79 protein-coding genes and 4 pseudogenes are annotated in these 84,076 nt (G+C 39.0%); 37 read left to right on the top strand and 46 right to left on the bottom strand.

Features of this window, described 5'->3' with window-relative positions; translation table 11 throughout:
• Positions 1 to 127 precede the first annotated feature (127 nt).
• Positions 128 to 907: a hypothetical protein gene (locus tag H7N67_RS06030; protein WP_187939369.1), complete on the bottom strand. Its 780-nt coding sequence runs from the start codon at positions 905 to 907 to the stop codon at positions 128 to 130.
• Positions 908 to 1,030: 123 nt separating this feature from the next.
• Here H7N67_RS06030 and H7N67_RS06025 point away from each other — a divergent pair, with 123 nt between their 5' ends.
• From H7N67_RS06025 to H7N67_RS05965, 13 genes are all read left to right on the top strand, one after another.
• Complete coding sequence (locus H7N67_RS06025) at positions 1,031 to 1,519, top strand: peptidylprolyl isomerase (protein ID WP_001886684.1); 489 nt, start codon at positions 1,031 to 1,033, stop codon at positions 1,517 to 1,519.
• A 17-nt stretch (positions 1,520 to 1,536) separates the two neighbouring features.
• Positions 1,537 to 1,767, top strand: coding sequence for a carbon storage regulator (locus tag H7N67_RS06020; RefSeq protein ID WP_101004848.1), 231 nt, complete (start codon positions 1,537 to 1,539; stop codon positions 1,765 to 1,767).
• A complete protein-coding gene (locus H7N67_RS06015; RefSeq protein ID WP_187939368.1) occupies positions 1,764 to 2,555 on the top strand; it encodes a 4-(cytidine 5'-diphospho)-2-C-methyl-D-erythritol kinase in 792 nt (263 codons plus the stop codon). The genes H7N67_RS06020 and H7N67_RS06015 overlap by 4 nt, the downstream gene beginning before the upstream one ends.
• 12 nt (positions 2,556 to 2,567) lie before the next feature.
• Positions 2,568 to 3,026, top strand: a complete 459-nt coding sequence (smpB, locus tag H7N67_RS06010; RefSeq protein WP_000766484.1) for an SsrA-binding protein — start codon at positions 2,568 to 2,570, stop codon at positions 3,024 to 3,026.
• Positions 3,027 to 3,028: 2 nt separating this feature from the next.
• On the top strand, positions 3,029 to 3,481 hold the full coding sequence (gene exbB, locus H7N67_RS06005; RefSeq protein ID WP_000661837.1) for a TonB-system energizer ExbB: 453 nt from the start codon (positions 3,029 to 3,031) through the stop codon (positions 3,479 to 3,481).
• A 10-nt stretch (positions 3,482 to 3,491) separates the two neighbouring features.
• Complete coding sequence (locus H7N67_RS06000) at positions 3,492 to 3,893, top strand: ExbD/TolR family protein (protein ID WP_000755082.1); 402 nt, start codon at positions 3,492 to 3,494, stop codon at positions 3,891 to 3,893.
• A 71-nt stretch (positions 3,894 to 3,964) separates the two neighbouring features.
• The gene (gene rpmH, locus H7N67_RS05995; RefSeq protein ID WP_001847286.1) at positions 3,965 to 4,099 is read left to right on the top strand and encodes a 50S ribosomal protein L34; all 135 of its coding nucleotides are present in this window, start codon (positions 3,965 to 3,967) and stop codon (positions 4,097 to 4,099) included.
• On the top strand, positions 4,059 to 4,544 hold the full coding sequence (rnpA, locus tag H7N67_RS05990) for a ribonuclease P protein component (RefSeq protein ID WP_187939367.1): 486 nt from the start codon (positions 4,059 to 4,061) through the stop codon (positions 4,542 to 4,544). Before rpmH ends, rnpA begins: the two co-directional genes overlap by 41 nt.
• Positions 4,531 to 4,884 carry a membrane protein insertion efficiency factor YidD gene (gene yidD, locus H7N67_RS05985; RefSeq protein WP_187939366.1) on the top strand — a complete coding sequence of 118 codons (354 nt, stop codon included), beginning with the start codon at positions 4,531 to 4,533 and terminating at the stop codon, positions 4,882 to 4,884. Before rnpA ends, yidD begins: the two co-directional genes overlap by 14 nt.
• A 5-nt stretch (positions 4,885 to 4,889) precedes the next feature.
• Complete coding sequence (yidC, locus tag H7N67_RS05980; protein ID WP_187939365.1) at positions 4,890 to 6,524, top strand: membrane protein insertase YidC; 1,635 nt, start codon at positions 4,890 to 4,892, stop codon at positions 6,522 to 6,524.
• The gene (locus H7N67_RS05975) at positions 6,524 to 7,321 is read left to right on the top strand and encodes a Jag N-terminal domain-containing protein (protein ID WP_187939364.1); all 798 of its coding nucleotides are present in this window, start codon (positions 6,524 to 6,526) and stop codon (positions 7,319 to 7,321) included. Before yidC ends, H7N67_RS05975 begins: the two co-directional genes overlap by 1 nt.
• Positions 7,314 to 8,666, top strand: coding sequence for a tRNA uridine-5-carboxymethylaminomethyl(34) synthesis GTPase MnmE (mnmE, locus tag H7N67_RS05970; protein WP_187939363.1), 1,353 nt, complete (start codon positions 7,314 to 7,316; stop codon positions 8,664 to 8,666). The genes H7N67_RS05975 and mnmE overlap by 8 nt, the downstream gene beginning before the upstream one ends.
• Before the next feature lie 203 nt (positions 8,667 to 8,869).
• Positions 8,870 to 11,110, top strand: coding sequence for an outer membrane beta-barrel protein (locus tag H7N67_RS05965; protein WP_187939362.1), 2,241 nt, complete (start codon positions 8,870 to 8,872; stop codon positions 11,108 to 11,110).
• A 268-nt stretch (positions 11,111 to 11,378) separates the two neighbouring features.
• On the opposite strand, the gene H7N67_RS05960 is transcribed toward H7N67_RS05965, so the two are convergent.
• From H7N67_RS05960 to dnaE, 8 genes are all read right to left on the bottom strand, one after another.
• A complete protein-coding gene (locus H7N67_RS05960) occupies positions 11,379 to 11,540 on the bottom strand; it encodes a hypothetical protein (protein WP_187939361.1) in 162 nt (53 codons plus the stop codon).
• A 390-nt stretch (positions 11,541 to 11,930) separates the two neighbouring features.
• Positions 11,931 to 12,842, bottom strand: a complete 912-nt coding sequence (locus tag H7N67_RS05955) for an LPP20 family lipoprotein (protein WP_187939360.1) — start codon at positions 12,840 to 12,842, stop codon at positions 11,931 to 11,933.
• Positions 12,843 to 12,850: 8 nt separating this feature from the next.
• Positions 12,851 to 13,192 (bottom strand): hypothetical protein, encoded by a 342-nt coding sequence (locus H7N67_RS05950; RefSeq protein ID WP_187939359.1) that lies wholly within the window; start codon positions 13,190 to 13,192, stop codon positions 12,851 to 12,853.
• 7 nt (positions 13,193 to 13,199) lie between these two features.
• Entirely contained in the window at positions 13,200 to 13,727 is a 528-nt protein-coding gene (locus H7N67_RS05945; RefSeq protein WP_000795976.1) for an LPP20 family lipoprotein, read from the bottom strand.
• A gap of 23 nt (positions 13,728 to 13,750) precedes the next feature.
• A complete protein-coding gene (gene lpoB / locus H7N67_RS05940) occupies positions 13,751 to 14,383 on the bottom strand; it encodes a penicillin-binding protein activator LpoB (RefSeq protein WP_187939358.1) in 633 nt (210 codons plus the stop codon).
• 426 nt (positions 14,384 to 14,809) lie between these two features.
• The gene (locus tag H7N67_RS05935; protein ID WP_000895142.1) at positions 14,810 to 15,124 is read right to left on the bottom strand and encodes a thioredoxin family protein; all 315 of its coding nucleotides are present in this window, start codon (positions 15,122 to 15,124) and stop codon (positions 14,810 to 14,812) included.
• 55 nt (positions 15,125 to 15,179) lie between these two features.
• Positions 15,180 to 15,968 carry a pseudouridine synthase gene (locus H7N67_RS05930; protein ID WP_187939357.1) on the bottom strand — a complete coding sequence of 263 codons (789 nt, stop codon included), beginning with the start codon at positions 15,966 to 15,968 and terminating at the stop codon, positions 15,180 to 15,182.
• Positions 15,950 to 19,585 (bottom strand): DNA polymerase III subunit alpha, encoded by a 3,636-nt coding sequence (dnaE, locus tag H7N67_RS05925; protein ID WP_187939356.1) that lies wholly within the window; start codon positions 19,583 to 19,585, stop codon positions 15,950 to 15,952. Before dnaE ends, H7N67_RS05930 begins: the two co-directional genes overlap by 19 nt.
• Positions 19,586 to 19,733: 148 nt before the next feature.
• On the opposite strand from dnaE, the gene H7N67_RS05920 reads away from it, so the two are divergent.
• Positions 19,734 to 20,786: a cytochrome-c peroxidase gene (locus H7N67_RS05920; protein ID WP_187939355.1), complete on the top strand. Its 1,053-nt coding sequence runs from the start codon at positions 19,734 to 19,736 to the stop codon at positions 20,784 to 20,786.
• A 176-nt stretch (positions 20,787 to 20,962) separates the two neighbouring features.
• Here H7N67_RS05920 and H7N67_RS05915 read toward each other — a convergent pair whose 3' ends face one another.
• From H7N67_RS05915 to H7N67_RS05895, 5 genes are read right to left on the bottom strand one after another with little or no spacing between them, the layout of a single operon-like run.
• Positions 20,963 to 21,550, bottom strand: coding sequence for an META domain-containing protein (locus tag H7N67_RS05915; protein WP_001053529.1), 588 nt, complete (start codon positions 21,548 to 21,550; stop codon positions 20,963 to 20,965).
• Between the two features lie 18 nt (positions 21,551 to 21,568).
• The gene (locus H7N67_RS05910; RefSeq protein ID WP_001202871.1) at positions 21,569 to 22,246 is read right to left on the bottom strand and encodes a hypothetical protein; all 678 of its coding nucleotides are present in this window, start codon (positions 22,244 to 22,246) and stop codon (positions 21,569 to 21,571) included.
• 2 nt (positions 22,247 to 22,248) lie between these two features.
• Positions 22,249 to 23,064, bottom strand: coding sequence for an MlaD family protein (locus tag H7N67_RS05905; RefSeq protein WP_000439497.1), 816 nt, complete (start codon positions 23,062 to 23,064; stop codon positions 22,249 to 22,251).
• Complete coding sequence (locus tag H7N67_RS05900) at positions 23,049 to 23,834, bottom strand: ABC transporter ATP-binding protein (RefSeq protein WP_079373778.1); 786 nt, start codon at positions 23,832 to 23,834, stop codon at positions 23,049 to 23,051. The genes H7N67_RS05905 and H7N67_RS05900 overlap by 16 nt, the downstream gene beginning before the upstream one ends.
• Entirely contained in the window at positions 23,834 to 24,967 is a 1,134-nt protein-coding gene (locus tag H7N67_RS05895) for an ABC transporter permease (RefSeq protein WP_187939354.1), read from the bottom strand. The genes H7N67_RS05900 and H7N67_RS05895 overlap by 1 nt, the downstream gene beginning before the upstream one ends.
• Positions 24,968 to 25,100: 133 nt before the next feature.
• Here H7N67_RS05895 and H7N67_RS05890 point away from each other — a divergent pair, with 133 nt between their 5' ends.
• A complete protein-coding gene (locus tag H7N67_RS05890; RefSeq protein WP_187939353.1) occupies positions 25,101 to 25,796 on the top strand; it encodes an outer membrane protein in 696 nt (231 codons plus the stop codon).
• Positions 25,797 to 25,800: 4 nt separating this feature from the next.
• Here H7N67_RS05890 and ilvE read toward each other — a convergent pair whose 3' ends face one another.
• The 4 genes and pseudogenes from ilvE to H7N67_RS08190 all read right to left on the bottom strand — a co-directional run.
• Positions 25,801 to 26,823, bottom strand: a complete 1,023-nt coding sequence (gene ilvE, locus H7N67_RS05885; RefSeq protein ID WP_187939352.1) for a branched-chain-amino-acid transaminase — start codon at positions 26,821 to 26,823, stop codon at positions 25,801 to 25,803.
• Between the two features lie 51 nt (positions 26,824 to 26,874).
• Entirely contained in the window at positions 26,875 to 27,621 is a 747-nt protein-coding gene (locus H7N67_RS05880; RefSeq protein ID WP_187939351.1) for an outer membrane protein, read from the bottom strand.
• 114 nt (positions 27,622 to 27,735) lie between these two features.
• Positions 27,736 to 30,417, bottom strand: a complete 2,682-nt coding sequence (gene polA / locus H7N67_RS05875; protein WP_187939350.1) for a DNA polymerase I — start codon at positions 30,415 to 30,417, stop codon at positions 27,736 to 27,738.
• A gap of 70 nt (positions 30,418 to 30,487) precedes the next feature.
• Positions 30,488 to 30,568 (bottom strand): annotated as a pseudogene (locus H7N67_RS08190) (type II restriction endonuclease subunit R); the annotation flags it as partial.
• A 145-nt stretch (positions 30,569 to 30,713) separates the two neighbouring features.
• Between H7N67_RS08190 and H7N67_RS05870 the strand changes: the two are divergent.
• The 4 genes from H7N67_RS05870 (at position 30,714) to H7N67_RS05855 (ending at position 34,611) form a co-directional block, all read left to right on the top strand.
• Positions 30,714 to 30,953 (top strand): helix-turn-helix domain-containing protein, encoded by a 240-nt coding sequence (locus tag H7N67_RS05870; RefSeq protein ID WP_000777864.1) that lies wholly within the window; start codon positions 30,714 to 30,716, stop codon positions 30,951 to 30,953.
• Entirely contained in the window at positions 30,950 to 31,957 is a 1,008-nt protein-coding gene (locus H7N67_RS05865) for a DNA adenine methylase (protein ID WP_128036366.1), read from the top strand. The genes H7N67_RS05870 and H7N67_RS05865 overlap by 4 nt, the downstream gene beginning before the upstream one ends.
• Positions 31,958 to 31,960: 3 nt before the next feature.
• Positions 31,961 to 33,100 carry a DNA methyltransferase gene (locus H7N67_RS05860; protein ID WP_128036367.1) on the top strand — a complete coding sequence of 380 codons (1,140 nt, stop codon included), beginning with the start codon at positions 31,961 to 31,963 and terminating at the stop codon, positions 33,098 to 33,100.
• Between the two features lie 62 nt (positions 33,101 to 33,162).
• Positions 33,163 to 34,611: a hypothetical protein gene (locus H7N67_RS05855; protein WP_187939349.1), complete on the top strand. Its 1,449-nt coding sequence runs from the start codon at positions 33,163 to 33,165 to the stop codon at positions 34,609 to 34,611.
• Positions 34,612 to 34,620: 9 nt separating this feature from the next.
• Here H7N67_RS05855 and H7N67_RS05850 read toward each other — a convergent pair whose 3' ends face one another.
• The 19 genes from H7N67_RS05850 to H7N67_RS05760 form a co-directional block, all read right to left on the bottom strand.
• On the bottom strand, positions 34,621 to 35,196 hold the full coding sequence (locus H7N67_RS05850) for a ComF family protein (RefSeq protein ID WP_187939348.1): 576 nt from the start codon (positions 35,194 to 35,196) through the stop codon (positions 34,621 to 34,623).
• Positions 35,184 to 35,759 carry a dTMP kinase gene (gene tmk / locus H7N67_RS05845; protein ID WP_187939347.1) on the bottom strand — a complete coding sequence of 192 codons (576 nt, stop codon included), beginning with the start codon at positions 35,757 to 35,759 and terminating at the stop codon, positions 35,184 to 35,186. Before tmk ends, H7N67_RS05850 begins: the two co-directional genes overlap by 13 nt.
• 1 nt (position 35,760) lies before the next feature.
• Positions 35,761 to 36,234: a pantetheine-phosphate adenylyltransferase gene (gene coaD, locus H7N67_RS05840; RefSeq protein ID WP_187939346.1), complete on the bottom strand. Its 474-nt coding sequence runs from the start codon at positions 36,232 to 36,234 to the stop codon at positions 35,761 to 35,763.
• Positions 36,234 to 36,797, bottom strand: a complete 564-nt coding sequence (locus H7N67_RS05835; protein ID WP_000780141.1) for a UbiX family flavin prenyltransferase — start codon at positions 36,795 to 36,797, stop codon at positions 36,234 to 36,236. Before H7N67_RS05835 ends, coaD begins: the two co-directional genes overlap by 1 nt.
• Before the next feature lie 9 nt (positions 36,798 to 36,806).
• Complete coding sequence (gene flgA / locus H7N67_RS05830; RefSeq protein WP_415751984.1) at positions 36,807 to 37,439, bottom strand: flagellar basal body P-ring formation chaperone FlgA; 633 nt, start codon at positions 37,437 to 37,439, stop codon at positions 36,807 to 36,809.
• Positions 37,440 to 37,459: 20 nt separating this feature from the next.
• On the bottom strand, positions 37,460 to 39,505 hold the full coding sequence (gene uvrD / locus H7N67_RS05825; protein ID WP_187939371.1) for a DNA helicase UvrD: 2,046 nt from the start codon (positions 39,503 to 39,505) through the stop codon (positions 37,460 to 37,462).
• Positions 39,505 to 42,039, bottom strand: a complete 2,535-nt coding sequence (locus H7N67_RS05820; RefSeq protein ID WP_187939344.1) for a tetratricopeptide repeat protein — start codon at positions 42,037 to 42,039, stop codon at positions 39,505 to 39,507. Before H7N67_RS05820 ends, uvrD begins: the two co-directional genes overlap by 1 nt.
• 9 nt (positions 42,040 to 42,048) lie before the next feature.
• Positions 42,049 to 43,296 carry a serine--tRNA ligase gene (gene serS / locus H7N67_RS05815; protein WP_187939343.1) on the bottom strand — a complete coding sequence of 416 codons (1,248 nt, stop codon included), beginning with the start codon at positions 43,294 to 43,296 and terminating at the stop codon, positions 42,049 to 42,051.
• The gene (locus tag H7N67_RS05810; RefSeq protein WP_187939342.1) at positions 43,297 to 44,094 is read right to left on the bottom strand and encodes a carbon-nitrogen hydrolase family protein; all 798 of its coding nucleotides are present in this window, start codon (positions 44,092 to 44,094) and stop codon (positions 43,297 to 43,299) included.
• A 3-nt stretch (positions 44,095 to 44,097) separates the two neighbouring features.
• Positions 44,098 to 44,358, bottom strand: a complete 261-nt coding sequence (locus H7N67_RS05805; RefSeq protein ID WP_108382555.1) for an exodeoxyribonuclease VII small subunit — start codon at positions 44,356 to 44,358, stop codon at positions 44,098 to 44,100.
• Positions 44,359 to 44,367: 9 nt separating this feature from the next.
• Entirely contained in the window at positions 44,368 to 45,108 is a 741-nt protein-coding gene (gene ubiE, locus H7N67_RS05800; protein ID WP_187939341.1) for a bifunctional demethylmenaquinone methyltransferase/2-methoxy-6-polyprenyl-1,4-benzoquinol methylase UbiE, read from the bottom strand.
• Positions 45,109 to 45,134: 26 nt separating this feature from the next.
• Complete coding sequence (gene hemJ / locus H7N67_RS05795; RefSeq protein WP_187939340.1) at positions 45,135 to 45,581, bottom strand: protoporphyrinogen oxidase HemJ; 447 nt, start codon at positions 45,579 to 45,581, stop codon at positions 45,135 to 45,137.
• Between the two features lie 9 nt (positions 45,582 to 45,590).
• Positions 45,591 to 46,163: a YigZ family protein gene (locus H7N67_RS05790; RefSeq protein WP_000854166.1), complete on the bottom strand. Its 573-nt coding sequence runs from the start codon at positions 46,161 to 46,163 to the stop codon at positions 45,591 to 45,593.
• The gene (locus tag H7N67_RS05785) at positions 46,150 to 47,280 is read right to left on the bottom strand and encodes an ABC transporter permease (protein WP_187939339.1); all 1,131 of its coding nucleotides are present in this window, start codon (positions 47,278 to 47,280) and stop codon (positions 46,150 to 46,152) included. The genes H7N67_RS05790 and H7N67_RS05785 overlap by 14 nt, the downstream gene beginning before the upstream one ends.
• Positions 47,277 to 48,374, bottom strand: a complete 1,098-nt coding sequence (locus tag H7N67_RS05780) for an ABC transporter permease (RefSeq protein ID WP_187939338.1) — start codon at positions 48,372 to 48,374, stop codon at positions 47,277 to 47,279. Before H7N67_RS05780 ends, H7N67_RS05785 begins: the two co-directional genes overlap by 4 nt.
• 11 nt (positions 48,375 to 48,385) lie before the next feature.
• Positions 48,386 to 49,375: an HlyD family secretion protein gene (locus H7N67_RS05775; protein WP_097696824.1), complete on the bottom strand. Its 990-nt coding sequence runs from the start codon at positions 49,373 to 49,375 to the stop codon at positions 48,386 to 48,388.
• Between the two features lie 11 nt (positions 49,376 to 49,386).
• Positions 49,387 to 50,919 (bottom strand): TolC family protein, encoded by a 1,533-nt coding sequence (locus tag H7N67_RS05770; RefSeq protein ID WP_187939337.1) that lies wholly within the window; start codon positions 50,917 to 50,919, stop codon positions 49,387 to 49,389.
• Positions 50,916 to 52,265 (bottom strand): hemolysin family protein, encoded by a 1,350-nt coding sequence (locus H7N67_RS05765; protein ID WP_080317462.1) that lies wholly within the window; start codon positions 52,263 to 52,265, stop codon positions 50,916 to 50,918. Before H7N67_RS05765 ends, H7N67_RS05770 begins: the two co-directional genes overlap by 4 nt.
• Positions 52,266 to 52,367: 102 nt before the next feature.
• On the bottom strand, positions 52,368 to 53,969 hold the full coding sequence (locus tag H7N67_RS05760; protein WP_079375562.1) for an inorganic phosphate transporter: 1,602 nt from the start codon (positions 53,967 to 53,969) through the stop codon (positions 52,368 to 52,370).
• Positions 53,970 to 54,109: 140 nt separating this feature from the next.
• Here H7N67_RS05760 and H7N67_RS05755 point away from each other — a divergent pair, with 140 nt between their 5' ends.
• Genes H7N67_RS05755 through H7N67_RS05710 form a run of 10 tightly spaced genes read left to right on the top strand, consistent with a single transcriptional unit; the run spans position 54,110 to position 63,117 of the window.
• Positions 54,110 to 54,379: a NifU family protein gene (locus H7N67_RS05755; protein ID WP_000569296.1), complete on the top strand. Its 270-nt coding sequence runs from the start codon at positions 54,110 to 54,112 to the stop codon at positions 54,377 to 54,379.
• Between the two features lie 11 nt (positions 54,380 to 54,390).
• Positions 54,391 to 55,002, top strand: a complete 612-nt coding sequence (locus tag H7N67_RS05750; RefSeq protein WP_001168589.1) for a hypothetical protein — start codon at positions 54,391 to 54,393, stop codon at positions 55,000 to 55,002.
• Positions 55,003 to 55,005: 3 nt separating this feature from the next.
• The gene (locus H7N67_RS05745; protein ID WP_187939336.1) at positions 55,006 to 56,349 is read left to right on the top strand and encodes a UDP-N-acetylmuramoyl-L-alanyl-D-glutamate--2,6-diaminopimelate ligase; all 1,344 of its coding nucleotides are present in this window, start codon (positions 55,006 to 55,008) and stop codon (positions 56,347 to 56,349) included.
• Between the two features lie 2 nt (positions 56,350 to 56,351).
• On the top strand, positions 56,352 to 57,302 hold the full coding sequence (gene tal, locus H7N67_RS05740; RefSeq protein WP_187939335.1) for a transaldolase: 951 nt from the start codon (positions 56,352 to 56,354) through the stop codon (positions 57,300 to 57,302).
• Positions 57,303 to 57,356: 54 nt separating this feature from the next.
• On the top strand, positions 57,357 to 57,893 hold the full coding sequence (locus H7N67_RS05735; RefSeq protein WP_000889333.1) for a 50S ribosomal protein L25/general stress protein Ctc: 537 nt from the start codon (positions 57,357 to 57,359) through the stop codon (positions 57,891 to 57,893).
• A 9-nt stretch (positions 57,894 to 57,902) separates the two neighbouring features.
• Positions 57,903 to 58,463, top strand: a complete 561-nt coding sequence (pth, locus tag H7N67_RS05730; RefSeq protein WP_187939370.1) for an aminoacyl-tRNA hydrolase — start codon at positions 57,903 to 57,905, stop codon at positions 58,461 to 58,463.
• Positions 58,464 to 58,472: 9 nt separating this feature from the next.
• Positions 58,473 to 59,540, top strand: a complete 1,068-nt coding sequence (locus H7N67_RS05725) for an LptF/LptG family permease (RefSeq protein ID WP_187939334.1) — start codon at positions 58,473 to 58,475, stop codon at positions 59,538 to 59,540.
• Positions 59,541 to 59,596: 56 nt separating this feature from the next.
• Complete coding sequence (locus H7N67_RS05720) at positions 59,597 to 60,598, top strand: DNA adenine methylase (protein WP_187939333.1); 1,002 nt, start codon at positions 59,597 to 59,599, stop codon at positions 60,596 to 60,598.
• Positions 60,595 to 61,494 (top strand): Dam family site-specific DNA-(adenine-N6)-methyltransferase, encoded by a 900-nt coding sequence (locus tag H7N67_RS05715; protein WP_080373299.1) that lies wholly within the window; start codon positions 60,595 to 60,597, stop codon positions 61,492 to 61,494. Before H7N67_RS05720 ends, H7N67_RS05715 begins: the two co-directional genes overlap by 4 nt.
• 6 nt (positions 61,495 to 61,500) lie before the next feature.
• On the top strand, positions 61,501 to 63,117 hold the full coding sequence (locus H7N67_RS05710) for an AlwI family type II restriction endonuclease (protein ID WP_187939332.1): 1,617 nt from the start codon (positions 61,501 to 61,503) through the stop codon (positions 63,115 to 63,117).
• 60 nt (positions 63,118 to 63,177) lie between these two features.
• On the opposite strand, the gene H7N67_RS05705 is transcribed toward H7N67_RS05710, so the two are convergent.
• Positions 63,178 to 64,341 carry an outer membrane protein gene (locus H7N67_RS05705; protein ID WP_162491367.1) on the bottom strand — a complete coding sequence of 388 codons (1,164 nt, stop codon included), beginning with the start codon at positions 64,339 to 64,341 and terminating at the stop codon, positions 63,178 to 63,180.
• A gap of 181 nt (positions 64,342 to 64,522) precedes the next feature.
• Between H7N67_RS05705 and H7N67_RS05700 the strand changes: the two genes are divergently transcribed.
• On the top strand, positions 64,523 to 64,960 hold the full coding sequence (locus tag H7N67_RS05700; protein ID WP_000338876.1) for a CopD family copper resistance protein: 438 nt from the start codon (positions 64,523 to 64,525) through the stop codon (positions 64,958 to 64,960).
• On the opposite strand, the gene H7N67_RS05695 is transcribed toward H7N67_RS05700, so the two are convergent.
• The 4 genes from H7N67_RS05695 to gltS are packed head-to-tail and all read right to left on the bottom strand — an operon-like array spanning position 64,957 to position 70,288.
• Positions 64,957 to 67,308, bottom strand: a complete 2,352-nt coding sequence (locus H7N67_RS05695; protein ID WP_187939331.1) for a heavy metal translocating P-type ATPase — start codon at positions 67,306 to 67,308, stop codon at positions 64,957 to 64,959. The two genes, H7N67_RS05700 and H7N67_RS05695, sit on opposite strands and share 4 nt — an antisense overlap.
• A gap of 24 nt (positions 67,309 to 67,332) precedes the next feature.
• Positions 67,333 to 68,049 (bottom strand): tRNA1(Val) (adenine(37)-N6)-methyltransferase, encoded by a 717-nt coding sequence (locus tag H7N67_RS05690; protein ID WP_187939330.1) that lies wholly within the window; start codon positions 68,047 to 68,049, stop codon positions 67,333 to 67,335.
• Positions 68,031 to 69,065 carry a bifunctional diaminohydroxyphosphoribosylaminopyrimidine deaminase/5-amino-6-(5-phosphoribosylamino)uracil reductase gene (locus H7N67_RS05685; protein WP_187939329.1) on the bottom strand — a complete coding sequence of 345 codons (1,035 nt, stop codon included), beginning with the start codon at positions 69,063 to 69,065 and terminating at the stop codon, positions 68,031 to 68,033. The genes H7N67_RS05690 and H7N67_RS05685 overlap by 19 nt, the downstream gene beginning before the upstream one ends.
• Positions 69,062 to 70,288, bottom strand: a complete 1,227-nt coding sequence (gene gltS / locus H7N67_RS05680; protein ID WP_187939328.1) for a sodium/glutamate symporter — start codon at positions 70,286 to 70,288, stop codon at positions 69,062 to 69,064. The genes H7N67_RS05685 and gltS overlap by 4 nt, the downstream gene beginning before the upstream one ends.
• 85 nt (positions 70,289 to 70,373) lie before the next feature.
• Between gltS and H7N67_RS05675 the strand changes: the two genes are divergently transcribed.
• Positions 70,374 to 71,573, top strand: a complete 1,200-nt coding sequence (locus H7N67_RS05675; protein WP_187939327.1) for a saccharopine dehydrogenase family protein — start codon at positions 70,374 to 70,376, stop codon at positions 71,571 to 71,573.
• A gap of 9 nt (positions 71,574 to 71,582) precedes the next feature.
• Here the strand turns inward: H7N67_RS05675 and ccoG are convergent, their stop codons facing one another.
• On the bottom strand, positions 71,583 to 72,959 hold the full coding sequence (gene ccoG, locus H7N67_RS05670; RefSeq protein WP_187939326.1) for a cytochrome c oxidase accessory protein CcoG: 1,377 nt from the start codon (positions 72,957 to 72,959) through the stop codon (positions 71,583 to 71,585).
• 105 nt (positions 72,960 to 73,064) lie between these two features.
• Between ccoG and plsY the strand changes: the two genes are divergently transcribed.
• From plsY to nusA, 6 genes are all read left to right on the top strand, one after another.
• Positions 73,065 to 73,727 (top strand): glycerol-3-phosphate 1-O-acyltransferase PlsY, encoded by a 663-nt coding sequence (plsY, locus tag H7N67_RS05665; protein WP_015643630.1) that lies wholly within the window; start codon positions 73,065 to 73,067, stop codon positions 73,725 to 73,727.
• Positions 73,724 to 74,077, top strand: coding sequence for a FolB domain-containing protein (locus H7N67_RS05660; RefSeq protein ID WP_187939324.1), 354 nt, complete (start codon positions 73,724 to 73,726; stop codon positions 74,075 to 74,077). Before plsY ends, H7N67_RS05660 begins: the two co-directional genes overlap by 4 nt.
• A complete protein-coding gene (locus H7N67_RS05655; protein WP_187939323.1) occupies positions 74,061 to 74,387 on the top strand; it encodes a Plug domain-containing protein in 327 nt (108 codons plus the stop codon). Before H7N67_RS05660 ends, H7N67_RS05655 begins: the two co-directional genes overlap by 17 nt.
• Positions 74,388 to 74,556: 169 nt before the next feature.
• On the top strand, positions 74,557 to 77,148 hold the full coding sequence (locus tag H7N67_RS05650; protein ID WP_187939322.1) for a TonB-dependent receptor: 2,592 nt from the start codon (positions 74,557 to 74,559) through the stop codon (positions 77,146 to 77,148).
• A gap of 229 nt (positions 77,149 to 77,377) precedes the next feature.
• A complete protein-coding gene (locus tag H7N67_RS05645; protein WP_187939321.1) occupies positions 77,378 to 78,550 on the top strand; it encodes an aminotransferase class V-fold PLP-dependent enzyme in 1,173 nt (390 codons plus the stop codon).
• Between the two features lie 94 nt (positions 78,551 to 78,644).
• Complete coding sequence (gene nusA, locus H7N67_RS05640; RefSeq protein WP_187939320.1) at positions 78,645 to 79,832, top strand: transcription termination factor NusA; 1,188 nt, start codon at positions 78,645 to 78,647, stop codon at positions 79,830 to 79,832.
• 340 nt (positions 79,833 to 80,172) lie between these two features.
• On the opposite strand, the pseudogene H7N67_RS08185 reads toward nusA, so the two are convergent.
• The 3 pseudogenes from H7N67_RS08185 to H7N67_RS08180 all read right to left on the bottom strand — a co-directional run.
• Positions 80,173 to 83,320 (bottom strand): annotated as a pseudogene (locus H7N67_RS08185) (class I SAM-dependent DNA methyltransferase); the annotation flags it as partial.
• Positions 83,318 to 83,896, bottom strand: a pseudogene (locus H7N67_RS08250) (DUF7149 domain-containing protein); the annotation flags it as partial. The pseudogenes H7N67_RS08250 and H7N67_RS08185, both read right to left, overlap by 3 nt.
• A gap of 110 nt (positions 83,897 to 84,006) precedes the next feature.
• Positions 84,007 to 84,076: pseudogene (locus H7N67_RS08180) on the bottom strand (RNA-guided endonuclease InsQ/TnpB family protein); the annotation flags it as partial.

The following is an 84,076-nucleotide window of genomic DNA, read 5'->3' as shown; positions in this document are numbered from 1 at the left end:
CTTAGTTTTCAAAGATCGTTTGCTTTTAATCAGCTATCCTTGTAAGGTATCAAGCGGCTTTTTAAAAGCCCTTGCTGAAACAAGGAAATGAAAGTATAGTCATAGAAAGCTTAAGGTTTGCTTAAATCTAGGGAATGTTTGGGAAAATATTTTGATTTTTTAGAGCGCTTAAAAATTGCACGATCTTTTCTTTAGGGATAATCACCAAACTTTCGTGGTTTTCTAAAGTGCTGCTAGCCATCCCCATAAACTCCCCCACTTCGCTAAAATAAGGCCTCCCTCCCCACAACACGCTCCCCTTTTTAAAAGAAATATCAAGCGAAAGAAACTTTTTAGATTTCAAAAGTTCAGCCACAGAAATATCCGTTGTCTGTATGGAAAAAGAATTCCCCTCATTCAACGCTGGGTAGTAGAGATCAGAATTGGGTGTTTTTTGATTGGCATAAGGATTTGAATGGAAAGTTTGAGCGTATTTGGCATAAATCCTTGCATGATAATAGCTCTCTTCTCTTTTATGGCAATAATCGTCTCTAAAATCGGCGGTTTTTAAAAGCGAAAGCCCTTGATTCCTATCCATCGCTTCAAGGTGCAAGCTGGCTATACAAATCAGCTCTTTAGCGCTGCTGTCTTGCATTTTGGCTAAAATCATTTTAGGGTACAAGCCATTAGAATAAAGCGTTTCAGAAGAAGCGATATAACGCCCGTTTTTGAGCAAAGTCGCATAGCCTTCTTTATAAGTCCCATCGCTAAAATACACTTTCAATAACGCAACAGAATAAATCCATGTAGGGAGCGTTGGATCAAGGGGCGGATCGTCTCTAACGATACTAACATTATTAGCACTCATTACGCATGACAATAAAACGATACAACAACCAACCGCTAATCTTTTATGCCAACGCGCCATTATCCAACTTACCGCTTAAATTTTAAAAGTATCCTACGACACTATCGGCTAAAATACCATTTGTTTTAATTTGTTGCTATAATAGAACATTTGAATGACAAAAGCTTATCGCAAAGGTTTATGATGAAACCAATTAAAATTTATGATATTAAAGAAGAAGAGCTTGCAAAAACCGCTTACGCCACGATCAAAACCAATAAAGGCAATATCACCCTAGAGCTTTTTTACAAAGACGCGCCCCAAGCGGTCAGTAACTTTGTAACTTTGGCTAAAGAGGGTTTTTATAACGGGCTTAACTTCCATCGTGTGATCGCCGGCTTTGTGGCTCAAGGAGGTTGCCCTTATGGCACAGGCACAGGTGGGCCAGAGCACCGCATTAAATGCGAAGTGGCTCATAACCCCAACAAGCACCAAAGAGGCTCTATCTCTATGGCGCATGCCGGGAGAGACACAGGGGGGAGTCAGTTTTTCTTGTGTTTTGTGGATTTGCCCCATTTAGATGGCGAACACACCGTGTTTGGTAAAATCAGAAACGCAGAAGGTCTTAATGTCTTGGACAAGATCAAGCAGGGCGATATTATAGAGAGCGTTGTGTTTAGCCCTTCTCTATAAGGAACAAGAGATCAGACATGCTCATACTCAGCCGCAAAGTTAATGAAGGGATTGTTATTGATGATAACATCCACATTAAAGTCATTTCTATAGACAGAGGGAGCGTGCGTTTGGGGTTTGAAGCGCCTGAAAGCACCCTTATTTTGCGCACTGAACTCAAAGAGGCCATTGTGAGCGAAAACCAAAAAGCTTCTGTGTGCGTAGATGAAAGCGTGTTAGAAAACATCAAAAAGGTCATTAAGCCTTGACGCATGTTTTTGAAGTTTATCCTAAAGTCAATATTTTTTTAAAAATCTTTCACAAAGAAGGGGCTTACCACAAGCTTATTTCTCGCATGTGTTTGGTCAAAGACAAGCTCAAAGACATTATCAGCGTCAAAAATGCCTTATCTTTCTCATTAAAAGGGGATTTTGACTGCCCTTTAGAAGAAAACTCGCTCTTTAAAGCCCTCCAAATTTTAAAAAAATTTTTAGCGCAAAAAAATTCCTCTCACTCTGTCATCAAATCCCTAGACACCCTAGCGATTGAAGTGGAAAAAAACATCCCCACTCAAGCCGGGTTAGGCGGTGGGAGCGCTGATGCTGGGGGGCTGTTGTATCATTTAAATCAAATGTTTGATTGTCGTTTGAGTTTAGAAGAGCTTTATACTATGGGATCTTTAGTGGGCGCGGACACTAACTTTTTCATCTCGCAATACAAAAGCGCTAACGCCACTTCTTATGGCGAAGTCATTGAAAATTTTGAAGAAGAGCCTTTAGAAAATCGCCTAGAAATCTATGCTCCAACTCATGTTTTTTGCAGCACTAAAGCCGTTTATCAAGCTTATAAGCCTGAAACTTGCTTTTCTCAAGCCAAAGAGTGGCTTAAAAAAACGAGTTTGGAATGCCTAAAAACTTATGACAGAAGCGAACTAAATGATCTTTTAAAGCCGGCTTTACTCACTAACCAAGCCTTAAGAGATATAGAAAGCGAATTAGGCAAAGAGTGGTTTTTTAGTGGGAGCGGGAGCGCGTTTTTTAGGCTAAAAAATGCTTAAAAGGGGGCTAGGTTGAAACTCATTGCCAGCAATAAAAAAGCCTATTTTGATTATGAAATTTTGGAAACTTTAGAAGCGGGATTAGCGCTTTTAGGCTCTGAAGTGAAGGCTTTGAGGCAAACTAGGGTGAATTTAAAAGATAATTTTGTTAAAATAATCAAAGGAGAAGCTTTTTTATTTGGTGTTCATATATCATATTTAGATACAATCCATGCGTATTACAAGCCCAATGAAAGGCGAGAGCGTAAGTTGCTTTTACATAAAAAGCAATTATTGAAATGGCAAATGGAAGCGTCTAAAGAACGCTTGAGTATTGTAGGATTGAAATTGTATTTTAACCAAAAAAATAGAGCTAAAATCCAAATTGCTTTAGTGAAAGGAAAAAGATTGCACGACAAAAGACAAAGTCTTAAAGAAAAAGCGCTCAATAAAGAAATTCTTGCCGATTTAAAACACCACTTTAAAGGATAATAATGAAAGAAATGGTAGATTATGGGATTATAGGGTTTTTGATCTTTTTATCAGTCATCGTTATAGCGATCGCAATAGAAAGGTTGTGGTTTTTTGCCACTCTTCGTGTAGATGACTACACAGACAGGCGTAAACTGGAATTAGCCTTACACAAACGACTGACTTTAGTGGCCACGATTGGCTCAAACGCCCCTTATATAGGTCTTTTAGGAACGGTTATGGGGATCATGCTCACTTTTATGGATTTAGGATCCGCTTCTGGCATTGACACTAAAGCAATCATGACTAATTTAGCCCTTGCTTTAAAAGCGACTGGCATGGGGTTATTGGTAGCGATCCCTGCGATTGTGATTTATAACTTGCTAGTGAGAAAAAGCGAGATTTTAGTCACTAAATGGGATATTTTCCACCACCCGGTTGACACGCAATCCCATGAGATTTATAACAAAGCCTAAGGATTGAGCGGTGAAAAAAGTAGAATCCATGAATGTGGTGCCTTTCATTGACATCATGCTTGTGTTGTTAGTGATCGTGCTTACAACGGCGTCTTTTGTGCAAACTTCAAAGCTCCCTATTAGCATTCCTCAAGTGGATAAAGACAGCACTGATTCTAAAGACGTGTTGGACAAAAAACAAGTTACGATCGCCATTTCTAATAAGGGTTCTTTTTATTTTGACGATAAAGAAATCAGCTTTGAAAATTTAAAACACAAGGTTTCCACTTTGGCTAAAGACACCCCTATTGTCTTGCAAGGCGATAAGAAAAGCAATTTGGATAACTTTATCAAAGTCGTGGATTTATTGCAAACGAACAATCTGAAGCAGCTTTACATTCTTGTTGAAGATAAAAAGAATCAAAAAAATTAGTTTTAGTCAATTTTTAGCATTCTTTAGCTAAAATCTGTGTTTATGTTTAATTTTTATCAAGGGAGTTTTAAATGAAACGCACTTACCAACCACACAACACACCAAGAAAGCGAACCCATGGCTTTCTTGTGAGAATGAAAACCAAAAACGGGCGCAAGGTGATTAATGCCAGACGAGCTAAGGGCAGAAAAAAGCTTTCCGTCTAAACCCTATGACTCTTTAAAAAACAAGAGCGAGTTTGATAGGGTTTATCAAAAGGGTTTCAAAAAACATAACCCTTTTTTTTCGCTCTTTGTTTTGGATTTGTCAAAAGAGCCGCCAAAAGAAAAAGAGGGCTTTAAAGATCCGCTCTCTTGTAGACTTAAAGACAAAAAAGTGCTTTATTTATTAGGCTTGAGCGTGTCCAAAAAGGTCGGCAACGCCGTGAAACGAAACCTTATCAAACGCCGTTTGCGTTCGCTTACATTAAAGCATGCTGTGCTTTGTCAAGGGCTAGCTTTGGTGTTTGTGCCTAGAAGCGATTGTTACCATTTAGATTTTTGGGCTTTAGAAAAACATTTTTTAGAAATGCTAACTTCCATTAAAAACTATATGAACAAAGCCTTAAAAGGCTTGAAAAAAGGAATGACTCATACCTATGCGAAACCATAAAACGCCTTTTTTGAGCGCGATTTTTACGGCATCAATTAGGGGTTACCAACGCTTTTTTTCGGCTTTCACCTTTTCAAGCTGTCGGTTTTACCCCACTTGCTCCAACTACGCTCTGTGGTTACTCTGTTTTGAAAGCCCTTTGAGTGCTATGGGTAAGATCGCTATAAGGATACTCTCATGCAACCCTTTTTGCTCTGGGGGCATTGCTTACCCTACTACTCGCTTGAAACGCCCTAGTTTGCTCCAATCTCATAAAGATTCTAATCGCAATTTTAAAACCATCACTTTTTGGCTCGTTCCCACAAAAAGCCGCACAACTTACTACATCATTAAGGTTTAATCACAATGAATAAAAACAACAACACGAATCTTATTCTAGCGATCGCTCTGTCTTTCTTGTTTATCGCTATTTACAGCTATTTTTTCCAAAAACCAAACAAAACAACAGCCCAAACCACAAAGCAAGAAACAACCAACAACCATACAGCAACAAATCCTAACGCACCCAACGCTTTTAGCGCTACTCAAGCAATCCCCCAAGAGAATTTGCTAAGCACCATTTCTTTTGAGCATGCCAGAATTGAAATTGATTCTTTAGGGCGTATCAAACAGGTTTATCTCAAGGATAAAAAGTATCTAACCCCCAAACAAAAGGGCTTTTTAGAGCATGTGAGCCATCTTTTTAACCCCAAAGCTAACCCGCAAACCCCCCTAAAAGAGCTCCCCCTTTTAGCAGCCGATAAACTCAAGCCTTTAGAAGTGCGTTTTTTAGACCCCACGCTCAATAACAAAGCGTTCAACACCCCTTATAGCACTTCAAAAACCACCCTTGGGCCTAACGAACAGCTTGTTTTAACCCAAGATTTAGGCGATCTTAGCATCATTAAAACCCTGACTTTCTATGATGATTTGCATTATGATTTAAAAATCGCCTTCAAATCGCCCAACAATATTATCCCTAGCTATGTGATCACCAATGGTTACAGGCCGGTGGCTGATTTAGACAGCTACACCTTTTCAGGCGTGCTTTTAGAAAATAACGACAAAAAAATTGAAAAAATTGAAGATAAAGACGCTAAAGAGATCAAACGCTTTTCTAACACCCTCTTTTTATCCAGCGTGGATAGGTATTTCACCACCTTGCTTTTCACTAAAGATCCTCAAGGTTTTGAAGCCTTAATCGATTCAGAAATCGGGACTAAAAACCCCTTAGGCTTCATTTCCCTTAAAAATGAAGCGAATTTGCATGGCTATATTGGCCCTAAAGATTACCGCTCTTTGAAAGCGATTTCACCCATGCTCACTGATGTGATAGAGTATGGCTTGATCACTTTCTTCGCTAAAGGCGTGTTTGTTTTACTGGATTATTTGTATCAATTCGTGGGTAATTGGGGTTGGGCTATCATTTTTTTAACGATTATCGTGCGCCTAATCCTTTACCCCTTAAGCTATAAAGGCATGGTGAGCATGCAAAAGCTCAAAGAATTAGCCCCCAAAATGAAAGAACTCCAAGAAAAATACAAGGGCGAACCCCAAAAGTTGCAAGCCCACATGATGCAGCTTTACAAAAAACATGGGGCTAACCCGCTAGGAGGTTGTCTGCCCTTAATCTTACAAATCCCGGTGTTTTTTGCGATTTATAGGGTGCTTTATAATGCTGTGGAATTGAAAAGCTCAGAATGGATCTTATGGATTCATGATCTATCTATCATGGATCCGTATTTTATTTTACCGCTTCTTATGGGAGCGTCTATGTATTGGCACCAAAGCGTTACGTCAAACACCATGACCGATCCCATGCAAGCGAAGATTTTTAAACTACTACCCCTATTATTCACAATCTTTTTAATCACTTTCCCTGCAGGGTTAGTCTTGTATTGGACCACAAACAACATCCTTTCGGTGTTGCAACAACTCATCATCAATAAAGTCTTAGAGAATAAAAAACGCATGCATGCACAAAACAAAAAGGAACATTGATGCAAAATCCTATTGAAATCAAAGCCAAAACCTTAGAAGAAGCCCTTATCCAGGCTTCTATCGCCTTGAATTGCCCCATTATTAATTTGCAATACGAAGTCATTCAAACGCCCTCTAAAGGGTTTTTAAGCATTGGTAAAAAAGAAGCCATTATCTTAGCGGGCGTTAAAGAAAGCGTTAAAGAGGTTAAAGAAGAGAGCGTTAAAGAAACCAACACGAAAGAAAATCATCAAAACAATATAGAAGAAAAAAAACAAAAATTAGAAACAGAAACACCGCAAGAAGAAAAAATCACCCCTAAACCCCCTAAAAAAAACCTTAAAGAAGAATCTCATAATGGAGACAAACTCCATGAAATTAAGCAAGAATTGAAAGACTTATTCTCCCATTTGCCCTATAAAATCAATAAAGTGGAAGTCAGCCTTTATGAACCGGGGGTATTATTGATTGATATTGATGGCGAAGATTCCGCTCTTTTAATTGGCGAGAAAGGCTATCGTTACAAAGCCCTTTCTTACTTGCTCTTTAACTGGATCCACCCTGCTTATGGCTATAGTATCCGCTTAGAAATTTCCACTTTTTTACAAAACCAAGAAAAGGTTATGGAAGCGCAACTCCAAAGCGTGATCATGACCGTGCATGAAGTGGGTAAAGGGCAGATGAAAGCCCCTGATGGCGTTTTAACCTATATCGCTTTAAAGAAATTACGAAAAGCATTCCCTAATAAGTATGCTTCTATCAAAACCAACTTAAACGATGAAAAATACATCGTCATCAACGACTTTAACAATGAATGACACCATCGCCGCTATCGCTACCCCTTTAGGCAAGGGAGCGATTAGCATCATTAAAATCAGCGGCCATAACGCCCTAAACATCCTCAAACAACTCACCCAAAAACAAGACTTCACCCCCAGATACGCTTATGTGCGCGATATTTTTTCTGATGGTGTTTTATTGGACAAAGCGTTAGTCATTTATTTCAAAGCCCCTTATAGTTTCACCGGCGAAGATGTGTGCGAAATCCAATGCCATGGAAGCCCCCTTTTAGCGCAAAATATCTTACAAGCTTGCTTGAATTTAGGATCTAGGCTCGCTAAAGCGGGGGAATTTAGCAAAAAAGCCTTTTTAAACCATAAAATGGATTTGAGCGAGATTGAAGCGAGCGTTCAGCTCATCCTTTGTGAAGATGAGAGCGTTTTAAACGCTCTAGCCAGGCAGCTTAAGGGCGAGTTAAAAATTTTTATTGAAGAAGCCAGGAACGATCTTTTAAAGCTTTTGGCCAGATCAGAAGTTTTGATTGATTATAGCGAAGAAGACATTCCTAACGATTTTTTAAAGGAAGTGTCTTTTAATTTAGAAAAACAAATCGTCTCTTTTAAAGACTTATTGGATTTTTCTAACGCGCAAAAACAAAGGAATAAGGGGCATGCCTTAAGCATTGTTGGCAAACCCAATGCTGGCAAAAGCTCCCTATTAAACGCCATGCTTTTAGAAGAAAGGGCTTTAGTGAGCGATATTAAAGGCACAACAAGAGACACCATAGAAGAAGTCATTGAACTAAAAGGGCATAAGGTGCGCTTGATTGATACGGCTGGCATTAGAGAGAGCGCGGATGAAATAGAGCGTTTAGGGATTGAAAAAAGCCTTAAAAGTTTAGAAAATTGCGACATTATTTTAGGCGTGTTCGATCTTTCTAAACCCCTAGAAAAAGAAGATTTTAACCTTATTGACACCCTTAATCGCACTAAAAAGCCTTGCATTGTTGTTTTGAATAAAAACGATTTAACCCCTAAACTAGAGCTTGAAATCTTAAAATCCCATCTTAAAATCCCTTATACTTTACTAGAAACCAACACCCTAAATTCCAAGGCTTGTTTGAAAGATTTGAGCCAAAAAATCAGCGCCTTTTTCCCCAAACTAGACACTCAAAACAAGCTCTTACTCACTTCCCTAGCCCAAAAAACCGCCCTAGAAAACGCCATTACTGAATTGCAAAACGCTAAAAACCATTTAGAAACTTTGGAGCTTTTTTCTTATCACATTTTAAGCGCGATAGAAAACTTGAACTTGCTCACCCGCCCTTATGAAACCAGCCAGATGCTTGATAGCATGTTCAGCGAATTTTGCTTAGGCAAATAAAATCGTTTAAGGAATGGATTAAAACCCCTTTTTAGCGCTGCTTTTTAAGACTTTTTACCCATTAGTGCGGTTTAATATCCATATTTACAAAAAACCATACTGCCATTTTTCAAAAAGGGGTAAAATAAGCTAGTTTAAAATGTATACATACCTATAAGCTATTTTTGAGTAAAAATGTTAAAAAAGACAATTAAGGAGATTTTATGTTAAAACTCGTTAGTAAAACGATTTGTTTGTCCCTAATCGGATCATTCACCGCTGTAGAAGCCTTTCAAAAACACCAAAAAGACGGCTTTTTCATAGAAGCCGGGTTTGAAACCGGGCTGTTACAAGGCACACAAACCCAAGAACAAACCATAGCCACCACTCAAGAAAAACCCAAACCAAAACCCAAGCCCAAACCCATTACCCCTCAAAGCACCTATGGGAAATACTACATCTCCCAAAGCACCGTTTTAAAGAATGCGACTGAGTTATTTGCAGAGGACAATATCACCAACTTAACCTTTTATTCTTTAAACCCTGTGTATGTAACCGCTTATAACCAAGAAAGCGCTGAAATAGCAGGCTATGGCAATAGCAGCGTGGTCGTGATACAAAACTTCTTGCCTTATAATTTAAACAATATTGAGCTGAGTTATACAGACAATCAAGGCAATGTAGTCAGTTTGGGCGTGATAGAGACTATCCCTAAACAATCTCAAATCATTCTGCCCGCAAGCTTGTTTAACGACCCACAGCTTAACGCCGATGACTTCCAACAGCTCCAAACCACCACCACAAAATTTTCTGATGCCAGCACGCAGAATCTGTTTGATAAGCTCAGTAGGGTTACAACCAATCTTCAAATGACTTATATCAATTACAACCAATTTTCTAGCGGTAACGGCACTGGTTCTAAACCCCCATGCCCTCCATACGAAAACCAAGAAAACTGCACGGCTAAAGTGCCGCCTTTCACCTCTCAAGACGCTAAAAATTTGACCAATTTAATGCTGAACATGATGGCGGTGTTTGATTCTAAATCTTGGGAAGACGCCGTTAAAAACGCCCCCTTCCAGTTTAGCGACAACAACCTGTCAAAGCCATGTTATTCTAATTATTCTACATGCGTGAATCCTTACAACAATGGGCTTGTTGATCCTAAATTGATCGCTAAAAATGCTGGAGATGAATACAATATAGAAAACGGGCAAACAGGCTCAGTGATATTAACGCCGCAAGATGTTATCTATAGCTATAGAGTTACGAATAATCTTTATGTGAATCTCTTGCCCCCAAGAGGAGGGGATTTAGGGCTAGGGTCTCAATATGGTGGCCCGAATGGCCCAGGCGATGATGGCACCAATTTTGGCGCTTTAGGGATATTGTCTCCTTTCTTAGACCCTGAAATACTCTTTGGCAAAGAATTGAATAAAGTCGCCATCATGCAATTAAGAGACATCATCCATGAATACGGGCATACTTTAGGCTATACGCATAACGGGAACATGACTTATCAAAGAGTGCGCATGTGTGAAGAAAACAATGGGCCAGAAGAGCGCTGTCAGGGTGGGAAGATAGAGCAGGTGGATGGGAAAGAAGTGCAAGTGTTTGACAACGGGCATGAAGTGCGAGACACCGATGGCTCTTTCTATGATGTGTGTTCTCGTTTTGGCGGCCAAAATCAGCCCGCTTTCCCTAGCAGTTACCCCAATTCCATTTATACTGATTGCTCTCAAGTCCCCGCCGGGCTTATAGGCGTTACTAGTGCGGTTTGGCAGCAACTCATTGATCAAAACGCTCTACCGGTGGATTACACTAATTTGAGCAGCCAAACCAACTATTTAAACGCCAGTTTGAACACGCAAGATTTTGCGACCACTATGCTTAGCGCGATCAGTCAAAGCCTTTCATCTTCTAAATCTAGCACCACTACCTATCGCACTTCAAAAATCTCACGGCCCTTTGGAGCCCCCTTATTAGGCGTTAATCTTAAAATGGGCTATCAAAAATATTTTAATGATTACTTAGGGTTGTCTTCTTATGGCATTATCAAATACAACTACGCTCAAGCCAACAACGAAAAAATCCAGCAACTAAGCTATGGCGTGGGAATGGATGTGTTGTTTGATTTTATCACCAATTACACTAACGAAAAGAACCCTAAAAACAATCTAACCAAGAAAGTTTTCACTTCATCTCTTGGGGTGTTTGGGGGGTTAAGGGGCTTATACAACAGCTATTATTTGTTGAACCAATACAAAGGGAGCGGTAATTTAAATGTGACCGGTGGGTTGAATTACCGCTACAAGCATTCCAAATATTCTATAGGCATTAGCGTTCCTTTAGTCCAATTGAAATCTAGGGTCGTTTCTAGCGATGGCACAACTACCAATTCTATCACCCTGAATGAAGGGGGCAGTCATTTTAAAGTGTTTTTTAATTACGGGTGGATTTTTTAGGGGTTAAAAATTGGCTTTAACTCTCTATTGGCTCTAAACGCTCTTTTTAGGCTCTTTTGTAGGCGTTTTTAGTTCTGTTTTGTGCGTGAGCGTTAGCGTTATGGATCGCTCTTTTTGTTCTCGCATCGCTTGCGTGTTTTCTTTAAGCTCGTTGGAGTTTTTTCTGCCTCGTTATTTTGTCTCATGTTTTTGTTCTCCTTTCGCATTCAAACGCCCCTTTTTAAGCGTTTGTTTGGTTTAAAATTGTGCTAGTTTTTAAAAAAGTTTGTTAAGTTTGTGGGGCAAAAAGATAGACCCTAGCTTGGGGGTCTGAAAGCCCAAAGTCATTTGGTTTTTTCAAACAATCTCGCTTGTGTAGGCTCGTGAAGCACCCAAACGCTAAAGTGATTGGGCTTCCTAGGCTGATATTGGGGGAAAGTTTGGTTCTCACTCTGTGCCCCTAATCATAGGGATTTTACAGAGTTTGAGCTCCAACGCATTCCCTACAGGTCTCACACATCATATCTATAAAGGCGTAACTTTGCGCACTTCCTACGCTAGATACAAATGTATGGGGGTATTATACTACAAAGATGTTTGGGATTTCTGCTTGGGTGGTTTTAAAAAGATTTTAGTTTTTGTTAATTTTAGTTTTTAGCGGGTGTGGTTTTAGAGGAGTTTGTGGAATAAAGAGTATTGAATGATATTTAGTTTATTTTGCAAGAACAAAAGCCATGAATTTTTAGAGAATTATTTTAATGGGTGCGAAAACGCCACGCTAAACAAAATAATGACACTACAAAACTGAATGAATAAGCATAAAGCAAGATCAATATCCTGCTTATAGCCCCGTATTGCCCTGCCCTTCTTTATTGGCATAATCTTTCAATTCTTTATAAAGCAAAGATTGCAAGCGCGTGATAGCAAAATTCTTATTCTTTTCATCCACTTCAAGGCTTCTATTCAATACGGGCGTGCCTTGACAATCGCTCGCACTAACAACCACTCTAATGCGTGTGGTGCCATTAGCGCTGTCTGTGAAAACTTCATTTTTGATTTGATAGAGTTTTTCTTCATCGCTAGGGGTTAGCACTCTAGCATAAGCGCTTATGAGAGCGTTTTTAATCTCTGTATCGCTGTTGTTATCAAAAGTGATTTGCACTTTAGGTTTGAAAGCGTTTTGATAATAGATTTTTTCATAATTTTCTAACGAACTCACCGGGACAGAATACGCTTTTAAAATCCTTTCTATAGGCATCGCTTTAGCCAATAAATCCCCCATGCTTTTAGATTGCTGTAAAAAAACCCCTTTACAAACCTTAGGCTTTAAGGTGGAAAACTGCCCATAAAGAGCGTTATACTTATCCCTTAAACCCTGCAAAAACAAGTTTTGATTAATCCTTACTCTGGTGTAGTAGATCCCTTTTTGCGCTTCTTGATTGACAATCTCTACATTATTCAATTCCAAGTCATCGGTCTTTAAGTTAATCGTTTGCGAATCGCTGGATTTTAACTTATTATCCACACGACTTTTTTGGATATGGATTTGGGAATTAACCACCACGCTAATAGACGCCACTAAATCCGCTAACGCTTTTTGTTTAGAAGCTTCTTTAGAAGTGGCTGAACCACTCCCATAAAGATAGCCTTTTTGGGTGTTTGTTTTGTTGTAGGCCTTGCTATACCACTTAGGCTCTGCGCTTAAATTGGCACCCACAAAAGCCATAAGGCATGCAAGAATAATCTTTTTCATATTAATCCTTACTCATTCGTTAAAGCGACATGCTTCTTAGTGATCTTTAGAAGCACATAAACTTTATCCGTATCAATAAAAGTGGCCTTTAGCTCACTAGCCTTAATCTCTATTTTATCCCCCTTGAAAGCTTCCATCACTTTCTCTAAGGCGTTTTGTCTGGCTGAGGACAAGCTATAATCCATATCTGAAAGCAATATATCGCTCATCCCACACACTAAAATTTTTTCGTCTTTGGTTTGGGTCTTTTCAATCTGCACTTCTTTTGAGCAATCTTTTGCCCACTTAGGCAAGGACTTCCCCCACACCACCCCCAACACCAAAACAAGTGCAATAGCAAGGCGTTTCATTAAAACCCTACTTTTTAACCATGCCCAACTCTTCGCGCACTTTATCCACAATTTGCTTATCCAAGCCCACTAAAACAAAAACCCTATCTTTACCGACATAGCGGGCAAGCATTTTAGAAGCGATCAATTCCTTATCCACTAATTGAGAAATTTTTTCAGTATCAGTGCCGCTGATGGACCTTTTACCAGAAGCGTCTACCGTTCTGGTTTTTTCATTTTCCAAATCTTTTTGTAAAGTGGATTTTAAATTCGCCGCTAAATTAGCCCTAGCTTTCGCTGTAGCCTGGTTAGTAGAATAATCCACATCGTTATTAGTGATCAAATCTTCAGCCCTTCCTAAAAAGACCCCTGAATATTTTTCATACTTCGCCACTTTTTCTAAATCCCCTACTACCCAATCAGGAGCGCCTTTAGTCGCTTCTTTGTAAGCCTTATTGCTTTTACTGATACCTGATTTTGGGGCATGGCTACAACCTACGATCACCATCGTTGCTATCACACTCATCCCTAAAATTTTTTTAACCTGATTTTTCATCGCTCATCCTTTCAAATATAAATTTAAAACATACGCTTATTGCTAGCATTTTTCACAATAGGCTTAACATCGCTCCATACCTCTTCACCCGTTTTCCTGTTGGTAAGGCTTAGGGTGAAGTCATAGTCCAAACGCTGCCTAGAACTACTAATAGAGGCTGCGATGCTAGATACTTTACCACTTAAAGATAAATCAGCGGCTTTTAAAGTGCCTTTTTCTACAGTGGTGTCTTGATTATACTCTTCGCTCTCTCGTTCTTTTTCGCGCTGTTTTACCATTCTGCTATCCGCTGCAATGCCACTCCCTCCGCTCGCCCTTGTGATATTGAACCTCCCATTAGATCGCAACCGCAACTGCCGCGCGATTTCAGTCGTCAAAAGATTCATATCCAAATTGGGCTGCGTGGTGTCGTTAATCACATCTGAGACTTCAATCAAATGCTTGCCCTTGAGTCGCTCAAAATTAGGGTCGCTAAACATGGAATCTAACATCGCGTTAGCGGTTAGCAATAAATCCGTGCTGTTAATACTTGCAGTCGTATTTTTAGTGGCATCATTCACATTTTGATAAGTTGCCATTTCGCTTGAGCAACCCACCCACAATAAAGCGCTCAAAATCACCGAGCTTATAATTTTTAATTTTGTTTTCAATACCATAGTGATAGAAACTCCCTATTCAAAATTTAAAACAGATACTTCCGTTCCTAATTTTAAACTTCTAATCTAAACACACAGTGTTTTTGCGGATTTTAGCATTTTATGTGTCTTTTTTTTCACATTTTACAAGTTTTAGCCCTACAAATTTCACACTGCAAGCATTAATACCACAAATTCGCTCATTTTTAGCTTAATTAAAGGAACTTTTTTAACAAACATGCTTATTTAAAACTTATTTAAAAACGATAAAAAACGATTTTTTAGGATAAAGAGACAATATAAGAGACAATATAAAAGCTATTTGAAGTTAGCCCCCTATCAAAAAAGGGGCTATAGAAAAAAAGACCAAATAAAAAAAGAGTTAAAAGATTTTTAAACTCTTATTTTTACAATAAGGCTCTTTAATAACGCCCTTTATGATACCCCCTACAATAACGCTTTTAGAGCGTCTTCAATCGGTTTTTGAGAGCTAGGTTCTACAAGCCTTTCACCCACTTCTTTGGCGTTTTTGTAAAAAATCAAAGTAGGGATCTTGCGAATGCCTAAACTCTCTTTTAAATCCTGGCTCTCATCAAAAGAAACCTTAAAAAATTCCACCTTGCCTTTGTAAGTTTTGGCTAAATTTTCCATAATCGGCTCAATCTTCCTGCAATCCGGGCACCAATTCGCCCCCACATTGACCACTACCGCTTGATGAGCGATTTTCTCTGCGTAATTCTTCCCGTTAATCACTTCTAACATGATAATCCTTAATTTTTATTTCCCCCAACCGCCGAAGTATAGCATAACTCGTAAGCTAATCCCCTTTAACATTAGCCCTATTAGCCATAAACGCATGCAACTCGTTGTATTCTTGGCGGTTTAAAAAACGCATTTTCCCTACCGGCAAAGCATTCAAATTCACAAAACCATAACGAACGCGCCTTAAATCCAACACTCCAGCGTTAAAAAACGCAAAAAAACGCCTTAGTTCTCTGTTTTTCCCCTCATTGATAACGACTCTAAGTTTAGAATATTTGGCATGGTTTTTGATGATTTCATAACCAATAAAGGGGGCAAATTCCATGCTTTTAATGGGGGTTTTTTGGTGCGCTCCTTTAGTGGCGTTTTCTAATTTCAAGCCCTCTTGCATGGCGTTTTCCATCTCTCTTGTAACAAAGCCTTGAATTTTAACAAGATATTCTTTTTCTAAATTCGCATGCATTAAAGCGCTCACCACCGCCTTACTATCGCTCAATAATAACACCCCCTCGCTCGCAAAATCCAAACGCCCCACCGGCGCGAAATGGGCGTATTTTTTCTCCAAGCTTTCATAAATCACGCGCCGTTTTAAGGGATCGTTTTTACTCACTAATTCGCCCTTTGGCTTGTGATAGACCAGCACGCTGAATTTTTTGTTTTTTAAGGGCTTGATGAGTCGTTTGTCTAAAAACACCTTGTCGTTTTCTTTAACCACGCTAGCGAGTTTGGCATGCTCATGGTTGATTTTCACCCGCCCTTCTAAAACCAATTTTTCAGCCTCTCTTCTGGAGTGCTTGGTGTAATGGGCTAAAAACTGGTTGATCCTCAAGCCAAATCCCTCCACTCTAATTCTTTAAAATCGTCCTTAATCTTTTCATTCACCATTAGATCGCTTTGGATTTTGAATTGCTTATCCTTATCTTTAATGATCAAATACAAGGGGCGTTTACCCTGGTGTTTTAGAGCGCTCTCTTTAATTTGTCTTAAAAACTCTTTTTTCACGTCATTTTCTAACACGATCGCTAAAGAGCAAGAACTAGAAGCGAGTATTTCCATGGGGGGGATTTCGCGCACGTCTTCTTTTTGCTTGTCAGGGTCTTTATAACGGGCTTTAGGGATTTTAACCTCTCTAGCGCTCTCTAGATCCAAGATTTCAAAAAGCCTTAATCGCGCCACTTCTTCTTGCTCTTCAATCTTGCATTTAAACACTAAAGGCTTACTAATATCCAACTCTTCTAAAGCGTTTAATTGCTTTTCAAACAGCATGAGTTCAAACTTGCCGTATCGATCCAAAATGTCCGCTGTGCCATAAGGCTTACCGCTTCGTTTGCCAATTTTCTTTTTGACTTCCATGATTTTGCCCAGCAAATAAGCCTGCGAGCCGATTTCTAGCTCTTCAATATCAATGCTTTTGACTAAATTTTTAAAGCCCTTAATCTCTTCTTTAAACTCGTCTAAGGGATTGCCTGAAACATGGATTCCTAAAGTCTCGTATTCGCATTCTAAAAGCGTTTTAGCGTCATGCTCGCCCAAATCAACCATGTCCAAAACAACCTGCTCTTTTGTCCCGCCTTCCATGGCTCCAAAAAGAGAATTACCCCCTTGCATCATTTCATTAGCCTTGTCTTTAGCGCGCCCCGCATCACAGATCAAATCCAAGTTAGCGAGCATGGTTTTTCTAGTGTAGCCTAAATTATCCAAGCTCCCTGATTTCACTAATGGCTCTAAAGATTTTTTAGTGAGTTTAGAAAAATCCACCCGTGAAATAAAATCTTCTAAACTCTTATAATCCCCTTTAGCCCTTTCTTCAATGATGTTTTTAATCGGCTCACCCCCAACCCCTTTAACCGCTCCCAAACCAAACACGATTTTCTTTTCTAATTCGCCCTTTTGATTTTTAAACTCCGCTACGCTGAAATCTTGCATAGAAGAATTGATGTGCGGAGGCATCACTTCAATTTCTAAAGCCCTGACCTCATCAATATAACGCGCCACGGATTCGATCTTATTGGATTCGCTAGTGAGCATCGCTGCCATGAACTCATGCTTGTAATAAGTCTTTAAATACGCCGTTTGGAAAGTGATCATCGCATAAGCGGCTGAATGCGATTTGTTGAAACCATAACCGGCAAATTTAACGATCAAATCCCACAAATTAGCCGCCTTTTGACCATCATGCCCTAAATTTTTAGCGCCTTCTACAAACTTAGCCTTATTGTCCGCCATGATTTGAGCGTCTTTTTTCCCCATAGCGCGGCGGATGAGATCCGCTTCACCCAAACTAAAACCGCCAATAGTTTGCACGATTTGCATCACTTGCTCCTGATAGACGATCGTGCCGTAAGTGGGCTTTAAAATCGGCTCTAATTCTTTAAACGCATAAGCGATAGGCTCAACGCCGTGCTTTCTATTCACAAAATCATCTACCATGCCTGATTCCATAGGCCCCGGTCTGCCTAGCGCGATAATGGCGATAATGTCTTCAAAGCTTGAAGGCCTTAAGCGCTTGTTAAGCCCTTGAAACATCCCGGATTCAATCTGGAAGATCCCCACCGTATCCCCGCTTTGGATCGTTTTATACACTTTCGGATCGTCCATATCCAACGATAAAAAATCCACATCAATCTTATGTTGCGTTTTAATGATTTTAAGCGCATCATCAATCACGGTCAAGGTTTTAAGCCCCAAAAAATCAAACTTGATCAAATCCACCGGCTCCAAATACTTCATGGAATATTGCGTAACGATACCGCCGGTCTTTTCAGAGGCAAACAAGGGGGTTTTGTACCACAACTCTTTTTGGCTATCCACCACTAAGGCTGCGGCATGCACGCCTGCGTTGCGGTTTAAATTCTCTAAGTTGAGCGAATACTCCCACACCTGTTTGGCTAATTCATTACTCTCTACTAATTCTTTGATTTTAGGCTCTAATTCCCACGCCCCCTCTATGAACTCGCCATTTTTTTCATAGCCCTTAAGCGTGATGCCTAAGCGGTTAGGGATGAGCTTGGCAAAATCATCGGCTTCTTTATAAGGCATGTCCAAAACCCTTGCGACATCTCTAATCACCCCTTTAGCTAACATCTTATTAAAGGTGATGACTTGTGCCACATTGTATTTGCCGTATTTTTCAATCATGTATTCTATGATTTCCTTACGCCGGCGCTGGCAAAAATCCGTATCAATATCAGGCATGCTGATTCTTTCAGGGTTTAAAAACCTTTCAAAGAGCAAATCGTATTTCAAAGGGTCAATATCCGTGATTTTTAAAGCAAAAGCCACCAAACTCCCGGCCGCACTCCCCCTACCAGGCCCCACAGGAATGCCCATTTCTTTAGCGTAACGGATAAAATCCCACACGATCAGCATATACCCTGGGAATTTCATGTTCGTAATGACTTCAATTTCTTTTTCTAATCGTTCTTGGTATTGATCATGCTTTTCTTTAGGCACTAAGATCAAGCGCTCTTTCAAGCCCTCTCTAGCCTTATAGGCGAAATAAGAAGCGTCATCTTCAAAATCCAGCCCCTCTTTTTGAGCGTAAGCTTTGGTGAATTTAAAGCTTGGGGGGGTTGGGGGGTTCTTTTTATCGTCTTTTAAATCAATCTCTAAAACGCATTTATCAGCGATTTCTTGGGTGTTTTCTAAAGCTTCTGGAATGTCTGCAAAGAGCTTTGCCATTTCTTCAGGGGATTTAATGTAAAACTCATGCACGGAGTGTTTCAAGCGCCCCTTATCGTTTAGGGTTTTACCCATCGCTACGCACATCGCCACTTCTTGAGCTTTGGCGTCATTAGGCATGGTGTAGTGGGTGTCGTTGGTGGCGATGATTTTTAACCCTGTTTCTAAGGACATTTTAATGACTTGTTCATCAATGAATCGCTGATCTAAAATGCCATGGCGCATGATTTCTAAATAAAAATCGTCTTCAAAAATCTCTTGGTATTCGCAAGCGATTCTTTTGGCTTCATCATAGCCTTTAGCCCCATACTTGCGGTTTCTCTCATTGTTAGTATTCAAATGGTAATTGACTTCCCCTTGCAAGCACGCGCTAGAAGCGATAATGCCTTTAGAATGCTCCCTTAGAAGCTTTTTATTGATGCGCGGGAAGTAATAAAACCCCTCTAAATACGCCATAGAGCTTAAGAACATCAAATTTTCATAACCCTCTTGGTTTTTAGCGAACAGGCACAAATGGAAACGCTGCTTGGTTTCTTTGCTAGAGAGGTTGTCATCATTATGGATATACGCTTCCATGCCGATGATAGGCTTAATGCCTTCTTTTTTCATGCTCGTATAAAAATCAATCGCTCCAAACATGTTCCCATGATCAGTTACACTCACGCTTTTCATGCCCAATTCTTTAATGCGTTTGGCTAGAATTTTAATCTTATTCGCTCCGTCTAAAAGCGAATATTCTGTGTGCAAGTGCAAATGCGTGAAAGTTTTATTCTCTTTCATTGTATAACCCCTATTTGGATTTAACGCCATTATACCTACCGCTCTTTAAAAAACTCTTTATCAATTCATTTAGTGGTGAATTATTTTAAAATGGTAGTTATAATAAGAAAGTTTTGTCTTATTTTTAATACTATTTTAGGAGTTCATCATGAAAAAATCCATTTTATTGGGCGTTTGCTTGGCTTTTTCTTGCGTTTATGCTTTAAGCGATATGGATTTGATTAAAAAAGCGAAGGAAAGCCAATTAGAACCCATGCCTATGGGCAAAGCGCTCAAAGAATACCAAATCAAAAAAACAAGAGATGTGGGTATTGGCGCTAAAAATAGCGAAATCATGACCTCCGCTCAAGTGGAATTAGGCAAAATGCTCTATTTTGACCCTAGGATTTCCACTTCCTATCTCGTGTCTTGCAACACATGCCATAATTTGGGCTTAGGCGGGGTGGATTTAGTCCCAAGCGCGGTAGGCTCTCAATGGAAGAAAAACCCCCACCTTTTAAGTTCCCCAACGGTGTATAACTCTGTGTTTAACGATGTGCAGTTTTGGGATGGTAGGGTTACGCATTTAAACGAACAAGCGCAAGGGCCCATCCAGTCTTCTTTTGAAATGGGGGCTGATCCTAAAGTGGTGGTAGAAAAAATCAATTCCATGCCAGGCTATGTCAAACTCTTTAGAAAAGCTTATGGCTCTAAAGTCAAAATTGATTTTAAACTGATCGCTGATAGTATCGCTATGTTTGAAGCCACGCTCATCACCCCAAGCCGTTATGATGATTTTTTAAGAGGCAATCCTAAAGCGCTCAGTAAAGCCGAAAAAGAAGGGCTGGATTTATTCATTTCTAAAGGCTGTGTGGCTTGCCATAACGGCATCAATCTTGGGGGAACGATGCAGCCTTTTGGGGTGGTCAAACCTTATAAATTCGCTAATGTGGGCGATTTCAAAGGCGATAAAAACGGGCTTGTGAAAGTGCCTACTTTAAGGAATATCACCGAAACGATGCCCTATTTCCATAACGGGCAATTTTGGGATGTTAAAGATGCGATTAAAGAAATGGGCTCTATCCAGTTAGGCATTGAAATCAGCGATGAAGAAGCGAAAAAAATTGAAACTTTCTTTGAAGCCTTAAAGGGTAAAAAACCTAAAATACTCTATCCAGAACTCCCTGTAATAACAGACAAAACCCCTAAACCCTCTTTTTGATTTTAAAAAGTCCTTTTAGGGGGCTTTTGGCGCTAAATCTAAAAACGCTCAAAGCATCTTTTGCGATCAATAATCAAAAAGCCAAAAGCAAGCGGTAATCCCTTAAAAAGCGCTTAAAAATTTCTTTTTAACCCCTAATTTAGTGGTTTTAGATTGTTTTGAAACCAACAACCCACTCAAGGCGTTTTCAAATAAATTTTCATTTTTTGGTTGTCTAAAATGAGTGTATCCTTGCCCTTAGTTACCGTAAAATTACCCTTAAAATTCTCCATAAATTCCAATTCAAACGCCATTAAATGCTCATCTTTACACACTTTTCTTGAAATCCCGCTATCTTCAATCCCAATGTGCCTATCGCCCTGCCATACATAGCTGGCAAAATACCGGTTGCAATAGCCTTTGCCATAAATACGATTTTCTTTTTGATCAAACACAAACTCTCCCATAGAGCTTTTGGGCTTTGGTTTCTTTTTAAAAAGCTCATACCAGCGTTTTCTTTTTTCTTTTTGCTCTTGCTCTTTGGCTTCAATCGCTGTTTTATCTTCAGGCAAAGCGGTATTTAGAGAGGAATCTTGCTCTTCTTCATGCTCTCTAAAAGCACTATCAGCGAGCATGGTTTCAATGTCATACACTTGATGATTCATTTCCACTTTTTGGATATGCCAATCGTTACTAGAAAGCTTTTTATCAAACATTTTTAAAAAAAAACACCCTGAAAAGACACAAGCCGTTAAAACGCTTGCTCCAGCCAATCGTAAATTCAAACAATTCCTCCTTATTTTTTATTTTTTTAACGGGCTTACGCTTTGCGCTTCAATGGCTTTTTTAATCAAAGAAATCGCTTCTTGCATCGCTTGCGTGCTGACATGTTGGAGGGATTGTATCGCGCTTTCTTGAAAATCTTGATTGCCATTTTTACTCGTTTTGGTCGTTTTATTTTCCAAGCTAGAAATATTTTCATGCTTAATGATCACCCCAGAATGCGAATCGCCTTTCACGCTAATATCATAGCCTAGCGCAAATTCCGCCCTATAGGTAGAATTTTCTTTTTCTAAAAGAGAAAACGATAAAATCGTAAAACGAACCGCATAAGTGGGTGCGCCCGCGCCATAAGGGGGCAAAGCCACGCCTAAGCATGCTTTTTGCGCTTCTTGCATGAACATGGTTTTTAGCATGTTGCGAGGCAAGTCTATCCATTTTTGGTGCTTCCCATGCGTGATCTGCCCGTCTTGCGCTTTAAAAACGATCTCTTTAGTGTTGAATAAATCCGCGCTCAAAATGCTAATGAGCCTCACTTCAGTCAAAGGTTTAGGGCATTGCGTGATTTCAAAAGAACTCGCATTCAAATCATAAGTTCTGATCTCTGGCAGCATTTGTTTTAAATTGATGCTCAAGCAACCCTGAAGCAACAACGCTAATGCTGATGAGAGTGAAAAGATTTTTACCGCCGTAGCTCTCATGATTATTTCCTTTCTCCAAAAATCGTTTTATAGGGGTTAGCGTCAAATTTGTCTATCAAAGCAGAGCCTTTTTCCACAAAATTATCAATGTTTCTTAAGCTCAACTGCGCTTGCATGATTAAGGGAGTGAACATCGCCTTAAAGTCGTATTGCCCCTGTTTGACGCGTTTATCCACATCTAAAGCCACATTATTGACATTAGAAACGAGGTTGTTAGCGTTGCTGATTAGCGAATCAAATTGAGTCTTTCTTGAATCCAAGTTAGCGATGAGATCATCCACTGAAGCGAGAATGTGCTTGAATTTTTCCACATTTTCATCGTCTAAAATCCTATTCACATTCCTGATCGCTTTCATCACTTCTTGCACCGCTTGGTTAGCATCACCGCTCAAGCGATCCATAAGCCCTTCTTTAAAGATTAAAATCCGCTCCCCTTTATCGCCACTGCCATAAAATTCTTCATTGTGGCTTTGCTCTAAGGCTAAAAATTTTAACCCCATAAACCCTCTAGAAGAAACCGCCACTTTGGAGTCTTTGCGGATCTTAACGCTGGATTTAATCATCAAATCCAAACGGACCACCCCCACTTTATCCTTTGCAAAACCCACCTTGATGACATTACCCACTTGAATCCCTTTGTAATTAATGGGCGAGTTGGTCGCAATGCCTCCCAAGTCTTTGTCCGTATAGACCACGTATTCATAATACTTTCCGTCATCTAATCCCAAATGGCCTAGCCATAAAATAAAGCCTACCATGCACACTAAGCATAAAAAGAAGAGCCCGCCGATTAAAGTGTAATTCACATGCCTTTCCAAAATTTCTCTCCTCGTGTTGAATTGAATAAATTGCCTTCATCTAGCCCTTGAGTTTGAGCTTTTTTAATAAAATCTTTTAAATCCCCATTAAACTCTAATAGCCCGTCTTTGAGCATGATGAATCGATCCACGCAATCATGCACGGAGTCTAAATCATGCGTGATCATCACCACCGTAAGCTGTAAGCTCTCTTTGAGTGTCATGATGAGTTCATCAAATTTGCCCGCGCTATAAGGATCTAGCCCGCTTGTTGGCTCATCTAAAAATAAGATTTCCGGGTTAGTCGCCATGGCCCTAGCTATACCCACGCGCTTTTTCATCCCCCCACTCAATTCATAGGGGTAAAGGTGGTAAGCCCTAGGGGGCAAACCCACTTTTTCAATCCACATTTTAGAAATTTCTTCAACAATTTTTTTAGAATAAGCGCCGTATTGCTCTAGCATGACACCCACATTTTCTAAAACGGTTAGAGAGCTATAAAGCGCCCCAAACTGGAAGCAAATCCCACAGCGGTTAAAAATCTTTTGCTGCTCTCTTTCTTTGAGTTTCCATATATCTTCCCCAAAAAGCAACACTTCCCCCTTTGTAGGGCGATTGAGTAAGATCATGCACCTTAAAAGCGTGCTTTTACCGCTCCCTGAACCCCCTAAAATCGCCATCACTTCGCCTTTATGCACGCTAAAACTCACGCCCCTATGAATAATGGCGCTCCCAAAAGCGCTATGGAGATCCTTCACTTCAATTAAGACTTGATTGTTAGTAGCGTTCATTATATGTTCAACTTAGAAAAGAGAATAGAAAAAATAGCGTCTAAGAAAATGATCCAAAACAAAGCGTTCACGACGCTAATGGTGGTCAAGCGCCCAATGCTCTCGGTATCCCCCTTGACTTCAAACCCGCGCATGCACCCCACCATTGCAATCGCAAACCCCCAAAAAGGGGCTTTGACAATCCCTACCAAAAAATGATTCCAGCCCACTGTGTCATGCAATCTGTCTATATAGCTTGGAAAGCCTAAATCCAATTGGTATTTAATCGCAAACATGCCCCCAAGAATGGCGAACGCATCAGCGATAAACACCAATAAAGGCAAAACAATCACTAAGGCTAACACCCTAGGTAATACTAAAAATTCAAAAGGGTTAAAGCCCATGGTTTTCATCGCGTCTAATTCTTCAGTGATCTTCATCACCCCAATTTGCGCAGTAAAACTGCTCGCGCTCCTCCCAGCCACCACAAGGGTCAAAATAAAAGGACCGATTTCTCTTAAAGCGAGTTTAGCCGTCATTTCCACCGACATTAAAGGCGCACCCATGTCTTGTAATTGTAAAGCCCCTTGTAAAGCAACGGCAAACCCCACGATAAACACCGTTAAAATACTCACTGGCAAAACCTTAAACCCGGATTCATTGATATGATAGAGCAAAGGAGTGATGCAAAAGCGTTTGGGGTTGAAAACGCTTTTAATGAAGTAAAATAAAATCATGCCGCAAAAATTGAACGCGTTTAAAAAGGTGTTATAAGTCTCTACGATACTCTTACCCAATTTAGTGATCAAAAGTTCGTAGTGTTTGCCCGCTTTTTTAGATTCCAAATCGTCTTCTTTTTCAAGCCAGTCTTTAACCACTTTCAAAGCGCATGCGTTATTCTCGCTCACGTTGCACAATTCAATGTTTAAAGAACGCTCCCTAACTAAATCAAATAAAAACATGCCAAAAACAAAATCCACTTTTTGGCACCCTGAAAAATCCATTTTTAAAGACCCTTGATGATCTAATAAATTTTTTTTCAACTCATCTAAACGAAACACGCTCGTTTTAAAATCCCAATCCCCTCTTAAAATCAGCACAGAGTTCGCCCCATCTTTACGCATCTCTAAAAATTTTTGTTTCTCTGTCTTCATTAAAATATATTCTCTCTCAGATTAGGTAAAATCTATTAACAAAATTTTGTTTGTTAAAGCGACTATTTTAACACAATGATAAACCAAAAAGTTAAACAATACTCTATTCAATAAAGGATTAATTATTTTTAAAATGTTTAAAAAAATCATTTTTTTGTGCGTTTTTTTGATAGGGGGATTTGTCATTCCGCCCCTTGAAGCCATGCCTATTTTGCATAATAAAACCCCTAAAAAAAATTACCAAGAAGCCCATGAAAAGCTCTATAGAAGCATCATTAACCGCCAAAAGCTCACTCGTAAAAAAAGCGGGTGGTATTTTTTAGGGGGGGTTGGCGCTGTAGAAGCCATTAAGGACTATCAAGGCAAGGAAATGAAAGATTGGATCGCCACGCTCAATTTAAAAACCGGCGTGCAAAGTTTTTTTAAAAAATATATCGGGATTAGGGGGGTTTTTGCATGGGATCTTGGGTCAGGAAAAGTGAATTACCAAAGCCATAAAGATCCTACCAACTCTTTTTTTACCATGCTTGCGGTGGGTTTGGATGTGATTATGGAATTCCCTTTAGGGAGTTATAAGCATTATTTGGGGGCGTTTGGGGGAGCTAGGGGGGCTTTAGTCGTTTATACAGACAAGCAAAATTTCAAGTTTTTTAAACATTCGGTGGTTTCAGGGGGCTTAGCGATTAACGGGGGGGTTATGCTCACGCTTTTTTTAAGACACCGCATTGAATTAGGGTTTAAAATCTTACCCACCGCCAGATTGCTTTCTAGCTCCAAACGCTTTGAGACTTCGCCCTTATTTTATGCGGCATACAGCTATAAATTTTAACCTTTTAGCCAACTTCAAAAATCCAATCTTTAGGGGCTTCTTGTTCGCCTTGCTGGATGGATAAAAGCAAATCATAAAGTTGTTTAGTAATATGGCCCGGCGCTTCAAAAAAATAAGACTTGTTGTTGTGCACGATTTCTTTAATGGGCGTAATGATCGCGGCTGTCCCGCACGCTCCAGCTTCTCTAAACGCATCCAACTCATCCATTAAGATTTCCCTCTCTTCTGTGTTCAGGTTCAAATATTCTTTAGCCAAAACCATCAAGCTTTTTTTTGTAACGCTTGGTAAAATGCTTGGCGAATGCGGGGTGATAAAGGCACTATCATGCGTGATGCCAAAAAAATTCGCCGCCCCCACTTCTTCAATTTTAGTGTGCGTGGCAGGATCTAAATAAATGCAATCATCATAGCCTTGCTCTATGGCCATTTTATGGGCCAACAGGCTTGCAGCATAATTCCCCCCCACTTTCACCCCACCGGTGCCTTTAGGCGCGGCCCTATCAAAAATCGTAGTGATAAACCTAGCCCCTCCTTTTTCTATACCCCCTTTAAAATACGCCCCCACAGGCGCGCAAAACACGATAAAAAGGTATTCACTGGCCGGCTTTACCCCCAAATTATCCCCCACGCCTATGACAAAAGGGCGCAAATACAAACTCGCCCCGCTTTTATAAGGAGCGAGCCATTTTTGATTCGCTTTGACTACTTCAGCGCATGCTTTTAAAAACAGCTCTTCGCTCACTTTGGGCATGAGCAGTCTTTCGCATGAAGTTTGCAAGCGTTTGGCGTTTTCTAAAGGGCGAAAGAGTAAAGCCTTCCCCTTTTGAGAGCGGTAAGCCTTCAAGCCTTCAAAACAAGCCTGCCCATAGTGTAGGACCGGCGAGCCTTCGCTGATTTGCAACACATTTTCGCTCACCAATTCGCCTTGCGACCAAGAGCCGTTTTTATAACTAGCGATGAAGCGAAAATCCGTTTTAATGTAGCTAAAGCCTAAATTTTTCCAATCTAAATTTTCTAAATTTGCCATTTTCACACCTTTAAATGGATAGTTTCAGGCGTGATTGTATCTAAAAAGGGGTTAAAAATCCCTCAAGTAACTGATTTGAAACGCATAAACCCTGCGCACATCAGCCTGTAAGGTGTATCCCTTTTCGTTGGTAAGAGAGAAAAGCTGGTGCGTGATCGTAGGCACTTTAATCCCTAATTCTAGGCTATTGTGTTTAGCGATATGGGTGCGGACCCCAAACTTCCATAAAAACTGGAAATTGGCCGGGCTATAACTGGAATCGCTGTGGTGTTTTGCATAGCTGGCGATCTCTTTACTGATGCTCGTTGCCCAACTATCCCCGGCTAATTGAATCCCCACGACAAAACCAAAAACCATGTTTTCTTTATTCACAAAATTCCACAGCGTATCCAGCCCTACGCCATAAGTGAATAAATTAATATAGTATTGCCCTTGATAGGAATCCCTCTCTGTCAAGGTAGTCCCACCAAAACTAAAGCTATTGTAAATAAACCCGCTCTCGCCCACCGGGATACCCTTTTTCATCACGCCAAAGCGGTTGTGCGCGTAGTCAAAAAACCCATAATAACGCATGCCAAACCATTTTTTCTTGCCAAAAAATTGCTTATAGCCCGCTTCAAAACCCGCTCCTGCATAAGGCGGGAACTTTATCAAAGGTTTTTGCAAGCCGTTGTCATTCACCATTTTAGTCTGATTTTGTATCATGCTCACCTGGTAATTGACTCCCACAAAAGCCGCGCTCTCTTCAGCGCTCGCCACAACACCCAAAGCCCCTAACAATACAATTCTTTTCAACATTCAGTCTTTTCCCTTTATTTTTTGATAATCGCTCTATATTATATTAGCTTAAAATGGCTAAGTATTACTTATAAAGAAATAATAATATATTTTTTCTTAAACTCAATTAAAAAACTAACCTTTTAGTTCATTCCAACGATTCGCCACAAACGCGCTCGTTTCTAGCGGCACCCTCAAAGGATACACTTCATCATTAAGAATGCGTTGGATTTCTTGTTGCAACTCTGGGGCGTTCTTTTCTTCAATCTCAAAAATCAATTCGTCATGCACTTGCAAAAGCAGCCTCACCGAAGGGTTATTTTTGAAACGCTCGCTCACTTTGAGCATGCCCAATTTCAATAAATCGCTGGCACTCCCTTGAAAAATCGCATTCACGCCCTCTCGCAAATAATTGCCCTTAACATAGTCATTCACGCCATTAAAATCAAACACCCGGTAACGCCCAAGCAAAGTAAAAGCTTTAGAAGTTTTTAAAATCTCTTCTTTCATGCCATTTAAATAATCTTTAATGCTAGGGAATCGTTTGAAATACGCTTCTATGTAACTTTTAGCCTCACTTAAAGGGATGTTTAAAGTTTCGCTCAATTTCTTACTCCCCATGCCATACACCAGCCCAAAATTAATGCTTTTAGCGATGGATCGTTTTTCTTTGGCTAAATCTCCACCAAACAACGCCTTAGAAGTTTCTAAATGGATGTCTCGCCCCTTTAAAAACGCCTCCATTAAATCCTTATCCTGGCTGAAATGGGCCAATAAGCGCAATTCAATTTGCGAATAATCCACCCCTAGCAAACAGTATTCTTTAGAGCTAGCGATAAAGCCCTTACGAATGAGTAAGCCTTTAGGCGATCGCACCGGGATATTTTGCAAATTAGGCGAATGCGAGCTTAAACGCCCGGTAGCTGTGCCGGTTTGGATGAAAGTGGTATGGATTTTATCATCTTTGTCTTTTAGGCGCAATAAGGGGGTGGTGTAAGTGTTAAAAAGCTTATTCAATTCCCTGTATTCCAAAATCAAAGGGATACTTGGGTGCTTGTCTAGGATTTTTAACAAGTTTTTTTCATCGGTAGAATGGCTTTTATTTTTAGGAAGCCCTAATTTTTCATACAAGACTTCGCTAAGTTGCTTGGGCGAATTGAGGTTGAAATCCACGCCGATTAAATCCAAAATTTGGCGCTCTAAAACTTTTAATTCATCTTTAAACTCCTGCTCTAAGCGCTTGAAATAAGGCGCATCAATCTTAAAGCCTTGAAATTCCATATCCATTAAAACTTTCACAAACGGCGTTTCAACTCCTCTAGCCAAAGCAAGCAAGTTTTCTTCCAATCCCCCTTTTTCAAAATACTCGCACAAACGCTTTAAAGCGTTTAATTCCAAACTCAATCGCTCTAATTTTTCCACCTTACTTTTAGTCTTAAAATCTTTGATTTTTTCATGCGGGACTAAATCTTCTTTTAAATATTCCTTTAAAACTTCATCAAACCCCACTTTTTCCGGATTCTTTAAAAACGCTAAAATTTGGGTGTCTTGGATGCGGATGTTTTCTAAAGACACCTGGTATTTGGCTTTTAAAAAGCTCAATAAGGGCTTTAAATCATGCCCAATGATACACGCATGCTGTAATATTTGAGAAAAAGCGTTTTGCAAAAACTCTAAAGAAAAGGGCGAAAATAACGCCTCTTCTAAAGGTAAAAAATAGCCTTGATCTTGTAATAAAAACGCTAGGGCTAGAATTTCTTTTTCTTTATTTAGCACCAAACGCATAAAAACCCTTGCGTTAGGATTTTTTAATTTTTCTAAAAACATGCTAAAAGATGCGGTGTTTTCTAAAACGATCATGCGCGATTTTTTAGGGGCGCTGTCTAATGTTGGTGTGCTGTCTAATGTAGGGGCGTTTTCTAAAATTAAGGGCGTAGGAGAATTTTCTAAATCCCTTAAAGTGGAAATAAAACCATATTCTTTCAATTCGTCTTTAATTTTCAATAAGGGGTTTTCGCTAGGAAAAGTGCAACTTAAAAAATCAAATTCTTTAATGCATCCTCTTTCTAAAGTGGCTAATTCTTTGCTTAAAAACGCGCTCTCTTTGTCTTGTATCAAGGCTTGATACATTTTAGGGCTGAGTAAATTTTTCGCCAAGTCTAAATTTTCATAGATTTTTTCCAAGCTCCCCAATTGCTGTAACAATTCCTTAGCGTTCTTGCTCCCAATGCCTTTAACCCCCTTATAATTATCGCTGCTATCCCCTACAATGCCTTGATAATCCGTGAATTGACTCGGCAAAATCCCGTATTTTTCCACGCAATCTTTCGCCAAAAACTCCGTTTTGCCATCAAAAAGCGCGATTTTATCGCTCAAAAGCTGGTTAAAATCCTTATCTTTAGAATAAATGCGCGTTTTATAAGGGCTTAGCGTGGCCAGGCTTGCGATCACATCATCGGCTTCAAACCCATTCACTTCCACGCAAGTAAAACCCATTTTTTGCAACCATTCTAAAGCGATAGGGATTTGTAAAAGCATCTCTTTAGGGGCGTCTTTACGATTTTGTTTGTATTCGCCTAATTTTTCGGCTCTTTTAGTTTTAGTCTGGCTTTCTAGAGCGAACACGATAAAAGGCATGTTTTTTTTATCCTTATAAAATTTTTTAATCATGCCCACAAGCCCCGTTAAAAGCCCTGTAGGAAAGCCCTTATCGTTGGTTAAAGGCTTATTTTTAGCGCTCATGTAATAGCTTCTAAACAAATACGCAAAGGTATCAATTAAAGCTAAAGTCCCCTCTTTAATGACTGGCTGCTCCATGGTTCAACCCTCTTCAATCAAGCGAATTTTAAATTTATTGTAACACAAGCTAGCGCGCTTAAAACCCCTTTTAAAATAACGAGTCTTTTTGAATGGGCGCTTCTTGGCTGATAACTTCTTTTGTGGCTTGGATTTTAGCGCTGCAGTATTGAACTGATAGTAAAATATTGCTCCATATTTAACTTACCTATTTAATAGTTATTTTATACATAAAAATATTTATAATATACATATTTAAATCTCTTTTAAGGATATTTTAGGTATAATGAAAGAATTTAATATAAAGGGCATAAATTATGAAACTATCGCAAATATTAAAGAAAATACATGCTCTCATAGAGAGCAAAGAAATGCAAAACATTTCACAACAAGAGATGGCAAATAGACTTGGAGTGTCTTTGCGAACATATACGGAGTGGCTAAGAGATGTTAATCAGCCATTAGCAATGAGAGCTATTTTAGATATGTTTTCGCAGCTCAATGATGACGATATTGTAAAAATCGTTAGGGCATGGCAGACAAGTAGGGTCAAATGAGATTTATTGGTTCAAAAATATCTTTATTAAAAGAGATAGAAAGCATATTGCCAACATATATAAAAGGGCAAACTTTTTGCGATATATTTTCAGGGACTGCCTGTGTGGCAAGATACTTTAAACAAAAATATAAAATTATTTCAAACGACTTACTATATTTTTCTTATGTTCTACAAAAAGCTTATTTGTGCAACAATGAAAGACCTACTTTTATGGGTCTAGAATTAAATCCTCTTGATTTTCTAAATAATAACATGGGAAATTTAAGTAGTGCTTTCTTTTATGAAAACTATTCTCCAAACAAACATAGCGAAAGAATGTTTTTTACAAATGAAAATGCCCTAAAAATAGATTTTATAAGACAAACCATTGAAGAATGGTATATTCAAAATAATATAAATCAGGATGAATATTTTTATCTTTTAGCTTGCCTAATAGAGGCCGTTCCTTTTGTTTCAAACACCACTGGAACTTATGGAGCTTATCTTAAAATTTGGGATAAAAGAGCACTTAAAACATTAACGCTAAATCCAATAGAATTAACCACTACAAATACAACGAAGCACTTTGTATTTAATAGAGATGCGAAAGAACTTATAAAGGAAATATCAGGAGATATTTTATATCTTGATCCCCCATATAATTCAAGGCAATATGGAGCAAACTATCACATACTTGAAACTATAGCCAAATATGATAATCCACAAATAAAAGGCAAAGTAGGAATTAGGGAATATAGAGAATTAAAATCTAAATTTTGCAACTCGAAAAAAGCTTTGAGCGAACTAGAATATATTGTAAAAGAAGCGAATTTTAAACACATAGTCTTAAGTTACAATGATGAAGGCATAATGAGTATGTTGGATATAGAAAATCTATTAAGACAATATGCTAAATTTGAAAGCTATAAGATGAAAAAGATACCATATAAAAGATACAAAAGGACAAGCGAAGAAGCTAAAAGCCATATAAACGAATTGCTTTTCTATATAGAAAAAAGGTAAAACATGAATTTAATCAATAAATTAGAATTAGATAAAATTCTTCATAAGAAGCATTTGGAAAAATATAGCGATGAAGTGTTTAATGAGATTTTAAATATAATTAAGAATGGACTAGAAAATAAGATAAAAGAGCTAAAAAACAAAGAGCGAGTCAATAAAAATGACGATAATAAGCCAAAAATTAAAGCGATCGAATATCTAAATAAAAAGGAAATTGAAATTTTGCCCAAATGGGTAAAAAATGATATAGATAAGGCAGTTATTATTGGCAAGTCAAAACAAGTTATACAATTAGAAAATGGCAAAAAATACCACTTAAAAAATAAGCTTAACGATTTAAGTGGAGCAGAATGGAACTATTTTTTAAATTCTGTTTTATGCACTAGATATAAAACTAGCGGAAAGGATAGTTATGCTCACGAAATAAGAAAAGAGCATCCTTCTCCAAAACCTCCACAGCTTATGCGAGATATAATTTCTTTTTTTACAAAAGAGAATGAACTTGTGTTTGATTATTTTGCTGGAGTAGGAGGAACATTACTTGGTAGTTCACTGTGTAATAGAAAAGCTATAGGTTTTGATTTATCTGATCGTTATAAGGACATATACATGAAAGCGAATAAGAGCTTGGATTTAAAGGAGCAAAAATTTATATGCGGAGATAGCTTAGAGCTTTTAAAGAGCAATAATCTCATGCAAAATTTGTTTAAAAATGAACTTGCTAGTCTTATTTTAATAGATCCTCCTTATGGTGATATGCTGTCTCGTCCAAAGACAGGAGAAACCTTAAAACAAAAAAAAGATACTTCACCTACCCCCTTTACAAATTTAAAAAATGACTTGGGCAATATGAATTGGCAAGAGTTTTTAGAAAAATTTAAACAAAGTGTTGGATATAGCATAAAATATTTAAAGAAAGGTGGACATTTGATTGTTTTTATTAAAGACTTGCAACCAAAAGGGAATAAGGATAATCTGCTTCACGCTGATATAATTAAAACCTTAAACACAATCAATGGGTTAAACTATGTGGGCAATAAAATTTGGGCTGATTTAAATGTTAATTTATATCCCTACGGTTACCCATTTTCATTTGTTGCAAATCAAATTCATCAATTTATTTTGGTGTTCAAAAAAAAGTAGGTTTTTCTTTTATGTAAGTTGCCTTTTGATAAAATACTTTGTAATTTTATTAAGGATGAAAAATGAGAGCTAGTAACTTATGGATACTTACAGAGGAGCGACCAAAAGATAATGTTTTAAGGACAATTATTGAAAAATTTGCACTTGATAACAAAATAGGTATTTTTATCTCAAACTTTCATATAATCCCTATTATAGATAGATGTAACGGAAATTTTACATTTTGCTATCAAGTTTTAGGTGCTTGTTCTCCTTTTATTCGTAACATTTACATTATCAATGTATCAGGTAGTTCGAGCTTTGTGGATTTTTTAATATTTTTTCAAGATTCTCGTCCCAATCAATTGGCTGATATTCCACTTTATATTATTGAAGAAACAAAAACAGATGATAGTGAAAGTCGAAATACTGGCATTTATCAAAGAGCCTCAAAATTTGTTTATGCATCATCTATTTTCCCTAATGCAAGAAAAATTATGCTCTATTCGCTCCAAATTTCTCAAAAAGATACACTCACTCAAACGAATATTTTTGGCACAAGATGTTTAATGACGCTCGGAGTTGAAATTTTAGGAAAAAGGCTTGATGAAGATTTATGTCCTTTTTATTCTATGGAAGAACTTATTGCTTTTAAAGAAAATATGAGAAAAGCACCTAAAAATAACACTCCTATCAATATTGTTCAATATAACAATAAAATTACAATATCTGGTAGGCTATCAAAAAACAATTCTTTATCTCATGATCCAAATATAGGAGCATTAAGTTTAATATCTGCAACTATTAGGAAATTAGGCTATTTAGGAGAGATAGAAATTATCTCGCACGACTTATCTCAAGAGTATATAAAAAATGACAATAAATTTATACGAGTTGCAAATATTTTGAACATACAACTTGAAAACTTAACGATTCCTCTAGTACTACCAAATCGTAATGACTATTGGCATTATGAATCATCAGGAGAAAAATTAGCTACGATATTTTTGCATTTAGTTATCGAACATTTTACTACTGCTAAATCAATATATGAAAACCACGCTGGATGTGAGCGTGGATACTTTTTTACTCCAACTGGAGAGGCAGTAGCTGTAAAAAAATATGAAGATAGGGATCGTTATAAGAGTGGCGATAAATCGGCTAAAATTGCCATCCCTGATTTAGTTATCAGTGATATAGGCAGAAATGAGATTATTGATATAGAGGGCAAGCAATTTATTAAAGTTGATATTGGCTTAAGAGAGTTAAATGGATTTGACGCTTTTGAAAAAACATATATAAGTCATTACTATCCAAACGCTAGAATAATAAGAAGTCTTGTTTTATTTGGTGGTTCAGAGAATGAATATCGGAAGTTAGTTTCCCAAAAATTATCGCAATGTGATTCAGTTAAGATAGGATTTGTATTGAGTGAGAATGGTAAAATGATTTTACAAACTCATTCCCCTGAAATTTTTAAAGAAGCTTTGAGAAATTTATATTCTTTTTATGGCTTAAAATATCAAAAATAAAATTATAACTCATTCATCCGCGCTGCAAAGCGCGATCGCAAAGTGCGCTTTAATGTTTAGGGTTTTAAGGTATTTTAGGGCTTCTTTTAGGGTGGTGCCGGTGGTGATAATGTCATCTAATAAAAAATAATCTAAATTTTTATCGCCTTTGAAGGTGAAATCCCGTGGGTGGTTAGCGCGAAATTCCAGGCTTTTCCCGGCATATTTGATAGTATTTTTGGCTCTTAAAGTCCCATAAGTGGGCTTTAAATTGCCTTGACAAAAGCCTTTTAAAAGCGCGGCAGAATGCGAGTAAAAGGATTTGATTTTATCATCAATGGCGATACCATAAAGGGGGGTGTTTAAGCCTTTTTCTTGTAAAATCCTTACAAATTCCGCGCCGGCCTTTTGAGAAAGCAAGGGCAAAATGCGAGAGCCAATCAGCGCGTATTTGCTTTTAATGAGTTCTTCTATTTCGCTATAAGCGTAAAAACTATACACGCTCACGCCCTCTAAAACCCTTACTTTTAAGCTCAAGGGCAGATCGTTTAGGCAATTTGGGCAAAGAGGCTTAAAAGAAAGCTTCAAACAAGTTAAACAACGCATTCAATAAAGGCGGTGATTTGCTCATGCAAGTTTTTAACGCTTTCTTTGGCGTTTAATTCCAAAACTTCGCACCCAAATTTTTCTCTTAGCGCGTAAGCGTGGGTTTTGAGCTTTTGCTGGATGGTGAGTAATTTTTCTGTGCCTTGGTTTTCTATTTTATCTAAACTTTTAAGGCTTAAGCGCTGTTTTAAGCCCTCTTCATCTATCACTAAAAGAACGATTTTTGTAGGCAAGATGCTTTGAGTGGCAAGCAGGTTTAATTCCAAGCTTGAAAACTCGCTATAAGCCATGCCAGAGATCAAACTCCTGTCGCTAATGATGAGTCTTTTTTCTTTTAAAGCCGGTTTGATCACGCTTTCTGCATGCTCAGCCCTATCGCTTAAAAATAAAAACGCTCTAGCCAATTCGCTGATATTTTCATTTAAAGCGATACGCCTTAAACTCTCGCCCATTCTTGTCCCCCCTGGCTCTTTGGTAAAAAGGGCGTTTTTAAACCTGTTTTTTAATAATTCTACTTGAGTGCTTTTACCCGCGCCATCAACGCCTTCTAACGCCACATACATTTTAAACCTTTGAAATCAAAGGATAAATTTCTTCAGGCACTAAATGGCTCGCATCGCCCTTATGCGCGATAATGGATCGCACGATAGAAGAGCTGATGAAAGCGTTTTGTAAAGTGGGCATGAAATACAAGGTTTCTAATTCGTGGTTTAAGGATTTGTTCGCATAGCCCATTTGCAATTCGTATTCAAAATCGCTCACCACCCTTAAGCCCCTAACTAACACCTTACAATCGTATTCTTTAGCCAAATTGGCTAACAGCCCTTCAAACGCAACGCATTCTACATTTGTAAAACTTGTAGTGGCCAGTTGCATCATTTTTAAACGCTCATCTAAACTAAACATGGGGTTTTTAGCGCTTGAGTGCGCCACAGCGACAATGAGCTTTTCAAACAATTCGCTAGAGCGGTGGATAATGTCTATATGCCCGTTAGTGACCGGATCAAAAGTGCCCGGGTAAATGCCGATTTTTTGCATCAGTTCATTCCCCATCGCGGGTATAAGTCATTTTCTATCCCTAAGCTGTCAAACCACTTCCCCACTAAAAAATCTTGCATCGCTTCTAAAGTCTTGCTCTGGGTGTAATAAGTCATCATCGGCGGTGCAATGATTGCATTAGAATGGGCGAGTTTGAGCAAATTTTCTAACATGATAGCGCTTAAAGGCATTTCTCTAGGGGCAATGAGTAAGGGGCGCTTTTCTTTAAGCATGACAGATGCGCTCCTAGAGATCAAATCCCCCCCAAAGCCATGCGCGATTTTAGCCACCATGTCCATGCTCGCTGGAATGATCGCCATTTTATGGATACCATAACTCCCTGATGCGATGCTCGCATGAATGTCTTGCTCGTTAAAAAAAGTCGCACTAGGCCGTAAATCTTTCATGGCGTTTTTAAGGTTGATATTCGATTCTTCTAACGCCACGACATGCGCGTTTTTAGACGCCACGACAAACACTTCAATTTCTTGGGGTAATTTTTCTAAAAACCGCAAGGCTAAAGGTATCCCGCTCGCCCCACTGATGCCTAAAACTAATTTCATGAATATCCTTTATAAGATTTGCGCTTTAGAGCCGCTCAACACTTTTGCTTTTAAGATTTTATTGCTTTCTAAATTCTTGGCTTGAATGACTTGATTAAGCGCGCCATTTTCTAGGGCTTTTAGGCTTATTTCTATGCTGATTTGCCCCTCTTCATACACCCCAGTGATGATGTCGTTTTTACGCACGATGATTAAAGCTTGGGTTTTATCTGCGCTTAAAAGCGTGTCAGGGGGGATAAAATGTTTCGCGCTCACTTTATCGATCGCGCCCTCTAATAAGGGGTTAGAAAGCGCACCAAACAAAACGCGTTCTTTTTGGGTGTTGTTAGCGGTGATGTTTTCGTCTTTTTTAATCGCACTAACGCTTTTAAAAGCCTGCATGCTGCCTATCACGCTATAACGCACCGGTAGGCGTAAATTAGGCTCATTTTCCAATCTTAAAAACACGACCCCATCTTTTTTAAGCTTGTTAGAAGCGCTCAATTCATAGCTTAAAATGGAAGCGTGAGAAAAACGCTCCGGGATTTCTAAGTTAATGGTTTCAATTTCTAATTTTAAGTCTTTGTATTCTTTGAGGTAAATTGCTTTAATTTCTGCTTTAAGCATGTTGGTATCCATAGCTAGTAGCGTGCGTAAAACCATGAAAAAAAGGGTTAAAATTTTCAAAACCCGTTATCCACTTTTTCTACAAATTTTTCTGAGATTTTATCATAGACATTCCCTCCGCAATTGATTTTCAAGCACACACCGCTCAAGCCTTTTTCTACGCCTAAAACCCTCCCGGTGCCAAAAATCTTATGCTTGATCAAATCCCCCACTTTAATGGGCATGTTTTTTTGGTGATTTTGTTTAGGGGGTTTGTCTTGATTGAGCAGCTTGGCTTCTTCTAAAAACACAGAGGGCGAGCAAGAAATTTTCCTCCCAAAATACGAACGCTCTTTGACATAAGAAAGTTGTAATTCTTCTTTAGCCCTAGTGATCGCTACGTAAGCCAAGCGCCTTTCTTCTTCTAAATCGCTTTCTTGATTGAACCCCCTATGCGGGAAAAACCCTTCTTCTAACCCGATCACAAACACATGCTTAAACTCCAATCCCTTACTCATATGCACGCTCATGCAACTCACTTTTTGCGCGTTTTCTGTATTATGGGTATCCAGAACGCTTTCATTCAAAAAATCCAGTAAAGAATGCGTGGGGTTAGTTTTAAAATGCTCTTTCACTAAACTTAAAAGCTCTTTAACAAAGCCCTCTCTTTCTTCGTAATTGTCTTCTTTTTCATAGCTCTTTAAAAGGTTAGTCTCTTCTAAAAACCGCTCGCAAAACTTCTCTACTGAAATTTCAAAAGCCTCCCTCAAACGCCCTATCATAGCGGTGAATTTCTTTAAAGCGTATTCGTTTTTAGGGTTTAATTTGTCTTTAAACGCCCCAAGTTTTAGCGCCTCTTCTAAATTCAAATCCTCTTCATCCAAAAGAGAAAAAATCCATTCTTGAGTGATCTTGCCAAGGCCTCTTGGGGGCTTGTTTAAAACGCGCTTAATAAAAAAGCGATCGTCTTTTTTCGCCACTACATGCATGAACGCCAAAGCGTCTTTAACCTCGGCTCTTTCATAAAAACTCACCGCCCCAATGAGCCTATAAGGGATATTCAAAGCGTTCAAGCTCTCTTCAATGCTGCGGCTAAGCCCGTTTAAGCGATACAAAATAGCGATATTTTCTAAATTCTCGCCCTTCTTTAAAAGGGCTTTGATTTGATAAGCCACATCCAGGCTCTCTTCTTTTTGCGTCAAATATTCCTTACAAACCACGCTTTTATGCGAGCCTTTGAAACTTTGAAGCGTTTTAATGTGGCGGTGTTGGTTGTGGCTGATGAGGGAATTAGCGCACGCTAAAATTTCAGCGCTAGAGCGGTAGTTGGTCTCTAATTTTACCACTTTAGCCCCTTTAAAATGCTTGGAAAAATTTAAAATGTTAGAAATATCAGCCCCCCTAAACCCATAAATGCTCTGATCGTCATCGCCCACCACGCACAAATTATGGTGCGTGAAACTCAATTTTTTTAAAAACTCCAATTGCAAGGCGTTCGTGTCTTGATACTCATCTACCATAATGTAATGGTAGCGCTCGCTAGTCTCTTTGGCGAGTTTTTCATTATCCTGTAAAATCTTAAGGCTTAAACAAAGCAAGTCGTCAAAATCCACTAAATTGTCTTTTTTGAGCGCGTTTTGATAAAGCTCATACGCTTTATAGCATTCGCTATCTTGCATGCTCAAATCCATCATGCCGTTTTTGATTTGAGAAATATTGGCTCTAAAGTTTGAAATTTTGAGCTGTTTGCACAGCGTTTTGACTTCATCGCTATCTAGCACCGAAAAATCGCACGCCCTTTTTAAAAGGCTCATGTGTTGCCTTAAAAACAGCAAACCAAAACGATGGAAAGTGCAAAGCAAGGGGAGGATAAGGGCTTGGTTTTCCAACAATTTCAAAGCCCTTTCTTGCATTTCCTTACTCGCTTTATTGGTGAAAGTGAGCGTTAAAGTGTTCTCGCTAGGCACGCCACAAGTGCCAATCAAATACGCTAAACGGCTCGTTAAAGTCTTAGTCTTACCGCTCCCAGCTCCCGCTAAAATCAATAAAGGCCCTTGAATGTGGCTTGCGGCGATTTTTTGCGCATCATTTAAATTGCCTAAAATGCTTTTTTCAAAACCCATCATTCTAAAAACTCGCTCTTTTTTTCTTGGTTTAAACGCTCTTTTAAAAGGTTGGTATCAATTTCAAAATCAAAATAAGGCGACGAAAAATCAGAGGTTTTAATGGCTAAAAAATGGTTTAGCGCTGATTTCAAGTCCCCTTTTCTTTGATACAACAACCCTAAAGCGTAACGGATATTTTCATTATTCGGATCGTCTAATTTCCCAAGCTCTAGCCATAAAGCGGCGTTATTGTAATTACTTTGCGCGATATAAGTCAAACCCGCTAGGATTTTTAAACGCGTCTCATTGTCCTTAAGATCGCTAATTAAGTTTTGATACAACGCGCCCGCTTTTTCATACTGGCCTTGAAACAAACTCACTAGCGCTAAATTTTCTAACCAATCGTTAGGGGCTTCGCCCTCTTCTAAACTGGCGATTTTTTGCTCTAGTAATCTTTCTTGATGGTCTAAATCATTGACCATAAATCCCATGTAAGTGTAGAAATGACGCCCTAAAATGGGCCCTTGCATGGTTTGATCCCAGCTGATTTTACGCGAATCTAAAAGGGTGTAAATGCTTAAAGTGTGGCGGATACTCGCATCATAATACGAAACGATTTCATAAAAAATATTAGAGATGAGATCTTTAGGGAGCATTTTTTTTAAATTCCCAAAAGATTGCACCATCAATTTTTTATCCTTGCTCTCTTTAGCGAACACCGCTTCTAGCGCGTAATAAAAAGGGAGTTTTTTAGGGGCGTTTTTAAGCCAGTCCATATCCCAATTGGTGCGGTAATTCAAATAAGCGATGAGCGAAGAGAGTAAGGCTTTTTGCGTGGGGCTAGAAAAATCCTGACTATAAAAATTCTCTGTGATTTCTCTTAAAAACTCCGTGGTGTCTTCGTGGGTGAAATGCGAGGCTAAAATTGCAAAAACCGCGCTCAAATAATCCGCAGAATTCAAATGAAAAGCCCTTAAAAAATGGAAATAGGCTTTGTGGTAATTTTCCAATTGCGCATAAATCAAGCCCGTATTATAATGGAGGAGCGCGTTATTGGGGCTATTTTTTAAAGACAAATCAAAAAAAGAAAGGGCTTTTTTTAACTGCTTGTTTTCTAACGCTTTCAACCCTTTGAGCGCGTTTTTATCCGCTATCGCCATCAAACGCCCCCTTTTAAAAGCAAGGCTTGCCCCCTCTAAATCCTTTTTTGCATCAGAATCCAAAAGAAACAGCCCCTCTTCAATCACGCCTAAGGTTTCTTTAGAGTCTAAAACCTTAAAAGGAGCGTAATAAAACAGCAAGCGGTAGATAAAATCCCTTTTGCCTTCAAAATATCGCGTGTTCCAAAAACGCTCTTTGGCTCTTTCTTTGTCCAAAAAAACAGGGTTGATAGTGGGCCTAATGGGGTAAAAAGAGTTGGCTAATAGCGTGTCTTCTTGTGTGTGGCTGGCTAATTTTAAGGCTTCGCTCGCTTTAAGGGTGTCGCCTTTTTTCAAACTCACCAATTCCAAAGCCATTAAAGCGTTTAAATCCTTAGGGTAGTTGTGCAAATAATGCTGCAAATGCTCCAAAGCCTGTTTGTAATGGCCCAAACGCGCCTGCAAAAGCCCTAAAGCAAGCTCATCTTGGGCGTTCGCGCTTTTTTGTAATTGCTTGTAAGCGTTCGTTTCATCTTTAAACATCAAAAACAATTTAGACGCTAAGCGCGCGTTAGGCTTTAAAAAGGCGTTGGAATTAGGGTGCATTAAAGGCGAAAGGGCTTCAAAATACTCTCCAGCGTAATAGGATTTGAGCGCGTAAGCGTAGGAATAAAAAGACTTTTTATAGTCTTTATACAAAGTGTTTCTTACAATTTTTAGATAATGATAATACAAATCTGCGTCTTGCAAATGATAAGCACTCACTAACGCATCAATCGCGCTCACGCTCGCGTTTTCTTTAGAAGCGATGCTAGAATCAAACAAATCCAACGCCCCGTTAAAATCCTTTTCTTTAAACTTAATCACCCCTAAATTATGGCTCGCAATCCCTTGCGAAAAAGAAGCGGCCTTGTCAAACAAATGCAAAGCTTCATCTTTTTGCCCTTGCTCATACAAAAGGCTCGCTTTTTGCATCATCGCATCCACTTGATTTTCATCGTTTCGTTTGAGGGAGTCCTTGCCGATTAAATCGGGTAAGTCTAAATTCTCTATTTGCCCCTCGGCTTGTGTGTTGTTAGCGTTGTTGGTGTTATTAGGCGTTTCGTTATTGGCGGCGATGGTATTAGTTTGTAAAGAAGTTTGTTTATTTTCTTTTTTATGCCCTAGTAACAAACTCAAAGCCACAATGAGCGCGATGAGTGAAAGCAATATTCCAAGCGCGATATAAAGCTTTTTTTTATTGTGTAAAATCTGTTTAAAAAACTCTTTAGAGCTTTTGATTTTATTAATCGTCTGCTCCAAAGCCTGCTTCAAAGAGGGGATTTTAGAATGAATGCCCTTTAGGGGGGTTTCTTTTTCGTTTTTATTTTCGCCCCCTTTCTCTTCTAATGAATTTTGCTCTTCATTCAGCACAAACTAGCCTTAAAGGTATTTTTCTAACGCCTTAGGAATATGGATGCTCCCATCCGCTTGCTGGTGGTTTTCCATTAAAGCGACCATCGTCCTGCCTACCGCCAAAGAAGAGCCGTTTAAGGTGTGCGCTAATTGGTTTTTTTGATTTTCTTTGAAACGGATTTTGGCTCGCCTGGCTTGAAAATCCCTCGTGTTAGACACGGAGCTGATTTCTCGGTAGCAATTTTGCCCAGGCAGCCACACTTCAATATCTATCGTGTTGCTTGCGCTAAAGCCTAAATCCCCACTGCACAATTGCACGAACCGGTGCGGCAATTCCAAAGCCTTTAAAATTTCGCTCGCGCTCTCTAGCATGCACTCTTGCATGACATCGCTTTCTTTAGGGTGCGTGATAGCCACAAGCTCTACTTTATCAAACTGGTGCTGTCTTATCATCCCCCTTGTGTCCTTGCCCGCGCTCCCTGCTTCGCTCCTGAAACAAGGCGTGTGCGCGGTCATTTTAATGGGGAGGTTTTCAACGCTAATAATGGTGTCGTTGTATAAATTGGTGAGCGTTACTTCAGCGGTGGGGATCAAATACAAATTTTCATTTTCTATTTTAAAAACATCTTCTTTGAATTTGGGTAATTGCCCGGTCCCAAAAAGCATTTTTTCATTCACTAACGCCGGCGTGTAGATGATTTCAAAGCCATTTTTTTCATTAAAATCCAACATTAAATAAATGAGCGCGCGATAAATTTTAGCCCCAAAACCCCTAATGACCGAAAAACGGCTTTTGGCGAGTTTCACGCCGCTTTCAAAATCAATCCAGCCATTTTGTTGAGCGAGTTCAAAATGCTCTTTGGGTTTGAAATTAAAAACCCTTGGGGTTAAGATTTTTTTAATTTCTATGTTGTCTTCTTCATTCGCGCCTAAAGGGGTTTTTTCATCCACTAGATTAGGGATTATGGAAAGCTTTAAATCTATTTGTTGCTCCAATTCGCCCACGCTTTTGGAAAGCTCATTCAATTTGATTTTATTGTTTTCTAGCTCTTTTTTGAGATCGCTTGCATCCGCTTTTTGAGCCATTTTGATGCCAAATTCTTTAGAAACCTTGTTTTGAAAGGCTTGCAAGCCTTCCAATTCAATGAGCTGCTTTTTATAATGCGTGATGACTTCGCACAAACGCTCCAATCCATCATCCATCGCATGGTTACGCTTTTTTAAAGAAAGAGCCACCTTATCAAAATCTTGCAATAAAAGTTTTCTATCAATCATTCAACCCTCTTTAATCGTTCTAAAATGCCACAATTTAGCCCATTCATCAATTTCATTTTTATCCATTTGAGCGCTCAAAGCCCCCATTTTACCCTCTAAAGAATCTTCAATAGCGCCATTAGGCAAGGCCACAAAACTATCCCCATAAAATTTCCACAAAAATTCGTTTTTTTGATTTTCTTCTACAATGATTTGGCGATACGCTCCGATCCTATTGGCCCTAACCACCACGCAAGAAGCGCAAAAAGCGCGCATCTGACACAAAAGCCGCCACCTTTCATTGGATTCAAAAGTGGCCACGCTGCTTAAAAGCACCACATCCACGCCCTGATTTTTAGCCTGAACCCATATTTCATCAAAATGCGCTTCAAAGCCAAACAAAGGGGCGAATTTCAAGCCGTCTCTTTCAAACACGAGCAATTCTTTAAAAGCGCTTTTTTCATTGTCAAAAAAGCTTTCTTCATCCCAATGAGGATAGGGAATCAGGCGTTGTTGCGTGTAATACTTCACGCTTTCTTTAGAAATGAGGGCGATTTTTTTATAGATTTTAGAATGTTCTTCTAAAAGCACCGGGGCTGAAATGATCAAGTCTGATTCTTCGCATTTTTGAGACAAAAACTCCATCGCTCGCACAGACTGCGCGTTGATTTCATTCAAATCCAATCCCATGTTATGGTGGAAAAAGGGGTTGATCACGTATTCAGGCAACACCACCACGCTTTGCTTGGGTATGGAGTTGAATAAGGATTGCATGAGGGTTTCTTTAAAAGACTCTAGCTGCAAAGCAAACACTCGCATCCTTTAAGCCTTTTTGTCTGGCGTTTGGAGTTTCTCATACTCCAAATAAGCGTTTTCTAAAAGCTTTTGAGCTAAAACCAACTCTTGCATGGCTGTTTTATACAAATCCATCCCGTCTTTTAAGGACAAGTTAGGATCATTCAAGCGATCTATGGCTTGCTCTAGGGAATAAACATGCTCTTCAAAGCTTTTTTTAGGGGCATTTTTAGCATTTTTAGTGTTTTTTTGGGGGGCTTTTTCGGTTTCAAATAATTCATCTTGCATAACATTCCTTTAGCTTTTTCTAACAAGCATGGTCGTTGAAATTTGAGCGATAGAATCTTCAGTCCTTAAAATCTCAAACCCTGCGTTTTTTAATTCATGCTTCAAACCCTCTAAACTCAAAAACCCCTCAATGGATTGCGGTAAATAAGAATAAGCGCCATAATTCTTACTGATAGCCCCTCCCACTAAAGGCAAAACCTTATTCGTGTAAAACCCTGAGATTTTATCCAGCCATGTGGGGTTGTCTTTTTTTAAAAATTCTAAAATCACTAAAACGCCCCTAGGCTTTAACACCCTAAAAAACTCTTTTAAAGCTTCTTGTCTTTCCACGATATTACGCAAGCCATACGCAATGGAGAGGATATCCACGCTGCTATTTCCAACGCCCTTTAAATCTTTGGCTTGAGCTTGGATGAAAGAAGCTTTGTTTTCAAGCTTCTCAAATTTTTTAATGGCTAATTCAAGCATGTTATTAGAGGGGTCAATCCCCAAACATTCCTTAAACTCTATGCCGCAATTTAAAGCGCTTTTTTGCCAAGCTATGAGCATATCCCCCGTCCCGCATGCCACATCCACAAGCCTTAACGCTTTTTTATTCTCCAAAAACAAAAACGCATGCTCGCAAGCCCTTTCTCGCCATTTAACATCTAGGCCAAAACTCATCAAGCGGTTGGCTTGATCGTAAGAGCTAGCTATATCATCAAACATGTTGATGATTTTTTCTTGCTTGAGGTGCTTTTCTTTTTTCATGACTTTTCTTTTTTCATGGCTTGTCTTTAAAAAGGCTTGACAACCACTAAGATCACAATGAGGATCATTAAAATCGTGGGTATTTCATTAAACACACGATAAAACCTTGCGTTTCTTCTTGTGGGGTCTTTTTCCAGATCGCGCATGCATTTTTTGCAATAAAAATGATAGGCTAAAAGTAAGATCACTAAAGCCAATTTAGCATGCAACCAACCCCCACTTTTAAAGAGCGTGGGCTCTATCAACAACATTAAAATCCCTGTAATAAGCGTAAAACCCATCGCCGGCGAAGCGATAAAGGAATAGAGCTTTTTTTCTTGGATTTGAACCACGCCTACAAACTCCTTTTTATGCGCGTTTTCGGCATGATAGACAAAAAGGCGCGGCAAATAAAACAACGCCACCATCCACGAAATGACCGCTATCACATGGAAAGCCTTAACCCATAAAAAATACCCGCTCAAAAATTCCATTCACTCTCCCTAATTTATCTTATTTTGTTGTAAAAACGCTTGCAAATTTTCTCTTTCGCCGCTGATTTCCACTTCCACGCTTTGGTTTGAAAAATTCTTTTTGTTTAATTGTAAGCTAAATTTCTTAATTTCACGCTGAAGAGCGTCTAATTCTTTGTAAGAATAATGAGCGCTTAAAGTTTCCAACTCCACAAAATCCTTCAAAGCGTTTTCTCTTTGAGCGTTTTCTACGCACAATAACGCGCTCTTAGCATAAGCTTTCATCAAGCCTCCCACCCCTAAAAGCGTGCCTCCAAAATAACGCACGCTCACTAATCCTATATTGATCAAATCTTCTCGCCTTAAAACGCTAAGCACAGGCATTCCTGAACTCCCTTTAGGCTCGCCATCATCGCTAAAACCCTCCGTGATTTTGCCCTCTAAAGAATAGCGGAACGCCGTTACAAAATGCGCGGCTTTAAAATGCTCTTTTTTCAATTGCAAAAGGGTTTTTTCAAAATCATCAAAAGGCATAAGATACCCTAAAAAGCGAGACGCTTTAGTTTGGTGCTTGGAAGCGATGAGGTTTTTAAGGGTTTTCACAAGCTTTCTTTAAAGAGCTGAGTTTGAACACGCACCCTATAAAACTCACGATAAAAATCGCAATAAGCACGTAAAAATGGATGGACACATCCACAAATTCCGCATGCATTTGATTCAACCGCCCGAGCAAACTGATCCCATGATAAGCAGGCACTATTTGAACGAAGATCTGTAAATAAGAGGGCAAGGATTCAAAAGGCCACACAAAACCCATCATAAAAATCAAGGGCAAAGAAGAGATTAAAACGATTTGAGTGGTGTGGGCTTCATTTTTAATCCATGCGCCTAAAAACGACCCCAAACTCAAGGCCGCAAGCATGAAAATCAAGCTATTCAAAAACACCATTAAAGCGCTCCCATGCCGTTCGATCCCATAAAAAGAAAACAGCACCCCAAAATACAACAAAACAAAAACGCTAAACGCTCCCATAAACACCAAGAGTCTTGCACACAGCCTTAAAGCGATTTGCTTTTTATCTAAAAAGGCTAATTCCAAACGCCTGGAGCTAGTAAACATGCTGCTTGCAATGAGCATCACCTGGTGTAAAATGAAAATAAACACGCTAGAGAGCGCGTAATTCAAATACCCCTCACTAGGGTTATACAAAGCGATAGGCCTGATTTTAATCCCGTCTGTCCCTAATTCAGCTTCTTCTATTTGGGCGTTGCGTTTGAACCTTATTTCATCGTTTAAAGCGTTGATGCTCTCCACCACCGCATTCGCTAAGGCGCCATAAATCAAAAAGTAATTGGAATTCGCATAAAAATCTATCGTTACAGGCACTTGCTTGTGGATATTGGCTTCAAAATGCGAAGGGATATGCAAGATCCCATAAATTTTTTCTTCTTTTAAAAGCTTTTTGGCTTCCAGCATAGAGGGGCTAAAAAAAGCGATTTCTAACTCGTTGGAGCTTTGCGCCATGAAAGCTAATTGCCTAGAAAGAAAGGAATTGTCTTCATCTACAAGGGCGATTTTTTGTTGCGTTACGATGTCTTTCAAATAAGGCAAAGGGTATAATAAGCCATAGATTAAAGGAGCACCTATAAGGATCAATAAAACGCCCTTATGAGAAACAATAGCCCTTAATTCCATTAAAAGGATTTTAAAAAAATTCATGCACTAGCCCTGTCTTTTTTAAAAGAAAAATAAAAAACCAAAAGCCCTAAGACTAAAAAGATTAAAAAGAACACAAGCGGCATTAACGAATTTAAAGACTCGGTAAAATCCGTCTTATAATAAGCCTCTTGTAAAAAAAAGCGCATAAAATGGCTAATAGGCAAGCAATGGCTCCAAAAATCCCCAAAAATTTCCATGTTGTTTTGCGGGTAAGTAACCCCAGCAAACGCAAAGCTTGGAGCGGTATAGACCCCAATCGCACCCGCAGTTTCAATAACGCTTTTTGAAATGCCATAAACCAGCACCACAAAACCGCTCATGATAAGCGCCATCAAGACTACCGCTAAAAAGACCAATGACAAATGCGCATAATTCCCCTGCATGCCAATAAAATTAAAATAAAACGCCATGCCCATCCCCCAAAAGCTAAACACGCACACATTCGCTACAATACTGATCAAAAGCTCGCGCATGTTAGAGGTTTTTTGAATGAAATTGAGCATGCCAATCGCAATGAAAATAAGCCACATGCAAGGCAGCATCACGCTTAAAAGGTATTGCGTGTAATTGTTTTCTTCATTGTATAGGGCATGCAATTGCAAAACAATAGGCACCGCTTGGGCTTTAGCCGAAATCAAATTGGAATCTCGCACTAAAGCTTTGGTGGCTAAGGTTTTAGCGTCTAAAGTCAAAGCGGTTTGTAAGAAGGCGTTTTTGAGCGTTTTCCCCACTAAAACATACTCAGCGTTATAATAAAAGGGCAAATCCACCTTTCGCCCCATTTTAATTTTTTTCTCTAAATCTCTAGGCAAAACCAACGCCCCATACGCTTCAGCGGAGTTTAAAAAGCGTTTGGCTTCTAAAAGGCTAGCCACTTGGTGTTTGATTTGAAGCGCGCTCGTTGCGCCTAATTCAAACGCTACCTGATGGCTTGTGGTGGTCTTATCCAAATCCACCACCACGATAGGGAGCTGTCTTGGGATTTCTTGTTTAAAGATTTGCGTGCCTAAAACCCCTAAACAAAAAGGCAATATAAAACACACGATAAACAAGAACTTGTCTTGTAAAACCCATGCGCTTATCAATCTGAACAAAACAATCCTTTTTAAGGTTTAATGGTAACTAACACGCTCATCCCTACCCTAAAATTTTCCAACTCTTCTAAGGGTATGGCCTCCACTTCATAGCTTTTCATGTCGTAAGTGTTGGAATTATTCGTCGCTTTCCAAGTCGCAAAATCCCCCATCACGCTCAAATATTTGACCCTGAATTTCGCGCTTTTTTTCAACGCTGGGATATAGCCTTCAAATTCCTTGCCCACTTTAAACTCATTCAAATACTTTTCAGGCACGCTGATTTTTAACCAACTATCCTTTAAATCTATCATTAAAACCACAGGAAAGCCCTTAGGGCTAAGCTCGCCACCGCTTAAAAGCACATTACTCACTTCCCCATCAATTGGGGCTGTAGCTTTGACGTCTTTTAAATAAGACTCCACTTCATTCACTTGCCCTAAAGCCGCGCTCTCTTTAGCCTTAGCGGCAATCTTACTTTCAGAGCTCGCCCCCCCTAAAGCCATTTTATACTTTTGGTAAGCCGCGCTCTCGTTGTATTTAGTGCTTTCATAAGCCGCATAGGCTTCATCGCGCTTTTGCAAACTCGCCACGCCGTTATCATACAAATCTTGAACGCGTTTATAAGTCTCTTTAGCCAAATTCGCTTGGGATTTTGCCGCTTGCCAAATGTCCCTCGCAGAATTGATCGTTTCGTCTCTTGAGCCTCTTTTGACTTCATCGCTAAGCGCTTTAGCGGCTTTATGCCCGGCCTCAGCTTGAGCGAGCTTGGCTTCTAATTCAGGGCTAGAAATACTAAAAACCAAATCGCCCTTTTTAATGTGATCGCCTTTTTTAACAAACACCTTTTCAATGCGGCCGGGGACTTTGGAGCTCACGCTGTATTCTCTGGCTTCCAAAAACCCTTGCAACACTTCAGCCTTAGGGCGATAAGCTAAATAAAAAAGCACGATTAGCCCTAATAATAAAGCCCCACCCCCTGTAAGAATCGCTTTATTTTTATCCAACATGCTATTTGACATGATTTTTTCCTTTAATAAACAAATTCATAAAATAAATCAATATGATCGCTTAACGCCATTAAATTCGCTAATGAAACGATGTATTTATAAGCCACGCTTTTTTGCTCCACAATGATAGAAGAAAGCGTGTTCCTCGCATCAATGACTTGAGCGTTCGTGCTTAAGCCTTGTAAAAAAGCCTGCTCTTGGAGTTTTAAATTTTCCTTGGCTAATTCCACGCTAGAAAGCAAGCTTTTGTATTCTTTCAAATAAGAAAGCGTCTCTTTATAAGTCTTATTCACTAATAATTCCATGTTTTTTTTAGCTTGGATTTGTTCGCTATTAGCTTGCAACTCGGCTAACTTGCTCGCTTGGTATTTTTGGATACGCCCTGTGGGGGAGAGTATGGGCATGCGCCCCGCCACGCCCACAAACCAACTAGGGATCATGTCTTCAAACACCGAATTGTTTTGTTTCATGATATAAGATCCAAAAAAACTCACTTGGGGCAAGAATTTAGCGATCTGTAGTTTCGTGTTTTCTTTAGAAATTTGAACCTGATTTTCTAAAGTCTTTAAAGCCGGGTAAGAATTGAGCGTGGAAGCAACAAAAAAGCTCAAATCGGGCAGATTTTTCTCCGTGTGGATCTCCAATTTGCTTGAAGGCACTAGATCGTCTTTACTAGACAAAATAGAATTGAACGAGAGTTGCGAAACTTCTAACACGTCTTTAGCCTTAACGCTAGCGATATGGGCCTTATCATAAGCCACTTGAGCGCCTAAGGTTTCTACCCTAGCGATTTGCCCTACTTTTTGCATTTTCAAAGCGTTTTGGAAATGCTTATAATGGCCTTTTTCTACCTCTTCTAAAGTTTCAGCCACTTCTGCGTTTAACACCATGCCGTAATACACGCTCACAAGCTCTTGAAAAGTGGAAAGCTTTTTCAAGCGATACACTTCATTAGCGTCTTTTTGCATCAAATCCGCAATGCGCACCATCGTGAATCTTGCCCCACCCATATAAAGGGGATAAATAATGCTCAAAGCCCCAATCACCACATTTTGCTTAGAAAACAATAAGGGGGCCTCTAAAGTGCTGCTCAAAGCCCCAAAACCTTGCATCACCCCTTGCATGCCCGCTTGGATTTGAGGGGTTAATACTTGAGGGGGGATATTTTGCTGGATGTTTTGCAAGCCTTGATGGATCTGGTTGGTGGCTTTTTGCACGCCCGGTTGTTTTTGGCTGGCAAAATCCATTTTAATGGGGTTAGAAAGATACACATAAAAAGCACTCAAATCAATTTGAGGCAAAAAAGAAAGCTTAGCCGCTAATTTCATTTTACTCGCTCGTTTAATGGCGTATTCTTGCGCATGCAAGCCTTCATGGTTGGATAACACCCTATTCCATGCGTTTTTTAAAGAGAGTTTTTGGGCGTTAGGGTGGTTCAAGGGTGCGCTGTCTTCAGCCAAATTCAAAGAAGAAGGCTCGGTTTGAGAAATCCCATCAACAGCGCTTAAAGAGCTATTGAATAATAAGCCCAATACAAAGAGGGTTGTTTTTTTCATGCTTCATTTTCTCCCTGATCTTGTTTAACCGCTTTCAAGCGTTTTATCCTAGCCCCATCCACGCTTAAGACTTCAAAAGCATACCCATGCGAAACGATTGTATCCCCCTCCATAGGCATGCGCTCTAACAAGCTAAAAACATACCCCCCAAGCGTTACCTGCTCGCATTCTTTGTCAAATTGGATATGAAGCACTTCTTCTACGCTTTCTAAATCCAGCATGCCCTCTAATTCAAACACGCCCTCTTCAAGCTTGTTCACGCCCTCTTGTTTTAAATCGTATTCGTCGCTAATCTCGCCCATGATCTCTTCAATAATGTCTTCCATCGTGAGCAACCCGGCCGTGCCGCCGTATTCATCAATCACCAAAGCGGTATGGATTTGCTCTTTTTTCATTTTAATAAGGATTTGAGAAATGGAAGCGCTCTCAGGGACGATGATCATTTTCCTAACGATTTGATTGAAATCATGCATTTTGGGGGTAAAAATAGAGCGAGAGAGCAAGTCTCTGATATGCACCATGCCGATAATGTTATCCTTAGAACCCTTACAATAAGGGTAGCGCGTGAAATGGCCTTTTAAAACAATGTCTATATTTTCTTCATAGCTGTTTTCTTCGTCCAAACACACCATGTCTTTTCGTGGGGTCATGATTTCTTTAGCGCTCGTGTCAGAAAAGTCCACCGCGTTTTTAATGATTTCCCCCTCCACTGAATCAATAATGCCCTCTCTCAAACTCTCGCCCACAATGATTTTCAACTCTTCTTCAGAATGCGTGCCGTCATGCTCTTTAGGATTGATGCCCACTTTTTTTAAAAAGAAATGAGCGATCACATCAAACAGGCGCACCACCGGGTAAAACACGACCCAAAACACATGCAAAGGGCGCGCGGCAAAAAGAGCGGCTTTTTCAGATTTAGCGATCGCTAAAGATTTAGGCACAATCTCGCCCAACACGACATGCAAAAAAGTGATGCTTAAAAACGCTATGACCACGCTCATTGAATGGATAAAAATAGGATTTTCTCTCAAATCCATAGACTCAAACAGCGCGGCTAACAATTTTGCGATAGTGGGCTCACCCACCCAGCCTAAAGCTAATGAAGAAAGGGTGATGCCTAACTGCGTGGCGCTCAAATAAGTGTCTAGTCTTTGACTCATCTTTAAAGCGAGTTTAGCGTTGGAATTACCGATTTTAACCAGCTCTTCTAAGCGGGTTTTACGCACTTTCACAAGGGCAAACTCTGAAAGCACAAAAAAAGCGTTCAACAGCACCAATAAAAAAGCAACCATCAACATCAAAATCGACTCAGACGGATCCAAATAAGCTCCTTGATTCCTCCCAATGATTTAAACCTAAAACCTAACGATAAATATAAAATATATAAAATCTCAGAATTTTAACATAAAAGATTAAGCCTAACTTTAAAAATCAAGCCTTCAAAAACCCTAGAAATACTTTTCTATAAAACCAAGAGCCACAAAAAGAAGCGCGCCTAAAAGCGCAGAAACCGGCACGGTTACCAACCAAGCGGTAACAATCTTTTTTAAAATGGAGCGTTTGATCACTTCTTCTTTATACACTTTTTTAAGCGACTTTTTTTCTTTCTTTTTCAATTCCAAAGCGATGGCGGTGTTCTTGCTTTTTTTCAAGCTCTCTAGCATGAGCGATTTTTCTTTCAAATTGGCTTTATCAAAGCGCTCTAAAAAACCTTCAATTTCTTCTAAATCTTCCCCAAAGTGCGCCGCTACAATGTTGTCTCTGATCCTAGCAAAACGCCTTCTGGATTGCTCCCTTAAGCGCTCCCTTAAAAAGCCCACCCCAAACACCGCGCCCACCACAATATGCGTAGAGCTTACCGGTAAGCCTAATTGAGAGGCTAAAAGCACGGTAATGACCGCTGAAAGCGCGATGCAAAAGGCTTGCATTTTGTCTAATTCTGTGATTTCAGACCCCACCGTTTTAATGAGCTTTGGCCCATACAAACTCAAGCCTAAAGCGATCCCGGCTGCCCCCACTACCATAATCCACAACGGCACAGAGCTTAAAGTATTCCCTATAGGGCTATTTGCATCTTCTAAAGTTTGACTGATGGCCGCTAAGGGGCCTATAGCGTTAGCCACGTCATTAGCCCCATGCGCAAAACTTAAAAGCGCAGCAGCAAAAATCAAAGGGACATTGAAAAGCTCATTAATGCTTTCATGGCTATTTTCTAATTGCGGGGCTTTCTTTAACACAAATCTTTTAAAAAGGATAAAGATTAAAAGCGCAAGGATGCAGCCGCAAGCCAGTTGGATTTCAAAACCCACCGCATAGAGGCGTTTTAAAACCTTAACCATCAAATACCAGCTAAAGGCTAAGCTCATCAACGCTACCAAATAAGGCACGACCTTTAAAGCCGCGCTCTTTTTATCTTCTTTATAAGCGATAGTCTTTTTAATGAGCATTAAAAAGAACATGGCTATCAAAGCCCCCATTAAAGGCGAGACTACCCAACTAGCCACAATGCCGGATAAAAAATGCCAATTGACCGCTGCCATTCCAGCTGCTGCCATTCCAGCCCCCATAATCCCCCCCACTACAGAGTGTGAAGTGGAAACGGGAGCGCCTATTAAAGTCGCCACATGCAACCACAACGCCCCACTGAGTAAGCTAGCCAACATGACATTAATGAAAACATGCGCATCATTAATAAATTCAGGCGAAACGATACGACCCTTAATCGTAGAGACCACTTCCCCCCCAGCAATGATCGCTCCAAGCATTTCACAAATCGCAGCGATCAAAATCGCCCCGCCCATGCTAATGGCTTTAGAGCCTACGGCAGGGCCGACATTATTAGACACATCGTTCGCGCCAATATTCATCGCCATATACCCCCCAATCACAGCCGCAAAAATAAGCAACAATCCCTTAGAATTAGCCTGCCCAAAAATGAGAGCGAGCAAAGCAGCACCGATGAGAAACAAAAGAGCGAGAGCGATCTTTAAAGTGTCTTTTTGGAGTTTTTTGGAAGCTTTTTCAAACTCTTTGATGTTTCTAATTTCCATATCGTCATCAAAACCTTATTCTAATAGTGGTCTTATTCTATCCAATTAGCCCTTGAGCCACTCTTAAAAAGCGTTGTTTGATAAAAATGGCTCATTATATGGTATCTTAAAGTAAAATTTTAAAAATAAGGTTTTTAAAAATGATAGAATTTAGCGATGAAGATTTACAAAAACCGGTGCGTATTGTGATAGAAAAGATCCGCCCTTACTTGCTCAAAGATGGCGGTAATATTGAAGTGCTAGGGGTGAAAAGCATGAAAATTTATGTGGCTTTAGAGGGAGCGTGCAAGACTTGCTCTAGCAGTAAAATCACTTTAAAAAATGTCATTGAAAGGCAGCTTAAAATGGACATTCACCCCAATTTAGAAGTGGTGTGCTTAGAAAACGCTAAGGAGTTTGATAAGCTTTAAGGATTATAGGCATGCAAAAGTTTGATTATGAATTTAAAAAGCGCGCGTTGATTAAAGATGGCTTTTTAGCGTTCAAGCAAGCCCATTACGCTGAAGCGTTACGCCTTTTTTCTGAAGTTTTGTTTTTGGATAAAGACAACCAAAAAGCCAAAGTGGGGGCGTTATTAAGCGACATCGCTAAAGATTTCCCTAAAGAAGCCCATAGCTTTTATGAATTGTATCAAAGCTTGATCGCTATGCAAAAACGGAGTTTAAAAAACCAGGCTGAAGAGCAAATCATCAATTTGATCGCTTCTTTTGATGAGGGATTGAACCAAATGACTGAAAAGATTGATGCGCAAATTTCTCAAAAAGGCGAGGAGTTGAATGGCATTTTGTATGCGGATTTCAAACGCTTGAGTTTGGAGCGCGGCTTTAAGGAAGCGTTTGAAGATTTGATGTTCAGCTCTAGGGTGATTTTTGACAATAAAGAGGATTTTTATGAATTTTTGAAAGAATTGAACCATTATGGCTATTATGAATTAGCAATAAATTACATTGAAAACATGCATGAAGATTCTTTTATTTATGATGAATTTTTGCGTTCTCTTTTAGAAGACGCCTTAAAATCCAATAAGGCTTAAAGAATGAAGCTTAAAAAAACCCTGACTTATCAAAACCGTGCCTATTCTTTTTTAAGCGATAACACGAATGAAGTTTTAGAAAACCCTGAAGAAATCCTTTTTGTCAAAACGCCTTTAAACGAAAAATACGCCCCCTTAATTGCAGAAAAAAACCTGGCTATTTTAGATTTTAACGAGCTTAAAAACTACTTTGATTTTAAAATGAAAATTGTAGGGATTACAGGCACTAATGGTAAAACGACCACAGCGAGCTTGATGTATTCCTTGCTCTTAGATTTGAATAAAAAGACCGCTCTTTTAGGCACAAGAGGGTTTTTTATTAACGATGAACGCATCAAAGAAAAGGGCTTGACCACGCCCACTCTTTTAGAGCTTTATAGCGATTTAGAAGAAGCGATTCGTTTGGGGTGTGAATACTTTATCATGGAAGTGAGCTCCCATGCGATTGTCCAAAAGCGCACCGCTGGGCTTGATTTTGCCCTTAAAGTCCTCACTAATATCACAAGCGATCATTTAGATTTCCATCAAAATATAGAAAATTACAGAGATATTAAAAACAGCTTTTTTAAAGATGAGGGCTTGAAAGTCATCAACAGAGATGAAACAAACGCCCTTTTTAACCCCATTAACGCACACACTTACGCGCTAGATAAAAAAGCGCATTTGAACGTTCAAGCCTTTTCGCTCAACCCCTCCATTAGCGCGTCTTTATGCTACCAACAAGATTTAAGAGATCCTAATCTCAAAGAAGTCGCCCTTATGCATTCCCCCCTTTTAGGGCGTTACAACCTTTATAATATTTTAGCGGGCGTTTTGGGGGTCAAACTACTCACTCAATTACCGCTAGAAGTAATCGCGCCGTTATTGGAAAACTTTTATGGGGTTAAGGGGCGTTTGGAAATTGTGCATCCTAAACCTTTAGTGGTCGTGGATTTTGCCCACACAACAGACGGCATGCAACAGGTTTTTGAAAGCTTTAAAAGTCAAAAAATCACCGCTCTTTTTGGGGCAGGGGGCGATAGGGATAAAACCAAGCGCCCTAAAATGGGAGCGATAGCGAGTTGTTATGCGCATCAAATCATCTTAACTTCAGACAACCCTAGAAGCGAAAACGAAGAAGACATCATTAAGGATATTTTAAAAGGCATCAATAATTCTTCTAAAGTCATTGTAGAAAAAGACCGAAAAAAGGCCATTTTAAACGCTTTAGAAAATTTAAAAGACGATGAGGTGTTGTTGATTTTAGGCAAGGGCGATGAAAACACTCAAATCTTTAAAGACAAAACGATTTTTTTTAGCGACCAAGAAGTCGTTAAAGATTATTATCTCAATTTAAAACAAGGATGAACATGCAAGAATTCAGTTTGTGGTGCGATTTTATAGAAAGGGATTTTTTAGAAAACGATTTTTTAAAGCTCATCAATAAGGGGGCTATTTGCGGGGCGACGAGTAACCCTAGTTTGTTTTGTGAAGCGATCACAAAAAGCGCGTTTTATCAAGATGAAATCGCTAAACTCAAAGGCAAAAAAGCTAAAGAAATTTATGAAACTCTGGCGCTAAAGGATATTTTACAAGCCTCTAACGCGTTAATGCCTTTGTATGAAAAAGACCCTAACAACGGCTATATTAGCCTAGAAATTGACCCTTTTTTAGAAGATGATGCGATTAAAAGCATTGATGAAGCCAAGCGGTTATTCAAAGCATTAAACCGCCCTAATGTGATGATTAAAGTCCCGGCGAGTGAAAGCGCTTTTGAAGTCATTAGTGCTCTGGCTCAAGCCTCTATCCCCATTAATGTAACTTTAGTCTTTTCGCCTAAAATTGCCGGTGAAATCGCTCAAATCTTAGCCAAAGAAGCGCGAAAGAGAGCGGTCATTAGCGTGTTTGTCTCACGATTTGACAAAGAAATAGACCCACTAGTGCCAAAAAATTTGCAAGCTCAAAGCGGGATCATGAACGCTACCGAGTGCTATTACCAAATTAATCAGCATGCTAATAAGCTAACAAGCGCTCTTTTTGCATCCACCGGCGTTAAATCCAACGCTTTAGCTAAAGATTATTACATTAAAGCGCTGTGTTTTAAAAACTCTATCAATACAGCCCCCCTAGAGGCTTTAAACGCTTATTTGCTTGACCCCAACACCGAGTATCAAACCCCTTTAAAAATCACAGAAATTGAAGCGTTTAAAAAAGAATTAAAAACGCACAACATTGATTTAGAAAACACCGCTCAAAAACTCCTTAAAGAAGGCTTGATAGCGTTCAAACAATCCTTTGAAAAGCTTTTAAGCGGTTTTTGATTTTTAAGGGTTTTTTGGATAGAATAAGCCCTTATTTTATTTTAAAGGATTGACATGTTAGAAGGCGTTATTAGAGAGAGTATTACTAAAGCTAACGCTAAAGCTTTAAAAAAAGATGGCTATCTAATCGCAAACGTTTATGGGAAGGGTATTGAAAACGTGAATGGCGCGTTCAAACTAAACCCCTTCATTAAATACCTTAAGGAAAAAAAGCATTTGATTTTCCCGGTGAAATTAGGGGATAAGACTTTTGAAGTCGTGGTTCAAGAATACCAAAAAAACCCCGTTACTAACGAGCTTATCCATGTGGATTTACTCGCTGTTACTAAGGGCGTGAAGTCCAAGTTTAAAGTCCCTGTCAAACACCAAGGCACTCCAGTGGGCTTGAAAAATAAAGGGATTTTGATGCTCTCTAAAAAGCGTATCAGCGTGGAATGCGCTCCAGAGCATTTGCCCGATCACTATTTAGTGGATGTAGCCCCTTTAGACGTGAATGAGTCTATTTTGGTGCGCGATTTAGAAAAACACGAGAATGTTAAGATTTTAGATCATGATTCTATCGCTGTGATCGGTGTGATTAAGGCGAAGTGATTTCAGGTGATGACGCTTTTAGTAGGTTTAGGCAACCCTACTTTGCGTTACGCTCACACCAGACACAACGCTGGTTTTGATATTTTAGATTCGCTCGTTAGCGAATTGGATCTTTCTTTCACTTTTTCTCCCAAACACAACGCTTGTTTATGCGTTTATAAGGATTTTATCTTACTCAAGCCCCAAACTTACATGAATTTAAGCGGCGAGAGCGTTTTAAGCACTAAAAATTTTTATAAACCTAAAGAGCTTTTAATTGTCCATGACGACTTGGATTTACCTTTAGGCGTTGTGAAATTTAAAAAGGGTGGAGGAAATGGGGGGCATAATGGCTTAAAATCTATTGATGCGTTGTGTTCTAATTCTTATTACCGCTTGAGGGTGGGGATTTCTAAAGGAATTGATGTGGTTGAGCATGTGCTTTCAAAATTCCATAACAACGAAGAGCCCTTAAAAAACGCTGTGTTTGAACATGCCAAAAACGCCTTAAAATTTTTTATAGAAAGCCATGATTTTAACGCCATGCAAAATCGTTTCACGCTCAAAAACCCTTTAAAAATAGAAAATTAGGGATTTAAAGTGCGTTTGTTTAGATTTGTGGGGTGGTATTATTTCAAATACTTTTTAATCGTGCTTTTAGCTTTAGAATTGTTTTTTGTAGGCATTGACAGCTTGAAATACGCCGATAAAATGCCCGATTCTGCGAACATGATCATCTTATTTTTCACCTATGATATTTTATTTGCACTCAATTACACCTTGCCCATTTCCTTGCTTTTGGCAATGGTTTTATTTTATATCGCATTCATTAAATCCAACCAATACACCGCCCTGCTCTCCATTGGCTTTTCCAAACGCCAGATTTTAAACCCTATTTTTTTCATCAGCTTGTTTTTCACGGCTGTTTATGTGGGGTTGAACGCGACTCCTTTTGTGTACATGGAAGAAAAAACGCAAAATTTGATCTATAAAGACAATTCTTTGAGCGTTTCAGAGCATTTGTTAGTGAAATACAACGATGATTACGTGTATTTTGATAAGATTAATCCCTTATTGCAAAAAGCCCAAAACATCAAGGTTTTTCGCCTGAAAGATAAAACTTTAGAATCTTATGCTGAAGCTAAAGAAGCTTTTTTTGAAGACAAATATTGGATTTTGCATGACACTACTATCTATGAGATGCCCTTAAATTTTGAACTGGGCACAAACGCTTTAAGCACCACGCGTTTAAAAACCTTTAAAACGCTCAAAAATTTCCGCCCTAAAGTTTTAGACACCATTTATCAAAACAAGCCTGCGGTTTCTATCACAGACGCTCTTTTATCCTTGCATGCTCTAATGCGCCAAAACGCCGACACGAAAAAAGTGCGCTCGTTTTTGTATGTGTTTGCGATTTTGCCCTTTTTTGTGCCGTTTTTAAGCGTTTTAATCGCTTATTTTTCGCCCAGTCTCGCCCGCTATGAAAACCTGGCTCTTTTAGGGCTAAAGTTTATCATTATCACGCTCGTTGTTTGGGGGCTATTCTTTGCTTTAGGGAAGTTCAGCATTTCAGGGATACTCATTCCTGAAATAGGCGTGCTATCGCCCTTTTTTATATTCTTAGCTCTTAGTCTTTGGTATTTTAAAAAGCTTAATAAGAGATTATGATTTTTAAATCTTACATATTACTAAGTGGTTTTATCCTCTTAGTTTAAAGGTGGCTAGTGGAAAGATTTAATCTAAAAAACCGCCGGTATATCGGCTCAAAAACCAAGCTTATAGAGTGGGTATTTGGGAATTTAAAATTAAATAATATCAAAAGCGTGTGCGATATTTTTGCCGGAAGTGGGGTAGTGGCTGGTCAATTTGCCACTATTCCTAACATTAAAAATATTATTATAAATGATATTTTATTTTCTAATGAAGTCATTTATCATGCTTTTTTTAGGGGGCAAGACGCTGATTTTAAGGTGCTTGAAGAACTGAAAGAATATTATACTCAAGCTTTAAAGCTAGAAGAAAATTATTTTAGCCAACATTTTAGCGACAAATTTTTCAGCTATAAAGATTGCGTCAAAATCGGTAGCATTAGAGAGCATATAGAAAGCTTGAATTTAGATAAATTAAATAAAGATATTTTATTAACAAGCTTGATTTATTCAATGGATAAAATAGCTAACACGGTAGGGCATTATGAAGCTTATAGGAAAAAAGAGATTTTGCAAGATAGATTTATTTTTGAGCTTATTAGCCCTATAAAGCATGATAAAAATATCATGATAGAGAGAAAAAACGCTAACGAATTGGCTAAAACCTTAAAAATAGACTTAGTCTTTATTGACCCTCCATACAATTCAAGGCAATACAGCCGGTTTTATCATCTCTATGAAAACCTAGTGCAGTGGAAAAAACCCAAACTCTATGGAACAGCTTTAAAGCCATTACGCGAGAACATGAGCGAATATTGTCGCTCTAATGCCAAGAAAGAATTGAGCGATTTAATTGAAAAACTAGATTGTAAAAGGATTGCTTTAACTTATAATAATACCTATAATTCTAAGTCTAGCTCTTCGCAAAATAAAATAGGCTTTAAAGATTTAGTGGAAATTTTAAGCCAAAAAGGAAAATTAAGTGTTAAAGAAAAGGCTCATGGTTTTTTTAATTCAGGAAAAACTGATTTTAAAGAGCATAAAGAATTTTTATTTATAGTGGAAGTGAAACCTTGAAAAAAGGCATTCGTTCTCCCTTTTTCTATGTAGGGGATAAATATAAACTCATGCCACAACTCAATAAGCTATTCCCAAATAATATTAATCAATTTATTGAGCCTTTTGTGGGTGGGGGTAGCGTGTTTTTAAACACTAAGGCTAAAAGATACTTAGCTAACGACATAGATACCAATATTATCAATTTGCATAAAACTTTAAGCAAGTTCAATACTTGTGAGCTTTTTGATGAATTGTCTAAAATCATCATTCATTATGGCTTGTCTTTCTCTTTTAAGGGGATTACAGCCCCTGATGAATTAAAAAAACAATATATAAAAACTTACTACGCCAAATACAATAAAATAGCTTATGAAAAACTAAGGGCTGATTTTAACTCCAATCAAAACAACATGCTCTATTTGTATTTACTTTTAATTTATGGGTTTAATCACATGATTAGATTTAATTCTAAAGGGCTTTTTAATTTACCTGTAGGTAATGTGGATTTCAATGAAAATGTTTATAATGCCCTAAAAAACTACATAGATTTTATACAGCAAAACACCATTATTTTTCACAATGATGATTATATTGATTTCCTTAACCACACCACTTATTTAAAAGATGATTATGTTTATTTTGACCCCCCTTATTTAATCTCAAATAGCGAATACAACAAGTTATGGGATAGCGATAATGAGATAGCCTTATATGGCGTTTTAGATAGCCTAGATAAAAAGGGAGTTTTATTTGGTATAACTAATCTTATTTATCACAAGGGAGAGACTAATTTTATTTTAAAAGAATGGGCTAAAAAATATTATATTTTTAATATCAAAAGTAATTATATCAGTTATAATGACAATACTATTAAAGAAGATAGTCAAGAAATCTTTGTAACTAATTATAGGTGATTAATTATGACTAAAAAACCGGCACGAAAAATTTTAAGCTTTTCAACCACTATGCGAAACCCTAAAAGAATAGGACAATTTTTAGCTGTTTTAGGAAAGTTTGAAAATCAAATCCTTCAATCTTCAACGATCGTGCAAATTATCAAATCCGTTTTGGCTCATAGGCTTTATAGACCTACTTCTATCAATCAAAATAAAGAATTGAAAGAAAAATTTGACTCCAATGAGTATGTCTTTAGCGATGAAGAGTTAGAACGCATTATAGAAATATCCCCACAAAATCATAAAGAGATGGGTTTTGAGCATGGATGGGAAAGTCGGTTTGACACTTGGTATAAGCTTATGTGTGAGTTTGGTTTTTGCTACTATGCAAAATATGAGAAAATACTCATCAGCGATAGCGCTAAGATGCTTATTCTTGCTTATTACGATAAAGAAAACGATACTTTTAAAGAAAGCGTTGATGAAAGCGTAGTTGGGGCTATATTTTTAAACGCTCTGTCTAAATATGAAGTAGGAAACCCTTATAAAAAGAACTTAAACCATAACAACCCCCTCAAACTATTACTCTCGCTTTTAAAACGACTCAAAAATGCCCATCTAACCCCCCTATCTGTCAAAGAAATCCCTGTTTTACTTTGTTGGAAAGACGATAACGCTAAAGGGCTTTATGACTACATTATTCGTTTAAGACAAGAAATTGTTGCTATCAATAAAACAGAATTCAGCTACTCAGATGAATTTATCTATGAAAAATGCCTAAAACTTTTAGAAAGTGTTAATAAAATACGATTTAAAATGAGCCAAATCACTAACGAAGCCGTTGATGAATACATTAGAAAAATGCGTATTACAGGACTCATTTCATTGCGTGGTAATGGTAGGTTTATTGATATTAATACTAATGAAAATAATAAAATAGATTACATTTTACAAACTCATAAGGCTTTTAAAGGGGACTATTTAAACGACACTCAAGCTAACAAACTCGCCTTTTTTAACTACATGGCGATCGTGGATAGCTTTCTTGTTAATGTTACTCCAATCAGCGCTGATGAGAGCGTTAAATCAAGCAAATTGAACGAACTAGCAAACACTTATACCAAAGATTTTATCAAGCAAGAATTACTCATTACTTGTAACAAGCAAGAATCAAAAGATAGTTTTTTAAGACTCATTGATAAACCTTTGCGCTTGGAATTTTTAAGTGCTATTTTCTTGAAACAACATTTTGAAAATTTAAGCGTGATACCCAATTATAAAAGCGATGATGAAGGCTTGCCCATATACACAGCAAGCGGTAACAAACCTGATATTGTAGCTATGGACACAAAAGCCCAAAGTTATATAGAAGTGAGCTTGATTAGGGATAGAAGTCAAAGTACCTTGGAAATGATACCTATTGCCAGACATTTAAAAGAATTGATTAAAAATAGCGCTGATATTAGAGAAAAATTTAGTGTTTTTGTAGCTCCAAATATCCATGATGACGCCAAAGAATATGCGGGATTTGCCCATTTCAAAGACAATATTAATATATGTTGTTATGCTATCAATGATTTTATCAAAAAAGTAGAAAATAGCGCAGAGTTATTGCAACTCAATGACAACCCAAAAGCTTGACAAATCAAGCTTTCATATATAAGTATAAGCTATAGGCCTTACCCCAAAACCCTACCAAACTTAAAAAGTATAAACATAACGCAAATACATAGAATACTGACGGCGTAAGGTTTGGGTTAAGCTGAAATTGGTTTCTGCTCCTGTGATAGTAGTCGGGTTCCCATTCTCTAGCGGGCCTTGTTTTTTCGCTCTTATAGTAGTAGAGCCTTTGAAAAAGTGGTTAGGGAGCGTGGGGATTTTGATACCAAACTCAATGCCATGGTGTTCAAAAATATTGGTTCTAATGCCCACATTCACTAAAAATTGGAAAATCGTGTGATTCACCTTAGCGTTTAATTTTCCTGTGGTATAGACGCTATTAGGGTTAATCCCCACATCACAACTCGCCGGCGTCGTGTCCCCGCAAGTGATTGTGCCATCAGCGTTAGTCATGTAAGCGTCAGCGTCCGTATTGACGCCATAAACATACCCGTCCTTAAAATACCCCACACGATTATTGGTCCAAGTGTTACCCGCAAAATTCACGCCTAGAAAAAACCCGGCCGTGGCTTTAGGCTTATCTATAATGTTAAAAAGCATGTCTGTGCCAAAACCATAAGTATACATGTCCGCTTTTTGATCGCTCAAATAAAAAGGCGATATAGCGTTAGCGGCTCTGGAGTTAGAGAAATTGGTATGCCCATAATCAAAAAAGCCATAATAGCGCAACCCAAACCACCTTTTTTTACCGATAAAATGCTTATAGCCTGTCATCACGCCTAGCCCATACATCGGCTGGTTACGGCCAGGAATGTTTTTATTGGTGCTAAGCATGGTGCGAGAAGTCCAATTGACTACGCAGTTAGCTTTAGTATAGCCTGGCGTTCCTGGCGTCCCTGAAGCTGGCTGACAGCCACCGGTCTGCCCGTCAGGAACTTTGCCATCATCATTAGCCGAAACATCGCCAAAAGGCACTTGAAACAACTCGCCGTTTTTATAAGCGTTTGTCTTTTGATCAGCCCTACCCACTTCCAAGCTAATCCCCACAAACGCGCCATTCTTTTCATGGGCATTTAAGGGGTTTGTCAGCCATAACGAACTCAAAAGAGCGCCTAAAATTACCGAGCCTTTTTTAGAAATATCTAAAGATTGAGCTATCAAAACAGATTCCTTACGATTAAAATTTTTACCAACCATTTTGCAATCTTGCATTCTATTTTTCTTCTTTGTCATAAAATTGAGCATCACTCTCTAGGGTCTCCGCTTAAGTGTTACTTTTTTAATTATTTTATTATAGCTAATTGCAATCTTAAAAGTCAAACAAAAACCACCCCTAAAATTCCCATAATAGTGGGCTACTTGACAATAAAACCCTTTTATAGTAGATTAAAAACTCTTTAATTTTCCCATGAATAAAGGATTTTAAATGGATGCGATTTATCCTTATGTGTTGGTTGTTCATTTATTGTGTGCCATTATTTTTATTGGCTACTTGTTTTTTGATGGGGTAATTTTCCCCAATGTGAAGAAAATGTTTGGCGAAGAGTTTGCCAATAAAGCGAATACAGGAATCACTCAAAGAGCGATCAAAATCATGCCCTTATGCGTTTTAGGGCTTGTTTTAACAGGGGGCATGATGCTTAGCCAATACATGGGGGGCGATAAAGGCTGGTGTGAAACCCCTTTTCAAAAGATACTCATGCTTAAAGTGATCTTAGCGTTAAGCATTTTTCTTTTGGTGCTTTTTTCTTTATCGTGTAAGTTTTTGGGTAAGAAAAACCCTATTGGTAAATATATCCACCCTATCGCTCTAACTTTTGGCTTTTTAATCGCCATTTTAGCCAAAACAATGTGGTTTGTTTAAGAGCGTTTCAACCTCAAAGAATTTAAGACCACTAAGAGCGAGCTAGTGCTCATGCTCAAACTCGCTATTAAAGGGTTGATGTATCCTAGCATAGCGACTGGGATTAAAATAGCGTTATAAATCAAGCTCAAAACAATGTTTTGCAACACCACTTGATAGACTTTTTGAGCGTTATCAAACGCTTTTTCCAACAAACTCAAATCCTCTTCTAAAAGCAAAATATCGCATGCGCTTTTACTCAAAGCGCTTTTTTCAAACCCCAAAGAAACGCTCGCTTTTTTTAAGGCTAGCGCGTCATTATTGCCATCGCCTATCATCGCGCACACGCCTTGATAAGAGCTGACGATTTGAGCCTTATCTTCAGGGGTCAAATTCGCATGATACTTAGAAATCCCTAATTTTTTCGCGCACTCTTTAACCGAGCTTTCATTATCCCCGCTTAAAATTTCTAATTCTAAGCCTTTATTTTGCAAAGCCTGAATGACTTCTTTAGCGTTAGCTTTCAAACGCTCTTCTAAAATGAATAACGCGCATAAAGTCTTGTTTTTCGCAAAGCCTACCATGATATTAGCGCTCTCTTTAACCTTTAAATCAACCCCCATGGATTTTAAAAATTTCAAACTCCCCACTAGCAAAGTTTCGTTTTGATAATTCGCTTTTAAGCCATGAGCGAAAAACTCTATCTTTTCTAAATCAACCTCATCGCTATCTAGAGTTTTAAGGATCGCGCTATGGGCTAAATGCTCCCTAGTTTTTAAAAGGCTCTTCAAAAGCCTTTCATCAAATTCTTCGTAAATGATTTTTTCTTTTAAAAGGACTTCTTTTTGCGTGAGCGTGCCGGTTTTGTCTATAAAGATTTTTTCCACTTTAGCCAGGGTTTCTAAAAACAACGCTTCTTTAAACACGATCAAAGGGTTTTTAAACACCCCTATCACTAGCGCAATGGGCGTAGCTAAGGCGAACGCGCAAGGGCAGCTGATGACTAACACGCTAATACACACCATTAAGGCTTTTTCAAAATTACCCCCCAAACCAAATTGCCATAATAAAAAGCTTACAAAGGCTAAAAACAACACCGCTTTAGAAAAAATATCCGCAATTTGATTCGCGCTACTCTCAATTAAGGGCTTTTCTAAAAAACTCTTTTTTAAAGTTTCTAACAAACTAGAAAGGCGTGAGTTTTGAAAATTTGCGCTCACTTGATAGCTAAAAGGCACGCCCACGTTCACATAACCCCCTAAAATTGGATCATTAACCCCCAATTCCAAAGGCTTAAACTCCCCACTGATCAAAGACGCATCCACGCTCGCGTTATTTAAAAGCACGCCATCTAATGCGATTTTAGCCCCGCTTGGCACCCAAACAACAGAGCCTATCGCCACATCTTTAGGGTGTTTTTCTATCTGCTTGCCATTTTCTACAATAATCACGCTATGGATTTCATGCGATTCTAGGGCCAGACATTTTTCATTCGCAAACAGCCTGGCTTTTAATTCCAAAAACTTAGAGCCAAAAACAAGCGTTAAAATCGTGCTGCTCGCTTCAAAATAAGTTTCTTGGGACACCAACATGGCATAAAGAGAATAAACAAACGCCGACAACGCCCCAAAAGACACGCTCAAATCCATGCCCAAAACGCCATTTTTTAGCCCATAAAACGCCCCCTTAATAAAAAAACGCCCCACAACCACTAGCACCAACAAGCTTAAAAAGAGCGATACGAGATCCAAATTCCTTTGCATAAGCTTATCCATGCCGCTACCATAACTCGCGCTACCATAGCTTGCGTATTTGGCAATGGCAATAAACATCAAATTCATGGTGGCAAAAAACCCCACGCTCAAAGTGAGCAAATAGGAGCGCTGCTCTTTTTGGGCTTTTAGGGTGTAATTTTGCACGTTATAAATTTTAGCCCCATAGCCCAAACTCTCAATTTTTTGAATAATCTCTTTAGGGTTTAAGGACTTCTCAAACACGATTTGCAAGTGGTGGGTGGTGAAATTCACGCTCACTTTTTTAACCCCCTTTAAGCGCTCTAAAACCTTTTGATTGAGCCACAAGCAAGCGTTACAATGCGTTTTTTCTAGCAAAAGATTAAGGATTAATTCGCCCTTATTGTTTTCTTCAAGGGCCTGTTCTAATTCTAAAATATTCATTGAATCTTGGGGCGTTACGGGGGCTAAAGTGGAATCGTTTAATTTGTCATAAAAGCTCTCTAAATTCAAATCCAATAATAACGCATACACCCTAGCGCACCCCGTGCAGCAAAAATACAATTCCTTATGATTAATGGTCTCTTTAAAAAGCTCACTTTCTTTAAACTCCAACTGGCAATGCGAACATTTCATTTTTGAATCCTTAATTTAGAGGTGCTAATTGAGAAGCGCTTTGATAGAATAAGTGTTACAGATTTGATAGATGCTTAAAACTTCTTTGGTGTTGTCGCTTTGGTTTTTGGAATGGTGCGTGATTAAAGGGGGCAAGACTTTTAGAGCGCTTTTGGAATTATTCCTAGTCGCTCCAAGCATCAAATGGGCGTTTTTGTCTTTAAAACTTTGGACAAACCTTAAAGTTTCTAGCGTGAGTTTAACGCTTTTCAAACTCTCTATGACCAAGCAAAGCGACAAGGCTTCATAGCAAAAAATAAAATACCCTTTAGGTTTTAGGCATTTTTTCACTTTAGCCACCAAAGAAGCGAAGTCTAATTCGCTCTGGTGCCTCGCATGCCCTTTAATTTTAGATTTGATAGAGCCCAAGGCATAAAAAGGAGGGTTGCACACAATCACATCATACAAAATCGGGGGGTTGAAATCTAAAAAATCGCCCTCAAACACTTGAGCGTTAGGGAATTTAAGGGCGTTTTTTTGGGAGCAAAACGCCATTTTGTTATCCTTTTCCACCAAATGAACGCTCGCTAGCGGGTTGTCTCTAGCGCAGAGCAAGCCTAAGATCCCACACCCTGATCCTATGTCTAAAATCACGCCGCTATTTTTGATAAAAGGGCGTGAAAAATCGTATAAAAAAAGCGAATCGCTATTGTAAGAATAAGCGTTTAAAGGCTGGTATAATCTTAAGAGTTTTCTATCCATAAAAGGGCTTCATTTTCTAAGATTTGCGCATGCAACAACCGCCCTTTAAAAGGGGTTTTTAGAGCGAATGCGCTAAACGCTTCACCAATCATAGACGCATGCGAATGCAAAAGCAATGCGTCTATTTTATCCCTCAAGCTCTCAAACAATTCCCACCCCCCTTCAATGAAATTAAACCCCTTCTCTAGGGGTAAATCTTTGGGGTCATGGAAAGTGTTGACCAAACGATTAGGCGCAGAAAAAACTTTTGAATGGGGGTTAATTGGACGCTTGGATAAAATAGCGATATTGGGGTTTTTATTTTGATAAAAGCTGTCGCAAAAGCGAGCGTCTAATAAGGGGTTATCCGTTCTTATGGTTTTCCCAGAAATAATAAGAGTGTCGCATATTGCACGCTGGTTGTGCGTGAAAATAATGCTTTTTTGCCCGGTGATCTTGCCATGATGGTAATCCCCATTCATTCTTAAAGCGAGTTTGAACAAATTAAAACGCCCCTTTTGTTCCATTATCCTAAAAGGCAAGAGCAAGTCTTTAGCCTTGTTTTCTAAATTGTGGCAAATTATTGTTTCAATACGAGCCTTTTGTAGCCTTGCTAAACCCCCTTTTTTAGCTTCGTTTTCTTCTGCGGCAATGACCACTCTTTTAGGTTTTAAAATTTCTAACAACTCGCTACAAGCCGGGGTTTTGCCATAAGAATTGCATGGCTCTAAGGTGATTAAAAAAACGCAGTCTGTAAAAGCGTTGTTGTGGTGTTTTTTTAAAAAATCGCTTAAAGTTTTAGGGTCTTCTAACTTTTCTAAATCGTTTTTCAAACTGGGGCGTAAAATCTTTAGCGCTGATTTAGCGGCTAAGACTTCTGCATGCGGGGTTTTGGCTTTTTTGTGGGTTTCTAAACTCAAGATCTCATGGCGTTTATCTAGCACCATGCAAGCCACGCTCGGGTTTTCTAAGGCTAGGGTTTGATGCTCCCATGCCTTATTCAAGCACATTTCTAATAAACTCTCATAAAGTCTCATGACGGGAAAAAAGGCAAAAGCAAAAAGCCTTTAATCGCTAAAGCGTTAATAATATCAACAAAAAACGCTCCCACTAAAGGCACGACGATAAACGCTACATGCGATGGCCCGTAGTGGTTGGTGATGGTTTGCATATTCACCATAGCCGTTGGAGTCGCTCCAAGCCCAAAACCGCAATGCCCCGCGCACAACACCGCCGCATCATAATCCTTCCCGCATATCCTAAAGGTTACAAGCACCACATAAAGGATCATAACCACCACTTGAACGCTCAAAATAACCGCTAACGGCACAGCGAGTTTTAACAATTCCAATAAATTCACGCTCATTAAAGCGTAGGCTAAAAACAGGCTCAAACTCACGTTCCCTATGACTGAAACCTCTCTGTCAAACACGCTATGGATTTTAAAAAACGACAAGGCATTTCTTAAAATAACCCCTACAAACAAGCACCACACAAAAGTCGGCAAGGTGAAACTTTTAGGCATCAAATGCGATAAAAAAGTCCCCACTAATAAAGCGATCGCAATCAAAGCTAAAGTTTCTACAAAACTGGATGCGGTGATTAGGCGTTGCTCTTTAGGGGTTTCAAAGCCTTTAGACACCACGCCCTCTAAAGTGTCTTTTTCTTTGGTGTCTTTAGGTTCTAGTTTGTATTTAGAAATCAAATATTTAGCGACAGGCCCTCCAATAATCCCCCCGTTCACCAAGCCAAAAGTCGCGCACGCCATGCCCACTTCTAAGCTGGAGCTAAAATTATAAGGCGCTTGGGTGAAAAAATTAGCCCATGCCGCGCTAGTGCCATGCCCTCCCACTAAAGCGATAGACCCCCCTAAAAGCCCCATTAAAGGATTGACCCCTAAAAGGCTAGCGATAGAAATCCCCACCACATTTTGACACACCACAAACCCCGCCACAGCCAGCAAAAAGATCGCAAGCATTTTCCCGCCTTTTTGTAAAGATTTGAAATCCGCGCTCAAACCAATGGTGATAAAAAAAGTCAGCATTAAAGGATCTTTTAAAGAAGAATCAAACTGCAAACCAAAATTGTAAAACTGACGCGCTAACATGATAAAAAAAGCGACTAAAACCCCGCCCACAACAGGCTCTGGAATATCATAATCGCGTAAAAACTTGACTTTAGAAATCACATAACGCCCCAAGAGTAACACTAAAACCATGCACACCAAAGTGGCATAAATATCCAACTTAATTTCTTGCAAGCTTGCATCCTTATTAATCAAATTTATCTTATTATAATATAATACCCCCCTAAAAGAACGAGATTAGTTAGAAAGTAGGTGTTCCTTGCATACAGTATTACAAATTGGAGCTGGTGGCGTAGGCAGTGTAGTAGCGCACAAAATGGGCATGAATAGAGATGTGTTTAAAAATATCATTTTAGCGAGCAGGAGCTTAGACAAATGCTATGCGATTAAAGAAAGCATGCTCAAAAAGGGTTTGGGGGAAATTGGCGTTGAACAAGTGGATGCTGATGATACGCAAGCCTTAGTCGCTTTAATCCAAAAATACAAGCCTAAAGTCGTTGTTAATGTGGCTTTACCCTATCAGGATTTAACGATCATGCAAGCATGTTTAGAGACTAAAACGCATTACATTGATACCGCCAATTACGAGCACCCGGATTTAGCGAAATTTGAATACAAAGAGCAATGGGCGTTTGATAAGGCTTATAAAGAAGTAGGGATTTTAGGGGTTTTAGGGGCTGGGTTTGATCCGGGCGTGACTAACGCTTATGTCGCTCACGCTCAAAGACACCATTTTGACACTATCCACACTTTAGACATTTTAGACTGCAACGCTGGGGATCACAAACGCCCTTTTGCTACGAATTTTAACCCTGAAATCAATTTAAGGGAAGTCAGCTCTAAAGGGCGTTATTATGAAAATGGTAAATGGATTGAAACCAAGCCTTTAGAAATCAAGCAAGTGTGGGCTTACCCGCAGATTGGCGAAATGGATTCGTATCTTTTATACCATGAGGAATTGGAATCGTTAGTCAAAAACATTAAAGGCTTGAGGAGGGCGAGGTTTTTTATGACTTTCTCTCAAAATTATTTAACCCACATGAAATGCTTGGAAAATGTCGGCATGCTAGGCATTAAAGAAATAGAGCATCAAGGCGTAAAAATCGTGCCGATACAATTTTTAAAAACCTTGCTTCCTGATCCAGCGACTCTAGCCAAAGACACCACCGGTAAAACCAACATCGGGTGCTATATGACCGGCATTAAAAACAACCAAGACAAAACGCTCTACATTTACAACGTGTGCGATCATAAAAAATGCTATGAAGAAGTGGGTTCGCAAGCCATAAGCTACACCACCGGCGTGCCAGCGATGTGCACGGCTAAAATGATTTGTAATGACACTTGGAGTGCGGATCATTTTAGGGCCGGGGTGTTCAACATAGAAGAATTAAACACCGATCCCTTTATGGAAGAATTGATCAAACAAGGCTTGCCTTATGAAGTGATTGAACGCTAGTTTTAGGCTTCAATCTTCACTTGGCGCAATAAACACCGATTCCCTTTCTATCGTAATATTCTTATCGTCCGTGCTATAAGCTTGTATGGTAATAGGGATGAGAGCGTCTCTAGCGTTCTTGTATTCTGTGGCGTTACCCTTTAGGGGTTTTCTCAAAATCACTACCGCTTTGATCTTTTGCCCGGCTTTAATGGCGATAGGGTTTAAAGGCTTTTTGATTTGGATGTCTTTTTGCCCTAAAATTTTGAAATAAAACTCATGGTCTTTATTGTCCGTGTTGTGGAATAAAAACACGTAATCGTTATCCACATACCCACTAGAGCGCAATTCATACAGATCGCTGTTGCGGTTAATGTCTAAGAGCATGCGTTCTTTTTTAAACGAAGTGATGGCTAAAAGAGCTATCACAATAGCGATAACCCCCATGTAAGCGATCGTTTTTAAACGCACTAGGCGCACTTTTTGGCGCGTGTTAATAGCGTTAGTTGAAGACCATTGGATGAGTGAAGGGCGGTTGTATTTAGCCATGGTAATCGTGCATGCATCCACGCATTCTAAGCAATTGATGCATTCTAATTGCAAGCCCTTCCTGATATCAATGTGCGTGGGGCAAACCTGCACGCAATGCAAACAATTCACGCATTCGTTTTCTGGGCTGCGTTTTTTGGGGGGTAAAGAGAATAGATGGCCCTGATTATTATAAAGCGCTCCGCCGCGCTTTTCATCATAAATGGGGTTTAAGGTGTCATTGTCATACAACACCGATTGCACCCTAGCGTAAGGGCATAAATAAATGCAAAAACGCTCCGCAACCACCACTATATCAAACAGCACCACTAAAGCACTAAAAAGCCAAAAACCCATAGCAATAGGGTGATCGCTAGGGTTTTTAAGATACATAAAAAAGTCTTCAGGGGCGATGAAATAAAAGAAAAATAACATCATTAGCCCCGCCACAACAGGAGCGAACAATAAAACGCTCAATACTTTACGCATCTTATAGCTTGGGGTGTTTTTAGGGCTTTCTTGCTTGTTGCTGATCTTTTTATGGAGTTTGAAAATCTTTGTTTCAATCACATCTCTATAAAGCACCCTTAAAAAGGTTTGCGGGCAAGCCCACCCGCACCACACACGCCCAAGGCTAGTGGTGATGAAAAAAATCCCTATAAAAAGCAAAATAACCATAAAAGGCATGACATGCAATTCTTCAGCGCTAAAGATCTTGCCTAAAAAATGCAGCTGCTTATGCTCAAAGGAGATCAAAAACAAATGCGCCCCATCAATGCGAATGAAGGGCGTGATTAATAGCGCTAAAGAAATCAATAAAAACCCTATATAACGCTTCAAGCGAAACGATTTTAAAAAATGGCTAGAAGTTTCAAGCATTCTCAATATCCTAAAATTTTTAAGCCACTATACCCTAACAACTTAACGCTTTCACTTAAAAAGCAACATGTTATAATGATTGCTATTTTATTTGAAAGGGTATTTATGGAAAGCGTTTTAAATTTCCTAACCAATATCAATGTGATTTTCACCCTTTTGGGTTATCTTATCGGGGGGATTCCTTTTGGCTATGCGTTAATGAAAATCTTTTATGGCATGGATATTACTAAGATTGGATCGGGGGGCATTGGTGCAACGAATGTCTTGCGCGCTTTACAAAGTAAGGGCGTAAACAACGCTAAACAAATGGCCCTATTAGTCTTAATCTTGGATCTATTCAAAGGCATGTTCGCGGTGTTTTTGAGCAAATTGTTTGGGTTGGATTATAGCTTGCAATGGATGGTCGCTATTGCGAGCATTTTAGGGCATTGTTATTCGCCTTTTTTGAATTTCAATGGAGGTAAGGGCGTTTCTACGATCATGGGTTCTGTGGTGTTGCTCATCCCTATTGAAAGCCTCATCGGCTTAACGGTGTGGTTTTTTGTGGGTAAGGTGCTTAAAATCTCTTCACTCGCTAGCATTCTAGGGGTAGGCACAGCGACTGTTCTTATCTTTTTTGTGCCTTATATGCATATCCCAGACAGCGTCAATATCCTTAAAGAAGTCGGCACGCAAACGCCGATGGTGCTTATTTTTATTTTCACCCTTATCAAGCATGCGGGCAATATTTTCAATTTATTGACCGGTAAAGAAAAGAAAGTCTTATGAGAACTAAACAAGGCGTTCATATCCATAACTTCGTGTTTGAAACGATTTTAGGGATTTTAGAGTTTGAACGCTTAAAACCCCAAAAAATAAGCGTGAATGTGGATCTTTTCTACACGGAATTACCTAATAAGGCTTATTTAGACTACATGGAAATCCAAGAGCTTATCCAAAAGATGATGCAAGAAAAACAATACTTTCTCATTGAAGACGCCCTTAAGGATTTGAGCCAAATTTTAAAAACGTGCTACAAGGAGATCTCTGAGCTTTTTTTGAAAATCAGCAAGTTAGAAATTTCTCCCAATTCTCAAGTGGGGGCGAGCGTGAAAATTTACTATGAAACCAATCTTTAACCTCTTTTTCCTCCTTATGGTTTTAAAAGCGCACCCCATAAACCCTTTATTAGAGCCACTATATTTCCCGAGTTACGCGCAATTTTTAAATTTAGAATCTCATTTTATCATTAAAAAAAAGCGCGCTTATAGACCCTTTCAATGGGGGAATACCATCATTATCAAACGCCATGACTTAGAAGAACGCCAGAGCAACCAGCCAAGCGATATTTTCCGCCAAAACGCTGAAATCAATGTGTCTTCTCAAACTTTTTTAAGAGGGATCAGTAGCACTTCTTCACGAACAGCGCTTGATTCAGCCGCTCAATAATCAACCGCTCAATAAAATGCTAAAACTTTATTCAATCACATTTTTCTTCATATTTTCTTAATCCTAAAACAAATTTAAGGTATTATTAAATAGAATAATGTAATAATAACCTTAGGTTTAAAACTTGACTAAATTTTTTAGAAAAAAGTAAATAAAAAGGCTAAAAGAAATGCTTAGAAATCAATTTCGTATCGTGTTTGTCTCTTGTATTGTCGCTAGCAGTTTGCAAGCTCAAGAAAATACCCACACTTTGGGTAAGGTAACCACTAAGGGTGAAAGGACTTTTGAATACAACAATAAAATGTATATTAACAGGAAAGAGCTCCAACAGCGCCAAAGCAACCAAATCCGTGATATTTTTAGGACTAGGGCGGATGTGAATGTGGCAAGTGGGGGCTTAATGGCGCAAAAGATCTATGTTAGGGGGATTGAGAGCCGTCTCTTAAGGGTAACAATAGATGGCGTCGCTCAAAATGGTAACATTTTCCACCATGACGCTAACACCGTGATCGATCCTAATATGATTAAAGAAGTGGAAGTGATTAAAGGGGCAGCGAACGCTTCAGCAGGTCCTGGTGCGGTGGCGGGTAAATTGTCTTTCACCACGATTGACGCTAACGACTTCTTAAGAAAGAACCAAACTTATGGGGCTAAAGCGGAAGCGGGCTTTTACACTAACTTCGGGTATCGCATGAACGCCACTGCAGCCTATCGCGGTAAAAATTGGGACATACTCGCTTATTACAACCATCAAAATATTTTTTACTACAGAGACGGGAACAACGCTTTTAGGAATCTCTTCCACCCTAACTACGATTTACAAGATCCAAGCAATAGCGACATTGGCATAGGGACTCCAAGCGAAGTCAATAGCGTTTTAGGTAAAGTCAATGGCTATATCAACGACACGGATACCATCAGCTTAAGCTACAACATGACAAGGGAGAATTCCACTAGGCTTTTACGCCCTAACACCACTTCAGCTCTCTCCAAAGCCAATGACCCAGGAAGCCAACCAGCGCCTTTTGTGATTGACTTTGGGAAAGAATTAGCCCATACGATCAACTTCAACCACAATTTGAGTCTGAAATACAAGCATGATGGAGGTACTAGTTTTAGTCAGCCGCGCGTTGAATCCACTGCCTTTTTAGGGGTAAGGGGGGGCGATTATAACCCTGTGGTGAATCCTTTCGCTTACAATTCTAACGAGCCGGCTAATCCGGATTACATCCCTGAAGTGAAAGAGTGGTGCAACAACCCAGATAATATCAGCCAGTGCACGCAAGGGGCTATCAGGCCTTCTAATGGAGGGTATCAAATAGGCTATGGGCAGCCGGGTTCGATCAATTGGCAAGGCGCTTCTGCAATTTCTACAGGATCTAATATTTATCATGGGCTTGTCCCTAAAAATCCTGATTACGACATGACCCCCCCTAACGCTCAAAACCCTAGCGCAAACGATTGGACTTTAGGGAATGCGGACGCTGAGGGGACTTTAGCCAGAAGGATTTTCTTAATCAACTCAGGCGTTAATTTTAAAGTAACCCACCCCATTAGCGAAGATTACGGGAATGTGTTTGAATACGGCATGATTTATCAAAACCTGAGCGTTTTCTCTGGATTGGATAAAGGCAAAAACGGCTATTATAAAAACAACATTGATCCTAACGACCCTAACGGGCCGGGCTTGCCTTACCGCCATTACTACACCGATCAAAGCTCTCAATACCCTCAAAATCTGAACACCCCTAACCCGCTCTATCGTAACATGCCTCAAAATTCGCATGCGATCGGTAATATCATCGGTGGGTTTATGCAAGCGAACTACAATATTTTAAGCAATGTGATCGTGGGTGCGGGAACTCGTTATGATATTTACACCTTGCTAGACAAAAACGGCCGCACGCATGTAACTTCTGGTTTCTCGCCTTCTGCAACCGTGCTTTATAACCCCATTGAAAGCATTGGCTTGAAAGTGAGCTATGCGTATGTAACTAAGGGGGCTTTGCCTGGTGATGGCGTTTTGATGCGCGATCCCACGGTGATTTATCAAAGGAATTTGCGCCCTGCGATCGGTCAAAATGTGGAATTCAATGTGGATTACAACAGCAAGTATTTCAATGTGCGCGGGGCAGCGTTCTATCAAGTCATCAATAATTTCATCAACAGCTACGGGCAAGACACTTCTAAAAATGGCGGGGGTAATGCGACCGCAAAAAACATGTCAGGGAATTTACCCGAAACCATTAATATTTATGGTTATGAAGTTTCAGGGAATGTGCAATATAAAAATTTCGTAGGGACTTTCTCAGTGGCTCGCTCTTGGCCGACAGCTAGGGGGCATTTATTGGCGGACACTTACGCTTTAGCTGCAACGACTGGGAATGTGTTTATCTTAAAAGCCGATTACAATATCCACAAATGGGGGCTTACTTTAACTTGGCTCTCACGCTTTGTAACCAACATGTTTTATGAAGGCTATTCTATCTACTACCCTCAATACGGCTTGATGAAAATCCATAAGCCTGGGTATGGTGTGCATAATGTCTTTATCAACTGGACCCCCACTTCTAAAAAATGGCAGGGTTTAAGGATTTCAGCCGTGTTTAATAATATCTTAAACAAGCAATATGTCAGCCAGGCTTCCGTGTGGCAAGCGAGCGCGGACGCTCCAGCAAGCGATATGATCCCTAAAAATAAACGCATGGCGCTCCCGGCTCCTGGATTTAATGTGCGTTTTGAGGTATCCTATCAATTCTAAAATGAAAGAAATCTTAGGATTTCTTTTTGAATTTTGAACATGGAAACAAGCATGAAAAAGCCCTATAGAAACCGCCAAACTCTATGGAAAAAGTTCCGCTCGCTCAATAAACTCATTAAAATGCTCTTAAGGATTTTAAAAAAGTAGTTTTATCAAAAATTTAGCGGGTTTAGTTTAAAATAACGCTTATTTTAGCTCTCAAAAAAGGAAAAGCAAACGCGCTTTCATCATGGCTAACATCACGACTAAAGAAACGCTCCTAATAACCCCGGATCTTTTGAAAAACCCTTATCAAAAAATCATCAATGCGAGCACGAGCGTTTTTGATGAAAAGCATGGGCGATCGTTTTTTAGTGCGCAATTTTATGAAAAAATTGAACCTTATTTAAAAGAAGTTTTAACCCATCCCATTGATTTAGAATGCGATCTCAACACCGCTAAAAAAAAGAATCGCTTAACCCCTTTAAAACAGCTTTTTAAGGCGTGTTTTAACACCGAAGAAATTTTGATTGTCAATAACAACACCAGCGCGGTATTCCTCATCGCTAACGCTTTAGCGCAAGAAAAAGAAATCATTGTTTCTTATGGCGAATTAGTGGGGGGGGATTTTAACCTTAAAGATATTTTATTGAGTAGTGGGGCTAGGCTGCATTTAGTGGGGAATATTAATCGCACTTATTTAAGGGATTACCGCTTGGCCTTGAATGAAAACAGCAAAATGCTCTTTAAAACCCACAACCCCGCTTTCAAAAAAGACACGCCTTTTAGAGATTTGCAAGCCCTGGCTAAAGAGCATGATTTGATTGATTATTACAATTTAGGGGATGTGGATTTATTAAATAGAACGGCTTTAGAAGAGGTTTTAGCCCTAAAACCATCGCTTTTAAGCTTTAGCGCGGATAAATGCTTTAACAGCGCGCAAGCGGGCATTATTATGGGGCAAAAAGAATGGGTTGAAATGTTAAAAAACCACCCCCTTTATAGAGCCTTGAGAGCGGATAAGATCACGCTCACCTTGCTTTTTTGCAGCCTAAACGCATGGGTCAATCATCAAGAAGAAATCACCATTCATGCGCTACTGAACCAAACTAAAGACGCCTTATTGCAAAAAGCCTTGAAACTCTACGCCCTTTTAAAGCCTTTAGAATTGAACGTGAGCATCGCCTCTAGCTTTTCTAAAATAGGGAATTTGCCCGATAGAGAATTAGAATCCTTTTGCGTGAAAGTCCAGCCCAAAAACACCCGCGCTTTAAATAGTGAGAAACTTTATTTAAAGCTTTTTCAAAAAGGCGTTATTACAAGGATTTCATGCGAATTTGTGTGTTTTGAAGTCTTTAGCCTGAATGAAAAAGATTTGGAAAAAATCGCTCTGGTTTTAGAAGAAATTCTTAATAAAGCTTAAAAATTCGCTATAATAAAATTTCTTTTAAACGCGCCGCTCCCCACAATAGAGAATGACAAAAAACGATAGAACATCAATTTAAAGGAACTTAAGAATGGAAAAAATCAGCGACCTTATAGAATGCATTGCGTATGAAAAAAATTTGCCTAAAGAGATGATTTCAAAAGTGATTCAAGGCTGTTTGTTAAAAATGGCGCAAAATGAATTAGACCCCCTAGCGTGCTACTTGGTGGTTGAAGAAAACAAGCAGCTCCAGCTTATCCAGTTGGTGGAAGTTTTAGAAGATGATGATGAAAGATTAATTAACGACCCTTCTAAATACATCAGCTTGTCTAAAGCCAAAGAAATGGATCCAAGCGTTAAGATCAAAGACGAATTGTCCTATAGCTTGAGTTTGGAGAGCATGAAGCAAGGAGCGATCAACCGCCTTTTTAAAGATTTGCAATACCAGCTAGAAAAGGCGTTAGAAGACAGCCATTTTGAAGCGTTCCAAAAGCGCCTTAACAGCGTTTTAATGGGGCAAGTGATTTTAGTGGATCACAATCAAAACACCTTTATTGAGATTGAGCAGCAATTTCAAGGCGTTCTTTCCATGCGCCATCGCATCAAGGGCGAGAGTTTTAAAGTGGGCGATAGCATTAAAGCGGTTTTAACGCAAGTCAAACGCACGAAAAAAGGCTTACTATTAGAGCTGAGCCGCACCACCCCTAAAATGCTTGAAGCTTTGTTGGAATTAGAAGTCCCTGAAATTAAAGATAAAGAAATTGAAATCATCCATTGCGCGCGAATCCCAGGCAACAGAGCGAAAGTGAGCTTTTTTTCCCATAACGCTAGGATTGATCCCATAGGCGCGGCCGTGGGGGTTAAGGGCGTGCGCATCAATGCGATCAGTAACGAATTGAATAAAGAAAACATTGATTGCATAGAGTATTCTAATGTGCCTGAAATTTATATCACTTTAGCGCTCGCTCCAGCCAAAATTTTAAGCGTTGAGGTTAAAAAAATCCCTATAGAAGAATTGAGTGCTGAAGAAAAAGAATCCGTTCAAGAGCGTTTCATTGTCAATAACCATTTGCAAAAGGCTAAAGTGCGCTTGTTAGACATTGAAAAATCTAAGGCTATCGGTAAAGGCGGGGTGAATGTGTGCTTAGCGTCCATGCTTACAGGCTATCACATAGAGTTTGAAACCATTCCTAGCGTGAAAGAAAACGCGGAAAATGAAAGCGAAAAAGAAACGCAAAAAGTAGGGGTAGAAGCTTTAGAGTCTTTGTTTAAGAATTAGGGGTATCTAAAATTCAATCTCTAAAAAAGCTTTTAACTAAAAAATTTGGAAGAAAGTTTTTCGATGCGATTTTAAATTAGTGGTTTGTAGCTGTTATAGAAATCGTTTTTGTAAGATTAGGATAAAATAACGCTCACCCCCTAATTTTTATTTTGCTAGAGATTAGGGGGTAAATTACCTTCAAAGGATTACTATGTCCAAAAAACATGGTAAAAAGCCCTTGTATTATACTTAAAAATACTTTTTTTAAGTATAGGGTTAAAATCGTTGTTAAAAAAACCCATTAAGCCAAAGGTTTCCCCTATTTAAGGGGTTTCCTTTAAGGTAAAGCGCTTTTTATTCACTGCCCGTTTTCAATGGTTTTGATTTCTTCATCGGTGAGGTGGTAGAGCTGATAGACTAAGGCGTCAATTTCTTTTTCTAATCCTTGGGTGTTGGCTTTGGGGTCTTTTTCTTTTGCTTTTAAGATCCGCTCTGCGCAATCGGTGATTTTTTGGGCTAATTCTTGGTTTTCTGGCGTGATTTTAGGAATGGGTATTTTTTCTAAAGCATGCTTATTGTATTGATAACCACTTTTGCCTAAAATACAACCTCCGCAAAAATTTTTAAAATAGAATGTAATCAGTTTAGAATTGAGCAAAGCAGTCAAAAGCTTAAGATTATAAGCATCACTAACAATCATAAATGCAGTTTTTTCTAAAAATATTCCGCTGTTTTCATATATAAAATACGCCCCCTGTGAAGTCTCTGGATACACAATTTTCTCTTTTTCAAAATCCTCTAAATACGCGCAATTCCTTAAGTGATAGGGGGTGTCTCCTTGATCGCATCGTGTTGCAATAGTATCGTAATGAGAGTCTAAATGCACTTTAATTGCGGGGTATTTTTCTATATCAATGGGAGGGATTTTGGATTTGAGGGCAGAAGTGTAGCCGTTATGGGTGTTAATCACCCACAAATGCGCCCACTCATAAGAATACCTTTTAATGTCTTTCCCTCTTAAAATGGGCTTGATGAGCGCGTCTGTGCGCTTTCTTTCTTCTTGCGTCTTGCAAGCGTTTAAGATTGCGTCTCTTTTTTCAGTGGGAATGATAAAGGCTTCGTTCGCACCGGTTTTAATCCCATAATTGATTTGAATATCCCAATCCTTGAGCGGGGTGCCAATGCTCTCCATTTTGTCCCTCAAATCTAAAAGCGTGGCGTTGGCAAAAATAAAGCTTTCTGTTGAAAGCGCGTTTTGTCTCATGGGGAGATGGGGGGGTGCTTTTCAAATTTTCCTTATCGTTTTCTATGGGTTCGTAATATTTAAAAACGCTCTCTTTAGGGGGCTCTTGTTTGATGAAACTCATAATACTAGTATCCACGGTGGCGCTCTCAAAGACTTTTAAGGCGTTTAATTCCATGTAGCTAACAATGGTGGTTTTTTTGAGCAGCAATTCTCTTAATTTAGCGCCGTATTTAGCTCGCGCGTATTTGTTGGAAGTGATGAAAGCGTTAAACCCCTTTTCTTTTAAAAGGTGGTAAGATAGGGCAAAAAAGTAGGTGTAAATGTCGCTTGAGCTGTTATAGAAATCCTGGTATTGCTTTTGTAATAAAGGCTTTAAGTCTTTGATGTGTTCTTGGCGGATATAAGGCGGATTACCTATGATGCAATCAAAGCCTAAAAAATCCCCCTCATCATCTAGCACTTCCGGGAATTCAAAACGCCATTCAAACGCATTTTGATACTCTCCACCACTTAAAGCATCATCAAGCTTTTTTCTCAAAGCTCTAATACGCCCATAAGAAGCAAAAGCCTCTTCCTCTTCTTTAGGGCTTAGTTTAAGCGTGCCAAAAAGGCTTGGGATAAAGTAATTTAACCCATCTAGCAAACTCTTATCGTCTAGGGCAAAGAAATTGTATTTTTTGATGTGTTTTTCAATAGCCTTTTCAAGCTCTGCTTTGGTTTTAGGATCTTTAAGCGTGAGGGAAAAAGTGTTTTTTAAGTCTTGGATTTTGTTGATAAGATATTGCTTATTTAAGGGATAGAGAGGGTTTGGGTCTTTGTATTGGGCGACTAGATCTTTGTATTCTTGGATTTTTTGCTTGATATTGGGGATCTTTTTGAGATCATCATTCAAATTAAAGCGTGAGATCAAGCTGTTAGCGCACTTAATGTTAATATCAATGTTGGGGAGGGTTTCAAGATTGTTGGTGTTCTTGCCCTCTTCAAAAATATAATAGCTGTATTTTAAAAGCTCTATCCATAGCCTGAGCTTGGTGATTTCGCAAGAATTGGGGTTAATATCCACGCCAAAAAGGCAGTTTTCAATGATGTCTTTTTTAAGCTCAAAAAGTTCTTTTTGGATTTGGTGGTGGGGGTCGTTTTCGCTATGCGGTATGGTGTAGTTAAAGACTTTATTCTCTGGCGTGTGAATGATGATTTCATCGTTTTCTAATCTAAGCTCGTGGCGATACAAGGAAGCAATAAGCCCTAACTCATAAGCAATTAACACCATTTCATTGAGCGCTGAAACCAAGAAATGCCCGCTCCCCACCGCCGGATCGCAAACGCGTAAAGTGAGAAGGAGTTGCAAGTATTCTTTGCGTTTACCCTCTTTATAGCTGTAGTTATCTTTAAAATAATTTCTTAATTCTGTTAAATTTTCACACTCTATGTTATAGGTTTGATTAAATTTATCCAACACGATTGACTCGATGCTCTCTTTGCACATGTAGCTTGTGATGAAGCTTGGGGTATAAAAGCTCCCCTCTTTATAGCCGTTGAGTTTTTCAAAAACAAGCCCTAAAACGCTAGGGTTAATCAAACGGCTTTCGCTGGTATCGGTATTATCTTTAATATCTTTAGGGGTGGTGGTGAATTTATAAGCATGCAAAAATGCAAAAAAGTATTTTAGCAAAGGCAAATGTTTTAAATCTTTTTGATAATTTTCATGTTTTTTGAGAATGGAATTTTTATAGATTTCTAGCTTTTTATTGTCTAAAAGTTTGATTTCATGCCCCTTTAATTCTAAAGGCGTTTTATCAAACAAACTGGAATTCAAATAAGGGATTTTTTCTAAAATCTTGTTTTCTTTAATTTCTGGTAAACGCTCGCTGTTTTTCTTGGCTAAAACTTCAAAAAAGAGGGTGTTTAGGGCGTTGAAATCTTTAAAGTTTTCTATGGTTAAAAAAGGTTCTTTAAAATGCTTGAAAGAAATTAAAAGGCTTTCTAAAAGCCGTAAAAACAAGATGCGGTTATTCCAAGCGATGAGTAACGCCATGACTTCTTCATCGTCTAAATTTTTGTATTGCTCTTTTAAAGTAGCGCTTAGGGAATTTTGGGTGCGGCTGGGCTTGATTAAAATTTTCCCTTTGTCATTTTGCTCTTCTAACCCTAAAATGTAAAGCAATTCTTCATAAAAATCTTTGTTAAGCGTGTTAGCGTCAGAATATTTTGGAATTTTGAGCAAAAAATTAGGGCTTAGGGCTTGATAGATTAGGGCTAAATTTTCTTTTTTGAGAGGGATATGGTGGTATTTCAAAGAACGATCAAGCTCATTAAGGCGCTTTTGGCAAACATCATAAAACGCTTCTGTGCGTGTATCGTTACCCTTTCTATCGTGGCAATTTTTAAAGGCGTTTTCAATTTCTTTATCTTTATTAAAAACCTCAAATTCGTTCGCATCAATAATATAAAGCTCTTTAATAGTGGCTAAGATAAGATGCTTAAGGTTGTTATTACCATTTTTTCTTTCTATGAGATAATACAAAAGGCTTTCATGCAAGGCTTTAACATTCAAATCACCCTTTTTAATAAATTCGTTGGGGTTTTTAAGGGCTTTAAATTCAATGATCACTTCCACTTTGTCATTGTCATTAAGAATAGCACTGTCTATTTTTTTGGTGGGCTTAACCTTGTATTTAAAAACACCTTTCAATAAATCATTAAAAGCATCGTTTTGGTGATTTTCATTTTCTTGTTGGTTGGTTTCTAAAAAGGCGTCAAAAGCTGTTTTGAAAGCTTCCAATTGCTCTTTACTTGGGTAGTTTGTGTTGGATAAATCTATTTTTTTATAATCCATGTTAATTCCTTACATCGCTTAAAAACACATGCTTTAAAAGTTTATCGTTGTTTGTGAAACCACCCCTTGCTAAAGCAAGGAGCTTCCTAACTAAAGCGCCCTAATGGACACTAACACGAAAGGCTTTGTTCTTTAAAGTCTGCATGGATATTTCCTACCCCAAAAAGACTTAACCCTTTG

The sequence above is a fragment of the Helicobacter pylori genome, from assembly GCF_014498195.1.
Classification (GTDB): Bacteria; Campylobacterota; Campylobacteria; order Campylobacterales; family Helicobacteraceae; genus Helicobacter; species Helicobacter pylori_DO.
The sequence above is the reverse complement of the archived record's forward strand: the minus strand, read 5'-3'. Positions and strand labels throughout refer to the sequence as shown.

What these genes read in the sequence shown, in the direction of transcription:
- H7N67_RS06030 (WP_187939369.1), bottom strand. Translation starts at nt 907, where the DNA reads ATGGCGCGTTGGCATAAAAGATTAGCGGTTGGTTGTTGTATCGTTTTA.
- H7N67_RS06025 (WP_001886684.1), top strand. Translation starts at nt 1,031, where the DNA reads ATGAAACCAATTAAAATTTATGATATTAAAGAAGAAGAGCTTGCAAAA.
- H7N67_RS06020 (WP_101004848.1), top strand. Translation starts at nt 1,537, where the DNA reads ATGCTCATACTCAGCCGCAAAGTTAATGAAGGGATTGTTATTGATGAT.
- exbB (WP_000661837.1), top strand. Translation starts at nt 3,029, where the DNA reads ATGAAAGAAATGGTAGATTATGGGATTATAGGGTTTTTGATCTTTTTA.
- rpmH (WP_001847286.1), top strand. Translation starts at nt 3,965, where the DNA reads ATGAAACGCACTTACCAACCACACAACACACCAAGAAAGCGAACCCAT.
- rnpA (WP_187939367.1), top strand. Translation starts at nt 4,059, where the DNA reads ATGCCAGACGAGCTAAGGGCAGAAAAAAGCTTTCCGTCTAAACCCTAT.
- yidD (WP_187939366.1), top strand. Translation starts at nt 4,531, where the DNA reads ATGCGAAACCATAAAACGCCTTTTTTGAGCGCGATTTTTACGGCATCA.
- yidC (WP_187939365.1), top strand. Translation starts at nt 4,890, where the DNA reads ATGAATAAAAACAACAACACGAATCTTATTCTAGCGATCGCTCTGTCT.
- H7N67_RS05975 (WP_187939364.1), top strand. Translation starts at nt 6,524, where the DNA reads ATGCAAAATCCTATTGAAATCAAAGCCAAAACCTTAGAAGAAGCCCTT.
- mnmE (WP_187939363.1), top strand. Translation starts at nt 7,314, where the DNA reads ATGAATGACACCATCGCCGCTATCGCTACCCCTTTAGGCAAGGGAGCG.
- H7N67_RS05965 (WP_187939362.1), top strand. Translation starts at nt 8,870, where the DNA reads ATGTTAAAACTCGTTAGTAAAACGATTTGTTTGTCCCTAATCGGATCA.
- H7N67_RS05955 (WP_187939360.1), bottom strand. Translation starts at nt 12,842, where the DNA reads ATGAAAAAGATTATTCTTGCATGCCTTATGGCTTTTGTGGGTGCCAAT.
- H7N67_RS05950 (WP_187939359.1), bottom strand. Translation starts at nt 13,192, where the DNA reads ATGAAACGCCTTGCTATTGCACTTGTTTTGGTGTTGGGGGTGGTGTGG.
- H7N67_RS05945 (WP_000795976.1), bottom strand. Translation starts at nt 13,727, where the DNA reads ATGAAAAATCAGGTTAAAAAAATTTTAGGGATGAGTGTGATAGCAACG.
- lpoB (WP_187939358.1), bottom strand. Translation starts at nt 14,383, where the DNA reads ATGGTATTGAAAACAAAATTAAAAATTATAAGCTCGGTGATTTTGAGC.
- H7N67_RS05935 (WP_000895142.1), bottom strand. Translation starts at nt 15,124, where the DNA reads ATGTTAGAAGTGATTAACGGGAAGAATTACGCAGAGAAAATCGCTCAT.
- dnaE (WP_187939356.1), bottom strand. Translation starts at nt 19,585, where the DNA reads ATGAAAGAGAATAAAACTTTCACGCATTTGCACTTGCACACAGAATAT.
- H7N67_RS05920 (WP_187939355.1), top strand. Translation starts at nt 19,734, where the DNA reads ATGAAAAAATCCATTTTATTGGGCGTTTGCTTGGCTTTTTCTTGCGTT.
- H7N67_RS05910 (WP_001202871.1), bottom strand. Translation starts at nt 22,246, where the DNA reads ATGAGAGCTACGGCGGTAAAAATCTTTTCACTCTCATCAGCATTAGCG.
- H7N67_RS05900 (WP_079373778.1), bottom strand. Translation starts at nt 23,834, where the DNA reads ATGAACGCTACTAACAATCAAGTCTTAATTGAAGTGAAGGATCTCCAT.
- H7N67_RS05895 (WP_187939354.1), bottom strand. Translation starts at nt 24,967, where the DNA reads ATGAAGACAGAGAAACAAAAATTTTTAGAGATGCGTAAAGATGGGGCG.
- H7N67_RS05890 (WP_187939353.1), top strand. Translation starts at nt 25,101, where the DNA reads ATGTTTAAAAAAATCATTTTTTTGTGCGTTTTTTTGATAGGGGGATTT.
- ilvE (WP_187939352.1), bottom strand. Translation starts at nt 26,823, where the DNA reads ATGGCAAATTTAGAAAATTTAGATTGGAAAAATTTAGGCTTTAGCTAC.
- H7N67_RS05880 (WP_187939351.1), bottom strand. Translation starts at nt 27,621, where the DNA reads ATGTTGAAAAGAATTGTATTGTTAGGGGCTTTGGGTGTTGTGGCGAGC.
- polA (WP_187939350.1), bottom strand. Translation starts at nt 30,417, where the DNA reads ATGGAGCAGCCAGTCATTAAAGAGGGGACTTTAGCTTTAATTGATACC.
- H7N67_RS05870 (WP_000777864.1), top strand. Translation starts at nt 30,714, where the DNA reads ATGAAACTATCGCAAATATTAAAGAAAATACATGCTCTCATAGAGAGC.
- H7N67_RS05865 (WP_128036366.1), top strand. Translation starts at nt 30,950, where the DNA reads ATGAGATTTATTGGTTCAAAAATATCTTTATTAAAAGAGATAGAAAGC.
- H7N67_RS05860 (WP_128036367.1), top strand. Translation starts at nt 31,961, where the DNA reads ATGAATTTAATCAATAAATTAGAATTAGATAAAATTCTTCATAAGAAG.
- H7N67_RS05855 (WP_187939349.1), top strand. Translation starts at nt 33,163, where the DNA reads ATGAGAGCTAGTAACTTATGGATACTTACAGAGGAGCGACCAAAAGAT.
- H7N67_RS05850 (WP_187939348.1), bottom strand. Translation starts at nt 35,196, where the DNA reads ATGCGTTGTTTAACTTGTTTGAAGCTTTCTTTTAAGCCTCTTTGCCCA.
- tmk (WP_187939347.1), bottom strand. Translation starts at nt 35,759, where the DNA reads ATGTATGTGGCGTTAGAAGGCGTTGATGGCGCGGGTAAAAGCACTCAA.
- coaD (WP_187939346.1), bottom strand. Translation starts at nt 36,234, where the DNA reads ATGCAAAAAATCGGCATTTACCCGGGCACTTTTGATCCGGTCACTAAC.
- H7N67_RS05835 (WP_000780141.1), bottom strand. Translation starts at nt 36,797, where the DNA reads ATGAAATTAGTTTTAGGCATCAGTGGGGCGAGCGGGATACCTTTAGCC.
- flgA (WP_415751984.1), bottom strand. Translation starts at nt 37,439, where the DNA reads ATGGTTTTACGCACGCTACTAGCTATGGATACCAACATGCTTAAAGCA.
- uvrD (WP_187939371.1), bottom strand. Translation starts at nt 39,505, where the DNA reads ATGGGTTTTGAAAAAAGCATTTTAGGCAATTTAAATGATGCGCAAAAA.
- serS (WP_187939343.1), bottom strand. Translation starts at nt 43,296, where the DNA reads ATGATTGATAGAAAACTTTTATTGCAAGATTTTGATAAGGTGGCTCTT.
- H7N67_RS05810 (WP_187939342.1), bottom strand. Translation starts at nt 44,094, where the DNA reads ATGCGAGTGTTTGCTTTGCAGCTAGAGTCTTTTAAAGAAACCCTCATG.
- H7N67_RS05805 (WP_108382555.1), bottom strand. Translation starts at nt 44,358, where the DNA reads ATGCAAGATGAATTATTTGAAACCGAAAAAGCCCCCCAAAAAAACACT.
- ubiE (WP_187939341.1), bottom strand. Translation starts at nt 45,108, where the DNA reads ATGAAAAAAGAAAAGCACCTCAAGCAAGAAAAAATCATCAACATGTTT.
- hemJ (WP_187939340.1), bottom strand. Translation starts at nt 45,581, where the DNA reads ATGGAATTTTTGAGCGGGTATTTTTTATGGGTTAAGGCTTTCCATGTG.
- H7N67_RS05785 (WP_187939339.1), bottom strand. Translation starts at nt 47,280, where the DNA reads ATGAATTTTTTTAAAATCCTTTTAATGGAATTAAGGGCTATTGTTTCT.
- H7N67_RS05775 (WP_097696824.1), bottom strand. Translation starts at nt 49,375, where the DNA reads ATGTCAAATAGCATGTTGGATAAAAATAAAGCGATTCTTACAGGGGGT.
- H7N67_RS05770 (WP_187939337.1), bottom strand. Translation starts at nt 50,919, where the DNA reads ATGAAAAAAACAACCCTCTTTGTATTGGGCTTATTATTCAATAGCTCT.
- H7N67_RS05760 (WP_079375562.1), bottom strand. Translation starts at nt 53,969, where the DNA reads ATGGAAATTAGAAACATCAAAGAGTTTGAAAAAGCTTCCAAAAAACTC.
- H7N67_RS05755 (WP_000569296.1), top strand. Translation starts at nt 54,110, where the DNA reads ATGATAGAATTTAGCGATGAAGATTTACAAAAACCGGTGCGTATTGTG.
- H7N67_RS05750 (WP_001168589.1), top strand. Translation starts at nt 54,391, where the DNA reads ATGCAAAAGTTTGATTATGAATTTAAAAAGCGCGCGTTGATTAAAGAT.
- H7N67_RS05745 (WP_187939336.1), top strand. Translation starts at nt 55,006, where the DNA reads ATGAAGCTTAAAAAAACCCTGACTTATCAAAACCGTGCCTATTCTTTT.
- tal (WP_187939335.1), top strand. Translation starts at nt 56,352, where the DNA reads ATGCAAGAATTCAGTTTGTGGTGCGATTTTATAGAAAGGGATTTTTTA.
- H7N67_RS05735 (WP_000889333.1), top strand. Translation starts at nt 57,357, where the DNA reads ATGTTAGAAGGCGTTATTAGAGAGAGTATTACTAAAGCTAACGCTAAA.
- pth (WP_187939370.1), top strand. Translation starts at nt 57,903, where the DNA reads ATGACGCTTTTAGTAGGTTTAGGCAACCCTACTTTGCGTTACGCTCAC.
- H7N67_RS05710 (WP_187939332.1), top strand. Translation starts at nt 61,501, where the DNA reads ATGACTAAAAAACCGGCACGAAAAATTTTAAGCTTTTCAACCACTATG.
- H7N67_RS05705 (WP_162491367.1), bottom strand. Translation starts at nt 64,341, where the DNA reads ATGCTCAATTTTATGACAAAGAAGAAAAATAGAATGCAAGATTGCAAA.
- H7N67_RS05700 (WP_000338876.1), top strand. Translation starts at nt 64,523, where the DNA reads ATGGATGCGATTTATCCTTATGTGTTGGTTGTTCATTTATTGTGTGCC.
- H7N67_RS05695 (WP_187939331.1), bottom strand. Translation starts at nt 67,308, where the DNA reads ATGAAATGTTCGCATTGCCAGTTGGAGTTTAAAGAAAGTGAGCTTTTT.
- H7N67_RS05690 (WP_187939330.1), bottom strand. Translation starts at nt 68,049, where the DNA reads ATGGATAGAAAACTCTTAAGATTATACCAGCCTTTAAACGCTTATTCT.
- H7N67_RS05685 (WP_187939329.1), bottom strand. Translation starts at nt 69,065, where the DNA reads ATGAGACTTTATGAGAGTTTATTAGAAATGTGCTTGAATAAGGCATGG.
- ccoG (WP_187939326.1), bottom strand. Translation starts at nt 72,959, where the DNA reads ATGCTTGAAACTTCTAGCCATTTTTTAAAATCGTTTCGCTTGAAGCGT.
- plsY (WP_015643630.1), top strand. Translation starts at nt 73,065, where the DNA reads ATGGAAAGCGTTTTAAATTTCCTAACCAATATCAATGTGATTTTCACC.
- H7N67_RS05660 (WP_187939324.1), top strand. Translation starts at nt 73,724, where the DNA reads ATGAGAACTAAACAAGGCGTTCATATCCATAACTTCGTGTTTGAAACG.
- H7N67_RS05655 (WP_187939323.1), top strand. Translation starts at nt 74,061, where the DNA reads ATGAAACCAATCTTTAACCTCTTTTTCCTCCTTATGGTTTTAAAAGCG.
- H7N67_RS05650 (WP_187939322.1), top strand. Translation starts at nt 74,557, where the DNA reads ATGCTTAGAAATCAATTTCGTATCGTGTTTGTCTCTTGTATTGTCGCT.
- H7N67_RS05645 (WP_187939321.1), top strand. Translation starts at nt 77,378, where the DNA reads ATGGCTAACATCACGACTAAAGAAACGCTCCTAATAACCCCGGATCTT.
- nusA (WP_187939320.1), top strand. Translation starts at nt 78,645, where the DNA reads ATGGAAAAAATCAGCGACCTTATAGAATGCATTGCGTATGAAAAAAAT.